Origin of the sequence: Bacillus luti (assembly GCF_001884105.1) — a bacterium.
In the GTDB taxonomy this organism is placed as follows: Bacteria; Bacillota; Bacilli; order Bacillales; family Bacillaceae_G; genus Bacillus_A; species Bacillus_A luti.
Genome location: NZ_MACI01000062.1, coordinates 1 through 115,343 on the forward strand (window position 1 = coordinate 1; position 115,343 = coordinate 115,343).

Annotated in this window: 125 protein-coding genes, 3 pseudogenes, 6 riboswitches and 1 other annotated feature (1 of these 135 running past the window's edge); of the genes and pseudogenes, 66 read left to right on the top strand and 62 right to left on the bottom strand. The window is 35.4% G+C overall.

Annotation, left to right across the window (positions count from 1 at the left end):
- Window positions 1-127 precede the first annotated feature (127 nt).
- Together BAQ48_RS13995 and BAQ48_RS14000 are read left to right on the top strand one after the other, a co-directional pair.
- Window positions 128-547, top strand: a complete 420-nt coding sequence (locus BAQ48_RS13995) for a CBS domain-containing protein (protein WP_071711522.1) — start codon at window positions 128-130, stop codon at window positions 545-547.
- A 469-nt stretch (window positions 548-1,016) separates the two neighbouring features.
- Entirely contained in the window at window positions 1,017-2,168 is a 1,152-nt protein-coding gene (locus BAQ48_RS14000) for a DUF3965 domain-containing protein (RefSeq protein WP_071711523.1), read from the top strand.
- Window positions 2,169-2,409: 241 nt separating this feature from the next.
- Here the strand turns inward: BAQ48_RS14000 and BAQ48_RS14005 are convergent, their stop codons facing one another.
- Together BAQ48_RS14005 and BAQ48_RS14010 are read right to left on the bottom strand one after the other, a co-directional pair.
- Window positions 2,410-2,742, bottom strand: a complete 333-nt coding sequence (locus BAQ48_RS14005) for a hypothetical protein (protein ID WP_001137829.1) — start codon at window positions 2,740-2,742, stop codon at window positions 2,410-2,412.
- A 5-nt stretch (window positions 2,743-2,747) separates the two neighbouring features.
- Window positions 2,748-3,908 (bottom strand): SH3 domain-containing protein, encoded by a 1,161-nt coding sequence (locus BAQ48_RS14010; protein ID WP_071711524.1) that lies wholly within the window; start codon window positions 3,906-3,908, stop codon window positions 2,748-2,750.
- A 269-nt stretch (window positions 3,909-4,177) separates the two neighbouring features.
- Window positions 4,178-4,289, top strand: a riboswitch (TPP riboswitch).
- Window positions 4,290-4,348: 59 nt separating this feature from the next.
- A riboswitch (TPP riboswitch) is annotated at window positions 4,349-4,451 on the top strand.
- Between the two features lie 85 nt (window positions 4,452-4,536).
- Between BAQ48_RS14010 and tenA the strand changes: the two genes are divergently transcribed.
- The 18 genes from tenA to kdpDN all read left to right on the top strand — a co-directional run bounded on the left by tenA (window position 4,537) and on the right by kdpDN (window position 19,513).
- Window positions 4,537-5,232: a thiaminase II gene (tenA, locus tag BAQ48_RS14015; RefSeq protein WP_071711525.1), complete on the top strand. Its 696-nt coding sequence runs from the start codon at window positions 4,537-4,539 to the stop codon at window positions 5,230-5,232.
- Window positions 5,201-5,950, top strand: a complete 750-nt coding sequence (locus BAQ48_RS14020) for an ABC transporter ATP-binding protein (RefSeq protein ID WP_001256823.1) — start codon at window positions 5,201-5,203, stop codon at window positions 5,948-5,950. The genes tenA and BAQ48_RS14020 overlap by 32 nt, the downstream gene beginning before the upstream one ends.
- Window positions 5,947-6,702, top strand: coding sequence for an ABC transporter permease (locus tag BAQ48_RS14025; protein WP_116758517.1), 756 nt, complete (start codon window positions 5,947-5,949; stop codon window positions 6,700-6,702). The genes BAQ48_RS14020 and BAQ48_RS14025 overlap by 4 nt, the downstream gene beginning before the upstream one ends.
- The gene (locus BAQ48_RS14030) at window positions 6,699-7,700 is read left to right on the top strand and encodes an ABC transporter substrate-binding protein (protein ID WP_071711526.1); all 1,002 of its coding nucleotides are present in this window, start codon (window positions 6,699-6,701) and stop codon (window positions 7,698-7,700) included. Before BAQ48_RS14025 ends, BAQ48_RS14030 begins: the two co-directional genes overlap by 4 nt.
- 10 nt (window positions 7,701-7,710) lie before the next feature.
- On the top strand, window positions 7,711-8,331 hold the full coding sequence (gene tenI / locus BAQ48_RS14035) for a thiazole tautomerase TenI (protein ID WP_071711527.1): 621 nt from the start codon (window positions 7,711-7,713) through the stop codon (window positions 8,329-8,331).
- The gene (thiO, locus tag BAQ48_RS14040) at window positions 8,324-9,433 is read left to right on the top strand and encodes a glycine oxidase ThiO (RefSeq protein WP_071711528.1); all 1,110 of its coding nucleotides are present in this window, start codon (window positions 8,324-8,326) and stop codon (window positions 9,431-9,433) included. Before tenI ends, thiO begins: the two co-directional genes overlap by 8 nt.
- A 15-nt stretch (window positions 9,434-9,448) precedes the next feature.
- Complete coding sequence (gene thiS, locus BAQ48_RS14045) at window positions 9,449-9,652, top strand: sulfur carrier protein ThiS (protein ID WP_001049511.1); 204 nt, start codon at window positions 9,449-9,451, stop codon at window positions 9,650-9,652.
- A gap of 2 nt (window positions 9,653-9,654) precedes the next feature.
- Window positions 9,655-10,425 (top strand): thiazole synthase, encoded by a 771-nt coding sequence (gene thiG, locus BAQ48_RS14050; protein ID WP_000932004.1) that lies wholly within the window; start codon window positions 9,655-9,657, stop codon window positions 10,423-10,425.
- Window positions 10,418-11,437 carry a thiazole biosynthesis adenylyltransferase ThiF gene (gene thiF, locus BAQ48_RS14055; RefSeq protein WP_071711529.1) on the top strand — a complete coding sequence of 340 codons (1,020 nt, stop codon included), beginning with the start codon at window positions 10,418-10,420 and terminating at the stop codon, window positions 11,435-11,437. The genes thiG and thiF overlap by 8 nt, the downstream gene beginning before the upstream one ends.
- A 6-nt stretch (window positions 11,438-11,443) precedes the next feature.
- The gene (gene thiD, locus BAQ48_RS14060; protein WP_116758518.1) at window positions 11,444-12,265 is read left to right on the top strand and encodes a bifunctional hydroxymethylpyrimidine kinase/phosphomethylpyrimidine kinase; all 822 of its coding nucleotides are present in this window, start codon (window positions 11,444-11,446) and stop codon (window positions 12,263-12,265) included.
- A gap of 85 nt (window positions 12,266-12,350) precedes the next feature.
- A riboswitch (cyclic di-AMP (ydaO/yuaA leader) is annotated at window positions 12,351-12,498 on the top strand.
- Window positions 12,499-12,591: 93 nt separating this feature from the next.
- Window positions 12,592-12,978: a hypothetical protein gene (locus tag BAQ48_RS14065; protein WP_071711531.1), complete on the top strand. Its 387-nt coding sequence runs from the start codon at window positions 12,592-12,594 to the stop codon at window positions 12,976-12,978.
- 16 nt (window positions 12,979-12,994) lie between these two features.
- Window positions 12,995-13,225: a hypothetical protein gene (locus BAQ48_RS14070; protein WP_071711532.1), complete on the top strand. Its 231-nt coding sequence runs from the start codon at window positions 12,995-12,997 to the stop codon at window positions 13,223-13,225.
- Between the two features lie 261 nt (window positions 13,226-13,486).
- A riboswitch (cyclic di-AMP (ydaO/yuaA leader) is annotated at window positions 13,487-13,632 on the top strand.
- A 99-nt stretch (window positions 13,633-13,731) separates the two neighbouring features.
- The gene (locus tag BAQ48_RS14075) at window positions 13,732-13,836 is read left to right on the top strand and encodes a SipW-dependent-type signal peptide-containing protein (protein ID WP_000887889.1); all 105 of its coding nucleotides are present in this window, start codon (window positions 13,732-13,734) and stop codon (window positions 13,834-13,836) included.
- The gene (gene kdpF, locus BAQ48_RS14080; RefSeq protein WP_000972378.1) at window positions 13,833-13,913 is read left to right on the top strand and encodes a K(+)-transporting ATPase subunit F; all 81 of its coding nucleotides are present in this window, start codon (window positions 13,833-13,835) and stop codon (window positions 13,911-13,913) included. The genes BAQ48_RS14075 and kdpF overlap by 4 nt, the downstream gene beginning before the upstream one ends.
- 19 nt (window positions 13,914-13,932) lie before the next feature.
- Entirely contained in the window at window positions 13,933-15,600 is a 1,668-nt protein-coding gene (gene kdpA / locus BAQ48_RS14085) for a potassium-transporting ATPase subunit KdpA (RefSeq protein WP_071711533.1), read from the top strand.
- A gap of 13 nt (window positions 15,601-15,613) precedes the next feature.
- Window positions 15,614-17,704, top strand: a complete 2,091-nt coding sequence (gene kdpB, locus BAQ48_RS14090) for a potassium-transporting ATPase subunit KdpB (protein WP_071711534.1) — start codon at window positions 15,614-15,616, stop codon at window positions 17,702-17,704.
- Window positions 17,705-17,720: 16 nt separating this feature from the next.
- Window positions 17,721-18,302, top strand: coding sequence for a K(+)-transporting ATPase subunit C (gene kdpC, locus BAQ48_RS14095; protein ID WP_071711535.1), 582 nt, complete (start codon window positions 17,721-17,723; stop codon window positions 18,300-18,302).
- A gap of 56 nt (window positions 18,303-18,358) precedes the next feature.
- Window positions 18,359-19,513, top strand: a complete 1,155-nt coding sequence (gene kdpDN / locus BAQ48_RS14100) for a KdpD-like non-kinase potassium sensor (protein WP_084064638.1) — start codon at window positions 18,359-18,361, stop codon at window positions 19,511-19,513.
- Window positions 19,514-19,538: 25 nt separating this feature from the next.
- On the opposite strand, the gene BAQ48_RS14105 is transcribed toward kdpDN, so the two are convergent.
- Window positions 19,539-20,720 (bottom strand): MFS transporter, encoded by a 1,182-nt coding sequence (locus tag BAQ48_RS14105; protein ID WP_071711537.1) that lies wholly within the window; start codon window positions 20,718-20,720, stop codon window positions 19,539-19,541.
- 140 nt (window positions 20,721-20,860) lie between these two features.
- On the opposite strand from BAQ48_RS14105, the gene BAQ48_RS14110 reads away from it, so the two are divergent.
- The 4 genes from BAQ48_RS14110 (at window position 20,861) to BAQ48_RS14125 (ending at window position 22,968) form a co-directional block, all read left to right on the top strand.
- Window positions 20,861-21,322 (top strand): MarR family transcriptional regulator, encoded by a 462-nt coding sequence (locus tag BAQ48_RS14110; RefSeq protein ID WP_071711538.1) that lies wholly within the window; start codon window positions 20,861-20,863, stop codon window positions 21,320-21,322.
- Window positions 21,323-21,450: 128 nt separating this feature from the next.
- Complete coding sequence (locus BAQ48_RS14115) at window positions 21,451-22,305, top strand: patatin-like phospholipase family protein (protein WP_071711539.1); 855 nt, start codon at window positions 21,451-21,453, stop codon at window positions 22,303-22,305.
- A gap of 138 nt (window positions 22,306-22,443) precedes the next feature.
- Window positions 22,444-22,647 (top strand): hypothetical protein, encoded by a 204-nt coding sequence (locus BAQ48_RS14120; RefSeq protein WP_071711640.1) that lies wholly within the window; start codon window positions 22,444-22,446, stop codon window positions 22,645-22,647.
- 48 nt (window positions 22,648-22,695) lie between these two features.
- The gene (locus BAQ48_RS14125; protein ID WP_071711540.1) at window positions 22,696-22,968 is read left to right on the top strand and encodes a sugar ABC transporter ATPase; all 273 of its coding nucleotides are present in this window, start codon (window positions 22,696-22,698) and stop codon (window positions 22,966-22,968) included.
- 26 nt (window positions 22,969-22,994) lie between these two features.
- On the opposite strand, the gene BAQ48_RS14130 is transcribed toward BAQ48_RS14125, so the two are convergent.
- The 4 genes from BAQ48_RS14130 to BAQ48_RS14145 all read right to left on the bottom strand — a co-directional run bounded on the left by BAQ48_RS14130 (window position 22,995) and on the right by BAQ48_RS14145 (window position 28,150).
- A complete protein-coding gene (locus BAQ48_RS14130; RefSeq protein ID WP_071711541.1) occupies window positions 22,995-23,984 on the bottom strand; it encodes an ABC transporter permease in 990 nt (329 codons plus the stop codon).
- On the bottom strand, window positions 23,968-25,455 hold the full coding sequence (locus BAQ48_RS14135) for a sugar ABC transporter ATP-binding protein (RefSeq protein WP_071711641.1): 1,488 nt from the start codon (window positions 25,453-25,455) through the stop codon (window positions 23,968-23,970). Before BAQ48_RS14135 ends, BAQ48_RS14130 begins: the two co-directional genes overlap by 17 nt.
- Window positions 25,452-26,564, bottom strand: coding sequence for a sugar ABC transporter substrate-binding protein (locus BAQ48_RS14140; protein ID WP_071711542.1), 1,113 nt, complete (start codon window positions 26,562-26,564; stop codon window positions 25,452-25,454). The genes BAQ48_RS14135 and BAQ48_RS14140 overlap by 4 nt, the downstream gene beginning before the upstream one ends.
- Before the next feature lie 88 nt (window positions 26,565-26,652).
- A riboswitch (SAM riboswitch) is annotated at window positions 26,653-26,758 on the bottom strand.
- A gap of 90 nt (window positions 26,759-26,848) precedes the next feature.
- Window positions 26,849-28,150, bottom strand: a complete 1,302-nt coding sequence (locus tag BAQ48_RS14145; RefSeq protein WP_071711543.1) for an NCS2 family permease — start codon at window positions 28,148-28,150, stop codon at window positions 26,849-26,851.
- A gap of 220 nt (window positions 28,151-28,370) precedes the next feature.
- On the opposite strand from BAQ48_RS14145, the gene BAQ48_RS14150 reads away from it, so the two are divergent.
- The 3 genes from BAQ48_RS14150 to BAQ48_RS14160 all read left to right on the top strand — a co-directional run bounded on the left by BAQ48_RS14150 (window position 28,371) and on the right by BAQ48_RS14160 (window position 30,488).
- Window positions 28,371-29,237, top strand: coding sequence for an SDR family oxidoreductase (locus tag BAQ48_RS14150; protein ID WP_071711544.1), 867 nt, complete (start codon window positions 28,371-28,373; stop codon window positions 29,235-29,237).
- A 68-nt stretch (window positions 29,238-29,305) separates the two neighbouring features.
- Entirely contained in the window at window positions 29,306-30,067 is a 762-nt protein-coding gene (locus BAQ48_RS14155) for a L,D-transpeptidase (RefSeq protein WP_071711545.1), read from the top strand.
- Window positions 30,068-30,236: 169 nt separating this feature from the next.
- Window positions 30,237-30,488 carry a hypothetical protein gene (locus BAQ48_RS14160; RefSeq protein WP_000834197.1) on the top strand — a complete coding sequence of 84 codons (252 nt, stop codon included), beginning with the start codon at window positions 30,237-30,239 and terminating at the stop codon, window positions 30,486-30,488.
- Between the two features lie 32 nt (window positions 30,489-30,520).
- Here BAQ48_RS14160 and BAQ48_RS14165 read toward each other — a convergent pair whose 3' ends face one another.
- The 9 genes from BAQ48_RS14165 to BAQ48_RS14205 all read right to left on the bottom strand — a co-directional run bounded on the left by BAQ48_RS14165 (window position 30,521) and on the right by BAQ48_RS14205 (window position 37,181).
- The gene (locus BAQ48_RS14165) at window positions 30,521-30,736 is read right to left on the bottom strand and encodes a DUF1540 domain-containing protein (protein ID WP_071711546.1); all 216 of its coding nucleotides are present in this window, start codon (window positions 30,734-30,736) and stop codon (window positions 30,521-30,523) included.
- Between the two features lie 72 nt (window positions 30,737-30,808).
- Complete coding sequence (locus BAQ48_RS14170; RefSeq protein WP_071711547.1) at window positions 30,809-31,228, bottom strand: thioredoxin family protein; 420 nt, start codon at window positions 31,226-31,228, stop codon at window positions 30,809-30,811.
- A 12-nt stretch (window positions 31,229-31,240) separates the two neighbouring features.
- On the bottom strand, window positions 31,241-31,660 hold the full coding sequence (locus tag BAQ48_RS14175) for a disulfide formation protein C (RefSeq protein WP_000532256.1): 420 nt from the start codon (window positions 31,658-31,660) through the stop codon (window positions 31,241-31,243).
- A gap of 165 nt (window positions 31,661-31,825) precedes the next feature.
- On the bottom strand, window positions 31,826-32,074 hold the full coding sequence (locus BAQ48_RS14180; protein WP_001195459.1) for a YhdB family protein: 249 nt from the start codon (window positions 32,072-32,074) through the stop codon (window positions 31,826-31,828).
- 124 nt (window positions 32,075-32,198) lie between these two features.
- Window positions 32,199-32,708, bottom strand: coding sequence for a PCYCGC domain-containing protein (locus tag BAQ48_RS14185; RefSeq protein WP_071711548.1), 510 nt, complete (start codon window positions 32,706-32,708; stop codon window positions 32,199-32,201).
- A gap of 45 nt (window positions 32,709-32,753) precedes the next feature.
- The gene (locus tag BAQ48_RS14190; protein WP_071711549.1) at window positions 32,754-33,863 is read right to left on the bottom strand and encodes a GerAB/ArcD/ProY family transporter; all 1,110 of its coding nucleotides are present in this window, start codon (window positions 33,861-33,863) and stop codon (window positions 32,754-32,756) included.
- Window positions 33,864-33,875: 12 nt separating this feature from the next.
- Entirely contained in the window at window positions 33,876-34,958 is a 1,083-nt protein-coding gene (gene gerYC, locus BAQ48_RS14195) for a spore germination protein GerYC (protein WP_071711550.1), read from the bottom strand.
- The gene (locus tag BAQ48_RS14200) at window positions 34,955-36,460 is read right to left on the bottom strand and encodes a spore germination protein (protein ID WP_071711551.1); all 1,506 of its coding nucleotides are present in this window, start codon (window positions 36,458-36,460) and stop codon (window positions 34,955-34,957) included. Before BAQ48_RS14200 ends, gerYC begins: the two co-directional genes overlap by 4 nt.
- Before the next feature lie 124 nt (window positions 36,461-36,584).
- Complete coding sequence (locus BAQ48_RS14205; RefSeq protein ID WP_071711552.1) at window positions 36,585-37,181, bottom strand: hypothetical protein; 597 nt, start codon at window positions 37,179-37,181, stop codon at window positions 36,585-36,587.
- Between the two features lie 233 nt (window positions 37,182-37,414).
- Between BAQ48_RS14205 and BAQ48_RS14210 the strand changes: the two genes are divergently transcribed.
- Window positions 37,415-37,975 carry a nitroreductase family protein gene (locus tag BAQ48_RS14210; RefSeq protein ID WP_071711553.1) on the top strand — a complete coding sequence of 187 codons (561 nt, stop codon included), beginning with the start codon at window positions 37,415-37,417 and terminating at the stop codon, window positions 37,973-37,975.
- A 114-nt stretch (window positions 37,976-38,089) separates the two neighbouring features.
- On the top strand, window positions 38,090-39,508 hold the full coding sequence (gene spoVR / locus BAQ48_RS14215; RefSeq protein WP_071711554.1) for a stage V sporulation protein SpoVR: 1,419 nt from the start codon (window positions 38,090-38,092) through the stop codon (window positions 39,506-39,508).
- Window positions 39,509-39,643: 135 nt separating this feature from the next.
- Here spoVR and BAQ48_RS14220 read toward each other — a convergent pair whose 3' ends face one another.
- Complete coding sequence (locus tag BAQ48_RS14220) at window positions 39,644-40,357, bottom strand: DUF4652 domain-containing protein (protein WP_071711555.1); 714 nt, start codon at window positions 40,355-40,357, stop codon at window positions 39,644-39,646.
- Window positions 40,358-40,723: 366 nt separating this feature from the next.
- On the opposite strand from BAQ48_RS14220, the gene BAQ48_RS14225 reads away from it, so the two are divergent.
- The 12 genes from BAQ48_RS14225 to BAQ48_RS14280 all read left to right on the top strand — a co-directional run bounded on the left by BAQ48_RS14225 (window position 40,724) and on the right by BAQ48_RS14280 (window position 49,036).
- Window positions 40,724-42,001 (top strand): neutral/alkaline non-lysosomal ceramidase N-terminal domain-containing protein, encoded by a 1,278-nt coding sequence (locus BAQ48_RS14225; protein ID WP_071711556.1) that lies wholly within the window; start codon window positions 40,724-40,726, stop codon window positions 41,999-42,001.
- Between the two features lie 142 nt (window positions 42,002-42,143).
- A complete protein-coding gene (gene cdr, locus BAQ48_RS14230; RefSeq protein WP_071711557.1) occupies window positions 42,144-43,808 on the top strand; it encodes a CoA-disulfide reductase in 1,665 nt (554 codons plus the stop codon).
- A gap of 185 nt (window positions 43,809-43,993) precedes the next feature.
- Window positions 43,994-44,257 carry a metal-sensitive transcriptional regulator gene (locus BAQ48_RS14235; RefSeq protein WP_000456206.1) on the top strand — a complete coding sequence of 88 codons (264 nt, stop codon included), beginning with the start codon at window positions 43,994-43,996 and terminating at the stop codon, window positions 44,255-44,257.
- A gap of 88 nt (window positions 44,258-44,345) precedes the next feature.
- Window positions 44,346-44,906 carry a sulfurtransferase TusA family protein gene (locus BAQ48_RS14240; RefSeq protein ID WP_071711558.1) on the top strand — a complete coding sequence of 187 codons (561 nt, stop codon included), beginning with the start codon at window positions 44,346-44,348 and terminating at the stop codon, window positions 44,904-44,906.
- Between the two features lie 38 nt (window positions 44,907-44,944).
- Window positions 44,945-46,075 (top strand): MBL fold metallo-hydrolase, encoded by a 1,131-nt coding sequence (locus BAQ48_RS14245; RefSeq protein ID WP_071711559.1) that lies wholly within the window; start codon window positions 44,945-44,947, stop codon window positions 46,073-46,075.
- A 38-nt stretch (window positions 46,076-46,113) separates the two neighbouring features.
- On the top strand, window positions 46,114-46,341 hold the full coding sequence (locus tag BAQ48_RS14250) for a sulfurtransferase TusA family protein (RefSeq protein WP_071711560.1): 228 nt from the start codon (window positions 46,114-46,116) through the stop codon (window positions 46,339-46,341).
- A 24-nt stretch (window positions 46,342-46,365) separates the two neighbouring features.
- Complete coding sequence (locus tag BAQ48_RS14255) at window positions 46,366-46,593, top strand: sulfurtransferase TusA family protein (protein WP_071711561.1); 228 nt, start codon at window positions 46,366-46,368, stop codon at window positions 46,591-46,593.
- A gap of 66 nt (window positions 46,594-46,659) precedes the next feature.
- A complete protein-coding gene (locus BAQ48_RS28485) occupies window positions 46,660-47,004 on the top strand; it encodes a sulfurtransferase (protein ID WP_071711562.1) in 345 nt (114 codons plus the stop codon).
- Between the two features lie 19 nt (window positions 47,005-47,023).
- Window positions 47,024-47,389: a rhodanese-like domain-containing protein gene (locus tag BAQ48_RS14265; RefSeq protein ID WP_071711563.1), complete on the top strand. Its 366-nt coding sequence runs from the start codon at window positions 47,024-47,026 to the stop codon at window positions 47,387-47,389.
- Between the two features lie 14 nt (window positions 47,390-47,403).
- A complete protein-coding gene (locus tag BAQ48_RS14270; protein WP_071711564.1) occupies window positions 47,404-47,700 on the top strand; it encodes a rhodanese-like domain-containing protein in 297 nt (98 codons plus the stop codon).
- A gap of 61 nt (window positions 47,701-47,761) precedes the next feature.
- Window positions 47,762-48,238, top strand: a complete 477-nt coding sequence (locus BAQ48_RS14275) for a DsrE/DsrF/DrsH-like family protein (protein WP_000435815.1) — start codon at window positions 47,762-47,764, stop codon at window positions 48,236-48,238.
- Between the two features lie 33 nt (window positions 48,239-48,271).
- On the top strand, window positions 48,272-49,036 hold the full coding sequence (locus tag BAQ48_RS14280) for a sulfite exporter TauE/SafE family protein (protein WP_071711565.1): 765 nt from the start codon (window positions 48,272-48,274) through the stop codon (window positions 49,034-49,036).
- 83 nt (window positions 49,037-49,119) lie between these two features.
- On the opposite strand, the gene BAQ48_RS14285 is transcribed toward BAQ48_RS14280, so the two are convergent.
- Window positions 49,120-49,560 carry a hypothetical protein gene (locus tag BAQ48_RS14285; RefSeq protein ID WP_071711566.1) on the bottom strand — a complete coding sequence of 147 codons (441 nt, stop codon included), beginning with the start codon at window positions 49,558-49,560 and terminating at the stop codon, window positions 49,120-49,122.
- A gap of 145 nt (window positions 49,561-49,705) precedes the next feature.
- Entirely contained in the window at window positions 49,706-50,914 is a 1,209-nt protein-coding gene (locus BAQ48_RS14290) for an LCP family protein (protein WP_071711567.1), read from the bottom strand.
- Window positions 50,915-51,230: 316 nt separating this feature from the next.
- Here BAQ48_RS14290 and BAQ48_RS14295 point away from each other — a divergent pair, with 316 nt between their 5' ends.
- Complete coding sequence (locus BAQ48_RS14295; protein WP_071711568.1) at window positions 51,231-52,229, top strand: YhdH/YhfP family quinone oxidoreductase; 999 nt, start codon at window positions 51,231-51,233, stop codon at window positions 52,227-52,229.
- A 36-nt stretch (window positions 52,230-52,265) separates the two neighbouring features.
- On the opposite strand, the gene BAQ48_RS14300 is transcribed toward BAQ48_RS14295, so the two are convergent.
- The 3 genes from BAQ48_RS14300 to BAQ48_RS14310 form a co-directional block, all read right to left on the bottom strand.
- On the bottom strand, window positions 52,266-53,921 hold the full coding sequence (locus BAQ48_RS14300; RefSeq protein ID WP_071711569.1) for a Na/Pi cotransporter family protein: 1,656 nt from the start codon (window positions 53,919-53,921) through the stop codon (window positions 52,266-52,268).
- 548 nt (window positions 53,922-54,469) lie between these two features.
- Window positions 54,470-55,459 (bottom strand): NAD(P)-dependent alcohol dehydrogenase, encoded by a 990-nt coding sequence (locus tag BAQ48_RS14305; protein ID WP_071711570.1) that lies wholly within the window; start codon window positions 55,457-55,459, stop codon window positions 54,470-54,472.
- 184 nt (window positions 55,460-55,643) lie between these two features.
- Window positions 55,644-56,846 carry an MFS transporter gene (locus BAQ48_RS14310; protein ID WP_071711571.1) on the bottom strand — a complete coding sequence of 401 codons (1,203 nt, stop codon included), beginning with the start codon at window positions 56,844-56,846 and terminating at the stop codon, window positions 55,644-55,646.
- Window positions 56,847-57,218: 372 nt separating this feature from the next.
- Here BAQ48_RS14310 and BAQ48_RS14315 point away from each other — a divergent pair, with 372 nt between their 5' ends.
- The 8 genes and pseudogenes from BAQ48_RS14315 to BAQ48_RS27585 form a co-directional block, all read left to right on the top strand.
- Window positions 57,219-58,307, top strand: coding sequence for a DUF871 domain-containing protein (locus BAQ48_RS14315; protein ID WP_071711572.1), 1,089 nt, complete (start codon window positions 57,219-57,221; stop codon window positions 58,305-58,307).
- A 76-nt stretch (window positions 58,308-58,383) separates the two neighbouring features.
- A complete protein-coding gene (locus tag BAQ48_RS14320) occupies window positions 58,384-60,324 on the top strand; it encodes a BglG family transcription antiterminator (protein WP_071711573.1) in 1,941 nt (646 codons plus the stop codon).
- Window positions 60,325-60,435: 111 nt separating this feature from the next.
- Window positions 60,436-60,756 (top strand): PTS lactose/cellobiose transporter subunit IIA, encoded by a 321-nt coding sequence (locus BAQ48_RS14325; protein ID WP_071711574.1) that lies wholly within the window; start codon window positions 60,436-60,438, stop codon window positions 60,754-60,756.
- Window position 60,757: 1 nt separating this feature from the next.
- Entirely contained in the window at window positions 60,758-61,063 is a 306-nt protein-coding gene (locus BAQ48_RS14330; protein ID WP_071711575.1) for a PTS sugar transporter subunit IIB, read from the top strand.
- Between the two features lie 82 nt (window positions 61,064-61,145).
- Entirely contained in the window at window positions 61,146-62,456 is a 1,311-nt protein-coding gene (locus tag BAQ48_RS14335) for a PTS sugar transporter subunit IIC (protein WP_071711576.1), read from the top strand.
- On the top strand, window positions 62,432-62,710 hold the full coding sequence (locus BAQ48_RS14340; protein WP_000900037.1) for a hypothetical protein: 279 nt from the start codon (window positions 62,432-62,434) through the stop codon (window positions 62,708-62,710). The genes BAQ48_RS14335 and BAQ48_RS14340 overlap by 25 nt, the downstream gene beginning before the upstream one ends.
- The gene (locus BAQ48_RS14345) at window positions 62,700-63,785 is read left to right on the top strand and encodes a DUF871 domain-containing protein (protein ID WP_071711577.1); all 1,086 of its coding nucleotides are present in this window, start codon (window positions 62,700-62,702) and stop codon (window positions 63,783-63,785) included. Before BAQ48_RS14340 ends, BAQ48_RS14345 begins: the two co-directional genes overlap by 11 nt.
- 163 nt (window positions 63,786-63,948) lie before the next feature.
- Window positions 63,949-64,101: pseudogene (locus tag BAQ48_RS27585) on the top strand (HEAT repeat domain-containing protein); the annotation flags it as partial.
- Window positions 64,102-64,150: 49 nt separating this feature from the next.
- Here BAQ48_RS27585 and entC read toward each other — a convergent pair.
- The 7 genes and pseudogenes from entC to BAQ48_RS14380 all read right to left on the bottom strand — a co-directional run bounded on the left by entC (window position 64,151) and on the right by BAQ48_RS14380 (window position 73,221).
- On the bottom strand, window positions 64,151-65,524 hold the full coding sequence (gene entC, locus BAQ48_RS14350; protein ID WP_071711578.1) for a cell wall-binding protein EntC: 1,374 nt from the start codon (window positions 65,522-65,524) through the stop codon (window positions 64,151-64,153).
- Window positions 65,525-66,122: 598 nt separating this feature from the next.
- A complete protein-coding gene (locus BAQ48_RS14355) occupies window positions 66,123-67,742 on the bottom strand; it encodes an S-layer homology domain-containing protein (protein WP_071711579.1) in 1,620 nt (539 codons plus the stop codon).
- A gap of 437 nt (window positions 67,743-68,179) precedes the next feature.
- Window positions 68,180-69,166: pseudogene (locus tag BAQ48_RS14360) on the bottom strand (alpha/beta hydrolase).
- 16 nt (window positions 69,167-69,182) lie between these two features.
- Window positions 69,183-70,307, bottom strand: coding sequence for a helix-turn-helix domain-containing protein (locus BAQ48_RS14365; protein ID WP_071711580.1), 1,125 nt, complete (start codon window positions 70,305-70,307; stop codon window positions 69,183-69,185).
- Between the two features lie 564 nt (window positions 70,308-70,871).
- Window positions 70,872-71,042, bottom strand: a complete 171-nt coding sequence (locus BAQ48_RS27955; protein ID WP_165613799.1) for an SH3 domain-containing protein — start codon at window positions 71,040-71,042, stop codon at window positions 70,872-70,874.
- A gap of 99 nt (window positions 71,043-71,141) precedes the next feature.
- Entirely contained in the window at window positions 71,142-72,044 is a 903-nt protein-coding gene (locus tag BAQ48_RS14375; protein WP_071711581.1) for a DMT family transporter, read from the bottom strand.
- Window positions 72,045-72,084: 40 nt separating this feature from the next.
- Window positions 72,085-73,221: an NADH-dependent flavin oxidoreductase gene (locus tag BAQ48_RS14380; protein WP_071711582.1), complete on the bottom strand. Its 1,137-nt coding sequence runs from the start codon at window positions 73,219-73,221 to the stop codon at window positions 72,085-72,087.
- A gap of 155 nt (window positions 73,222-73,376) precedes the next feature.
- Between BAQ48_RS14380 and BAQ48_RS14385 the strand changes: the two genes are divergently transcribed.
- Entirely contained in the window at window positions 73,377-74,231 is an 855-nt protein-coding gene (locus BAQ48_RS14385; RefSeq protein ID WP_242660461.1) for a LysR family transcriptional regulator, read from the top strand.
- 257 nt (window positions 74,232-74,488) lie between these two features.
- Here BAQ48_RS14385 and ybaK read toward each other — a convergent pair whose 3' ends face one another.
- On the bottom strand, window positions 74,489-74,965 hold the full coding sequence (gene ybaK / locus BAQ48_RS14390; RefSeq protein WP_071711584.1) for a Cys-tRNA(Pro) deacylase: 477 nt from the start codon (window positions 74,963-74,965) through the stop codon (window positions 74,489-74,491).
- Window positions 74,966-75,302: 337 nt separating this feature from the next.
- On the opposite strand from ybaK, the gene BAQ48_RS14395 reads away from it, so the two are divergent.
- Window positions 75,303-76,616, top strand: a complete 1,314-nt coding sequence (locus tag BAQ48_RS14395; protein WP_116758519.1) for a histidine--tRNA ligase — start codon at window positions 75,303-75,305, stop codon at window positions 76,614-76,616.
- A gap of 324 nt (window positions 76,617-76,940) precedes the next feature.
- Here the strand turns inward: BAQ48_RS14395 and BAQ48_RS14400 are convergent, their stop codons facing one another.
- Complete coding sequence (locus BAQ48_RS14400; RefSeq protein ID WP_071711586.1) at window positions 76,941-77,324, bottom strand: winged helix-turn-helix transcriptional regulator; 384 nt, start codon at window positions 77,322-77,324, stop codon at window positions 76,941-76,943.
- A gap of 128 nt (window positions 77,325-77,452) precedes the next feature.
- Between BAQ48_RS14400 and BAQ48_RS14405 the strand changes: the two genes are divergently transcribed.
- Entirely contained in the window at window positions 77,453-78,133 is a 681-nt protein-coding gene (locus BAQ48_RS14405) for an NAD(P)H-dependent oxidoreductase (RefSeq protein ID WP_071711587.1), read from the top strand.
- 157 nt (window positions 78,134-78,290) lie between these two features.
- Window positions 78,291-78,572, top strand: coding sequence for a DUF1292 domain-containing protein (locus BAQ48_RS14410; RefSeq protein ID WP_098267525.1), 282 nt, complete (start codon window positions 78,291-78,293; stop codon window positions 78,570-78,572).
- Between the two features lie 50 nt (window positions 78,573-78,622).
- Here BAQ48_RS14410 and BAQ48_RS14415 read toward each other — a convergent pair whose 3' ends face one another.
- From BAQ48_RS14415 to BAQ48_RS14440, 6 genes are all read right to left on the bottom strand, one after another.
- A complete protein-coding gene (locus tag BAQ48_RS14415) occupies window positions 78,623-79,693 on the bottom strand; it encodes a pyruvate kinase (RefSeq protein ID WP_084064642.1) in 1,071 nt (356 codons plus the stop codon).
- An 85-nt stretch (window positions 79,694-79,778) separates the two neighbouring features.
- Window positions 79,779-80,489 carry a hypothetical protein gene (locus BAQ48_RS14420; RefSeq protein ID WP_071711589.1) on the bottom strand — a complete coding sequence of 237 codons (711 nt, stop codon included), beginning with the start codon at window positions 80,487-80,489 and terminating at the stop codon, window positions 79,779-79,781.
- Between the two features lie 337 nt (window positions 80,490-80,826).
- Complete coding sequence (locus tag BAQ48_RS14425; RefSeq protein WP_071711642.1) at window positions 80,827-81,585, bottom strand: SDR family oxidoreductase; 759 nt, start codon at window positions 81,583-81,585, stop codon at window positions 80,827-80,829.
- Window positions 81,586-81,642: 57 nt separating this feature from the next.
- A complete protein-coding gene (locus BAQ48_RS14430; RefSeq protein WP_071711590.1) occupies window positions 81,643-83,301 on the bottom strand; it encodes a putative ABC transporter permease subunit in 1,659 nt (552 codons plus the stop codon).
- The gene (locus BAQ48_RS14435) at window positions 83,294-84,019 is read right to left on the bottom strand and encodes an ABC transporter ATP-binding protein (protein WP_071711591.1); all 726 of its coding nucleotides are present in this window, start codon (window positions 84,017-84,019) and stop codon (window positions 83,294-83,296) included. Before BAQ48_RS14435 ends, BAQ48_RS14430 begins: the two co-directional genes overlap by 8 nt.
- Window positions 84,020-84,107: 88 nt before the next feature.
- Window positions 84,108-84,302, bottom strand: coding sequence for a hypothetical protein (locus BAQ48_RS14440; RefSeq protein WP_071711592.1), 195 nt, complete (start codon window positions 84,300-84,302; stop codon window positions 84,108-84,110).
- Between the two features lie 180 nt (window positions 84,303-84,482).
- Between BAQ48_RS14440 and BAQ48_RS14445 the strand changes: the two genes are divergently transcribed.
- Both BAQ48_RS14445 and BAQ48_RS14450 read left to right on the top strand, forming a co-directional pair.
- Window positions 84,483-84,842 (top strand): DUF3796 domain-containing protein, encoded by a 360-nt coding sequence (locus BAQ48_RS14445; RefSeq protein ID WP_000859231.1) that lies wholly within the window; start codon window positions 84,483-84,485, stop codon window positions 84,840-84,842.
- Entirely contained in the window at window positions 84,830-85,033 is a 204-nt protein-coding gene (locus BAQ48_RS14450) for a helix-turn-helix transcriptional regulator (protein ID WP_071711593.1), read from the top strand. The genes BAQ48_RS14445 and BAQ48_RS14450 overlap by 13 nt, the downstream gene beginning before the upstream one ends.
- A 55-nt stretch (window positions 85,034-85,088) precedes the next feature.
- Here the strand turns inward: BAQ48_RS14450 and BAQ48_RS14455 are convergent, their stop codons facing one another.
- Both BAQ48_RS14455 and BAQ48_RS14460 read right to left on the bottom strand, forming a co-directional pair.
- The gene (locus tag BAQ48_RS14455) at window positions 85,089-86,051 is read right to left on the bottom strand and encodes a tubby C-terminal domain-like protein (RefSeq protein WP_071711594.1); all 963 of its coding nucleotides are present in this window, start codon (window positions 86,049-86,051) and stop codon (window positions 85,089-85,091) included.
- A gap of 72 nt (window positions 86,052-86,123) precedes the next feature.
- Window positions 86,124-86,834 (bottom strand): YjjG family noncanonical pyrimidine nucleotidase, encoded by a 711-nt coding sequence (locus BAQ48_RS14460; RefSeq protein ID WP_071711595.1) that lies wholly within the window; start codon window positions 86,832-86,834, stop codon window positions 86,124-86,126.
- Between the two features lie 322 nt (window positions 86,835-87,156).
- Between BAQ48_RS14460 and BAQ48_RS14465 the strand changes: the two genes are divergently transcribed.
- Window positions 87,157-87,582, top strand: coding sequence for a DUF1648 domain-containing protein (locus tag BAQ48_RS14465; protein WP_071711596.1), 426 nt, complete (start codon window positions 87,157-87,159; stop codon window positions 87,580-87,582).
- A 38-nt stretch (window positions 87,583-87,620) separates the two neighbouring features.
- Here BAQ48_RS14465 and BAQ48_RS14470 read toward each other — a convergent pair whose 3' ends face one another.
- Window positions 87,621-88,643: a tyrosine-protein phosphatase gene (locus BAQ48_RS14470; RefSeq protein WP_071711597.1), complete on the bottom strand. Its 1,023-nt coding sequence runs from the start codon at window positions 88,641-88,643 to the stop codon at window positions 87,621-87,623.
- Between the two features lie 701 nt (window positions 88,644-89,344).
- Between BAQ48_RS14470 and BAQ48_RS14480 the strand changes: the two genes are divergently transcribed.
- The gene (locus tag BAQ48_RS14480) at window positions 89,345-89,692 is read left to right on the top strand and encodes a hypothetical protein (protein WP_225321830.1); all 348 of its coding nucleotides are present in this window, start codon (window positions 89,345-89,347) and stop codon (window positions 89,690-89,692) included.
- A 678-nt stretch (window positions 89,693-90,370) separates the two neighbouring features.
- Here BAQ48_RS14480 and BAQ48_RS14490 read toward each other — a convergent pair.
- Window positions 90,371-91,093, bottom strand: a complete 723-nt coding sequence (locus BAQ48_RS14490; RefSeq protein WP_071711599.1) for an N-acetyltransferase — start codon at window positions 91,091-91,093, stop codon at window positions 90,371-90,373.
- Between the two features lie 123 nt (window positions 91,094-91,216).
- Here BAQ48_RS14490 and BAQ48_RS14495 point away from each other — a divergent pair, with 123 nt between their 5' ends.
- Together BAQ48_RS14495 and BAQ48_RS14500 are read left to right on the top strand one after the other, a co-directional pair.
- On the top strand, window positions 91,217-92,056 hold the full coding sequence (locus BAQ48_RS14495) for a DUF2785 domain-containing protein (protein WP_071711600.1): 840 nt from the start codon (window positions 91,217-91,219) through the stop codon (window positions 92,054-92,056).
- Between the two features lie 17 nt (window positions 92,057-92,073).
- Window positions 92,074-92,523, top strand: coding sequence for an NUDIX hydrolase (locus BAQ48_RS14500; RefSeq protein WP_071711601.1), 450 nt, complete (start codon window positions 92,074-92,076; stop codon window positions 92,521-92,523).
- 108 nt (window positions 92,524-92,631) lie between these two features.
- On the opposite strand, the gene BAQ48_RS14505 is transcribed toward BAQ48_RS14500, so the two are convergent.
- From BAQ48_RS14505 to BAQ48_RS14535, 7 genes are all read right to left on the bottom strand, one after another.
- Window positions 92,632-93,012: a VOC family protein gene (locus BAQ48_RS14505; protein ID WP_071711602.1), complete on the bottom strand. Its 381-nt coding sequence runs from the start codon at window positions 93,010-93,012 to the stop codon at window positions 92,632-92,634.
- Window positions 93,013-93,073: 61 nt separating this feature from the next.
- Window positions 93,074-94,114: an ROK family transcriptional regulator gene (locus BAQ48_RS14510; RefSeq protein WP_071711603.1), complete on the bottom strand. Its 1,041-nt coding sequence runs from the start codon at window positions 94,112-94,114 to the stop codon at window positions 93,074-93,076.
- Window positions 94,115-94,237: 123 nt separating this feature from the next.
- The gene (locus BAQ48_RS14515) at window positions 94,238-95,431 is read right to left on the bottom strand and encodes an MFS transporter (RefSeq protein WP_071711604.1); all 1,194 of its coding nucleotides are present in this window, start codon (window positions 95,429-95,431) and stop codon (window positions 94,238-94,240) included.
- Between the two features lie 56 nt (window positions 95,432-95,487).
- Window positions 95,488-96,051, bottom strand: coding sequence for a maltose acetyltransferase domain-containing protein (locus tag BAQ48_RS14520; protein WP_071711605.1), 564 nt, complete (start codon window positions 96,049-96,051; stop codon window positions 95,488-95,490).
- 211 nt (window positions 96,052-96,262) lie between these two features.
- Window positions 96,263-97,261: a tryptophan--tRNA ligase gene (locus BAQ48_RS14525; RefSeq protein ID WP_071711606.1), complete on the bottom strand. Its 999-nt coding sequence runs from the start codon at window positions 97,259-97,261 to the stop codon at window positions 96,263-96,265.
- Between the two features lie 43 nt (window positions 97,262-97,304).
- Window positions 97,305-97,510: a binding site (T-box leader), on the bottom strand.
- Between the two features lie 157 nt (window positions 97,511-97,667).
- Window positions 97,668-98,789, bottom strand: coding sequence for an AI-2E family transporter (locus tag BAQ48_RS14530; protein WP_071711607.1), 1,122 nt, complete (start codon window positions 98,787-98,789; stop codon window positions 97,668-97,670).
- Window positions 98,790-98,864: 75 nt separating this feature from the next.
- Window positions 98,865-99,113, bottom strand: a complete 249-nt coding sequence (locus BAQ48_RS14535; RefSeq protein ID WP_071711608.1) for a GlsB/YeaQ/YmgE family stress response membrane protein — start codon at window positions 99,111-99,113, stop codon at window positions 98,865-98,867.
- 208 nt (window positions 99,114-99,321) lie between these two features.
- Between BAQ48_RS14535 and BAQ48_RS14540 the strand changes: the two genes are divergently transcribed.
- On the top strand, window positions 99,322-99,777 hold the full coding sequence (locus tag BAQ48_RS14540; protein ID WP_071711609.1) for a GNAT family N-acetyltransferase: 456 nt from the start codon (window positions 99,322-99,324) through the stop codon (window positions 99,775-99,777).
- A gap of 43 nt (window positions 99,778-99,820) precedes the next feature.
- A riboswitch (cyclic di-AMP (ydaO/yuaA leader) is annotated at window positions 99,821-99,963 on the top strand.
- A gap of 96 nt (window positions 99,964-100,059) precedes the next feature.
- Window positions 100,060-100,203, top strand: a complete 144-nt coding sequence (locus tag BAQ48_RS27960) for a hypothetical protein (protein ID WP_000945246.1) — start codon at window positions 100,060-100,062, stop codon at window positions 100,201-100,203.
- Window positions 100,204-100,287: 84 nt separating this feature from the next.
- On the opposite strand, the gene BAQ48_RS14550 is transcribed toward BAQ48_RS27960, so the two are convergent.
- The 3 genes and pseudogenes from BAQ48_RS14550 to BAQ48_RS14560 all read right to left on the bottom strand — a co-directional run bounded on the left by BAQ48_RS14550 (window position 100,288) and on the right by BAQ48_RS14560 (window position 102,158).
- Window positions 100,288-101,043 (bottom strand): class I SAM-dependent methyltransferase, encoded by a 756-nt coding sequence (locus tag BAQ48_RS14550; RefSeq protein ID WP_071711610.1) that lies wholly within the window; start codon window positions 101,041-101,043, stop codon window positions 100,288-100,290.
- 49 nt (window positions 101,044-101,092) lie between these two features.
- Window positions 101,093-101,167, bottom strand: a pseudogene (locus BAQ48_RS27590) (CGNR zinc finger domain-containing protein); the annotation flags it as partial.
- A 76-nt stretch (window positions 101,168-101,243) separates the two neighbouring features.
- On the bottom strand, window positions 101,244-102,158 hold the full coding sequence (locus BAQ48_RS14560) for a tetratricopeptide repeat protein (protein ID WP_071711612.1): 915 nt from the start codon (window positions 102,156-102,158) through the stop codon (window positions 101,244-101,246).
- 297 nt (window positions 102,159-102,455) lie between these two features.
- Here BAQ48_RS14560 and BAQ48_RS14565 point away from each other — a divergent pair, with 297 nt between their 5' ends.
- Together BAQ48_RS14565 and BAQ48_RS14570 are read left to right on the top strand one after the other, a co-directional pair.
- On the top strand, window positions 102,456-102,836 hold the full coding sequence (locus BAQ48_RS14565) for a hypothetical protein (protein ID WP_071711613.1): 381 nt from the start codon (window positions 102,456-102,458) through the stop codon (window positions 102,834-102,836).
- 105 nt (window positions 102,837-102,941) lie between these two features.
- Window positions 102,942-103,115: a DUF3923 family protein gene (locus BAQ48_RS14570; protein WP_242660463.1), complete on the top strand. Its 174-nt coding sequence runs from the start codon at window positions 102,942-102,944 to the stop codon at window positions 103,113-103,115.
- An 89-nt stretch (window positions 103,116-103,204) separates the two neighbouring features.
- Here the strand turns inward: BAQ48_RS14570 and BAQ48_RS14575 are convergent, their stop codons facing one another.
- From BAQ48_RS14575 to BAQ48_RS14590, 4 genes are all read right to left on the bottom strand, one after another.
- Window positions 103,205-103,753: a DUF2179 domain-containing protein gene (locus BAQ48_RS14575; protein WP_000938438.1), complete on the bottom strand. Its 549-nt coding sequence runs from the start codon at window positions 103,751-103,753 to the stop codon at window positions 103,205-103,207.
- Window positions 103,754-103,951: 198 nt separating this feature from the next.
- Window positions 103,952-104,365: an ATP synthase subunit I gene (locus tag BAQ48_RS14580; protein ID WP_071711614.1), complete on the bottom strand. Its 414-nt coding sequence runs from the start codon at window positions 104,363-104,365 to the stop codon at window positions 103,952-103,954.
- A gap of 52 nt (window positions 104,366-104,417) precedes the next feature.
- The gene (locus tag BAQ48_RS14585) at window positions 104,418-105,746 is read right to left on the bottom strand and encodes a hemolysin family protein (protein WP_071711615.1); all 1,329 of its coding nucleotides are present in this window, start codon (window positions 105,744-105,746) and stop codon (window positions 104,418-104,420) included.
- Between the two features lie 121 nt (window positions 105,747-105,867).
- Window positions 105,868-106,275 (bottom strand): MerR family transcriptional regulator, encoded by a 408-nt coding sequence (locus BAQ48_RS14590; protein ID WP_025149265.1) that lies wholly within the window; start codon window positions 106,273-106,275, stop codon window positions 105,868-105,870.
- 462 nt (window positions 106,276-106,737) lie between these two features.
- Between BAQ48_RS14590 and BAQ48_RS14595 the strand changes: the two genes are divergently transcribed.
- A complete protein-coding gene (locus BAQ48_RS14595) occupies window positions 106,738-107,622 on the top strand; it encodes a DMT family transporter (protein ID WP_071711616.1) in 885 nt (294 codons plus the stop codon).
- 18 nt (window positions 107,623-107,640) lie between these two features.
- On the opposite strand, the gene BAQ48_RS14600 is transcribed toward BAQ48_RS14595, so the two are convergent.
- Both BAQ48_RS14600 and BAQ48_RS14605 read right to left on the bottom strand, forming a co-directional pair.
- Window positions 107,641-108,177: a hypothetical protein gene (locus BAQ48_RS14600; protein WP_071711617.1), complete on the bottom strand. Its 537-nt coding sequence runs from the start codon at window positions 108,175-108,177 to the stop codon at window positions 107,641-107,643.
- A gap of 20 nt (window positions 108,178-108,197) precedes the next feature.
- Complete coding sequence (locus BAQ48_RS14605; RefSeq protein ID WP_071711618.1) at window positions 108,198-109,019, bottom strand: pentapeptide repeat-containing protein; 822 nt, start codon at window positions 109,017-109,019, stop codon at window positions 108,198-108,200.
- Window positions 109,020-109,215: 196 nt separating this feature from the next.
- Between BAQ48_RS14605 and BAQ48_RS14610 the strand changes: the two genes are divergently transcribed.
- On the top strand, window positions 109,216-109,392 hold the full coding sequence (locus BAQ48_RS14610) for a DUF1272 domain-containing protein (RefSeq protein ID WP_071711619.1): 177 nt from the start codon (window positions 109,216-109,218) through the stop codon (window positions 109,390-109,392).
- A 73-nt stretch (window positions 109,393-109,465) separates the two neighbouring features.
- On the opposite strand, the gene BAQ48_RS14615 is transcribed toward BAQ48_RS14610, so the two are convergent.
- The 5 genes from BAQ48_RS14615 to gnd all read right to left on the bottom strand — a co-directional run.
- Window positions 109,466-110,524 (bottom strand): lactonase family protein, encoded by a 1,059-nt coding sequence (locus tag BAQ48_RS14615; RefSeq protein ID WP_071711643.1) that lies wholly within the window; start codon window positions 110,522-110,524, stop codon window positions 109,466-109,468.
- Window positions 110,525-110,651: 127 nt separating this feature from the next.
- Entirely contained in the window at window positions 110,652-112,193 is a 1,542-nt protein-coding gene (gntK, locus tag BAQ48_RS14620; protein ID WP_071711620.1) for a gluconokinase, read from the bottom strand.
- Window positions 112,194-112,324: 131 nt separating this feature from the next.
- Window positions 112,325-113,650, bottom strand: a complete 1,326-nt coding sequence (gntP, locus tag BAQ48_RS14625) for a gluconate permease GntP (protein WP_071711621.1) — start codon at window positions 113,648-113,650, stop codon at window positions 112,325-112,327.
- A gap of 346 nt (window positions 113,651-113,996) precedes the next feature.
- Window positions 113,997-114,665 carry a fructose-6-phosphate aldolase gene (gene fsa, locus BAQ48_RS14630; protein WP_000667676.1) on the bottom strand — a complete coding sequence of 223 codons (669 nt, stop codon included), beginning with the start codon at window positions 114,663-114,665 and terminating at the stop codon, window positions 113,997-113,999.
- Between the two features lie 51 nt (window positions 114,666-114,716).
- On the bottom strand, window positions 114,717-115,343 hold the 3' portion of the coding sequence (gene gnd, locus BAQ48_RS14635; protein ID WP_071711622.1) for a phosphogluconate dehydrogenase (NAD(+)-dependent, decarboxylating). 267 nt of this gene lie beyond the right edge of the window; 627 of the gene's 894 nt are visible here — the last part of the coding sequence; its start codon lies off the right edge, out of view; its stop codon occupies window positions 114,717-114,719.

Sequence of the window (115,343 nt, forward strand, 5' to 3'; positions counted from 1 at the left end):
AAAAAAGAGTCAGCAATATGCTGACTCTTTTTTATTATGTGCAATCCTCTTTTATCATCTTATTTTCCTGAAATAAATAAAGGGATTTAGGAAAAGCTATGGTATGTATTAAAAGGAGGAGATAAAAATGACACGAGTTCGAGAATTTATGAGTACTCATATAGTACATTGTACACCGTTAGATAATGTATATGAGGCTGCTGTAAAGATGAAAGAAGAATCGGTTGGATTGATTCCTGTTGTTGAAAATGAACAAGTTGTTGGGCTTGTTACTGATCGAGATTTGGTTGTTCGAGGGATTGCAGAGAAGCATCCTGGGTCTAATAAAATTACAAATGTAATGACAACAAATATTGTTTCAGTTTCTCCAGATGATGCTATTGAAAAAGCTACAGAATTAATGGCACAATATCAAATTAGACGATTACCAGTAGTTGAGAATGGTCAATTAGTTGGAATGTTAGCACTAGGTGACTTAGCTATAAGAGAATCGGCAGATAATCAAGCTGGATTTGCTTTAGGTGAAATCTCGGAGCATACGGAATAAAGTGAATCCTTAATGAATGGGGCCTTAATGCCCACAAATAGCAAGATAAATTATGTATGAAGAGCGGATACATCATTCTAGTATATATAGATTAAACTAATATGCTAGAGTGACGTATCTAGGGCATTATATAATAGGTATACAGTTAATATTTTCGACAGTTTTTTAAAATTTTTCATTCCTAATTTTTAATAAGAGAAAAAATGATATACTGATAGATATAAGGGTTATGATAGATTTTGAATATAACAATATTAATTGGTAATGATGTAATAATGAATTAATATTTCCTATGTAGATAAAGTGAAACTTTAATCATTGTGGGGGCTATTCCAAAATGATTATGAGTTGAACCAATCGGGCTTTTACGGGCATTTATCTCCCAACTAAATTCATAGCATTCGCTGAATTTTGAGGTGGGAGTCTTACTTGTTCGCAAATAGCGGGATAAAAAGGGAAGGGGAATTATATGAAGGCTGTACAAGGCGATCCAAATTGGAATTTGGTTACAGATACATATATAGAACCAAATAATTTCGCTGAATTATTTTCTTTGCTTGTACCTTGTCACCCAAAAGGTGAAGGGAACGAGCGGACTATATTAGCGTGGAAAGAAAAAGAATTTTATAAAGAAGAAAATTTAGCGGCATTTATCGTATATGGAATAAATAAAGTGAAAAATTTACCGCAGTTTCATAAAGATGAAATTCCAACTTTAGTACGTATTCTTCGTTTATGCCAAGAGATTGGTTGGTATGAAGAGGCAAATACTTTTATGATAACTCAAGGGCTAGCTGAATTTGTCCAAACTTCATTGGAATATGAAACATGGGATCTTTTGACGCAAGCGGTTGCTTTAAACTATTTAATTATTAAATACCGTATTGGTGAATTAACAGATAGGGATGTAGAAATTTGGGATAGAGTTAAATTTAATGAGGAATGTATAAAAGATTGTAAGCATTTATTATCTCATAAAGAAGTATTGGAATTTACATTCTTTTATATGTGTAAAAGAGCGAAGTTACTGTCAAAAGAGCAATTAAATAGTGATATGATGAGTCTAGCGATGTATTGTAATACTTTTGTTTATGATTTATATACACATGACTTATTACGAAAATATCGTAAGTGTACAGACTTCTTATCATATTATGGACCGAGTCAAGCGGTGTTAGCCTGTCAACGAGCTGTACTTGCTCAAATTTCCGATCGATTAGACCCATTAAAGACAACGCATGTAGATGATTATTTATATGTGATGAAAGAAATGATGGAGCATATGACGATAGGGGTAATGGACCGATATGGTCATTTTATCGGAAAGCTACTATCATATGTACCATTTTTTGAAATGATTCAAGTTCCGCAGCATGCATATTACTGTGAAGAATTACTGTATATTTGTAAGGGCATTGAATATAAGGAAGAGATATTACGCAATTATATATTTATACAATTACATGATTGTTTACCATCATTCTTTAAACTATTTCTTAAAAATAAGCGTTATGCAACTATTCATGATATTTTATTCTATTGGTGCGACGATGAACAAAGAATGAGCTTAGAGAAAAAATATAATCTGAGTTTTATTTATGAAAAATATGCTTGTGGATAAACAGTACTGTTTATATGAAAAATTAATATAAATTAAAAAGGATCTCAAGTTTATGTGAGATCCTTTTTTTGTTAGTAAAACAAGGAGAAAGTAATTAAGATGAGAAATAACATTCCATAAAGGAGAAGTTGTGCAGTATAACTTCCTTGTATACCGAAAAAAGTATTCATCTTTTCATATAAATTCAATATATATTTCATTGGAGTATCTTTGAAAGATTGGTACACAGTGTCTCCTCTTTCTAAGCTTCTTGTTCATGTTTTTTATTATTAGGGACATTCACGTATCTAGCTATGAATAATAAAATAGCCATAAAAAATACAGGAAATACGGTAGATAAATACAAACCGTTACTAATTACATTTGTTATAAGGGCACTTAATAGAAAAAGAGCGTTATAAATGTGTGCAATTTTTTGTTTTAGTTGCACTTGGAATGATTCCATCATAATTTCTAAAGTAACAAAAGCAATGATAATAGATAAAAATACAGTGTTTGTATTATAAATGATTAAACAACAGATTAAGCCTAAAAAGGCCAAGTATTCAATTAAGAGAGGTATATTGCGTGGCATACAATTTACCTAACTAAATATGGCAGTGGATTGACTGCATTTGTTTTTTCAAAATTCCATTCTCCATTGTGTAACTCAAAGTGGAGATGTTGTCCGTATGAATGCCCTGTATTTCCCATATGACCTAATAGTTGTCCAGTTTGTACTTGATCACCGGCTTGTACAGTGCGATCTTTCATATGAGCATAAACTGTTGTATATAATTTCCCATTAATTTGATGGGCGATGAACACGACATTACCATAACTAGCCGAATAATAAGACTTCACAACTTTACCTGCAGCGGCAGCTTGAATGGATACGTTCCCTTGAGCTGCAATATCTATACCATAATGCATTTGTTCCCAGCGCATATCAAAGGTTGAGCTAACTCTTCCTTGAGCAGGGAATTTGAAAGCTGCTGGAATGGATGAAGGTTGAGCGGTTTTAGCTTGTGATTGCGGTTGGTTTTGTACTACATAGTGTTTTGCCACATATCCGTACCCTGTACCAAAACGAATTTTATACCAAGTTCCTACAGTTTCTACTACTTGCACTTGTGTACCATTTTGTAATGAACCAAGTAGAGAACTACTTGTACTAGCATTACTACGTACATTGAGTTTTGGTGTTGCAACTGTGTACTTCGTATTATTTTGAACTGTAATTCCTTTTACTAAAGGTTGTGAGCCATTAGATATGAATGCTTTTTGTACATAACCTGTTTGACCATTATGTAAAATCTTATACCATTCACCTTGTTCTTCTTGAATGGTAACGAACTTCCCATTCGGTAATACATCTAAAATTGAAGATTCTAGATTAGGTTCAGAGCGAACGTTTAATGCATTAGCATTGACGATGTATTGATTATTAGATTGAAGTTTGTTTTTTAGTAGAATAGTATCTTTTTGCACGTAACCTACTTTATTATTAACAGATACTTTATACCAATCATTCGTTTTTTCAAGTATGTTCACTTTCGTATTAAAGCGGATTTTATCAATAGATACGCTATTTATATTGTTTTCTTTATGTAAAGTTGCTTGATCCACTTTGACATATCCAGTTTTAACATTAGATAATTGTTCAGCATTTGCTTTTTGTACATTTGTTTCTCCCATAGAAGGTAGTAAAGAAGCAATTGCGACAGTAGTTGCTGTTAGAGCAGTAGCTTTCATATTCATATAATAGAGACCTCCTCTAGTTGTATAGTTGTAATTTTATTATAGTATAAAGATATAATATAGTGGGTTTATTCACATAAATGTAATATGAAATCAATATAAAAATAAATTTTTTGAGAATAATTATTTCTTTTTATCCAATTAATTAGGATATTGATTTTGAAAATAAAATATAAGTGTTGTATAGCTTTGTTATTTTGTTGACAATTAAGAAAATTAAAACAGTTGATGATGTCTTATGACGATGTTATACTGACAGTGATAATTTTATAGTTTGCTAGGAGAGCTGGTGTTGCCAGCTGAGAGTGGGCCGTAAGCCTTTGATCCTTTTCATTACCTGATCTAGATTATGCTAGCGTAGGGAAGCAATTCGGACAATAACTATGAGTCCCCGTTTCTTTGCGTATAGAAACGGGGCTTTTTTATTTGAAAATTTCATATTGAACCACTAGGGGTGCTTGATGTGCTGAGAGAGGAATAATCCTTAACCCTTACAGACCTGATCTAGGTAATACTAGCGAAGGGAAGTGGAACATCGAATAAATGTATAATTTTATTTGCTGTAACCACTTCTTATATAGAGAAGTGGTTTTTTATTTAAATACACATATTGAAAGGGGAAATAGTAATGAAATTTTGCGATAGATTATTAGAAACTGTGCAACCTGTTTGGGAGAAAAGTCATAATCATCCGTTTGTAGTAGGTATGGGGAATGGTACGCTAGAAAAAGATAAATTCCAATATTATATTATACAAGATTATTTGTATCTGCTAGATTATGCAAAGCTATATGCGATTGGTGTTGTAAAAGCAACGAATCCACAAATAATGGGAAAGTTTGCTGAACAAATTGATGGAATATTAAATGGAGAAATGACGATTCATAAACAATATGCAAAAAGACTGGGTATTTCTGTAGAAGAAATGGAATCTGCAAAACCATCAGCTAAAAATTTAGCTTATACAAACTATATGATGTCAGTATCTCAAAATGGAACACTGGCAGAATTAATAGCAGCACTTCTTCCGTGTATGTGGAGTTACTGGGAGATTGGAAAGCGTTTAAATGATATTCCTGGAGCGAGAGATCATGAGTTCTTTGGTGAGTGGATTCAAGGATATAGTTCTGAAGAATACGGTAATCTTTGTATTTGGTTAATAGATTTATTAAATGAAATGGTAGCTGGGAAGTCAGAGAAAGAACTAGACCGATTAGAGGAGATTTTCTTATATTCCAGTCGATTTGAATATTTATTCTGGGATATGTCCTATCGTAAGGAGATGTGGGGATTTGAGGAGCAAGAACATACTACAGTTTCATAATGTTTCTTTTCATTATGATGAGAAACCGATCATCAATGAATTAAATGCTTCTATACAAGAGAAAGAATTTGTAAGTATTATCGGACCAAGTGGTTGCGGGAAAAGCACTTTATTTCGCCTTATTACAGGCTTAGAAGAAGCAAGTGCTGGACAAATAGAGCTGACAGAAACAAAGAGTCACCCTGTAGGATATATGCCTCAAAAAGATATGCTTTTGCCGTGGAGAACAATTATTGAAAATGCTGCCCTGCCACTAGAGTGCCAAGGTGTACCGAAGAAAGAAGCGCAAGTGAAGGCAAAGGAACTGTTACATAAATTCGGTTTACAAGGATATGAGGAAAAATACCCGAAAGATTTATCTGGCGGTATGAGGCAGCGCGTATCTTTTATCCGAACTTTATTAACAGGCGGGGAAATATTATTACTAGATGAACCGTTTAGTGCATTAGATGCCTTAACGAAGGCATCATTGCAAGAATGGTTGTTTGAACAATGGAAAGAGTGGGAAAAAACAATTTTATTCATCACTCATGATGTTGAAGAAGCGCTATTCCTTTCGAATCGAATTTTAGTAGTGGAGGAGCAGCCGATAATGACATTGACTGAGCGGATTGTGCCACTTGATCATAATCGAACACGAAAGGATTTATATAAACCGGACGTGTTAGCGCTGAAAGAGGAGCTTCTTAGTATGTTACAAAGGCAGGTACTTGTATGATAAGCCGATTGAAAGAATTAGTTCCTGCCATTACTCTTTCTAGTATTTTACTCGTTATGTGGGAAATAGGAGCAAGAATTGTAGATGAGATGTACATTTTACCGTCACCGTCTGCAATTGTAATAAAGATATGGAAACTAAAAGACATATTATTTACGGTTCATTTACCGGCAACGTTATACGTCGTTTTAATAGGTGTTGTTATTTCTATCGTACTAGGTGTGGGGCTCGCAATGTTAATGAATGCGAGTACATGGATGGAAAGAGCATTTTATCCATTATTAGTTGCCTCACAAACGATTCCGATTACTGCGCTTGCTCCGCTCTTCGTTTTATGGTTTGGATACACAATCTGGAGTAAGGTCGTTGTTACAGTTTTAATTACGTTTTTCCCGATTGCGGTCAATACGTACGATGGACTGCGTAGTACGAAAAAAGAATGGGAGGAGCTCTTAGTTACATATGGAGCAACGAAAAAAGATGTTTTTCTTAAGTTAAAGTTGCCGTCTGCTCTTCCTTATTTTTTCTCAGCTTTAAAAATTGCAGTTCCGCTTAGTGTCATTGGGGCAGCAATTGGAGAATGGCTTGGTGCACAAGCTGGGCTTGGATATTTCAGTAAGAGAATGATGACGCAGTTAGACGGGGCTGGTGTATTCGCACCCATTGTATTGTTATCATTATTAGCTATTTTCTTCGTCATACTTATTTCCATATTAGAAAAGAAATTCATTAGTTGGAGGAAGCATTCATGAAATTATTAAAACGCATCTTTGTGTTCACATTATTAGTTGCAATGATTGCAGGATGTTCGAGTAATTCAGCATCCGATAAAAGTAAAAAAGAAAAAGAAATAACGGTCATGCTTGATTGGTATCCAAATGCGGTGCATAGCTTTATTTATGCAGCAATTGAAAAAGGATACTTTAAAGAAGAAGGAGTAAAGGTAAATATTAAATTCCCTTCTAATCCGACTGATCCATTAACGTTAGCGGCAGCAGGGAAAGTGACAGTTGGCCTGTATTATCAGCCAGATGTTGTTATGGCAAGAGCAAATGAACAAATTCCAGTGAAGTCAATTGGGGCTGTCGTACGTTCCCCATTAAATCATGTCGTATCGCTGAAATCAGCAGGTATTCAATCACCGAAAGATTTAGAAGGTAAAACAGTAGGTTACTCTGGAACGCCTTTAAGTGAAGCGTATTTAAAAACGATGATAAAAGAAGATGGTGGTAATCCAGATACAGTGAAAGTAGTTGATGTTGGATTTGATTTAGTGCCAGCGTTAATTACGAAAAAAGTAGATGCTGTAACAGGAGCATACATTAACCATGAAGTACCTGTTATGCGTCATGAAGGTCATGAACCAGCGTACTTTAATCCAGCTGATTACGGCGTACCGAATTATCATGAGCTTGTGTTTGTAACAGGTGATAAAACGTTGAAAAAAGATAAAGAAGCGCTGCAAGCCTTTTTACGTGGGGCGAAAAAAGGGTATGACTTTATGAAGAAAAACCCTGATGAAGCATTAAATATTTTATTAGATCATCAAGAAAAAGAAAACTTCCCGCTTGTGCCAGAAGTTGAAAAAGAAAGTATGAAAATTTTATTAGAGAAGATGGAAACGAAAGATGAGCCATTCTTATCAGATTCAAAAGAGTCTTGGGAGAAACAAAATAAATGGCTGAAAGACAAAGGAATGACGAAGGAAATTGTTCCAGCCGATGAGCTATTCGAAAATATTTTAAAGTAGGCGAATGAATATGAAAAATGAGCTCCACGTAATCTCAAATGGCCATATGCCATTCGAAGAGTTAGTGAATGTAGCGATGCAAATTGAGAGTGAGATTGATTATTTGCATATTCGTGAGCGTGAGAAAAGTACGAAGGAATTATATGAAGGGGTGGAAAGCCTTTTAAAAAAAGGCTTTCCGGCATCTAAACTTGTTATAAATGACCGAATTGATATTGCTATTTTATTAAATATACCGCGTGTGCAGCTAGGATATCGAAGCACGGATGTAAGGTCAGTGAAAGAAAAGTTTTCGTATTTGCATGTTGGTTATTCCGTACATTCTTTAGAAGAAGCGATAGAGGCTTTTAAGAATGGTGCTGATTCGCTCGTTTATGGTCATGTATTCCCAACAGAGTGTAAAAAAGGTGTGCCAGCGAGAGGGTTAGAGGAAATTTCTGGCATTGCAAAGAGCTTATCGATCCCGATTATAGCTATTGGAGGAATTACTCCTGAAAATACAAGGGATGTTCTTGCAAGTGAAATAAGTGGAATTGCTGTTATGTCTGGAATTGTAAGTGATAGTAACCCGTATAGCAGAGCGAAATCTTATAAGGAATCAATAAGAAAGTGGGCGGGGAAACATGTGTGAGAAGTATGATGTAGCAATTATTGGCGGTGGTGTAATTGGTAGTTCAGTTGCACATTTTCTAGCAGAAAGAGGACATAAAGTAGCAATTATAGAGAAGCAGAGGATTGCATCGGAAGCTTCGAAAGCTGCTGCTGGCTTGCTCGGTGTTCAGGCAGAATGGGATGCGTATGATCCGCTATTTGAACTTGCTAGAGAAAGCCGTGCTATATTCCCACAACTTGCAACAGCTTTACGTGAAAAGACGGGTATTGATATTGGATATGAGGAAAAAGGAATATATCGCATTGCCCAAAATGAAGGTGAGAAGGAAAGAATTCTTCACATTATGGATTGGCAGCAGAAAACAGGTGAGGATTCCTATTTTCTAACAGGAGACCATTTACGAGAAAAAGAGCCATTTCTATCCGAATCAATTATCGGAGCGGTATATTATCCGAAAGATGGTCACGTTATTGCACCAGAGCTTACGAAAGCATTCGCACAGTCTGCAGCCATTTCCGGTGCTGATATATATGAACAGGCAGAGGTATTTGATATTCGTATTGAAAATAATAAAGTGACTGGAATTGTTACAAGCGAAGGTATTATCACGTGCGAGAAAGTCGTTATTGCAGGAGGTTCATGGAGCACGAAGCTACTAGGACATTTTCATCACGATTGGGGTACATATCCAGTTAAAGGAGAAGTGGTTGCAGTCAGAAGCAGGAAGCCACTATTGAAAGCTCCTATTTTCCAAGAAAGATTTTATATCGCACCGAAACGTGGTGGTCGTTATGTAATAGGGGCAACGATGCATCCTCATACGTTCAATAAAACTGTGCAGCCAGAAAGTATTACTTCTATATTAGAGCGTGCTTATACAATATTGCCGGCTTTAAGAGAGGCAGAGTGGGAAAGTACATGGGCTGGATTAAGGCCACAATCGAATCATGAAGCTCCTTATATGGGAGAGCATGAAGAAATAAAAGGTTTATATGCTTGTACTGGGCATTATCGAAACGGTATTTTATTAAGCCCTGTTTCTGGTCAGTATATGACTGATTTAATAGAAGGAAAGCAGGAGAATTACTTGCTAGATTCATTGCTTTCTAAAACGGTTTAGAAAGGGGATGGAAGTTTGAATTTAAAAATTAATGGTAACCAAATGGAAGTGCCAGCGAGTGTGAAAACAGTAGCTGAGCTACTTACACATTTAGAGTTAGATAACAGAATTGTTGTAGTAGAGCGTAATAAAGATATTTTACAAAAAGATGATCATACAGATACATCTGTTTTTGATGGAGACCAAATTGAGATTGTAACTTTCGTAGGAGGCGGTTGATTATGTTAAACATTGGACCATTTTCATTTCAGTCTAGACTTTTATTAGGAACAGGTAAATTCCCTGATTTTGATGTACAGCAAAAAGCAATTGATGTATCTGAGGCTGAGGTTTTAACGTTCGCAGTACGTCGTATGGATATATTTGATGCGAAGCAACCAAATTTATTAGAGAAACTTGATGTGAAAAAATATACGTTATTACCGAATACAGCAGGAGCAAAAAATGCTGAAGAAGCTGTTCGAATTGCAAAATTAGCAAAAGCTTCAGGACTTTGTGACATGATAAAAGTAGAAGTTATTGGTGATGATAGAACGTTACTACCTGATCCGGTAGAAACATTGAGAGCATCTGAAATGTTACTAGAAGAAGGGTTTATCGTACTTCCGTACACATCTGATGACGTTGTACTAGCACGTAAATTACAAGAATTAGGTGTGCATGCAATTATGCCAGGAGCATCACCAATTGGCTCAGGTCTTGGTATTGTAAATCCGTTAAATTTAAGTTTCATTATTGAACAAGCGACGGTACCAGTTATCGTTGATGCTGGTATCGGTAGCCCAGCTGATGCGGCATTTGCGATGGAATTAGGAGCAGATGGTGTGTTATTAAATACAGCGGTGTCTGGTGCGAAAGACCCTATTAAAATGGCACAGGCAATGAAATTAAGTATTGAAGCAGGACGTTTAGGATTTGAAGCAGGTCGTATTGCTCGCAAACGTTGTGCAACTGCAAGTAGTCCTTTAGAAGGAATGAGCGTAGTTGAATAATCGATATTCTCGCCAAGAACTATTTTCTCCAATTGGAGAAGAAGGACAACAAAAAATAAGAGAAAAGCATGTACTCATTATTGGTGCGGGTGCACTAGGTAGTGCAAATGCAGAAATGTTTGTAAGAGCAGGCGTTGGCACAGTAACGATTGTTGACCGGGATTATGTCGATTGGAGTAATTTACAAAGGCAGCAATTGTATGCGGAGAGTGATGTAGAAAATAACCTTCCAAAGGCTGTAGCGGCAAAGAAACGTCTAGAAGAGATTAATAGTGAAGTAAGAGTAGAAGCTCTCGTTCAAGATGTAACAGCTGAAGAGCTAGAAGAACTCGTTATAAACGTTGATGTAATAATTGATGCGACTGATAATTTTGAAACACGTTTTATTGTGAATGATATAGCGCAAAAATATTCTATTCCATGGATTTACGGGGCATGTGTAGGGAGTTACGGCCTTTCTTACACCATTCTTCCTAGTAAAACGCCATGTTTATCTTGTTTATTACAATCGATTCCGCTTGGCGGAGCGACATGTGATACAGCGGGCATTATATCGCCTGCTGTATCTCTTGTCGTTTCTCATCAAGTAACGGAAGCTCTGAAACTGTTAGTAGAAGACTATGAATCGCTTCGAGATGGACTTGTGTCGTTTGATGTATGGAAAAATGAATATTCATGTATGAATGTGCAAAAGCTCCGTAAGCATAATTGTCCTTCGTGCGGAGAAAATGCATTATATCCTTATTTAAATAAAGAAAACACATCGAAAACAGCAGTTTTATGCGGGAGAAATACAGTTCAAATTAGACCACCTTATAAAGAGGATATGGATTTTGAACGATACAAAGAGCTGCTGAATGATCGTGTGAAGGATTTAAATGTAAATCCATATTTATTATCATTTTCTGTGGAAGAGAAGAGATTAGTTGCTTTTAAAGATGGTCGTGTACTTGTACATGGAACGAAAGATATAAGCGAAGCAAAAACAATTTATCATCGCTATTTTGGATAGAAAAGGATGAGTGGGATGAAAGTAAATAAAGCTTTAACAATTGCAGGATCTGATAGTGGCGGCGGTGCCGGTATTCAAGCAGATTTAAAAACATTCCAAGAGCTTGGTGTGTACGGGATGACGGCTATTACGGCAATTACTGCTCAAAATACGCTTGGCGTGCAAGGGGTATATCCTGTTCCGTTAGAAGGTATTACGGAACAGCTGAATTCAATTGGTACGGATTTAACACCAGATGCTGTGAAACTAGGAATGTTGTTTAGTAGTGAAATTATTCAAATTGTGGCAGAACAGATTAAGAAATTTGGTTGGAATAATATTGTGCTGGATCCTGTTATGATTGCTAAGGGCGGTGCGTCATTATTACAGCAAGAAGCAGTACAAGCATTAAAAGAATATTTATTACCAGTAGCAACTGTTATAACGCCGAATGTTCCTGAAGCAGAAGTGTTAACTGGGATGGAGATTCATAATATTGAAGATAGTAAGGAAGCTGCGAAGGTATTGCACGAATTAGGTGCTAAATACGTGCTTATGAAGGGCGGACACGCAGAGTATCAAGGGAATGAAGTAATTGATTTACTCTTTGATGGAGAAGAGTTTATTGAATTTAGAAGTGAACGAATTCCTTCGAAACAAACGCACGGAAGTGGCTGTACATTCGCGTCTGCAGTTACAGCTGGACTTGCGAAAGGATACTCGATGGAAGAGGCAGTTCAAGAAGCAAAACGATTTATTAGTATAGCAATTGAAAATCCGTTGAATATCGGTAGTGGTCATGGACCGACGAATCATTTTGCGTATAAGTTGAATAAAACAGAAGCGTAGACAGAAAAAAAGTCAGTTTTATAACTGGCTTTTTTTCTGTTTACTTTTTCCAAATACAGGAGTAATATATCAGCCAGAATATATTTTTTGTAATACGCTGAGTCCAATTATATGGAGCGGAGGAACCAATTTGTGCAGTGTCACTTGGGGTGAATCTTTCAATTTTGAAAGTAGGGCTACTCTCAAAGTCCGAATCCGACAGCTAACTTCGTAAGCGTCTTGAGAGAGGACGGTGCCATGATGGATACATCACTTCATCGATCTGATTAGTATAGGGGAATATCAATCTATGCTTGAGTTCTTTTATGCTAAGGAGGATGAGGTACATGGAACTAACACTTATTTGTGTTGGAGAAGAAAGCAAGGTAAATAGTTTAATAGATTTAGTAGCCTTTCAACATGAGTTAATTATTTTTACAGCAAATGAAGAGATAGCGGCTGAAGTGAGGAATTGTGGGTTTGACTGGACGTATAGTTGTAGTAAAGAGCAGGATTTTACTAGTATTTGTGAGTGTATTAAGAAGGTGATTTTACTAGGGGATGAGCTTCCAATCATTAGTTTCTTTACAGAACACATTCGCTTTTCTTTTCAAGCACCTATTACTGTTGTTACAAGGAATAAACGATATCCAGCGAGGCTCTATGAAGCAATTGGAGCTACATTTGTCGTGTTTACGAATTGTGATAATATTGCTTTTTTATTTTTTGAATAGGGTGGGGGAAAAGAAGATGAAGGTGTTGTTACTAGGAGATATAGCGAATCGTTGGGCAGTATCGGTAGATCGAGTTCAAGAATTGGTGGTGCTCGATCCTATTTTTCCAAGGCCATATATCATATTGCCATCGAAAGATGCTTTATATTTAAAAACAGATGTTATCGAATATGAGCAGCTCCATTCAGAATTGTCACAAGTTTATATTCGCGGGAGAAATTTGCGTACATTTTTACGAGGAGACTAAAAGTTGAATGAAAAAAGAGCGAATGCTAAGTGCAACAAGCTATGCACTTCATGTTATTCGCTCTTTTTATTTCGTATTTAAAAGATCATTTCTGTGAAAAATAAAGAAAAGGCGAGAAAATAGATGAAAGAATATTAATAATACTCAATGTAAGCGTTTAAATAGATAAATATTTTCTTATTTTCAGTAATTTAGCTCTTTACAAGTAAAAAATAGAGGAGTATATTTACTCTCATAAATCATTCGTAAAATTTCCAAAAAAACCTAAAATCGCTGAGTTCCAGAAATGGAGCGGGGGAACCAATTTTGTGCATCGTCACTTGGGGTGAATCTTTCAGTTTTGAAAGTAGGGCTACTCTTTAGGCCCGAATCCGACAGCTAACCTCGTAAGCGTTTAGAGAGGAGGTTTACTTTTTGTTGTTCAATTTTTTGAACACTGAGTAGAGCTCAGTGTTCTTTTTTAATATTTTAATGGAAAATTTTAACAAAAGAAGTGAGGGATAGTTATGTTAGATGTTGTAATGATCGGGATTTTTGTTGTGTTAGTTGCATCGATGGCAAGTCTTGCGAGTTGGTCAGATAAAGTTGTGAAAGAAGGTAAGCAATCATGATGATTGCCTTATCGGTTATTGTTGCAGCAATTACGGTGTACTTAGTGTATGCATTATTAAATCCGGAAAAGTTTTAATTAGGGGGAGTCATTCATTATGATCTGGGTTGCAGTCGTTATTACAATGCTATTGTTTATTCTTGTGGCAAAGCCAACGGGAATTTATTTAGAGAAAGCCTTTCAAGGTAGTAAAAAGCTAGATAAAGTATTCGGGCCTTTTGAAAAACTTATTTTTAAAATTACGGGTGTAAAAGAATACAATCAAACGTGGAAACAGTACGCACTATCATTAGTTTTATTAAATGGATTTATGATTGTTGTCGTGTATTTCATTTTCAGACTACAAGGAGTATTGCCATTAAATCCAGCACACATTGAAGGAATGGAGCCTACGCTTGCTTTTAATACAGCAATTAGTTTTATGGCTGATACAAACTTACAGCATTATAGCGGTGAAAATGGTTTATCTTATTTATCACAATTAATTGGAATTACATTTTTAATGTTTGCAGCACCAGCAACGACGTTAGCACTCGTTATGGCATTTATAAGAGGACTTGCTGGAAAAGAACTCGGTAACTTTTTCGTTGATTTTACGAGAGCACTAACGAGAGTATTTCTTCCTATCGCATTTATTGCGGCACTAGTCTTTGTCGCACTTGGTGTACCACAAACGTTAGACGGGGCAGTTACAGCACAAACAATTGATGGGGCAAAGCAAAGTATATTACGCGGACCTGTTGCATCATTTGTTTCAATTAAGGAACTTGGGAATAACGGTGGTGGATTTTTCGGAGCAAACTCTACACATCCTTTTGAAAACCCAGGACAAATGAGTAATATTTTGCAAATGATGCTTATGATGTTATTGCCAACAGCACTTCCATTTACGTACGGACGAATGGTAGGAAATAAAAAGCAAGGGCGCATCCTTTTTGTTTCACTATTCATGGTGTTTCTACTAGGATTTATAACGATTACGACATCTGAACTAAACGGGAATCCGGCATTAAATGGAATGGGTATTGAACATGTACAAGGAAGTACAGAAGGAAAAGAAGTAAGGTTCGGAACTGTATTCTCTTCTCTTTATGCGACTGTAACGACAGCTGCTGAAACAGGGGCTGTTAATACGATGCACGATACGTTAACACCAATTGGCGGGTTAGTTCCACTTGTAAATATGATGTTAAATACAGTGTACGGCGGCGTTGGAGCAGGTTTTGTGAACATTATTATGTATGCGATTATCGCAGTGTTTATATCTGGGTTAATGGTTGGACGGACACCAGAGTTTTTAGGTAAGAAAATTGAGGGTAAGGAAATGAAATTAGTTGCGGTAACAATTTTATTTCATCCATTGCTCATTTTAGGATTTTCAGCATTAGCTCTTTCAACAAGTTTAGGGACGGATGCTATTTCTCATTCCGGTTTCCACGGTTTGACGCAAGTGGTATATGAATATACATCGTCAGCTGCGAATAACGGATCTGGATTTGAAGGATTAGCGGATAATACACCGTTTTGGAATATTACAACTGGTTTAGTTATGTTTTTAGGCCGCTATTTCAGTTTAATTACGATGCTAGCTGTTGCAGCTTCATTGAAAGAAAAGACGGTTGTACCAGAAACAGTCGGAACGTTCCGTACGGATAATAGTTTATTTGGCGGCATTTTCATCGGAACAATTGTAATTGTCGGTGCATTAACATTCTTCCCGATGTTAGTACTCGGTCCAATTGCAGAATTTCTTACATTGAAGTAATGGAGGGTAAATGATGAGACCGGTAGTAGTAAAAGAAAAAAGAGTAAATGAGTCACAAATACATGCTGTAGAAGATGAAGTTAGACAAGCGAAAACGATGGATCGTGATATCGTGACACATGCGATGAAACAATCCTTTGCGAAATTGAGTCCGAAAGTCATGATTAAGAATCCGATTATGTTCGTTGTGGAGATTGGATTTATCATTACGTTCATTTTATCGTTTCTTCCAAGTCGTTCTAGTAGTGTACCAGGATGGTTTAATATAACTGTTTCTCTTATTCTATTATTTACAGTTTTATTTGCTAACTTTGCAGAAGCATTAGCGGAAGGACGGGGGAAAGCGCAAGCCGATTCTTTAAAACAGTCGAAGAAAGATGTGTTTGCAAATGTTGTAAAAGAAAATGGAGACATTGTTCAAGTTTCAGCAACGGATCTGAGAAAAGGTGATGTTGTTATTGTAAAACAAGGAGAAATGATTCCAAGTGATGGGGAAGTAATAAAAGGATTAGCGTCTGTCGATGAATCTGCGATTACAGGGGAATCAGCTCCTGTAATAAAAGAAGCGGGTGGTGATTTTTGTTCCGTAACAGGCGGTACGATGGTCGTAAGTGATGAGATTACGATTGTCATTACGAGTAATCCTGGTGAATCATTTATTGATAAAATGATTTCGTTAGTTGAAGGAGCTGCTCGTCAAAAAACGCCGAATGAAATTGCTTTAAATACAGTATTAACGAGTTTAACGCTTATTTTCTTAATCGTTGTTGTGACGTTACCGATTTTTACGAACTATTTAGGGTTTCAAATTGATACAGCTGTACTTGTCGCATTGTTAGTTTGTTTAATTCCAACGACAATTGGTGGGTTATTATCAGCAATTGGTATTGCTGGGATGGACCGCGTGACAAAGTTTAACGTGTTAGCAATGTCAGGGAAAGCAGTAGAAGCTGCGGGCGATATTAATACAATTATTTTAGATAAAACGGGTACGATTACTTTCGGGAATCGAATGGCTCATACATTATTACCTGTAGGAAATGAAACGATTGAGCAAGTAGGGAAATGGGCTGCGATTAGTTCAGTTTTAGATGAAACACCAGAAGGTCGATCTGTTATTGAATATGTAAAAACGAAATCTCTATCATATGATAGGGCACTTGCAGAACAAGGTGAATTTGTTCCATTTAAAGCAGAAACGAGAATGAGTGGTGTTGATTTACAGGACGGAACGAAAGTGAGAAAAGGTGCTGTAGGTAGCGTGATTGAATGGGTTAGATCACAAGGTGGAACAATTCCGAAAGATGTAAATCAAAAAGCAGATTTCATTTCAAAAGAGGGCGGAACACCACTTGTAGTTGCAGTGGATAATCGTATTTACGGTTTAATCTATTTAAAAGATACTGTAAAACCTGGTATGCGTGAACGTTTTGAACAGTTGCGCCAAATGGGGATTAAAACGGTTATGTGTACAGGGGATAACCCATTAACAGCGGCAACGATCGCAAAAGAAGCTGGAGTAGATGAGTTTGTTGCTGAGTGTAAACCAGAAGATAAAATTGCTGTTATTAAAGCAGAGCAAGAGAAAGGGAAACTTGTAGCGATGACAGGTGATGGTACAAATGATGCTCCAGCATTAGCACAGGCGGACGTTGGATTAGCGATGAATAGTGGTACGACAGCTGCGAAAGAAGCAGCGAATATGATTGATTTAGATTCGAACCCAACAAAAATTATTGAGGTTGTAGGAATCGGTAAGCAATTATTAATGACACGTGGTGCTTTAACGACGTTTAGTATTGCGAATGATATCGCAAAATATTTTGCAATCATTCCAGCAATGTTTACACTTGCAATTCCGCAAATGGAAGCATTAAACATTATGAAACTAACATCCCCCCTGTCAGCGATTTTATCAGCATTAATATTTAATGCAGTTATTATTCCATTACTCATTCCATTGGCGATGAAAGGTATCGCATATAAACCGATGAGTTCGAATGCATTACTTGGCCGAAACCTACTTATTTATGGGCTGGGCGGAGTGATTGTACCGTTCATTGGAATTAAAGTAATTGATATAATTGTCGGCTTGTTCATATAAGGAAGAGGGGAAAAAGATGGCGAAGAAACAAAGTATACTATCACCAATCATCCGTATTACTTTTACATTTTTAGTGTTGTGCGGACTTGTATATCCGCTTATTGTTACTGGTATTGCACAAGCAGTAATGAAGGATAATGCGGATGGAAGTCTAATATATAATGATAAAAATGAAGTGATTGGCTCTAAATTAATCGGTCAAAATTTCACAGATCCACGTTATTTTCATGGGCGTGTCTCTAGTATTGAATATAAAGCAGAAGCGTCTGGTTCAAATAACTATGCACCGTCTAATCCAGATTTAGAGAAACGAGTAGAGAAAAGTATTGAAGAGTGGAAGAAACAAAATCCGAGCGTTCCAGTTACAGAAGTACCGATTGATTTAGTGACAAATTCAGGTTCAGGGCTTGATCCTGACATTAGTCCGAAGGCAGCTTCTGTGCAGGTAGATCGTATCTCGAAATTAACGAATATTCCGAAAGAAACGCTAGATCAATTGATTAAAGATCAAGCGGAAGGTGCGGCACTTGGCTTATTTGGAGAAAACCGCGTGAACGTTTTAAAGCTAAATTTAGAATTACAGAAACTAATGAAATAGTAACAGTGCTACCTCAATCTAACGGATTGAGGTAGTGTTGTTTCGAAAGAAAGGTTGTGAGTGTTTTGTATGCGGATGACTATAAACCAACTTTTCAGAGGCGAACACCAGAAGAGTATTTAGAATATATTCGTCAGCAAAATCGCGGGAAGTTAAAGCTATATGTAGGAGCAGCTCCAGGAGTAGGGAAAAGTTATAAAATGCTTTTTGATGCTAGGGAAATGCAAAAAGATGGAACTGATATTGTAATTGGTTTAATTGAAACACATGGCAGAAAAGAGACAGAAGAAGCAATTGCTGATTTAGAAAAAGTACCTTTAAAAGAAATAGAGTATAAAGGGAAAGTGTTTTATGAACTTGATGTGGAAGGAATTATAAAGCGTGCACCGCAAGTAGTTGTAGTGGATGAACTTGCACATAGTAATATTCCCAGCTCTAAAAATAAGAAGCGTTATATGGATGTACAAGAATTGTTAGAGGCTGGTATATCCGTATTGTCAGCGTTTAATATTCAACATTTAGAAAGCGTTCATGACATTGTAGCTCAAATTACAAATGTAAAAGTAAGAGAACGAATTCCAGACTTTATTTTACAAAAAGCAAATGAAATTCAGCTAGTTGATGCAACGCCGGAAGTACTTCGGAAGAGGTTAATAGACGGAAAGATATATAAAGAAGAAAAAATTCAGCAAAGCTTACAAAATTTCTTTACGCTTAATAATTTAGGAGCACTCAGGGAATTATCGCTTCGTGAAGTCGCTGACGATATGGACGAAAAGATTAGTCAAACAGTGATAGAACCAATCGGAGTGAAAGAAAAAATTCTCGTTTGTGTACAGTACAGTTCAACAGCAGAGAAATTAATAAGACGGGGATGGCGCATGGCTAATCGGTTAAACGCTGAATTGTATGTATTAAATGTTGAAAGGGAAAAGATAGATTCTCTTTCAGCAGGGAAAAAACAAACAATTGAAGAGTGGAAGTCGCTAACGAATCAATTTGATGCAAGTTTTGTATTAGAAGAAGCGAAAGGAAGAAAGCCAGCTGATGTTATTATTGAAGTTGCGAAAAGATTACAAGTAACGCAAATTTTACTTGGGCAATCGGCAAGAACTCGTTGGGAAGAAATACGAAAAGGTTCGATTGTAAATGAGATTATGAGGCAAACGAGGTATATTGATATTCATATCGTTGCGGATCAAAGAGCTTAAAATAGAGCCGACCTTTTTGGGGGCTCTATTTTACTTTTTGTACAGCATGAAAGCGTAGCATTTTCATTGCATATAAAATTACAAGTAAAAACATAATTGCGCCTAGGAAGAAAATCCAAAAGTAATTTTGGTTAAATAAAAGAAATCCACCTACAAGTGGCCCTGTGCCCATACCAAGATAGCGGATGAAGTTGTACATACCGATAGCTGTTGCGCGTTCTTGTACGAATTCTTCTGTTAATAAAGTAGTGTGAGTTGGCATAGAAAGTCCCATACTAAAACCGTACAAAGATGTAGCGATAATGATGAATGGGATATTGATGCTATATGTGAAAGAGAATAAAACGACACATATAATATTGAAGAAACTTGTAATAAATAAAGCTCGCTTTGTTGTGAGGCGTTTTTGTAAAAACTTGTAGCAATAACTTCCTAGCATAATAGAAAGAGACATTGGTACAAACATAAGACCAATTTCACTTGCAGCTAGGTGAAATGAATTTGCTAAAATGCTCGGTAAAAAAACGAGGAAGCAAAAGTAAATACAAAATTGAATGAAGCCAATAAGAGTAATAGAAAATCCAGTTTTATTTTTTAAGATAAACCAGTAATTCTTTTTTGCTTGCGGTTGCTTAATTACATTTGGCTTTGTTTCTGGAAGTAGTGAAATGTTTATAATTAATAAGAGAATGCCAAGTATAGATAAAAACAGAAATACGGATAAGTGGCCATTTATACTGCCGAGATAACCACCAATGAGAGGGCCAACCGCAGGTGCGAGAGCAAGTAACATTTGATAAAGGCTCATTGCTTCACCTCGTTCTTTTCCCTCAAATAAATCACCAATAATTGTTGCGGCAACTATAGGTATAGCGGCAATTCCTACAGCTTGAATGGCTCTAAAGAATAGAAATAAATAAATGTTTGATGAAAAAGCACATCCGATTGAACCAATCGTACTAATAATTAAACTAGGAATAAGGACAGATTTTCTCCCTTTTGTATCAATTAAAGGTCCATATATGAGCTGCATAATCGCAAGAACGAATGTGAAAAGTGAAACTGTTACATTTACAAGATAAAGAGAAGTATGAAAAGAATTTTGAATCATCGGTAAGATAGGTGTGTAAATATTTTGAGCGAAGGAGCCGAGTAAGGCACTAATACAGATAACATATAAAATGAAAATTAATTTAGATTTTTTCATAATGTTAACCTCCTTGTAATTTGGTTTCCTTGGAAACTAAATTTATTTTAACACGTTTTTCTCACTTGTAAATATGAAAAAATAATTTTAAAATGATATATAGCTAAATTGTTTCTTTGGAAACTTAGGGGGCGAACGGATTGGATCATGCAATGAAACAAGTGGAAATACTTTCGGACATTCGTACACTTTTGCATAAAAAAGAAGAACATTTAAAACGACAAAACGAGAAGTTTCTTCGTGAGACAGGTGTAAGTAGTATGTCATTATCTGAGTTACATGTAATCGAATGTATCGGAAAAAATGGTTTGATGAATGTAACGGCAATTACGACAGAAATGGGCATGACGAAGGGAGCAATCTCTAAAATTTGTACAAAGTTGTTTCAAAAGCAATTCGTTGAGAAGATGCAAATGTTAGATAATCAAAAAGAAATCTTCTTCCGCTTAACGGAAAGTGGAAATGAAATATATAAAGCTCATGAAAAATTGCATAAGCAAGCTGAAGAAAAGTGGCTGTTACTTTTAGATGGATATACGAAAGAAGAGCAAGACTTTATTCAAAGGTTTATAAAGGATGTCTCAGATCATTTGGAAATATAATTGGAAGAAAAAACTCCTTTTTCTCAAGTCTTTTGAATATAATTTCTGAAAGAACTCATATATAATAGAAAAAGATACTTAACATGGTGAATAATTAAAGAGTCAATATATATAGAGGAGAGAGTAATATGCTTGAAAATACGGGGTTAGTATTAGAAGGCGGCGGTATGCGTGGTGTATATACGGGTGGGATATTAGAATACTTTATGGAACAAGATTTATATTTTCCATATGTAATCGGTGTATCAGCGGGTGCTTGTCATGCAGCGTCGTATCTTTCCAGACAAAGAAATAGAAATAAAACGGTCAATATTGATTATGCATCACATCCGAAATATTTATCGTATAAAAACTTATGGAGAAAACGTCAGCTATTTGATATGGATTTCATTTTTCATGAAATTCCAGAAAAGCATGTGCCGTTTGATTTTGAAACATACTTTAATAGCCCAGAACGTTTCCTTGTAGGAACGACGGATTGTGAAACAGGACAATCTGTTTATTTTGAGAAAGAAGGAACGAATGATGATGCACTAAATTTATTACAAGCGTCTAGTTCATTGCCTTTCATTGCACCAGTAGTAAATTATCGTGGTAAGCAGTTATTAGATGGCGGGATTTCTGATCCAATTCCAGTTCGTAAAGCACAAGAAGATGGATTTAAAAAATCAGTCGTTATTTTAACGAGAAATCATGGTTACGCGAAGAAAAAATCAAAATTCGGATGGATTGCAGCGAAAGCTTATAAAAAATATCCGAATCTTGTTAACACTATGTTGAATCGTTATGAAGTGTATAATGAAACACTTCACTATATTGAAAAAGAAGAGCAAGCTGGTAATTTATTTGTCATCAGACCAGAATTGCCGCTTCAAGTAGATCGTATGGAAAAAGATAAGACAAAATTACAAGGTTTATATGAACAAGGCTATGAAGATGCAAAGAAACAATTTGCAGATTTACAGTCGTTTTTGCAAGAATAATCATTAGGCTGTGGAGAAGGTGTTCTCTGCAGTCTTTTTTATTATTGTTCTTGAATGCCGAATGACATTTTAGAAACGGTTATACACGTTCTTGATTATGGTATAATATGGATAAAAGTGTATAGAGAGGTGATACATATGAAAAATGTATATAAAGGACTTAGGCATACCGGATTTACCATGATGCTTATTTTTGGAGGTGTATTTTTACTTCGCTGGCTCATACATGATGAGATGCTACTGGATCAGCTTATTGGATTTAGTGTAGGAATGGTAATGGTTGTTTCATCGATTTTTATTCAAAAGTATAGTAAAGAATTACATGTAAATGAGAAATATTAAAGGATTCTAATCTCTTTTGAGTAGTTTGATTGTAGAGGAGGCTTTCGTATGATTTTCTTATTTGCTATATATTTTGTTTTTATTATGACATTGTTAATTACGTTTGTTCTTTCTAAGAAATCATATAAAAAGCCTTTCATTAAATATATACCAACGTTCATATTGTTTATCTTGGCTTTCATTTCTTCTATTATATTTGTGTTTCATAACGGAATGGGAGAGCTTATGATAGCAGTCTTCTTAGGAAGTGCGGCAGTAGCGAACTTTTTCTTACTTCTTGCATTGAAAGTAGTTCGTTTGGTTGTTGCAAAGGGAAAATAGAGCATCGAATTCGATGCTCTACTTTTTTATTTACGCTTCTTTTTAATAAATGAAAAGGCTAAAGCTGTAATTAAAATACTGCCTTTAATGATATCTTGTGCATAATAAGGAACGTTCATCATTGTAAGTCCATTTAATATGATTCCAATTAATATAGAACCGAGGAATGTTCCGATGACATTTGGTTTCTTGGCACCGAACATTGCATAACCGATATAGGCAGCTGCAACTGCATCCATTAACAATGGGGCACCAGCCGAAACTTGCCCTGTTCCAACGCGGCTGCATAGAATAATGCCGCCAATGGAGGCAAGGAAACCGCTAATCATATAAGCATATACACGATAACGATCGGTAGGGATACCGGCTAATCTAGCAGCTTCTCGATTTCCACCTGTCATATAAAAGAAACGACCGTACGTTGTTTTTTCTAAAAATAGATGTGCAATTAAAACGACGATAAGCATGATAATGACAGGGACTGGAATTCCTAAAATAGAACCCTGACCAATAAATAAAAAGGATGGAATAAAATGTCCTTTGGCACCAGACATTCCTTCATAAATTGAAGATCCTTTTGAAAATGTTAAGTGTAGTCCATTAACGATATACATGATACTTAACGTAGCTAGTAAGTCTGGTAGTTTAATTCGGATAACGAGTAGTGCATTTAATAATCCAACTAATAGCCCGCAAAGAATAGGAACAAGGAGTGTAACTAATAGTTCTTGTCGATATAAAACGAGACAGGAAGCAGCGGCAATTGTTGCTAAACTAGCGGTGGAGCTGACTGATAAATCAAATCCATCTACAATCAATGTAAAGGTAACACCGATTGCAAGTAACGTTACGATAGAAATAGAACGTAAAATATCACTAATATTGTTGTAGGTTAAAAAAGAATCATTGACGATAGAGAAAAAAATTGTAACACCTATAATGATAGCAATTGTACTAAATTGATAAAAAAGATGAGTAGGTAAATATAGTTTCTTAGTTTTATGAACGAGGTTCAATGGAATAGCTCCCTTCAGATAAATGTAAAAGCTGTTCAGGAGACAGATCGTTTGGCAAGTATTCACCTACAAACTCTCCATTTGCCAGTATAAGAATACGATCGGCGATATGCAGTGCTTCATCTTGTTCTCCTGTAAAATAAATGACGGAACTGCCGTCTTCTGTAATGTTGCGAATGAATTGGAAAATGTCTTGTTTTGCAGCGATGTCTACCCCTTTAGTTGGCTCGTCCAAAAGAAATAGATTAGGTTTGAATCCATCCCACTTTGCAATTGAGACTTTTTGTTGGTTTCCACCACTAAGTGAATGGATAAAGGCTTTTGGGTCATTTGGCGAAATGCTGAAAGAAGAAATTGCCGTGGTGGCATTATTTAATTCGGTTTGTTTTCTTCGCCAACCTGATTGGTGTAAATTTGTGTGACTTATAATATTTTCTGAAAGGAATACACCTTGTTTTCTTCTTTCTTCTGGTACAAGTGCAATTTTCGCTTTAATCGCATCTCGTGGTGTTTTAATTGTGATGTTGTGACCATCTATTTCTGCGTGATAAGTATGACGAGCGCCAAATAAGGTCTCAGCAAGTGTTGTTTTGCCGCTTCCAATTAATCCGTATATCACAACAGTTTCTCCTTTTCGTATTGTAAGAGAAAGGGGAGAATGATCTTCGCGTAATTGAAGCTCTTGTACTTTAAATAATTCTTCGCTCCCGCGTTTTGGTGCTGTATTAATAGGCAGTGTAAGTTGTTTGCCAGTCATTGCTTCCACAATTTGTTGATCTGTAATCTTTGTAATAGCTTCAGAAAGGGAAACCTTCCCATTATGTAATACAGTTACATCATCTGCGAAATTTCGAATCTCGGATAAACGATGAGAAATTAAGATAATGCCAATACCTTTTGCTGTTAAATCTTTTAATAGTTTCCCAAAGGTTTCAACCTCTTTTGGTCCAAGAGAAGAAGTAGGTTCATCTAATAAAAGATAATTTGTATTGTTAGATAAAGCTCTTGCGATAAGAAGTAATTGCTTTTCATATAATGAGCAGTTTGAAACATCTTCCGAAACATTTAAATGTACCTGTACGGTTTGTAAATGTTGTTTAGCAAGTGCGACTAATTTGGACTTTGAAAATAGTACTTTGTTTTGCATTGCTAAATGATCGATTAGTACATTTTCTAATACGGACAATCCGGGAATAAGTCCGTGATCTACTTCTTGTGTTACAAAAGAAATACCGTGCTTTTTTGCATCGCGTGGTGAAGTAAAGGAAACAGGCTGATTATCAATTTTTAAATCGCCAGCAACCGGTTGAATTTCACCAGTTGCTATTTTTAGTAAAGTACTTTTTCCTGCACCGTTCATTCCTAGTAAAGCATGCACTTTTCCTTTTTTGATATGAATCGAAACATCTTCTAGAACTGGTGTAGTGACATGATAAGAATGTGTAATGTTTTGAAGAGAGAATGTCATCATTTTTTCTCCTTCTCTAATTTTTTCATCCAAGGAGAATATGCATCTTTTGAGTCTCCCCAACCGTTTATATATTTTGATAACTGATCCATCGTGATATTTTCTTTTGGTAAACTATTTTTCTTTACTAAATAAGGTTCTAGTGAATAAATATCTGGCGTTTGTTCACCAGCAATTTTTTTGTATAAAAATCGTACTTGAACTTTACCTACTTCAGCTGGATCAGTTGCAGCAGTAGCTGTCCAAGGAGAGTTTTCTTTTTGCATAAGTTGTAAATCTTCATTACTTAAGTCAATGCTGTATACTTTTATATCTGTACGATTCGCTTGTTCGAGTGCTTTGACAGCCCCTTTAGCAAACTCATCCCACGAAGCAAAAATAGCTTGTAAATCTCCTTTTTTCGGATATTTTTTTAGTAAAGCTTCTACTTGTGTTTGTGTATCAAGTGGTGTGTTATTACTAGCGGTACCAAAGCGTGCCACTTCTTTTATATTTGGATAACGTTTATAAAAAGCATCAATGATAACATTGCGACGTTCCATTGGGGCAAATCCGCCAACCCATACGACTGCGATATTTCCTTGTCCATTCAAATCTTCCGCTAACGTTTTTAAAGATTTCCACGCAAGACTATAGTCATCTTGATCAATAATCGTTACACCTGGTAAGCGTAGATCGTTATCAAACGCTACTACGGGAATATTAGCTTGTAATGCTTTTTCTACTCCAGGTTTTAGCGCTTCAGATCGGCCATGATCAATTAAAATGCCATCCACTTTTGAATTGATAGCAGTATCTAAATTTGCAGCCATTTTTGCTAAATCGTTATCAGAATTGTAGACTTGCACGCTGCCGCCAAATAGCTCTACTTGTTTTTTGACGCCCTCAATATATTGAGAGGAAAAAGTTCCGATGGACATTTGCATAATTAATGCGATTTTTAATGGCTTCTTCACTTGGCTTGGAACTTCTGTTGGTAAGTTGTTTTCTACTGTTGTAGTCGTTTTTTTCACAGTTTGTTGCTTTTGTGAGGAGATAGCATCTTGTTCATTTGTACAAGCTGTCAATGTAAATAAGAGAAAAATAAGTACGATGGAACATAATTTTTTCATGAAAAAATCCCTCCTAAACTAAGAAGAGAGGGGAGGGAGTGAAAATAAAAAACGCCTTTTCATATAGAAAAGACGTCTTATCATATTACTCTTATCTTTCAACACGACGTGTTGTAAGAATTAGCACCGTGCCCATAAATGGGTCGGTTGCCGGGCTTCGTAGGGCTCATCCCTCCACCTGCTCTTGATAAGACATCGAATATTTAACTATTTCGAATTATTCCATAAGTTTATGGCGTTGTCAAATAATTTTTTGTAAAAAAAATCCCTCGTAAAGAGGGATTTTAATGTGGTAAGAAAATCAATTGATAAGCGAACAAGATTCCGAATAAATACACAAGTGGGTGAACAGCACGGAATTGTCCTTTTGCCACTTTCATAAGTGGGTATGAAATAAATCCAAGTGCGATACCTGTTGCGATACTTGATGTAAGTGGCATGCTTAAAATGACTAAGAATGCTGGGAATGCTTCATCAAATGCGTCCCAATCAATGTGACGAACTGAACCCATCATAAGACTACCAACGATAATTAATGATGGTGCAGTAATAGCTGATACACCAGAAACGGCACTTACTAATGGTCCGAAGAATGCTGCTAGTGCGAATAGAACAGCTACTGTAACAGTTGTTAAACCAGTACGACCACCAGCTGCAACACCAGCAGATGATTCAATGTAAGCTGTTGATGGCGTTGTTCCGAACATAGAACCGATTGTTGCTGAGAATGAGTCAGATAGAAGAGCTCGTCCTGCTTTTGGAAGCTTTCCGTCTTTCATAAAGCCACCTTGTTGCGCTACGCCAAGTAATGTACCTGTTGTATCGAATAATGTAACAAGGAAGAATGAGAATACAACGCCGTATAATCCGTAGTTAATTACGTCAGATACAGCAGTAATTGGATTTGAAACGATAATTCCTTCTGGTAATCCAGGCATTGATGTAACACCGTTTGAGAATGTTAATTGTCCCGTGAAGTAAGCGATAATACCAGTTAATAGCATTCCGATAAATAGTGCGCCATTTACATTTAAAGACATAAGGACAATTGTAATCCCAAGACCAGCTAATGCTAGTAGTACTGGAGCAGAATGCAAATCACCAAGACCAACTAAGTTTGCATCATTTTTTGTAACGATCCCTGTTAAACGTAAACCGATAAAGGCGATGAAAAGACCGATACCAGCAGTAATTGCATGTTTTAAGTTTTCAGGAATTGCTTCCATTAATTTTGTACGGAATGATGTAAATGATAACAAAATTAAAATCATACCTGCTACGAATACAGCAGAGAATGCAATCGCGAAAGTCATGCCTTCATGAGCTTTTACAACAGAGTAAGAGAAGTAAGCATTTAATCCCATCCCTGGTGCAATTGCGATTGGTAAGTTTGTAAAGATCGCCATAAATAATGTTCCGACAACAGCAGCGATAATTGTTGCTGTAAATGCTTGTTCGAATGGAACACCTGCATCACCAAGGATGACAGGGTTTACGACAATAATATATGCCATTGTTAAGAAGGTAATAGTACCCGCCATAATTTCAGTTTTAATAGAAGTTTTATGTTTTGAAAGGTTAAACATATAAACATCCTTTCTGTTTACGAATAATTTTCACAACAGTTATATATAATATTCGTTTTTTGTGCATTTTGCAATAGTTTTGCATAAAAAGTTTACAACAATTCATATTTTGTGTCTTAAATTCGAATATTAACCGTAGAACTACGTGTAAAATACGCTTTTTATGTATAAGTAGTTTTTATTATTGTGCACATGATAAGGAAAAGGAGCTGATTGAAGTATGCCTCAGCAAAAAAACTTTTTAACAATGCCTGCGCAACATCAGGATAAACAGCCTGGTATTGAATCATTAATGAATCCACTTCCGCGGTTTGAAGATCCAAATTATAAAGGTAGCGAAAAGTTAAAAGGAAAGAATGTATTAATTACAGGGGGAGATAGTGGGATTGGAAGAGCCGTGTCTATCGCTTTTGCAAAAGAGGGAGCGAACATTGCGATTGCTTATTTAGATGAGGAAGAAGACGCAAACGAGACGAAACAGCGTGTGGAAAAAGAAGGCGTGAAGTGTGTATTGTTACCGGGTGATTTAAGTAATGAACAACAGTGTAAAAATGTTGTGGAAGAGACCGCTCGGCAGTTAGGCGGTTTAAATATTGTTGTGAATAACGTTGCACAGCAATATCCCCAGCAAGGATTAGAGTATATTACAGCGGAACAGCTAGAGAAAACGTTTCGGATTAATATTTTTTCTTATTTTCATGTTACGAAAGCAGCACTTGCTCACTTGAAACAAGGGGATGTCATTATAAATACGGCATCTATCGTTGCGTACGAAGGAAATGAAACGTTAATTGATTATTCCGCAACGAAAGGGGCTATTGTAGCTTTTACAAGATCGCTTTCTCAGTCGTTAGTACAAAAAGGGATTCGTGTAAATGGTGTCGCACCAGGACCAATTTGGACACCGCTTATCCCATCAAGTTTTGATGAAAAGAAAGTATCACAGTTTGGAAGCAATGTTCCGATGCAAAGACCTGGTCAACCATATGAATTAGCGCCTGCATATGTATATTTAGCTTCTGGAGATTCTTCCTATGTTACAGGACAAATGATACATGTAAACGGGGGGGTTATTGTAAATGGATAGTTTTCATTTATAAGAGCAAAGTAAAGCTAATTGCATTTATTATGATATTAGTGCTAGGGAGGATTTAGATGAAAAAAATATGGTGTATCGTAATCCTATTTTTCTGCCTACCAGCTAGCGCTTTTGCTAATACAGATCATTTAATACTAGTGAATCTTACGACAAATCAGCTATCTTTTTTTGAAGATGGAAACTATACGAGGACGTTTCCAATAACGACTGGAAGGGATCGCACCCCAACACCAGAAGGGAATTTTTGTATTATAACTAAATATAAAAATAAAGAATACCATCGTAAAAAGATACCTGGTGGTGCACCGAATAATCCTCTTGGTACAAGGTGGCTCGGACTAGATAAAAAGGAGTATGCAATTCACGGGACGAATAGAGAATGGACGATTGGAAGTAGGGAATCGAATGGTTGTATTCGCATGCATGACAGAGATATACAATGGCTATATGACCGAGTACAATTGCAGACAAAAGTAATCATTTCTCGTTTTCATACGAGTCCCGAATTTGAAGCGAATAAGCTGGGGTATCGCGTTGTGAGCTGGAATGGTCGTAAAGTGGAAGAAGAACAAATTGGAATGCTTACGTTAGTAGACCGCGCGGATATATATTGGCAAGAGCCAAATGGGCAATTAACAAAAGTGAAAACAGTATTACCAAACGAAAGGTATGCAGTGTATGCCAAAAGGAAAGATGGAACCTATTATATAGGAAACAATTTGTATATTATGGATGAAACGGGAGAAAAAGTTCGTTATGAGCAAATTCCTGCTTCGATTTTAAGTAATATATATAAACGGAAATATAATGTACTGTAAGAGCTACCGTGTATAGACGGTAGCTTATTTGTAATTTAGGGAAGCAAATTTTGCATAAATTATTAAATTAGACGAATCGCGATGCACGTAAATAGAAGGATAAAAAAAGAAACAGCAACTATTGTATTTTGCTGAATATAATACAGTACAGATTGGGGGCGGTTATATTATGAAAAGTGAATTTGCGTTCAAAGTTTTCTTAGTAACGACCTGTTTATTTATCGTGTATTTGTATGCATTTCTCGTCTTTTCTTTTTATGTTCCATATGTTGATTTAATATTGTTCTTCGGATTTATTTGGGCGTTTGTGAAAGCAAGAGAAGGGGAGAAGAGTATATACCGGCGCATTACCCTATGCGGGACAGTCGTTCTCGTTATTTTGTACTTTTTTATGATGCATGATTTTTGGAGAGGAATGTAAAAAAGCATACGATTAATCGTATGCTTTTATGTTTAATATTTTGGCTTAAATGTATGACAACAAGTCTCTACACTCGTTGTTACAGAACTTTCTAGCGTCTCGTTTGTTAAAACCGCACCTGTATATGAATCATTTGTATTCGAACCCGCTTCTTCTGCATCTGGTTGAACAACGATTGCACTTGCTTGACAAAAGTTACCTTGTCCCCAAAATGAGCAATTGGAAACAGAGCATTTCACTTCTGGCATAAAACCCCCTCCTTATACATTAGTGTGGGATTTTACGCCCATTTCATGTGTAGAAGGAGTTTCCTTTTCTCGTTATTTCTTCGTTTGTTCAAACCACTCTTTGAATTTTTCTTTTGATTGTTCTCCGCCAATACGGCTTACTTCTTTACCATCTTTAAAATGAATAATTGTCGGTGTTCCTTTAATGTCGTACTTATCCCAAGGCTCGTTTAAATTTTCAATATCAATTACTTTCATATCAACATTTAAATCTTTCGCTAAAGGTACAACAGTAGGAGAGACCTTTTGACAATGAACGCAAGAGGTTTGATAAAAGTAAATCGTTTGTTCTTTTTTATCTTCTATATTTTTATTGAGATCTTCAAGAGAAATTTTATTTGAATAGTAATCTTTTTCACCTGTCGATGCGTTTTTCTTTTCCATTTGTGTTACAGCAAAGATTGCCGCAAACAGGACGATAATAATACCGCCAAATATAAGCATTTTTTTCATTTTTTCATCTCCTTATTTGTTTTTAATTACAATAAAGCTACAAACAGCGATTGTGATAAAGCCGATAAGTGCTAAAAACGGGATTGTCACAAAGCCGAACCAGTTTATGTATTCTCCCGTACATGGTACACGACCGCAAGCTGCCCCAGCAGCTGAAAATGCTGCGATTTTTTGAATTGCATAGTGATATAAAGAAATACAAGCACCAATACTTGCGATTGGTAAAGAATAACTTGCGATGCGGTAATCTTTTTTTACTACAGCGATACCGAGCCATAAAACGAATGGATACATAAAAATACGTTGATACCAACAAAGGACACAAGGCTCAAATTTCATGATTTCGGAAAAGTATAGACTTCCTAGTGTAGCGATAAAAGAAGCTCCCCACGCGGTAAATAAAGCATATTCTTGCTTTTTTTCTCGTCCCATATTTTATACCTCTCTTATAATAGTTACATACTAAATTATAGTATGAAGTAGTACAGAAAAGAAAGAAAAAATATGTTTATCAATAAAAGTTTTATAAGGAAAAACTTTTATTGATATAAACATTTTAAAAAAGCGCTATTCTCCAGAAGAGAATAGCGCTATATTTTACATTTGAATTTGCTCTACTTCTTCTACATGTGACTTTTGGGATGCGTGGTCAATATATTGAAATAGGAGCTGCAATTGTTTATCAACTTCTGGTAGTTCTTTACTGTATTGATAAGCGTGTAAAAAATGCTCAATACGTTTAGAAAATAATTGATCGTTCGTTTGAACCATGAGAACGAGTAATTTATCCCAATTACAGCAATACGTGTAATAGAGAGCTTTATCATAGTCGTTATATGTTTGCACTGTGTACCCTCCTTACTTGAGGAGTTATATATAGTGTGTGACAAGTAAGGAGAAATACACTTGAAAGAATTTGTTAAGAAAAAATGTGAATGAAAAGAAAAAACGAGGCATGTCCTCGTTTTTATTAAGCTTTTGGCATTGGTGTAGGCGTCGGTTTGCCGTACCCCTCTTTATATTTATTATCGATATAGTTACGAATTTCTAGCGTTGATTTTCCTTTTTGTTTCATCGAAGCAGATTCAACTGCGATTTCTAAGCAATTGACACAAGTCGTTGCATGGGAATCCCAAACAACTTCACCATTCTTTTTAATTTCACGAATAAAGCAGTTTTTATTATTTTTATGTCCTACACTTTCACCGCAACCGCAGTAACATGGAATCCAATCCAATAGTTCTGCATTTTGTCCAGCGACCGTGTAGATTTCTTTCATTTGTGGATCAAGTTTGTCTAGGAAGGCTGGAAGTGTGTCGATTCCTTTTGTTTTTTCTTGAATGTCAGCTTGCTGAGTGTGCGTGGCATGATCATGCTCTTCTTTTGATTCAGAAGATTTTTTGTCATTTGTACTAGTACTTCCGCAGCCAGCAAGAATTAGGCTCAGTACCGCAAGTAAAGAAAATACATACTTTTTCATTCGCTTGTCCCCTTTACAAATGTATTAATCAAATTGTATCAGAGATTACGGTGTATCGGTTGAAGATTTTTTCGACGGATTTTTGAAGCGCCATCGTAGCGAATGAAATAGAAATAAAATAGGGATATAAGCGTATACAATATATAAACCAGCTTGAGATAGTACCGTATTTAATGTATTGATACTTTCACGATTTGTGAAAAATAAAGATGAAATAAATATAGCTGCGATAAAGAGTGGCAGTGTAATTTTAAAAGGTATGTGAAAAGATCTTTTACTAATGCAACAAGAAGACCAAATTGTTAAACAAAGGTTAGGTAAAATAATAAGATACCATAGGAAAATAATGATGTACTCAAACCTTTGGATAAAAGGAACTTTAATGATTTTTAGCATCGTTAATGTTGGCCAAATGGTATGGTGTAGTTGTCCTTGGCTGTAGTACATAAGGGAAACGATGGCAAGTATTACGTATAGAATCGTTGTAAAAACAATGCCGCCATGTGCCCATTTATTTATTGATTTTCCTTTTTTAATAAACGGATAAAAAATAAGAATTGCTTCGAATCCAAGAAATTCTAATGCAGATGATTTCGCTGCAGTTAGAATATCTAAAGGTGAATGAGTAAGAATTGGGAAAATGTTACGAACATGTGCATATTTCATTGGGAAAACTAAGAAAAACAGGACGAAAATCGGTATGATAACGCCCCAAAAACATATGCCTGTTACAGAACGAAAGCCACCTCTAATTATGTAATAAGCTACAAGTAAAAATAGTAAAGTTAATTTCCATGGTTTAATTGTAGGAAAGACCCAAACTTGAATAACTTCAATATATGTACGCAGAACAGTAAGGCAAAATAATAGAAGGTATGCGGCAAAGCATACGGAAAAAAATGTTCCAATCCACTTTCCGAAACATGTCGTATGGATATTCATTAAATCATTATCTTTTTCTAACATTTTCAGCATACAAAATAATACGATATGAGTTGCAATACCAGCGATAATAAGAGAAATCCAAGAATCATAACCGGCAAATTGCGCAATAATCCTTTGGTATCCTAACACCCCTACTCCAATTTGAAGGGAGTGTAATAGAAGGAATGTGAAATACGGGGAAACTGTATGTGTTTTATCTTGTCCAGTCATGATAGCACCTCACTATTCTCCGATACCAGATTGTACGACATTAATTTTCACATTAACAGCAACATTAACGCTAGGATATATATCTTGAATTTGTTTCATGCTCCATTTTCTTGAATGACTACGAATTTCTTCACGTATACCGATTGGATCGATTTTTTTTTCTTGGAATGTTTGTATTAATTGGTTTAAATCCTTTTCAAGCGTTTTTTCTACATGTCTTTTTACGTAAGTTACATTTTCACTTTTTGATAAATCCAGCCAGCTAGGAGCATTTTTTATAAGTCCATTTAATTCCAGTCGAATGTGAACTTTTGGAATGTCACCAGTGTCGGAAAGGGAACAAACACTATTTCCAGATAAGTTTTGGGTTGCAATTAAGCCTTTATGTTTACCTTGACGTATTGGGACTTCATAACGTCCGTTTTTAGTTGGATTAATGAGTAATTTAAATAAAAAAGACCTTTTCTTATCTGTATACATAACAACTTTATCTCTTTTTAAAAATGCGAGTCCTTTAATGGAAGCAGATTTGTCTTCTGATTCTTGAATGTAAGGAAGAAATGGATCGTATCCGGATGAATAGAAGTTATATAAAAAAATATTTAAAGCTGTCCGAGGGATTGTCTCGTTTTTTATGTTTTGTTCCAGTAATTCAGATAGATATAGTGATCCATTTGTTTTGACATGTTTAAGTAATTTTTCTGCTGAACCATCTACAAGCGCGAGTTGTACATCTCGGCCAATGTTAGGATCACGTTGTAAGTTGTTAATAACATCTCCAATTCCACGTTCACCAAATGCCTTCCCAAATAGGACTACACGCATTTGACCTACAGCGATCGTATGTGGCGATTTGGCGTTTAGAAGGGAAGAGATTGTTTCAATTGTACCTGCATGAGTGGATTGAGTTTCAGGTTGAGATTGTACTCCTTTTGTGTAATCGGGATATAAAATTGTCCCGCGAAAATTTTTATCTTTCCTTATATCGAATCCACCTACGTGGATCATTCGCTGTGTATCGACTATATTTGCTTCTGTACAACCAGATTGAAAAATTAAACTGATAATGAAAAAGCATAATAAAATATTTTTCATTTTTCCTCACCGTCGCGTTTTTCTTTCGCTTTGTTTGGATCATAGCGCCATTTCTTTTTAGGTCTTAGAAAAGAAGCTCGTCCTGCAGTTTGACTAAACGGCAAGCGAAAGAGACCTTCGGCAGTTCCTAAACCTCGAAATGGGTATAAAGGTAATAAATAAGGTGATCCAAGTGATTTTAAGCGAATTAAATGAGCCAATATGAATACAAATCCGACGATAAGCCCTACACCTCCAAATGCTCCAGCTAAAATGATAAGAGGGAAGCGTAATATCCGGATAGTAGAAGACATTTTTACCGTTGGTGTTGTAAAAGAAGCTAGTGCAGAAAGCGCAACAGCAATTAGTAAGATGGTGCTCGTTAAAGCAGCCTCAACTGATGCTTGTCCAATTACAATTCCGCCAACAATACCAATCGTTTGGCCGACTTTAGTCGGTAAACGCGCCCCAGCTTCGCGCAGTAATTCGATTGTAATTTCTAAAAAAAGTGCCTCCAAAACAGGTGGAAATGGTACGTTGGCTCTAGAATAAATAATAGGGCCGAGTAAATCAGCCGGAATCATTTGATAGTGATACGTTAATACAGCTGTATAAATAGCTGATGAAAACAGAGAGAATGCTGCTCCAAAAAAGCGAACTAATCTAAGAAATGATCCTGCCATCCATGGTAAATAATAGTCTTCTGGAGAGACGAAAAAATCGAGTAATGTTGCTGGTCCGGCTAATGCATATGGTGAACCGTCTGTTAAAATGACGACTCCTCCATTCAATAATGCATAAACGGAGCGATCTAAACGCTCTGTAGGTAGTAAAACAGGGAAGGGGGAGTTGCTATTATCACTAATAAACTGTTCAATCATAGTTGCATCAAAAGGAAAATCAAAGTCAATATCTCGTAGGCGTTGCATCGCAGTATTCACATGCTGTTCATTTGTAATATCCGCCATATAAGCGACTATGATTTTTGTTTTCGATATAGAACCAACGGAAAGCTCCTTGAAAATTAATTGCTCTGTTACGATATTTCGCCGAAGCAAGTGCATATTTGTATCGATATTCTCAACGAATCCGATTTTTGGACCGATGACACTATATTCATTCTCCGTATCGTTATATAATCTCGTTCCTAAAACTGAACTTTCAGCGCGGAGGAGTGCATATGCTTCTTGCTCTGAACCTTTTTTTAGCTGTACTAACACGTATCCGCCTAATAATTTTTCGCGAATATCATTAACGGAAGGAGAGATGATAATATCTTCAATTGCTACGATATTTGCAATATCCTCAATACTTTGAATTTCTTCTAATTTAATTTTTATAGGAGCTAGAATGAATCGTTTAATAATGAGTGATTCTACTGTAGATTGATAATAAAACAAACATAACGTCCCATCTTCTATAATGTTATAAGAAGAAAAGTCACTTGATTCTTTCATAGTGTGGATAAATTCTGGAATAGAACAAACAGTTTGTTTCTTCTTTTTAGATGATAAACGAAACATTTTCTCACCCCTGACATACATCATTTACTTGTGTTAGTTTTTGGGAAAGACGGGAATTTATACTTCAAAGTTGAAAGTTCATAAAGAAAAGGAAGAGTAGTGAATATCTCTTCCTTTTTACATGTTAATTTGTTTTCTTTTCTTTAATAGACTGCACTAATTTCATCATTTCCGCTCTTATATCTTCTTTTTTTACATTTAATTTTTCTGCAATTTGTTTAATGTCCATTCCATCTTTTTTCATTTTTAGCACATCATCAAGAGGGGTATTACTTTTTTGAGAAATGATTGTTAATACCGTGAGCTGACGCAAGCCGATATTATATTCCTTCATTTTTTGCTTTAGCTGATCCGGTGTGGATTTTTGCATAGTTGCTAACTGTTGTAGCAGTGCTTGCTTTGTTTCTTTATTCATATGATGCTTTTTCAGCTTACTTGGATCTACACCGAAATGTTCTGCTGTTTTCTCCCAAGATTTATTTTGCTTATAGTAAGCTAAAACGTCTTTTATTTCTTTTTTACTGATTCTTGCAATATGAGCAGCTTTCCAAATTTCATGTTTGTTATAGCCAAGTTTTTCGAGCGATTGCATTTCTTCTTCTGGAATAAGCTTATGATGGTGCATTGTTACTTCTTTTGGTGTAGCAGCGGAAGCAGGGAAGAAAGTTAACCCGCATAATAATGTTGCCATAGTCATACTTACTGCGATTTTTTTGTACATATAAACTCCTCCTAGATGGATAATGTGGAAACTGTACACATATCATTTCCATAAAATGTGAAATACTTGTGAACAAGTTAAGTTTTTTTATTCACAGCATGAAATGATTTTTTTTGGAAGTTTTCCAGCATAAAACATTGATTAATAGTAAAAAACTAGGTTATAATCGAAATTGAAAATCAATATCAATAACAAATGTTATACATATAGATAAAAATAAGGGAGAGAAAAATATGACTACATATACTTCCATCGCAAATGTGATTAAAGAAAGACGTTCTGTTCGTACATTCACTGATAAAGCAGTAGACAAAGAGTTATTAATTGAATTATTAAATGACGCAACGTGGGCACCAAATCATAAGCACCGTGAACCATGGAATTGTAAACTATACATTGGAGAAGGCCGCAAGCAATTAGTAGATGCAGTATTAAACTCCTTTACAGAAGAAGAAAGAGCAAAACGCGGTAAAATCTTATCTGATCGTTTCTTAAGCACGCCTGCACAAATCGTTGTTTACATTAATGAAGATCCACGTCAAATTCAACGTGACGAAGATTACGCTGCAACATGTGCATTTATGCAAAACTTCCAATTACTTGCTTGGGAACGCGGCTTAGGCTGTGTTTGGAAATCAGGCGGATTAAACTACAATCCATTATTTATAGAAGGAATCGGTTTAACAAGAGGCCAACGTATCATTGGAATTCTTCACCTAGGCTATTTCGATAAAGCGCCAGAAGGAAAAGCTCGTACACCGATTACGGAAAAGATGGAGATTATTGAAGGGTAATAGATGAGACATTCTCGTTTTTATGAGGATGTCTTTTTATTATGCAATCAATCCTCATGAAAGCTTGTTTCCCATCATACACTTTCTTAAGGGAAAGTGTAAGGAGGGAAAATAATGAGAGCAAGTGACGATAAAGCACTGCAATATGCGATTGCAGAAATTACGGAAATTGCGACTGGATTTGGGCTTGATTTTTATCCGATGCGTTACGAAATATGTCCAGCGGAAATCATTTATACATTTGGTGCATATGGGATGCCGACGAGGTTTTCACATTGGAGTTTTGGAAAGCAATTTTTCAGAATGAAATTACAATACGATTTAGGACTTAGTAAAATATACGAACTCGTTATTAACTCTGATCCATGTTATGCCTTTTTATTAGATACGAACTCTTTAATTCAAAACAAATTAATTGTAGCGCACGTTTTAGCACACTGTGACTTCTTTAAAAATAATATTCGTTTTTCAAATACGAAGCGAGACATGGTAGAGAGTATGGCGGCAACAGCGGACCGTGTGAAAGCATATGAGCATAAGTACGGAAAGGCAGAGGTAGAAACGTTTTTAGATGCCGTACTTGCTATTCAAGAGCATATTGATCCATCACTTATGCGCCCGAAACTTGCGTGGAGTATTGATGATTTAGAAGAGGAAGAAGTAGAAAAGAAAAAGGCGTCGCAATACGATGATTTATGGAACTTAGATGATCGAAATAAAAAAAGGGAACGATCCAATATACGAAAAAAGAAGAAGATTCCACCACAGCCAGAGAAAGATTTACTACTATTCATTGAAGAATATAGCCGTGAGCTGGAAGATTGGCAGCGCGACATATTAACGATGATGCGTGAGGAAATGTTATATTTCTGGCCACAGCTTGAAACGAAAATTATGAACGAAGGTTGGGCTTCCTACTGGCATCAGCGCATACTTCGTGAAATGGACTTAACATCTTCTGAAGCGATCGAATTTGCAAAGCTTAATGCGGGTGTCGTTCAGCCATCAAAAACAAGCATTAACCCATACTACCTCGGTATTAAAATGTTTGAAGATATTGAAGAACGCTACAATAACCCGACAGAAGAAATGAAACGCCGTGGTGTAAAACCAGGGTCTGGTCGTGACAAAATCTTTGAAGTACGCGAAATTGAATGGGATGTATCGTTCTTAAGAAACTACTTAAATAAAGACCTCGTTATGCGAGAAGATATGTACTTATTCCAGCGCCAAGGAAAAGAGTATAAAGTAATAGATAAAGAGTGGGAACATGTGCGTGATCAACTCGTAAATATGCGGACAAATGGTGGATTCCCGTACTTAGTAGTAGAAGATGGAGACTACTTAAAGAACGGAGAATTATACATTAAACATAGTTACGAAGGAATCGAGCTAGATTTAAAATACTTAGAAAAAGTATTGCCGTACCTTCATCAGTTATGGGGAAGAACAGTGCATATGGAGTCGATCGTGGAGAGTAAGGGCGTTGTGTTTTCGTATGATGGGAAGATGGTGCATCGGAAGTATGTGTGATAAGGAAAGCCACTATGTATGTAGTGGCTTTTTTGGTTTGTTATACAATATTCATATATACCAACAACTAGAATGTTAGTAAATCTATAAACATAAAAATCCTTACTCACATTCAAGCGTTGTTGCACACATTTACTATAAAGAATTTGAGACTTCTTTTGTAGAAATGGTTTCTACATAACCAGTGTGTTCATTATAATTGTCATCTGTGTATTGAATACCGATAAAGTAAAAAGAATCCATATTCTGAACTACTTTTGTATAACTAATGTTTTTAGGACGTTTTTTAAGGAGTTTGAATTCCTCTTTTTGTACGTTGTAAGTGTATAAATCCCCACCATGGTTAGAATTGCCTGCAGCTCCACCTATTACAAGTAATAAGTGATTATCATCAATCCATGTAACGCTCTTACAAGTCTGTGAGTTATGTAATTTGGAATCTAATTTAACTACTGTCTGTTTGTCTGTCTTAAAATCATACAAGGATAACTCACCTGGCTCATCGGCTAATACGCGGCTATTCAAAATTATTTTATCTCCGCTAGGCGAAATTTCGTAGTCAAGTGCTGTGCCTGAATCAGATTTCCAAAGTGGTGTAGCTTCTCCTTTTGGATTCTTAGCTAGTAAAGAAATTTCTGTTTCATCTATACTCAACTCATTGTTCTTTTTGGATTCTTGCTTTTCCCGGTTGGAATTTTGTTGATTCGTTTCTTTTGTTGTATCAATTTGTTTTGTAATAACAGATTTCTTTTGGGGTAAAGAAATAATATTAAAATAGCCTAAAACAAATATTGCGATGAGTACAGCAATAATCCCCAATAATAAAGTATTTAAATAGCGACTTTTCATAGTATCCTCCTGTTAATTTCAATATTATGGATTCATAATATCACAATAAAAATGCTTTCTCTATCAAAAATTGTAATATTTTGATGTTAAGTAAAACGAAAGGCTACATTTTAAAGCAGTACATTTAGTGCAATCGTAAGACATACTATAAGTTTTTACAGTGTATATTTAACCTGAGTTATAGGTTTGTTATATATTTGGCAGAATTGAATATACAGCTAATTAACGATGCATCCCTATTAACATTATAGACCTTGGAGAAGACCGGACATTGAATACAGTTTCCGGTCTGTTTCATCTGGAACAAGGTTTTAAATATGCTATTCTTGAAGAAAGGAAGTTATATAGAGAAATGGAGCGATTCAAATGAGTAAAGTAGGGGTATGCAAGGTGGATATTACGCCGCCTGTAGGTATTGATTTTGTCGGATATCATAGAGAGACTGGAATTAATAATATTGAAGAGCATATTTACGGAACAATCTTTGTATTTGAAAAAGATGAAATGAAGACTGTGTTTATAAGCATTGATAATATCGGGATGTTAGTAGAAGATACGACGATGATTCGTGAGCGGATAGCGAGTAGGATTCAGGTGCCATTTGAGCGGATAACGGTTGTGTATACACATACGCATTCCGGTCCAGAAACGGTCGGTGATGATCCGTTAGTACGGTCGTATAAAACGCTTTTAGTAAATAATGTAGTGCAGGGTGCTATTACTGCCAATAATAACTTAAGATCATGTGAAGTTGGATGGGGTGTTACAACAGGCGAAATTGGAGTAAACCGAAGAGAGAGAACATCTGATGGAAAAGTGAAGATGGGAACGAATGTAGAGGGTGTTGTAGATAAACGAATTGGTGTTTTAGCCATTAGAGATGCTGAAACGAAGGAGCTATGTGGGATTATAGTATTTTGCACTGCTCATCCGAATGTTTTAAAAGGTGATAGTGATGTATTATCAGCGGACTATCCCGGGATGACGAGAGAGATTCTTGAGAAGATAATAAACTGCCCAGTTATTATCGTGCAAGGTGCTGCTGGAAATGTGAATGCGAAGTATCGGGGTTCTAGGGAAGCATTAACACAAATGGCTTACACGCTTAGTGGACATGTATTAACGATGTTACCGACAGTTACATATAGCCCAATTGTAAATGTAAGAACGATTTCGAGTATGGTGCAAATGAAATTGAAGGATATCCCTGAAATTGATGAGATACGAAGCATGGCTCAATTAGCTGAGAAGCAGTGGGGCGTGAATACGGATGAATGGCTTACTATCGTTTTAGAGAAATATAAGCAAGGTATTCGGAAGTTACGTATCGATTTAGAAGTTCAACTGTTTCAAGTTAATGATGGTATGTTCTCTGGTATACCGATGGAACCTTTTTCAGAGACTGCGTTAGAAATGAAAGAGCGTCTTCAAAATGATCTAGTTTTCTTTGGTGGCTATACGAATGGATATATCGGTTACTTACCGACAAAGGAAGAATTTGTATATGGTGGATATGAAGTAGAGTTGAATCCTATTGTGTATGGAACGGTTACGAATTTATTGATGCCACCGGAGGAAAATACAGCAGATGTAATCGTACAGAAAGTTATAGAATTATACACAAAAGAACTTGGAGATGCCTAAGTTCTTTTTTATTTGTTTCAAATTTGTGAAAGAAAGACATATATATTGAAAATGCTTTTTATATATTTTATTATATACCCATACGGGTATGAGTTTTCGTTTTTGATACATTGAGAAAATAAATAACACGGAGGTTTGAAATATGTCTAGAAAAATAGTTGTAGTAGGCGGAGTTGCCGGCGGCGCATCAGTAGCTGCAAGGCTTCGTCGTTTAAGTGAAGAAGATGAAATTATTATGGTTGAGCGCGGTGAATATATTTCATTTGCAAATTGTGGATTACCATACTATATTGGCGGTGTCATTACAGAAAGGCAAAAATTATTAGTACAAACTGTTGAAAGAATGTCGAAGCGTTTTAATTTAGATATACGTGTATTGAGTGAGGTAGTAAAGATTAATAAAGAAGAGAAAACAATTACTATAAAGAATGTAACGACAAATGAAACATATAACGAGGAATATGATATTTTAATTCTTTCACCAGGGGCGAAACCAATTGTTCCACCTATTCCAGGTATTGAAGAAGCAAAGGCGTTGTTTACGTTACGAAATGTACCTGATACAGATCGTATTAAAGCGTATATTGATGAGAAGAAACCACGTCATGCGACGGTTATTGGTGGCGGATTTATTGGAGTGGAAATGGTTGAAAATTTAAGAGAACGTGGAATTGGTGTTACTCTCGTAGAGATGGCAAATCAAGTGATGCCACCAATCGATTATGAAATGGCAGCATATGTGCATGAGCATATGAAAAATCACAATGTTGAGCTTGTTTTTGAAGATGGTGTAGATGCATTAGAAGAGAGTGGGACTGTTGTACGTTTAAAAAGTGGTTCAATTATAGAGACAGATATGATTATTTTAGCAATTGGTGTACAACCAGAGAGTAGTTTAGCGAAAGATGCAGGGTTAGCTTTAGGAGTTAGAGGAACGATAAAAGTAAATGAAAAATTTCAAACATCGGATCCACATATATATGCAATTGGTGATGCGATTGAAGTGAAAGATTTTGTTACAGAAACAGAAACGATGATTCCTTTAGCGTGGCCAGCTAATCGTCAAGGGCGTATGTTAGCAGATATTATTCATGGTCATACTGATTCTTTATATAAAGGTACGATGGGAACTTCTGTAGCTAAAGTTTTTGATTTAACAGTTGCTTCGACGGGAGTAAATGAGAAAATATTAAAACGATTAAATATACCCTATGAGGTAGTACATGTACAGGCAAATTCGCATGCGGGATACTATCCGAATGCTACGCCAGTGCTAATAAAATTAATTTTTAATAAAGAAAGCGGAAAAATTTACGGGGCACAGGCGTTAGGACGTGACGGTGTTGATAAGCGTATCGATGTTATTGCAACGGCAATAAAAGCAAATTTAACTGTAATTGATTTGCCAGATTTAGAATTATCATACGCACCGCCATATTCTTCTGCGAAAGATCCAGTAAACATGGTGGGGTATGCCGCAAGTAATATAGTAGATGGTTTTGTGGAAACGGTACAATGGCATGAAATAGATCATATTGTTGCAAATGGTGGATATCTTATTGATGTTCGAGAGCCTAATGAACTAAAACAGGGAATGATTAAAGGTTCTATTAATATTCCGTTAGATGAATTACGTAATCGTTTGGATGAAGTGCCAGTGGGTAAAGAAATATATATTACTTGTCAACTCGGCATGAGAGGATACGTTGCAGCACGCATGTTAATGGAAAAAGGATATAAGGTAAAGAATGTAGATGGTGGTTTTAAATTGTACGGTACAGTATTACCAGACCGTATTGTATATTGATATTTTTTCATCTTCCACTTCAAAATTTGGTGGAAGATGAAAGCCTATAGATTAAGGTTTCACTTTATGTTTTGCGAATATATAAGGTGAAAATTAAAAATAGGGGTTTACAAAATACCCTATAGGGTATAATATATTGTCATAAGTTATAAATGGTGACATAATGGTAATGAGGTGATTATACAATGGAATATAATCAAGACATGAAAAATAGATTAAAACGTATTGAAGGGCAAGTTCGTGGTGTGCTTCGTATGATGGAAGAAGGAAAAGATTGCCGAGAGGTTATTACACAGTTAACGGCATCTCGTTCTGCACTTGATCGTACAATTGGACTTGTTGTTGGAACGAATTTAGAGCAATGTTTGCGTGAACAGTTTGAAAGTGGTAATGGTTCAAATGAAGAGTTAATTAAAGAAGCTGTTCAACTACTTGTCAAAAGCCGATAATCTGTCAAACATAAGTGTTGACAGATTTTCAAAAACATTTTAATATACCCCTACAGGTATACGTATATGAATTATGGAGGAATCGACTATGAGTATAAAAGTGGATATGAGTTTAGATTGTAAAGGGTTGGCTTGTCCGATGCCGATTGTGAAAACGAAGAAGGCGATAGAAGGATTGTCGTCAGGACAAGTGATTGAAATTGAGGCAACAGATAAAGGGTCTACAGTAGATATACAAAGCTGGGCAAATAAAGTAGGGCATCAATATATCGGGACGAAACAAGAGGGCGATATTTTGATGCATTACGTTAGGAAAGCACATGAGCATGAAGTGAATGAAGTAGCAAAGTATCCTCATACAATTACGAATACGGAGTTGGAAGAGATATTATTAAGTGATGAAGAGTGTATTGTATTAGATGTTCGAGAAGCAGCGGAATTCGCTTTTGGTCATATTCCATCGGCCATTTCGGTGCCGTTAGGAGAGTTAGACAGTGCAGCTTTAGATCAGACGAAGCAAATTTATGTTGTTTGCCGAACTGGTAACCGCAGTGATGTAGCTTGCCACATGTTGAAAGAGAAAGGTTATGCAAATGTGAAAAATGTCATTCCAGGTATGTTAGAGTGGCAAGGGAATGTGAAAAAATAAAATTTTTTAAATTAAAATATACCTATGGGGGTAATTAAATGAGTGTTAAACCGTTACAAGCGAAAGATGTTGCAGAGAAAGTTTTATTCGGAGAGTTGTTTATTTTAGATGTTCGTAATGAGACGGATTATGAAAATTGGAAAATTGAAGGGAAAGAAATTGCTTCAATGAATGTGCCGTACTTTGATTTATTAGAGGGTGTAGATCATATTGTAAGTGAATTACCTAAAGATAAAGATGTTTTAGTAGTATGTGCAAAAGAAGGGTCTTCTATATTTGTAGCAGAGGAGTTAACAGAAGCTGGATTAGAAAATATTTATTATTTAGCTGGTGGTATGAGGGCTTGGAGTGAATATGTAAAGCCTATAAAAGTTGGAGATTTAAAAAATGGCGGAAGTATGTATCAGTTTAACCGCCTTGGAAAAGGTTGTTTATCTTATATGGTCGTTTCAAACGGTGAAGCTGCAGTTATTGATGCGGTAAGAACGATTGAAGCATATGAGGAGTTTGCGAAAGAGCATGGCGTTACCATTACGAATGTAATGGATACACATTTACATGCAGACCATATTTCTGGAGGACGTAAGTTAGCGGAAAAAGTAGGTGGTACGTATTGGCTACCGCCAAAAGATGCGGAGGAAGTTGTTTTCTCATACGAACCGCTTGTTGAAGGATCTGTTATTACGGTGGGAGGTACTAAAATTGAGATTGACGCATTATACTCACCGGGGCATACGATTGGAAGTACATCATTTATTGTAGATGATTCCTATTTATTATCAGGCGATATTTTATTTGTAGATTCAATCGGGCGTCCGGACCTTGCTGGGAAAGCTGAAGATTGGGTAAGTGATTTACGTAATACTTTGTATAGCCGATATAAAGAACTATCTCAAAGTTTAATTGTATTACCGGCTCATTATTCAAAAATAAGTGAAATGGACGAAAGTGGTATTGTTAGTGCAAAATTAAAAGATTTATTTGAGCATAATGCAGGATTAAATATTGAGGATGAGGTAGAGTTCCGTAAAGTTGTAACAGAGAATTTACCACCTCAACCGAATGCATATCAAGAAATTCGTCAAACAAATATGGGGCAATTAAACCCAAATCAAGACGAAGAGCGTGAAATGGAGATTGGTCCAAACCGTTGTGCTGTTCATAATTAATTCGGTTTCAAATGAAATAAAAACAGGAGGTATATGAAATGAATGCCAAGCAAGTATTAGATGTAAAAGGATTAGCGTGTCCAATGCCAATTGTAAAAACAAAGAAGGCGATGGAAGCATTACAATCAGGAGAAGTGTTAGAAGTACACGCAACAGATAAAGGTGCGATTAAAGATATTCCCGCATGGTCACAAACAGGTGGTCATGAAGTGTTAAAGCATACAGAAGAAAAAGGCGAATTAAAGTTCTGGATTAAGAAGGCTTAATTATAAAAACAGGAGGTATATGAGATGAATGTAAAGCAAGTATTAGATGTAAAAGGATTAGCGTGTCCAATGCCAATTGTAAAAACAAAGAAGGCAATGGAAGTATTACAATCAGGAGAAGTGTTAGAAGTACACATAACAGATAAAGGTGCGGTTAAAGATATTCCAGCATGGTCACAAACAGGCGGTCATGAAGTGTTAAAACACACGGAAGAAGATGGTGAATTAAAGTTCTGGATCAAGAAAGCATAGCATTTCAATAATAAGCGGAGGATTACATCATCTGCTTATTATTAAAAGTAAAGAGGATAATCATATATGTTTTATATAATTATACCCCTAATAGTATTGGTACTGGGAAGTTTAGTAAAACGTTACATTCCAGTTTTAAATGTTGCATATATTTCGTTAGAACAAGTAAGGAAAATTGAAAGTGTTATTGTAGATGTACGAAATTATACAGAGAGTCACAGTGATAACACTTCTAGAATTATGTGTATACCATATGCGTATTTAAAACGGTATTATCATGAAATCCCAAATAAGCCTTTGCATCTTATTGTTCATAATAAAGTGGATCGGAATTTAAGTATCCGCTTTTTAAGAAAGAAAGGGTTCCATATTCAAAGTTATAGTATATATTTGGATAGGAAAAAAGTATAGAAGGAGTTTGAATAGCCTTATGGATGTGAAGACAATATTGAATGTAATCTTAATTGTACTTGTATCGTGGTTTATTATTTCTCGATTCTTACCAGCTAGAGGAGTAAAAAATATTTCAGGAAAAGAATTAAAACGTATGATGGGACAAAATAATAAACAATTTATTGATGTGCGGACAGCTGGTGAATATAGAGGGAACAATATTAAAGGATTTCGGAATATCCCATTAAATGAACTAGCTAATAAGGCGCAACAATTAGATAAACATAAAGAAGTTATTGTTCTTTGTCAAAGTGGAATGAGAAGTAAACAGGCAGCGAAAATGCTAAAAAAATTAGGGTTCCAACATATTACAAATGTGTCGGGCGGGATGAATGGTTTGTGAGGAGGAAATTTAAAATGAAAGAAATGACAGCAAAAGAATTAGAAGGAAAATTGTTACGTAAAGAAGCAGTAAATATTGTAGACGTACGTGAAGTAGAAGAAGTAGCTGAAGGGAAAATTCCAGAAGCGTGTAACATTCCACTAGGACTGTTAGAATTTCGTATGCATGAGTTGGATAAAAAGAAAGAATATATTATCGTTTGTCGCTCCGGCGGAAGAAGTGCAAGAGCCGTTCAGTTTTTAGAAAGTTACGGTTTTCAAGTGATTAATATGGTAGGTGGTATGTTAGCTTGGGAAGGGAAAGTAAAATAGGACGAAACGATTTTTTGTAGATTTTCAAATACCCCTATAGGTAATTCGGAGGAGAAAAAACATGGAACAGAAGAAAACAACAATCGTTTTATTTAGCGGAGATTATGATAAAGCGATGGCTGCTTATATTATTGCAAATGGTGCAGCTGCGTATGATCAAGAGGTAACTATTTTTCATACTTTTTGGGGATTAAATGCTTTAAGGAAAGATGAACATGTGAAGGTAAAGAAAACTTTCATCGAAAAAGTATTTGGAAAAATGATGCCACGCGGTGCTGATAAGATGGGATTATCGAAAATGAATTTTGCAGGTATGGGACCAAAGATGATTAAAGGTATTATGAAAAAACATAATGCGATGCCTTTACCAGATTTAATAGATTTGGCGAAAGAACAGGGGATTAAACTTGTAGCTTGTCAAATGACAGTAGATTTATTAGGGTTAAAAGAGGAAGAGATTATGGAAGGGGTAGAGTTTGCAGGAGTAGGAGCTTATTTAGCAGATGCTTCGGACGGGAATGTAAACTTATTCATTTAAATGACCTTCTTTTTAGAAGGCGGGGGATATAAGGTGAGTTTAGTCGTATTACTTTTTATAATTGGGTTTATAGGATCGTTTATATCAGGAATGGTTGGAATTGGCGGTGCGATTATTAATTATCCGATGATCTTATACATTCCGGTACTGCTAGGATTTACTGGATATACGTCACATGAAGTGAGCGGTATTACAGCAGTACAAGTATTCTTTGCAACTTTTGCAGGCGCATGGGCATATCGAAAGAATAAAGATATGGATAAAACGTTAGTTGTGTACATGGGGGCTAGCATACTAATAGGAAGTTTCATAGGGAGTTTCGGTGCTAATGTATTAGAGGAACATACAGTCAATGTTGTGTATACACTGTTAGCTACGATTGCAGCTGTTATGATGTTTATACCGAAAAAAAATAACAGCGGAGTAGTGAAATATAATAAATGGTTAGCAAGCTTGTTAGCGTTTATTGTAGGCGGAGCATCAGGCATTATAGGAGCTGGAGGTTCTTTCTTATTAGTTCCAATTATGCTAGTCATTTTAAAGTTACCGATACGGATGACGATTGCAACATCAATTGCGATCACATTTATTTCTTCAATAGGAATTACGACAGGGAAAGTGGTGACGGGACAAGTAGTGGTGATTCCAGCTCTTATTATTGCGATTGCTAGCATCTTTGCTGCGCCGCTTGGGGCAAGAGTCGGGAAGAGGATGAATCAAAAAGTACTGCAATATATGTTATCGATATTAATTGTAGGAACTGCTGTTAAGATGTGGATGGATATGATATCGAAATAAAAGGATGGTGCTGCTTGCAGCCCATCCTTTTATTTATCCCACTATTTACGAACAGTAAAACTCTCACTGATTAAAGTCTCACTTTATGCCCAAATAACTTTCATTAGTTTTTTATATTCGTCGTTTGCTAACTTATATAGCATTCTCGTGTGTTCAAAGACAAGTGCTGGATTAAAGTTTGGTTCTGAGAATGCAAGAGATGTTGAAATATCAATTGCATTTTGCTTATTTAATGTGAATTTTGCGAATCGATAAGATGTGTTTAATTCATTGATGACATGTAAAATGTCATTTGTTGATGTTGCATCAGGTACTTGAGCGACATTAAAGCAGTATATGTCCACAGTAGGGTTTTCGCTGTCAAAAGCAGCGATAAGTTGAATTTTTGCGCCAGCTTCTGTTTCTAATCCTACTGCAAAATGTACAGAACCATCATTTTCATCTATATTTTCTTCCATGAATATATCATTTGATTTTAAGTAGTCTTTAAAATCTGAAATGTTATGTTTTACTGCAGCTTTCATATGTATGTGCCCCCTGGTAATTGGAATAGATTGCTATTATTTATTATAATTTAAAAATATTAAAAAAGATAGTTAGAAAGTTCTGATTTTTAATTTTGAATGAATAAAAAAGCAAGGCTCTACCTCCATAGAGCCTTGCTTCTTTTTATTCATTATCATTAGACGATGTTTCTGTATCTGCACTATTACTACTATTATTATTTTCTACTTCATTGCTACTTGATTTGCGTTCACTCGAATTTTCGGACTTAGATTCTTTTGTTTTCTCTGAGTTTGTTTTTTTCGAATCAGAGTCAGTTTTTGTATATGCAGGTAGTCCAAGGTGAGTACGAAGTTCATTTGTCACATTTGCTAATTCTTTTTTATCTGGACTGTAGTAATATGTTCGGCCACCACCGGCAGATTGGCTACATGTATCATCACCTTTTGCCATGTAACAGTCTTCACCTTGAATTTGTAATTTCTCAATTTCTGAATCCGATCCGTACTTATAGAATGAAAGCATATCATCGAATGTTAAGTTCGTAACGAATTGTCCGTCAATATCATCAATGATGTTACCAACTTTTGTGACAGATCCAACACTTGTTAGTTTCTTTAAAATTGCTTCAATAACGAGTTGTTGACGTTGTCCACGCATTGCATCACTATCGATATGTCTTGTCCTAGCCAGAGCTAGAGCCTCTTCACTATTTAATTTTTGAACACCTTTTTTCAGGTGAATTGCATCAGCATTATCATTACTATCTTGTTCAGTAAATTCAACTGGCACATCTACTTCAATACCGCCTAAATCATCGACAATTTTCATAAATGATTTGAAGTTAAACTTTACAAAATAATCAACAGGAACATTTAGTAACTTTTCAACTGCATCAATACTTGCTTGTGGTCCACCATCTTTTCCGTTTTTAGTAGAACCGTATGCATGAGCGTGTGTTATTTTATCTTTCTTCTTTTCAACTGGAATATAAGTATATGTGTCTCGTGGAATACTTAATAGCTTTACAGTTTTGCTATCTTTATTAAACGTTGCAAGTAATAACGCATCTGTTCTTATAGCCTCACCATATTCTTTTCCTCGGACATCGCTTTCATCAACACCCATTATTAAGACAGAGACATTGTTCGTAATAGGTTTTACAGCTTTGTCACGTAAATTAGATTTATCACCGCGCGCTAAATCGTGTGCGGCATTTCGAACAGCAGAAGATGCTTTATTTACTAAAAACCAAGTATAACCGCCACCTACTATTAAAAAGAATAGAATAACGCTTATAATAATTTTTGTTTTTTTCTTACTTTTTTTCGGTTTACTGCGTGTATTTTCTTGCAAAGATGGGTTTTGCTCCATTTCCTGTACTCCTTCATTTGGATTGAAATACGACACTCATATCCACTTATTATAATGAAATTTGACGAAAAAAAACATTACAAATCATTTACATTTCGTAAAAATTCAATATATTTATAAAAAGTCAGATTTTTTATATTTTCTTTTCGAGATGTAGGATAAGTATAAGTTGTTTTAGTAGAAATGAAAATATGTAATATGAGAAAGTGATAGAGAAGTAAGATTTGTTGAAATATATCCAAGAAGAAGTGAGTAGCCGTACGTATATTTTCTATATAATAAAGAAGAATTTTACGGATAAAGGAGAAAGAGCATAATGAATCATACATCATTCCAAGCAATCGTTGTGAACGAAACGGAAAATCATCAGTTTGAAAGAAAAGTTGTTGAGAGAGAAGTAAGTAGTTTACCAGAAGGAGATGTGCTAATACGGGTTCATTATTCTTCCTTAAATTATAAAGATGCCCTTTCAGCTACTGGAAATAAAGGTGTTACGAGAACATATCCTCATACGCCAGGAATCGATGCCGCAGGAGAAGTTGTGAGTAGTGAAGATGGCTCCTTTAAGGTAGGAGATCAAGTTATTGTAACGGGGTTTGATTTAGGTATGAATACTTCTGGTGGTTTTGGTGAATATATTCGCGTACCGTCATCTTGGATCATACCTTTACGAGAAGGAATGTCGTTAAAGGAAAGTATGATGTATGGGACCGCAGGCTTTACCGCTGCTTTATCGGTATATAAGCTTATTGGAGCAGGAATAAAGCCTAGTACGGGAGATGTTTTAGTAACGGGTGCTACAGGCGGCGTAGGTAGCGTAGCTGTTAGTATTTTGAGTAAGTTAGGGTTTAACGTAGTAGGAGCAACAGGGAAAATGGAAGAAGAAGAGATGCTACTGCGTCTAGGAGCGAAAAAGGTGATTCATCGTGCGGAATTGAATGATGAATCAGGAAGACCGATGCTTAAAGGGATATACGCTGGAGTTATTGATACTGTAGGCGGAAAGATGCTCGAAACAGCGTTGAAACTGGTGCGATATGACGGTTGTGTAACGACATGTGGAAATGTAGCAGGGCAGGAGTTACATACAACGGTATATCCATTCATATTACGAGGAGTCAGCCTTTTAGGAATAGATTCTGTTCAATGTCCAGTGGGTGTGAGAAGAGAAGTATGGGCGCTATTAGCGACGGAGTGGAAAAATTTAAAGTTAGCGTCTTATACAGAAGAATGTACATTAGAAGAGTTAGATGAGAAGTTTACACTTATATTGCAAGGAAAGTTAAAAGGACGAACAGTCGTAAAAATGAAATAAAAAAAGAGACGCGTAATATAGCGTCTCTTTTCTTCATTATAATGATTGTTTTAAATTGATTTTTCCTTGTTCGCCTAAAACACCGTCAGCGATATTTACAGCGTGATCACCGATACGCTCTAAGTTACTTACCATATCAACGAAGATGATACTTGCATCACCTGAACAGCTACGTTCGTTCAGACGTAATACGTGACGTTTGCGAAGAACACGCTCCATTTGGTCGATTTTACGTTCTTTCGCAATAACAGTTTGAGCTAGTTCAGTATCGAAGTTTGTTAAAGCTTCAACTGCGTCTTGTAATGTTGAAATTGTTAATTCAAGCATTTCATTTAGTTCAGCTAGTGCTTCGTCTGATAGAGAAACACGGTTTGAAATTTGGAAATCTACAAGTTCTACAAGGTTTTCTACATGATCACCGACACGTTCAATATCTCCAACGACACCTGCTAAAACAGAATGCTTCTCAGAGTCTGTTGGTGAAAGTGGTTTTTCTGATAGTAAAACTAAATACTCGGTAATTTTTTTATCTAAATTGTTAATAGCGCCCTCTAATTGAGTAGCCATATCAGCGTGTTTTTTGTCTTGTGTATTTAAAAATTGGTTTGCTTCTTTTAATCCGTGTAATGAAAACTCAGCCATACGGATGATTTCTTTTTGAGCTTCTGTTAAAGCGATAGCTGGAGATTGCTCAATAAAGATTGGATTTAAATGTTGCGGTTTGAAATCAATAGCAGAATCTTCACCACGAATAAGTTTTGTTACAATCCATGCTAATACCGCGATGAACGGGAATTGAATAACTGCATTTGTTATGTTAAATGTTCCATGTGCAAATGCAATTGTCATTTCTGGATTTAAGTTTAATGATGTTTGGAAATATTGAATTAAACTTGTAAACGGTACTAATAAAATTGTAAAGATAATTGTACCGACGATATTAAAGATAACGTGAACTAATGCTGCACGTCTTGCGGCGATAGAAGTACCGATTGCTGCTAATACAGCTGTAATTGTTGTACCGATATTATCACCGAATAATACAGGAAGGGCAGCTTGTAAATCAATTGCACCTTGACCGAATAGTTCTTGCAAAATACCGATTGTTGCACTTGAACTTTGTACAATTAAAGTGAAGACTGTACCAACAACAACGCCTAAAATTGGGTTATCACTCATACTAACCGTTAGTTCTTGGAATGATTCTAAAGAGCGAAGAGGTTTCATACCTGCACTCATTAATTCTAAACCGAAGAATAACATACCAAAACCGAATATAACTTGACCTAAAGAATGTACTTTTTTATTTTTAAAGAAGAATAGTAAGATAGCTCCAACTGCCATAATTGGGAGAGCGTATTCTCCGATTTTAATTCCGATAATAAATGCAGTAACTGTCGTTCCGATGTTCGCACCCATAATAACACCAATTGCTTGTCTTAATGTCATAAATCCGGCACTTACAAGTCCGACTGTTAAAGCGGTTGTTCCTGAACTTGATTGGATTAATACAGTAACTAACATACCTGCTAGTACACCCATCAGTGGGTTTGTTGTAAAGCGATCTAAAATATCGCGAAGACGATCTCCAGCTGCTTGTTGCAGTCCATCGCCCATGTATTTAATCCCGAATAAGAAAATACCTAATCCACCAATGAACTGGAAGATCATATCTTGAACATTATATTCCACGCATTCCACTCCTTAAATTTCATGTACGATGTAATTATTAACTGAACCTTGAGTCACTGTAAACGGTTTGTTAGTAAAATTTACACTAAATTTACAAAGAGGTGAAAAGTTTACAATTCTTTAAAGAAACAGCTGTATTTTATTGGTTTTCTTGTTGGGAAACCGATATTTTTATTAAGAAGTCACATTTATCACACTATTTAAGGATAGTAAAAATAGGAGAACTAGACTATCCCAATTGGGTATGCTAGGTAAAGTTTCACTGTATTTATAATGGCTCATTACATATTTTTTGATTAAAATTAGAAAAATATGTAGGAGAAATGGGGAGGTTTGAAATGAAAGTAAAAACGATTGAATGATTTTAGAACGTCTTTTTTGAAGTGCTTACAACAATAAAAAAGAGCAATTCGTATATGAATTTGCCCTGTTTTTTATGTTAAAAAAGTTTGAGTACTTCGTATAATAAAAATTGTGCGCAGCGTGCTTCTTGAATCCTGTTATGTGCGTACAATCCTGATAAGGGTTGCTAACAAGAGAGTTTCACTTTAGTAGGAGTTATCGTTATGCTTTACATTTATGACGACATTTCCCTTTTTGTGCCCTTTTTCAACATATATATGAGCTTCAACAATTTCCTCAAAATTATATTGTCTATCAATGATCACTTTTATCTTACCGTTCTCAATAAGTTCTTTAAGGAAGTTTAGTGCTTCCGAAGTTTCTGGTGCGTTTTGACCTAATATTAGTTTCTTACGGCTCGTCAATTTCGTCCATAGCATTTGAGCACTTGGTAGTGGCTCGACGATATTTATATAAGTACCGTCTTCTTTTAACAATTTCATACAATCTGAAAATGTACTTTTATTTACAGCTTCAAAGATAACATCATAAGCTCCGTTTATAGTAGAAAAATCGCTTGCGGTGTAATCAATTACTTCGTCAGCTCCTAGGGACTTTACCCATTCTAAATTTGAGCTACTGCACAATCCTGTCACTGTCGCACCGAAATATTTGGAAATCTGCACTGCATAACTGCCGACACTTCCAGAAGCTCCGTAAATAAGAACGTTTTGACCGTTTTGAATGTTGGCTTTTCTAAGGAAAAACAAGGCTGTACGTGCTCCGATTGGAAGGGCTGCGGCTTCTTCATAGGTTATATTGGAGGGCTTCACGCACACTGGTCCATCTTCGGGTAGACAAATATATTCAGCATAAGAACCAAAATTTGTTTGGGTAGCAGCGAAAACAGGATCTCCTACTTTAAAACGCGTAACGTCTTTTCCTACTGATTCAACTTCACCAGAGAATTCCATTCCTAGTATTTGTTTTTTCGGATGTTTGAAGCCAAGCGTAATTCGAGCGGGTATCCAAACTGAAGAGGGAACCGTAAAACTTCTTGAGCGAATATCTCCAGCTGTTACGGTTGTCGCTTTTATTTTTACAAGTATTTCGTTTTCTTTAGGACTAGGTTTTTCTACCTCTTTCAATTGAAGAACGTCGGGGGGACCGTATTTTGTGTACACTATTGCTTTCATCAACATTTCCTCCAATTCGTTCTATATATTAATATCATACGAACAACAGGAATAAATAGAACACGGGTTCATCTTTCAATACAATGCAAAAAGCAGTGTGATTTTTGGGGGAATCCACTGCTTTTTGCATTTGTGTATATATAATTTTTTTAGTCTAAGTACTTTGAAATAGAGCGAGTTAACATTATCCAACGGCTTTTTCGTTTATTTTACCTTTCTGTTTTTGTTTCCGTAAGCTTGTGATGTAAATGAACAGGAAAGCAATAAGTAACAGAGAGGAATAACGATATACAGTTGCATAGTTTGTAAAATGTGCAATGAATCCAAAAATAATTGCTCCAGCGCCAATTCCAAGGTCAAATGCTGAGAAGAATGTAGCGGTTGCGACTCCTCGTCGGTGTGGTGCTACGCGGTCAATCATCCATGCTTGTAGCGCCGGTTGAATCGCCCCAAAACCACTTCCATAACATGCTGCTGCAATAATTAAGCTTGGAATTGTAGTCGTATAGGACAATAAAATAATACCTGTAAACGTTATAATAACTCCTGGAATAATAACGAATGCATGACCTTTCGCATCATATAATTTTCCAGAAAACGGACGAGTGACAGCGATTGCTAGTGCATTAAATAAGAAGAAGAGACTTATATCAGCAATGCCGACTTCCGTAGCAAATAATGTAATAAAGCTCCCGATACCTCCGTACATTAATGTAATACATAATATTAATAATGAAGGAAGTAAAGCTTTGCGCTCAATAAATCCATCGAGAAAAGTACCAGATGATTGCTGTGGTGGTTGTTTCGTTTTTTTTATTTGAAGTAGTTTCGTTAATATTAATGAAGCTATTGTGCATAAAAGTGCACATAAAAAAAGAACGGTAAAGTTATATGTTTGCATAAGCCATAGTCCGATTAATGGACCGAGTGCCATTGCAATTGTTCCAGAAAGGCCAAAATATCCCATGCCTTCTCCTCGGCGAGCTGCTGGAATTAAATCAGAAACGACAGTTCCATATGTAGTCGTTGTAATCCCGAATCCAGCGCCGTGTAAAATACGAACGGCTAATAAGAGAAAAACAGTCGAGGCGAAAAGGTAACTGCCCATAGCAAGTAAACAAATAGCAGTACCAATCATTAAAATGATTTTTTTATTGAATTTCTGCAAGGCGTTTCCAGTTAACGGTCTAACAAAAAGTGCCGCCACGGTAAACATACCGACAACAAATCCGATATTGGAACTTGTGCCACCAATTTCTTTCACATAAACAGGTAAAGTCGGAATTAACATTTGAAATCCTAAAAACATACATAAGTTTGCAAAAATTAAAGCAACAAACTCTTTTGTCCATAACGGTTCTCGTTTTACGAGTATTGCTTCTCCCATATATTCATCCCCTATATAACAATTTTCCCGCTATTCGCGGGCAGTAAAACCCACACTGATTAAAGTTTCACTTTATCTCTTTTCTTTCGAGTATATGTATTGGTCAATGTAACAGTCAAGGAAGGTGTCTTGAAAACGGATAACAATTTTTAAAACGAAAAAACTGACAAATTTGTGTAAAAGCTACACAACTATGAAAAAAAGATGTAAAGTATAGATGTATAGACTAGTAGTTGTTATGAATGATAGAAATTATTTTTTTCTTTAAAGAAAGCGGATTCAAAAAAGTAGTGAATGAGAAGGGGATGTATACTTTTTCACTACATATATTTGAAAAGGTTTACAAAACGATGAAGAAAGAGGCGTGTACATATGAGACGATTAGGTATTTCTATTTATCCAGAACATTCAACGGTGGAGAAAGATAAGGAGTATTTAACATTAGCAAGTAAATATGGATTTACTCGTGTATTCACATGTTTATTATCTGTAGATGGTGAAAAAGAGAAAATTATAGAAGAGTTTAAAGAAACGATTTCTCATGCGAATGCATTAGGGTTCCAAGTGTTAGTTGATATTAGTCCATCTGTTTTTGAACAACTTGGTATTTCATATAACGATTTATCGTTCTTCCATGAACTAGGTGCGTACGGTATTCGTTTAGATGTTGGTTTCTCAGGATTAGAAGAATCAATTATGACGTACAACCCGTATGGATTAAAAATCGAAATTAATATGAGCAACGGTACGAAATATGTAGATAATATTATGAGCCATAGACCAAATCGTGAAAATTTAATTGGTTGTCATAACTTTTATCCGCATCGTTATTCAGGATTATCATACGATCATTTCATTAAATGCTCGAAACAATTTAAAGATTACGGCATGAGAACAGCTGCATTTATTTCATCATTTGATGCAACATATGGACCTTGGCCAGTAACAGAAGGATTATGTACGTTAGAGCAGCATCGTGAATTACCGATGACAACACAGGCGAAGCATCTATTTGCTACAGAATTAATTGATGATGTTATTATTGCGAATGCATATGCTTCAGAAGAAGAGCTACAAGTGCTAGGCGCATTAAATAAAGAAAAACAAACATTTGATATAGGATTATATGATACAACAACAGAATTAGAAAGAATCATTGTGTTAGACGAACCACATTTTTATCGTGGGGATGTATCTGAATATATGATTCGTTCTACACAAAGCCGTGTGAAATATAAAAAAGAAGAGTTTAAACCTCATAATACGCGTGAAATTAAACGCGGTGATCTTTTAATTGATAATGAACAGTATGGTCAATATAAAGGTGAGTTGCAAATTGCTTTAAAAGATATGGTGAATACAGGAAAAACAAATGTAGTTGGTCGAATTGTGGAAGAAGAAATTTTCTTATTAGATTATTTACAAGCATGGGATAAATTCGGATTTACATTAAAGAAATAGATAAAATATAAAGGGAAAAAACTACTGACTTCAGCAGCTTTTTCCTTTTTATATATAAAGAGTGAGAGGAAGAGCTATGACAAAGGTGCATCAGCGATTAATTTCTATTTTAGAGGAGTTTTTAGAAGAGAAATCGATGTTAAATCGAGCTTTTTTAGCGAGCCGTTTACACGTATCAACGAAGACGATTCAAAAGGATATAAAATTATTAAATGATATATTGAGAGAGCACGGAGCGGAAATTGAATCACAAAGAGGAACTGGATACGAACTAGAAATTATACAAGCGAAGAAATTTGAAGAGTTTTGCAGGATTGTATTTCAAAAACAAACAGAACAAATACCAACGTCTTATGAAGAGAGAGTAACTTATATTTTGCAGCGTGTGTTAACGACAGGTGGGTATGTGAAGCTTTCACAGCTAGCGGAAGAAATTTATGTGAGTAAATCAACTGTAAACTTAATTATGAAAGATGTTACCGATATTTGTAGTCGCTATCAATTACAAATTGAAAAGAGACCGTATTATGGTATACGTATTGTTGGCGAAGAGTTTAATATTCGTTCTTGTTTATCACAATATGGTTTGCTGCGCTATGAGCATACTCCGTTTCATGAGCAATTTGAGGAGGAGGAAACATATTTATCGTTACCCCACAGATCACTCATCCGTTCAGTTATATTAAAGTATATTGAGGGAGGAACGATATATTTATCAGATATAGAAATTGATAATTTAGTCGTTCACATTGCAATTGTATTAAAGCGCTGTGAGGATCAGCATTATATGAATGCACTAAATGCGGAACAATCGGAGCTTATCATAAAGAAAGAATATACAATTGCGAAACAAATTTTAGGTGATTTAGAGCAAGAGTTGAAACTTTCCTTTCCAGAAGAAGAAGCTTTATATGTGACGATGCATTTATTAAGTACGGCTGTTGCAACGAGAGATCACTATGAAACTGTAGAAGAACTAGTAGGGAAAGATATATATGCGCTTATGCAGCATATTCTTTTTAAAGTAGCGGAAGAACGGAATCTTATTTTTTATTACGATGAAGAGTTATTATTTGGATTTGGTGTTCATTTAAAAACGTTATTAAACCGTTTGAAATATAAATTAAATACGAGAAACCCACTTTTAGAAGAAGTGAAAAAAAATTATCCGTACGCTTTTGAGATTGCGGTTCTCGTGGGAGATATAATTAGCGAATATACGGGTGAGTCGATCCAGGAAAGTGAAATTGGTTATATTGCCATTCATTTTGGGGGAGCCATGAGCCGTTTGCAGGAAAAGAATAAAAAGAAAAGATGTTTATTAGTTTGTGCGACCGGTCAAGGTAGTGCGCAGCTATTGAAATATAAAGTTTTATCACAATTTCGCGATAAACTGGAGATTGTAGGGATTACAGGGTATTATCAATTGAAAGTAGAAGACCTGTATAGAGATAAAATTGATTGTATTATTAGTACGATTCATATTCCAAGTGGCTTGCCTGTTCCAGTTATTAAGGTAAACTCAATATTTGATGAAAAAGAGATAAAATCGATTGGTAAGTATTTATTTACACATGTGAATGACAGTGTGCAACAATATATTAAGGAAGATTTGCTATTTTTGAATCATAGTGCTTCTACGAAAGAAGAAGTTATCCAGTTTTTATGTGAGAAAGCTGCTGAGAAAAACTATGTGCCAGCAAACTTTTATGATTCTGTTATGGAGAGAGAACATACATCTCCGACAGCAGTTGGGAATTTAGTTGCGATTCCTCATCCGATGCAGTTATTAAGTGAGGAAACATTTTTGATGTTTTGTACACTTGATAAGGCCGTTGATTGGGGAGATAAAAAAGTACAAGTGATTATTTTATTTAGTGTGAAACGCAATAATAATGAAGATTTACAACGACTTTATGATTTTTTATATGATATTATGTCTAGTCAGAGTACGATAGAGAAATTAACTCAGGCTGACGGAATTGAAGAGTTTCAAGAAATATTATTATCTATATAAGAAAAGTATATAAAAACTTCCGTTACATAACGGAAGTTTTTTATGTTTAAATGAATGCGTTTTCATAATAAGATAAAAATATAGAAAAAACATAGCTTGGGGGAATTTAAAATGACTGATATGCAAACTCCATTTGCGTTAATTTTACATGGTGGCAACGCGAGAAGCGCAGCACTTGAGGCAATTGCTTTTGCAAGACAAGGAGATTTTGGGAATGCAAGTGAAAAGATGGAACTTGCTAGTGAAGAAATTTCGGCAGCTCATCGTATTCAAACGGATTTAATACAAGAAGAGGCAAGAGGAAATCATGCAGAAATCAGTTTACTGTTAGTGCATGCACAAGATCATTTAATGAATGCAATTACAGTGAAAGAACTTGCTGAAGAATTTATTACTCTTCATAAACGAGTAGAAGAGAAAGTGACAGTATAAGATGTACATTTTATTATGTTGTGCAGCAGGCATGTCAACGAGTATGGTTGTAAGAAAAATGCAAGAAGAGGCAACGAAACAAGGGAAGGATTATAAAATTAAAGCAGTTGATTCAGAACTTGTGAAACTGGAAATAAAAAATGCTGATGTTGTTTTAATCGGTCCACAGGTGAAGTATTTGTTTCCAGCGGTACAGTTTCTTGCGAAGTCATACGATATACCGGTTGCAATTATAGAGCAACGAGATTATGGCATGTGTGACGGTTTGAAAGTACTGAAACAAGCAGAACAATTAGTTTTAGCATAATTATATTTTTTTAAATATAAACATTATAATGTTATAACTTTATTTCATTCCTTCATTAAAAAAAGAAAGAGGAGGGGTATTGATGAATGGTTTTATGAGCTTTATGGAACAAAAGATTATGCCAACAACACAAAAGATTGCAGGACAACGACATTTATTAGCAATTCGAAACGGGGTTATTTCTACATTGCCGTTAACGATTGTCGGATCATTTTTCGTTATCTTTTTAAACTTACCAATTGATGCATATATGGAGTGGATTGCACCATTTCGCCATATTTTAGATATTCCATTCCGATTTACAGTAGGGCTAATGGCGTTATACGCAGCATTTGGAGTGGGAGCTTCACTCGCGAACTTTTATCAGCTCAATCAATTAAGTGCAGGATTATTATCTGTACTCGCCTTTTTACTAGCATCAGTTGAACCAATTCAAATTACGAAAGCTGTACCAGGTGTTATTGATGCAGGTAGATATATTTCAGTAGGAACATTAAGTGCAACATCTCTATTCGGCGCAATTGTTACAGCATTAATTGCAGTAGAAATTTATCATTTTATGATTAAGCATAATATTTCAATTAAATTACCAGATAGTGTACCACCAGCAGTTTCAAATTCGTTTGCAGCACTAATTCCAACGTTAGTAGTTATTCTTTTATTCTGGGGTATTCGTTACGGTTTAAAATTTGATGTAAATACAACAATCACATATTTAATCGCACCACTAAAATCAGTATTAGTAGGAAATAATTTATTCGGCGGTTTATTAACAGTATTCTTAATCGTGTTCTTCTGGTCATTCGGTATACATGGTCCTGCGATTTTAGGACCAATCATTCGTCCGATGTGGGATTCAGCAATTCTTGAAAATATGGAAGTATTCACAGCTACAGGAAATGCACATCAATTACCAAACTTATTTACAGAGCAATTTATTCAATGGTTCGTATGGATCGGTGGATCAGGCTCAACGTTAGCTTTAGTAATTATGTTTATGTTCTCTAAATCTAAGTTCCTAAAAGAATTGGGTAGATTATCGTTCGTACCAGGTTTATTCAATATTAACGAACCGATTATTTTCGGGGCACCAATTGTAATGAACCCAATCTTAATTATTCCATTCGTTATAACACCGTTAGTTACAACGACAGTATCATATTTCGCAGTTGTGTCAGGCATGATTCCGCTGATGATGGCGAAATTGCCATTTACGATGTTGGCACCGATTGCAGCGATTATTAGTACAGACTGGACAATTATGGCTGGTGTACTTGTATTGATTAACTTTGTAATTTCATTCGTTATTTACTATCCATTCTTCAAAATGTATGAGAAACAACAAATAGCAGGAGAGGAGAAAACAGAATGCTCGGAGCAATTATCATCTTAATTACATTTGTAGCGGGACAGTGTATTGCACATTATTCAAAATGGGTACAAAGTAAATCTTTATTAGTTTTACTACTCGTATCAATTGTATTTATCGGTAGTTCAATGGGTGCATATGTAATGCTAAGCTTACAATCACCGTACGTTATCATTGTACCAACGATTTTATGTGCAACATGTTTATCTGCAAAATATAGATTTACGAGCATGGCATTAATACAACGTGTGAAGGAGATGCAAAAGCATGGAGCGTAAATTAGGAATTTCACTTTATCCAGAGCATTCAACGAAAGAAAAAGACATGGAATACATTTCGGCAGCGGCACGCCACGGTTTTTCAAGAATATTCACTTGTCTATTATCCGTGAATCGTCCGAAAGAAGAGATTGTAGCTGAATTTAAAGAAATTATTAATTATGCAAAAGATAACAATATGGAAGTTATTTTAGATGTAGCTCCGGCAGTATTCGATCAACTTGGTATTAGCTATAGCGATCTATCATTCTTCGCAGAGTTAGGTGCAGACGGTATTCGTTTAGATTTAGGTTTTGACGGATTAACAGAAGCGAAAATGACGAATAATCCGTACGGCTTAAAAATTGAGCTAAACGTAAGTAACGATATTGCGTACTTAGAAAATATTCTTTCGCATCAAGCGAATAAACCAGCTTTAATTGGGTGTCATAACTTTTATCCGCAAAAATTCACTGGTCTTCCGTACGACTATTTCATTCGCTGTAGTGAACGCTTTAAAAAACACGGTATTCGCACGGCAGCCTTTATTACGTCACATACAGCTAACATCGGTCCATGGGATATTAATGACGGATTATGTACGCTAGAACAACATCGTAACCTACCGATAGAAGTACAAGCGAAACATTTATGGGCAACAGGGCTTATTGATGATGTGATTATCGGAAATGCTTATGCGAGTGAAGAAGAGTTAGAGAAACTAGGAAACTTAAATCGTTACATGTTACAGCTGAAAGTACAATTTGTAGACGAAGCGACTGAAGTAGAGAAGAGAGCGACACTGCAAGAATTACACGTAAGACGCGGTGATATAACAGAATATATGGTACGTTCTACAGAAGTACGTAAAAAGTACAAAGACTATGACTTCCCAGCGCGCGAAAGTGTATTACAGGAAAGAGGGCAAGTTGTAATTGGTAACAACTCATTTGGCAAGTATAAAGGCGAACTACAAATCATTCTAAAAGAAATGCCGGTAGATGAACGGAAAAATATTGTCGGTACAATTGCGGAAGAGGAGTTATTCTTATTAGATTACGTAGGAGCTTGGACACAGTTTACTTGTGTGGAATAGGGAAGGAGAGGATGCTATGGCATCCTCTTTTTTTGTTGAAATAGTAATCTATCGTATATAGAATGCAAAGAGATAGATTTCATTTGGACGGGAGAGAAGGAGATGGAAGAGTATATAGATGATTTATTAAGGCGGATGGCTGATGAAGAGACAGATATATGGCATCGTGCTTCGTTTTTTACATAAGTTTGTTGATTGTGAAGAAGTTTTAAAGACGTTTGATAAAGTATATACAAAACGAGGGAACTTATTTATGTCAGAGCGAAAGTGGCTTCGGGATAATATTAGTTACTTTCAAGAGAAAGAAAGAATGTAAGAATTATAAAAAAAGAGTCAGTCTCAATGAGGCTGACTCTTTTTTGTAATTAGTTTAATACTTTAACTGTAACTGTTTTACGTCCCCAGTTACTTGATGTACCTTTATCAGGCATTAAAACATCAATTTTATTACCTTTAATAGCTCCACCAGTATCACCAGCAATTGCTACTCCGTAACCTTCAACCCATACTTTTGAACCTAATGGAATTACACTTGGATCAACTGCAATAAGTTTCATGTTTGGATTAGCTGTTAAGTTATGACCCATAGCTGATTTTACTTGGTCGCCTGCTTTATAACCATTTTCAAGTGGATCTGCTGTGTAAGCTGTTGCTACAACACGTAACTCACGAGAAGATGATGGTGCACTTGTTTCAGTTTCTTTTGCAACAGGTTGTTGTGTAGCTGGTTTTTGAGTTTTAGCCGCTTCACGAGCTTTAGCTGCCTCCTCGGCTTTAGCCGCTGCTTGAGCTTCAGCTGCTGCCTGAGCTTTAGCTGCTTCACGAGCCTTAGCTGCCTCCTGAGCTTTAACTGCTGCTTGAGCTTCAGCTTCTGCCTGAGCTTTAGCTGCTTCACGAGCTTTAGCTGCCTCCTGAGCTTTAACTGCCGCTTGAGCTTCAGCTGCTGCTTGAGCTTTAGCTTCTGCCTGAGCTTTAGCTGCCTCTTGAGCCTTAGCTGCTTCTTGAGCTTTAGCCGCTGCTTGAGCTTCAGCCGCTTCACGAGCTTTAGTTGCTTCCTGAGCCTTAGCTTTTGCTTGAGTTTCAGCTACTTCGCCTGCTTTAACTGCTTCACGAACTTTAGCTGTATCTTGAACTGTAGTTGTTTTTTCAGCTTTAACTACTGGTTGAACTTTAACTGGAGCTTTACCTGTTAAGTAAGGAACATGAACATAAGCCGTTTTTCCGTTATATTCAAATTGGATCCAACCATTTTCAACTTGGTGTGTTGTTTCAATTACGTCATCTTGTTTCAATTTACCAAGAATCTCTGAGTCTGTGTTTGCACCAGCACGTACGTTTAATACGTTAGCTGTTACGTAGTAAGTGTCTTTTGTGTAGTCAGCGCTAATGAAAGCCTCTTTACCACTATTTAATTTCACTTTTGACCATCCGTTTTCTGTATGTAAAACGTTAACTTTATATCCATCTAATAATTTTCCTACAACTTTTGATTCAGTAGTTGGGTTTTCTCGTACATTTAGTACATCAGTCGTTACGATTGTTTCTGCTTTAGCAGATGTTGTGAAAATCCCAAGACCAAAAACCGCTGCTGTTGCTATACCCATAAATTTTTTCATAATAGCCTCCATTGCATTTGTTTTCGTTGACCTCATTATAGCAACCATTATTTTCTTATTTGCGAAAAACATAGAATTACAAAGCTTTCGTAATGGGGCATTAATATTCTGTAATAATTCCAGTAATATCCTAAAAGCGCTTTCTTATAGTTTGTTTGGGGGCTAAGAGCATATGATGCATAAAATAGAGAGTATTTCAATTTCTAATAGGTTAATAATGTTTCTGTAGTGTTACGTAATTGTTTCTTAGGTGTTACAAAAATGGCGTATTTTGCTGTTGAAACAGGTGATTAGTTATGTAAAAATAACTATTCTGGCTGTGGAGGAATATAAATGAGGTGAAATTTAATAAAAAATCGCCATAATTGTTACAAAATAAGTCGAGGTATGGAAAAAATTACGCCTTGATTTCAGGCTTTCACATATTATTTTTGCAATAATAGGATTCTATAATTGCTTTAGTAGGTTAAAATAATTAAAAGTGTTCATAACGTGAAACATATATAATAGAAGAAACACGATTTAATAGATAAAGTGAAACTTTAATCAGTGGGGGTTTTCTTCATCCCCCACTGATTATTAGTTGAACCAATCGGACTTTTATGGGCAGTTGATCCCCCACCTAACTTCTTTGCTTTCACTGAATTTTGAGGTGGGGGTCTTACTGCCCATTAAAGCGGGATAAATAAAATATGTGATGTATGACTTACTTCTTAACTATTTAATTTTTATCTTTCGTATAGACGATGTAGCTAGGCTCATTATAAACCCATTCATCTGTACCAATTCTTAGCCAACCATTCTTTTCTTCGTATACTGTAGCTTTTTCACCTTTGCTTGCTTTTCTAACAACAGAGTAGCTAGATCCTGCTCCGCTGCGAACATTTACCCCAATACCATTTATTTCAACCGTACCAATTCCTTTTTGAACGTTCCCAGTTTCAATGACTTGAAGCATGTTTAAAATGAATGCTGCAGTTTCACCACGAGTTGTTGTTCCTTTAGGGACATACAAGTTATCTCCCATACCTGTTACAATACCTAAGCCGTATAATCTTTGTACAGCTTCTTTATAGATAATTTGATTTTTATCTGCAAATGGTAAGTTTACCAATGGTCCATTTATTCCTTTATACTGTAAAGCTTTATTTACAATGACCGCTGCTTCTTCTCTTGTAATAGGTGTGTTAGGATCAAAATTACCGTCTCCTCTACCAGAAATGATGCCTGCACTTGCAGTACGTTTAATACCATCTCGTAAAGTTGAATTTACATCATTTAAATCTTTAAACGTCGCATCTCCAGCTGGAAGACTTAAAGAATTCGAGATTAATTGCGCAAACTCAGCTCTTGTTACAGATCTATTAGGCGCAAAAATGCCGTTTCCTTCTCCTACCATAATACCTCTTCTGTTCAAATCACGAATAGCCGATTCATACCAACCTCCCGTTATATCGTCTGTCGGTTGATAAAATTTATTATAATATCCTTCAACGCCATTTACGAACGGTACCCATTGTCCACTATTAATCAACATATCGGGACAGTTTTTACCACTCCATTTTTGATGTTTTACGATGTTGTTTAATGGTACACCCGTTTCTTTCATTAAATAAGCTGCAAGTTTCTTAGCGTTATCGACTGCCTTATTGTAGTCACCATCACTATTAACTGCAATTTCAATTGCAATAGATTCTCTATTACCTGGCCCATCACCATCTCCTGCGTGCCATCCGTTCTCGTTTAATGGTAAGTGTTGATAAATTTCTTTATCATCTACTGTAAAGTGCCATGATGCAGCTCGGTCTGTTTCCCCTACTGCTTGGTTATATAAGTATTGAGCGTGGCTTTTAGCTCCTGCTCCTACGCTTTTATTATCAGTCTCATGAATTGTAATATACTTTGGAATCATATGATTTTGAGGGCGAATATTATCGTTACCTGCTGGAACAATCCATTCCGTGAATGGAACCCCGTTTATCGTACTAGAAACTGTAGGTGCTGAGAAAGCAAGACTACGCTTTGTTCTACTTGAATTATGAGGAACCGTTAATGTACCCGTTTCTTCATAAATACCTTCTGAACTTTGAAGACTGTCCACTTTCTTATTATTGACAGTACCTCCACCGCGTCCATCTACCCCTTCAAAACTTTCTTCAATACTTTTTAAAACTTGTTCTTCTGATACTTGAAGTTGATCCGTCCCGCTTTGTTCCTGAATACTTATAGATTGATGGTTATTTACAGATGGCTGTTCTTCTGCAAACGATACCATCGATGAGGATAATACCGTTAGTCCTGCTGTTAATACTACTACTTTTTTATTCAATCTAATACTCATATTTAATTTAGTATATCTCGCTATTTTAATAGATATACCTTCCTCCTCACACTTCTTCTAATGTACATCCTAATAGTTACATAACACCTTCATTTTTCATTACATATAATCAATCGAAATCTATACATTTTCCCAGATAAATCAATATGTAAGAACATTTCAAACAATTATTAAAGAGAATGATAGAAACTATACATGACATTTTACTTCATATGTCGTTCTTTTTCTATGAAATTCACATTTTTTTTAATCTTTATTATAAATTAAAAAGAAAAATTTCTTATGATAGGTTCTTTTAAGAATCATTGTGATGAGGGTGTATCGGCTTCTGTAATAGAGTTAGTTAAAGAATGCTGTTTCCTTCGTGGGATTGAAACGACAATTACAAAAAAGCCCGATTGGTGTAGGATTCATAGGTACCCACACCAATCGGACTTTTACAGGTAGTTACTCTCTCTCCCAACTTCCTCATACTGCGAGATAAAATGCGTATCCATCCAATTCACAATAATTTCTTCCAACTCTGAATGAATTGGCTTTCCCGCCCCTGCTTCTTAATTCTTTTTAAACTCTAACGCTTTAAATTCACCTTCAAAAACTTTCAAACTATGATCCATATTTTTTATTACATGTACTTCAGAATCACCCTTCACATATTCACCAATTCGCTTCGCTTTTTCAGGGTTAGCCTGAATATCTTTGTCCCCGGCAAGTGCTAGCACTGGACATGTTACTTGTTGTAAGTCTTTATAAATATCATGCTGAAAATGCTCTCTAAACCATTTTGCATTCATCGGTTTAAAACCAACTTTAATCGTATCTTTTTCTGTGTTCATCATTTTCTCTTTTAATTTTTCCATCTGCTTTTCTCCACGTTTCTCTACATTAAGAAGACACATTAACTTTCCTTTTATTCCTTTTTGTTCTTTTAATTCTTTATAAGCAATTTCCCTTTGTCTTTTCGAAGCTTCTTCTAATGATTCCGCAGCTCCAGTAAGAAGGATGAGCCCATTAACTGATGTTCTTGCGTTCACTACAGTTGCTAACATACATCCTTCACTATGACCTACTAAAATAATATTTTCTGGGTCAACAAATGGTTGTTCTTTTACATACGTAATCATAGCCTCTATATCTCTAACCAAATCCCACATTCCAGTCTTTAGAAATGCCCCATCACTCTTGCCTACTCCGCGCTTATCAAAACGGAGCGTCACCACTCCAAGCTTCGCAAATACATGTGTTAAATCTTTATATATGTTCGACTCAAGCTTTAGTGGTACTATCGTTCCATCACGATCAACTTCTCCAGATCCAGCGATCATTACAACAGCAGCATACTTCCCGTCAACTTTCGGCTTTGTAATCGTTCCATGCAAAGTAAATTCACTATTTATCGCTACTTCATATTCGTCAAAGGTCATTATATTTGTCCTCCCACTATTCTTTTATATCCAATTTAAATTTCAAACTCGCTACAATATTTTTATACTCTATTAAGTCTTTCATTGATTCGAAAATTGGATTCTCTGCAATACTTTGTAACATGCTCCGCTTTATAATTTCTTCATTTCTGACCGTTTTAGCGCCGAGCGGAAATTCTGCAAACCATTCATCAATCGCATCAAAATAGGAATCACCGTGTAAATGTAGACTATTTACTGTAAAGCTCGCCGCACAAACCGCTGCATATTTCCGTAACATTTCTAATGCTCTTTCATAGTTTTCATGCATACAGCATACTTGCGCAGCAGTATAATAAACTTTTAAGGTCATATTAGGATGCAATTTTTCTATTTCATAAATATCTATTAATTTAAAAGCTCTATTTAAAGCCATCTCTACCTTTTCTTTGTTTGAGGCATTTACTAATACAAAACTCGATATTGTCGAAACGAATTGCATTAAATGTTGATACATACTAATTTGCATAATTTCATTCGCCTTTTCAGTATTTCCAAGCATTTGATACGCTTGTGCAATTAGATCTTCCTCTGGAACGTTAGGACGTATCGTTCCGCCAAGCAATTGCAGCACTTCGTTCGGTTTATTGAGTAGAAGATAGCAAGTTGCTTGAAACGATACCGCCTCTTTCGCAAGCGAAACATCTTCACTTTCTTCCTGTACCCTGTTAAAGAGATGAATTGCCTCTTCTAGCATTTCAATTCTTTTATCCGTATCCTCTGTTAACATATGGTGATTAATAAAAAGCACTCCCATTTGAATTAATAATGGAAAACAAGAATAATATTTTTTTATGATTTCCTTGCATTCCATCATTACTTCATCAAACGGCTCTTCACTAAAAGCTTCCGCTAGTCTATGATATAAATCCCTAATATCTTCCTGTTTCATTTGTGGTGTATAACAAATTAATTCATCTATACTTACGTTAAAGTACGCTGCTAACAATGGTAAAAATGTAATATCCGGATAACTCTGCCCCGTCTCCCATTTGGAAACAGATGCTTTTGTAATACCGATATACGCCGCTAACTCTTCCTGCGTAATTCCCTTTTCTTTTCTCTTATGCGCAATGATTTTATGAATATGAATTTCTCTCACTATATCACCTCATACTTTTATTATATGTTCTTTATTCCATACAAAATATGGATTTAAATTCGACTTTCGTTAATCAAATCAACTGTTAGGAAACATCTGTCAAAAAAAGAAGCTCCAAAAATTTTAGATTTAGGTTATAGATGTTAAACCCAATAAAATCAACTTAATAATTTTTTTATAACTCTAAAACAAAAAAATGTACATTTTCACCAGGAGATGTACATTTTCTCGTTTTAGAGTATTTGCTTTTCTTAGCTTGATAGCGATGGAATAGAGTCAAAAATAGTCTGTAATTATATGTATAGCTTTATATTCAATTAACTCTAGTTTTCATTTTCGGATAGCCAATTATCAACAATAGCTATTCTAGTATAAATGAATGTTTATCATCTAATATAGCTAATACTTTATTAGGTACCCATCCCTTCTCACCCTGTGTGGTATGAACAAAACTCCATTCATTAAGTTCCAATTCCTTTTCAACTATCATATCAGGAATAACAGTCAATTCGTGTGCGGAATAGTCTGTTAACGTAGTCGCAATTTTCCCCTCATTCGGTGTACTTAATATTTGTTTCGGTACCCATCCACGCTTTTTAGAATGGATTTCTTCACAAAAATCCAGTTTGGAAATTCAGTATCCTCTCTTCCGTATATAACAAAATCTCCTTTAACTAAAACAATCGGATCCGGATAATTTGAACGATGTGGGTGAACAACTTTATATCGCTTCATAAGATGCCTCCAAATATGTTATTAACTGAATTAATATCGAAATATTCTTTCTTTTATTATTGTAACAACTTCCTCTCTTTGCATGTCATATATCAATACCTAGACCGCTAAATCTTTTCCACTAATTTCATTTTCAGAATTAGCAAAGGATTTAGACTGCCTAATCGTAAAAAGCAAACCGCTGAAAATTAATAAAATCCCCAAACATTGCAGCCAATCTGGACGAAATTCGGTCAATACAATATCTAATAGAATGGCCACAGCAGGATCTACAAAGATCATAAAAGAAATGATCTTTGCAGGAAGATTACGTAAGCTATTAAAGAAAATAAGATAGACAACCCCCGTATGGATAACACCGGTAAGAATCGAATAAAACCACTCAGTTGAGTTTATGGAAGTGTATGCTGAAAAATCAACAAATGGAACTAGTAACAAAATACCTATGGTCATTTGCAAAAAAGTTGTCGCATATGCACTCATCTTTGTAATACTTTTTCCAAAAAGCATGGTTGCCGCATAGAAAAATGCAGCAACAACACTATATGTAATTCCATTCCATTCAAAGGAAGATGAACGAACCTCACCTAATCCCATAATAAATAAAGTGCCTGTAAAACATAGAGAGATTGCTAAAATCGAATTCCATGTCAACTTCTCTCGAAAGATAAATCTTCCTATGATAAGAACAAATATAGGCGCTAAATGATAGAAAGAAATAGCAATAGTTACAGAAGTCTGTTCAAATGATTTAAAAAGAAATATCCAATTCAGTAAGTTAGCTGTTGCACAAAGAATGATGAACAGCAACTCTTTGTGGTTCCATCTCTCGTTCTTAAAATCCCCTTTTATAAGCCAAACTGTAAATAAAAATATAGCAGCACATACTAAACGAACAAAAACGAGTTCAATTGCGAAAAGTCCTGTGAGACGAGAAAAGAAACCAACAGAACCAAATATGGACATAGCTAGAGCTAGTTGTGTTAATGCTTTTTTGTTCATGATGAATCTCCTTATATCTGCACATATTTGTAAGACAAGATTATCTCTTTTCTGGCATACCATCTCGTGTGATTATGTTAGCCCACATTTGATTAGGAATTTCTAATTTACTTCTGCTATCTCGAGGCAGGATGTTCACAATATCTTCTTCCCTGCCCTCTTCTACTTTTTTCACCCAATCTGGTTCCATTAATATTTCTCTACCTAATGCAAAGAGTGGTACATCTTTTTCCAATACATCTAGCGCTTCATCAGGTGTATGAATCGATCCTAATGAAATAAAACTAGTTCTGCCAGCAATGACATCTCGAAAAATTTCTGTTCGTGTTAATGTTCGATTTGAACCGCTCCGCGGAAGAGACCACACATTCTTTACAGAAAGATGTAGATAGGAAAGCTCTTGGTCAGCCAATCTATTTACAAATGCTACTGTTTCATCCATCTTTATACCCGATTCCTCCTGCTCTTCAGGTGAAAATCGATAGCCTATAATAAATTGTTTGTTAGCATAGTGATCACGTACACGTTTCACTTCTTCTATAACAGCAAGCGGGAAATTCATTCTTTTCTCCAATGTACCTCCCCAATAGTCACTACGATGATTAGAATAAGGAGAGAAAAATTGTTGAATTAAATATCCATTCGCACCATGAATTTCTACACCATCAAATCCCGATTTGATGGCGAAATAAGTTGCTCTTCCAAAGTCTTGAATCGTAGATACAATTTCATCTTGATTTAGTTCACGAGGGATATACTCTTCTCCAGCTTCTTTATAAATACTTGCTACAACACCACTTGGACTAACCATTTGTTCTCCGCCTGTATACCCTGGAAGAGATTCACTACCACCATGATGAAGCTGTAAAATTGCTTTTGCCCCTTTTTCTTTAATTGAATTTGCTAAATTTGTAAGGCCGCTGATACTTTGCTTGTCATACACTTTCATTTGTCTAGGAAAGCTTGTAGCTACAGGTGAAATCGTAGCTGCCGCTGTGATAAACATACCTGGACCTGCTGCTCTTCTTCTATAGTAGGCAAGCTCTTCGTCAGAAACACGCCCATCTTCTTGACCTGAGTAAGTTGTCATAGGTGCAACTACAACCCTATTTTTAAGAGTCGTTCCGTTGGAAAGATTATACGAGGATAGTATCTTGTTATATTTTTGTTTCAACATTGTATGATTCCCCCATCATTCTATTTTTCTGAAGCTGCATTTATTGTATTCTTGATTTTTGCATAAGTAAAATGAATGTTTTTCATTTATTACATTCGATTTTCTCATGTATAATAAAAAGAAGAAGGAGATGAAAAATATTGAATTTTTTTCAGTTGGAAGTCTTTTTAAAAGTTGTAGAGAATGGAAGTTTTACAAAAGCAGGAGACCAAATAGGACTTACACAATCAGGGGTCAGTCATAATATAACAGCGCTAGAGACAGAACTTGGTGTGAACTTATTAAAACGCGGACGAAATGGAGTATCTTTAACTACTGCAGGTGAGTATATTATCCCTCATATACGTGCAATTATTGAAAATATGGCGTATATTGAGCAAAAGGTTGCAGCTGTGAATGGGATGGAAATGGGAAAACTTTCAATTGGGAGTTTTCCCAGCTTTACTGCTAGATTTATACCATCTTTATTTTCTATCTATAAAGAAAAATTCCCTAACATAGAGATAAGGCTTTATGAAGGTGGTTACGATGAAATCATAAAATGGGTGGAAGAAGGAACCGTGGATTTTGGTTTTGCAGCACTACCAGTCAAAAACGTGGAATTTATTCCTCTATTAAATGACCCTTTATCCGCTGTAATATATGAAGGCCATCATTTCGAAAAGAATTCTATTATCAACTTAGAAGATTTTATTGGAGAAAGCTTTATTATGTTACGATCTGGCTGTGAAGCTCTGATAGAAGAAAAGTTTCATGAAGCAAAAATAAAACCAAGCATTTCATACGATATTAAAGACAACCAAACAGTACTTTCAATGGTTGCCGGAAAACTAGGAATTTCAATTATGCCTGACCTTGCTGTACCAAAAAAACTAAAAGATATACGTAGTCTGCCGCTAAATCCGGAAATCTTCAGAGAGATTGGGTTAGTTAAGAAATCAACAAAAGAACTAACTCCAGCCGCAACAGAATTTTCCAAGATTGTTCAAGACTATTTTATAAACCGCTAATGTAAATTAGATTTTATATAAAACAATAATTCAATTAAAAACGTATTTTGATCAATCTTTTTCAAAAATAAAAGAGCTTATTTTGTTACATAATCAAAGTTTTAAACTAATATTTTTTATGTTGAATTAATATAATAATTCATACAAAATTTATCTTGCAGAATATTTCTTTATCCCGCTATTTTTGGACAGTCAAACTCCTACAAATAGCGGGATAAATCATTATCTAAATTAAAACTTCTTTTCCCTATATGTATCTACTTCGTTACTTCACCAAACTGCGCTCGCGTCACTTTCGCCAAGTCTTCAACTTTCAGCTCAACTTGTATACCGATTTTCCCACCGCTTACAATGATCGTTTCAAGTGATTGAGCACTTTCATCAATACATGTAGAAAATAGCTTCTTCATTCCGACCGGTGAACAACCGCCGCGAATATATCCTGACACTTTCGTAATATCTTTTACAGCAATCATTTCGATTTTCTTTTCACTTACTGCTTTTGCGGCAGCTTTTAAATTCAATTCCTCATCTACCGGAATAATAAACACATGATAATTTTTACTATTCCCTTGAGCAATTAACGTTTTATATACTTCTCTCACTTCTCGTCCAATTTTCTCGGCTACTGATACGCCATCAATTTTCCCATCGTTTGGATCATATGACATCATCGAATATTCAATTTTTTCTTTATCTAATATTCGCATCGCATTAGTCTTATCTTTTTTCATAGCGGTCTCCTTAACAGGTTATTTCATATTATTAAGTTTTATTATACACCCTTTTCCATTTCTCCTACATAACTTCACGTATATTTCAAAACTAAAAATATTGATAATTCAAAAATCATCTGATATAATTTGGAAAAACTTATTGTTAAGGAGAGATTTGCAATGCGTACTATTAATACTTCTTTCCAACTTCATCATCATACGTAACGCCGTGTATCCGAAGAAAATTTTTTCTTCGTGGGTACAGGGCTTTTCCTGTTGACCCACGAAGCGTTCATAAAGCTATGTGGGTATTTTTATACCTGCATAGCTTTTTTTAATTTAAAAAGGAGTGATTATGATGGAAATGAAAAATGTAAAAGGAACGAAAGACTATTTACCAGAGGAACAAGTGCTGCGAAATAAAATTAAAAGAGCATGTGAAGATACGTTTGAACGTTATGGCTGTAAACCGTTAGAGACACCAACGTTAAATATGTATGAGCTTATGTCTTACAAGTATGGCGGTGGCGATGAAATTTTAAAAGAAATATATACACTTCAGGATCAAGGAAAACGCGAACTTGCCTTACGTTACGACTTAACAATTCCATTCGCAAAAGTTGTGGCAATGAATCCGAATATTCGCCTCCCTTTTAAACGTTATGAAATTGGGAAAGTATTTCGAGATGGGCCAATAAAACAAGGAAGATTTCGTGAATTCATACAATGTGACGTTGATATAGTCGGTGTTGAGTCTGTCATGGCAGAAGCTGAACTTATGAGCATGGCGTTTGAACTATTCCGAACGTTAAACTTAGAAGTAACGATCCAATATAATAACCGAAAGTTGTTAAACGGTATTCTCCAGGCTATTAATATCCCTACTGAACTAACGAGTGACGTCATTTTATCATTAGACAAAATCGAAAAGATTGGGATAGATGGTGTACGAAAAGATGTATTAGAGCGCGGAATTTCTGAAGAAATGGCTGATACGATATGTAATACCGTTTTATCTTGTCTAAAGCTTTCAATTGCTGAATTTAAAGAAGCTTTCAATAATCCACTCGTTACTGATGGAATAAACGAATTGCAACAATTACAGCAATATTTAATCGCTCTTGGAATAAATGAGAATGCTATATTCAATCCATTTTTAGCACGAGGACTCACAATGTATACAGGTACCGTGTATGAAATCTTCCTAAAAGATGGATCAATTACATCCAGCATCGGTAGTGGCGGTCGTTACGATAACATTATCGGAGCATTCCGTGGTGATAATATGAACTATCCAACAGTCGGTATTTCATTTGGTTTAGACGTTATTTATACAGCACTATCACAGAAAGAAACGATATCATCTACAGCCGATTTATTTATCATCCCGCTCGGAACAGAATTACAATGCTTACAAATCGCCCAGCAATTACGTTCTACTACTGCCTTAAAAGTCGAACTCGAACTAGCGGGACGCAAACTAAAACGTGCCCTTAATTACGCTAACAAAGAAAATATCCCGTATGTGCTTATAATTGGTGAAGAAGAACTTAGTACAGACACTGTTGTGCTGCGGAATATGAAGGCAGGTAGTGAGATGAAGGTTCCCCTTTCTTCTTTGAAAGATAATACATTTAATAATTATTGTAATATGCCTAGCACGTTATGATTGTGAAATGTGCTCAAAATGTAACTCAGGTAAATTAAAAAAGGGCTGTCCGCGCATGACAGCCCTTTTTCCTAAACGAACAACACCTTCGTAAGTGAAATTATATTAACGATTTTTCGAATATATCTATCATTACTTACACTATATCAACGATAAGTAGATATTTTCATTTTATAGATAACCAAGCAATTAGTTTACATAAAATAATTATAATCAATTTAATCCTGCAAATCTTCCCATTACCTATTTTGATAATATACGGTTTTCCAGCCCCACTACCAATTCAAGAAAAATCCCTGTCCGTCTCCACTATACCAAATTCAACTATTTACTATTATTTTGTACATTCCTACTCTCCAAAACTTTCTCCATATTATGAGTTGCCCATTCCATCATTAATAGAATCATTGGACGTAGTGATTCACCAAGCTCCGTTAACGAATATTCTACTTTTGGAGGCACTTCACGGTATACTTCACGATGTATGATGCCATCTGCTTCAAGTTCTCTCAGCTGCAATGTTAACATTCTTTGTGTGATATTCGGTTTTAATCTTTTTAATTCATTAAACCTCTTTGTCCCATCTAATAAATGATACAAAATAACCCCTTTCCATTTCCCTCCAATCACCTCAACCATCGCTTCCACTGGACAAGAATATTTATTTAAAAATGGGTAATTTATATTATTTTCGTTTGAACAATCCATAATAAATCCCTTCCCTTACCAATAGTATCTTTTTTGATACTATACCACATAAATGTGCGTACTTGTTTCCATGTTACTTTAAAAATATAATTTACTTACAAAATAAACAAATGAAAAGAGGAACTTTTATGACAAATACAAACCAAATTACAAAAGAAAAAATTATGGAGGCTTTTCATTTCAGACATGCATGTAAAGAGTTCGATCCTATGCACAAAATTTCAGAAGAGGATTTTAAATTTATTTTAGAAACAGGCAGATTGTCTCCTTCTTCTTTTGGATATGAACCTTGGAAATTTCTTGTCGTACAAAATAAAGAATTAAGAGAAAAACTACAACCGTATTCATGGGGCGCTGGTGGGCAGCTTGCAACAGCTAGTCACTTTGTCATTGTTCTTTCAAGAAACATTAAAGATATGCATTATGATGCAGAGTATATTAAATATATGATGAACGATATTATTGGATTACCTGAAGACACTCAAAAAATTAGATATGAATTCTTCAAAAAGTTCCAGGAATCAGATTTTAACTTACTACAATCCGATCGTGCTGTATTTGATTGGGCATCTAAGCAAACTTATATTGCTTTAGGTAATATGATGACTAGTGCAGCTCAAATTGGCATTGACTCTTGTCCAATAGAAGGATTTGATAAAGAGAAAGTAGATTCTTTACTTCGTCAAGAAGGCATTATACAGGGCGATAATCTTGAAGTATCTGTTATGGTTGCCTTTGGTTACCGTAAAGAAGAGCCAAAGCGTGATAAAACAAGACAGACTACAGATACAATTGTTGAATGGATTTAGTAATATAGCACGCAAAAAATAATGCTCCTTATAGCTGTATACTCATACTAAAGAAGAATCAGTTGTTTTCTTACGTATGAATTTGTTTTTTCATGGAAAGATATGTTAGTATGTATACAGTTTGAGTGCTCTATTTTTAGAGTCGAACAGGAGGAGAATGAATATGTCTGATATTGAAGTTGGCGAAGTGTTTACACTTAGTGATGAGAATAATGAGGATCAGGAAGTAGAAGTACTTGGAGCTATGGATGTCGAAGGCGCAGAATATATTGCAGTTGCCTTCGTAGAAGACATTCAAACAGAAACTGAGGAAGACATTGATATCTTCTTTTTAAAAGTAGAAGAAGATAATGAGTTTTCATACATTGAAAATGACGAAGAGTTTGACAAAGTATCTGCTGCTTTTGATAAGATTTTGGATGAGCAAGAGCAAGATTAATATGAGTTAAAAACATGAGGGGGATGCATATCCGCCCTCTTTTTTATTCATCAATCACCGAAAGATCTATGTAGTAATTCCAGTACATCTTTCATCGCAAAAGGCCCATCTTTTTTTACATGGTCGGCAAATTCAGAAACGAGACGTAATGTCCTTACACTTTCGATTGGATGTTCACCTGATGCACTTTCAGCAGAAAGCATAACAGCATTCGTTCCGTCGAGCACAGCTTGAAATACATCAGTCACCTCAGCTCTTGTAGGTATAGAATGCTCTACCATAGATTGAAGCATTTGTGTCGCTGTAATGACATATGTATTCGTTCGATTACATTCCTGAATCATCATTTTCTGCAAGAGCGGAATAAATTGGAACGGCAACTCTACTCCTAAATCACCCCTTGCAATCATAATTCCATCCGCTTCTTTACATATATCTTGAAAATTTTCGATTGCTTCCATCGTTTCTATTTTTGCAATTAAATTAGGAGCAGTTCCTTTATGCTCTTTTATAAAATCCCGTATTTCTTTTATATGACTAGGTTTTCGTACGAAAGAACATGCGATAAAATCAACATCCTCTTCTAAAAGAAACTGAATGTCTTTTTTATCTTTCTCAGTAATAGCTGGTAAACTAACGATTGCCCCCGGTAAGTTCACTCCTTTATGAGATGAGATATTACCACCTGTTTTGACCTTTGTATCTATTTTTTCCGTACTTATCTTCTCAACGATTAACTCAACTTCTCCATCATTAATTAAAATTCTACTTCCAACTTTCACATCATTCGCGATTCCTTCATAATCAACACTTGCTTCAGTGCTACTCCCTGTAACTGGTTGCGCATGCAAAATAAAAGAATCTCCCGCCTGAAGTGTAATTTGTTCTCCTTTTATTTCACCTAACCTTATTTTAGGACCTTGTACATCCCCTAAAATTTTAATAGAGTCATCTAACGTTTTTACTAAGCGAATGATATCTTTATGACTTTCATGCGTGCCATGTGATAAATTCAACCTCACTATTTTCATACCATTACTTATTAACTGTGCTAACGTTTCTTTATTATTGCTTGCTGGACCAATTGTACAAATTCGATCGATTGTCATTTTTATCACCATCCTTTTTAAATAGGTTTCCCATTACCTTTGAAATAAACTCTCAACAAAAAAAGAAGCCTACTCACACGAGTAGGCGCTTTTCACACTACGATAACTTCGTCAATAACTGATTTAAATCTTTTTTCGTTTTCGTCGTTAATGACTTCATTTTAGCAATATCAATCTTTTCTTTCTCTGCTCCTACAATTAACGGATACATACTTTGTCCGATTGTTTTATAGTCAGTTGGGTGCGATGCTTCTAAGTCTTTCTCTATTACATCCCACTTTTCATTAATTTGTTTTCCAAGCTTATTCACTGTTTCTAGTTTAGGATTCGCAGCTAATTGCTTGTCTAAGCTTTCAACTAATGCAGCAACTTCTTTAACACTCGTCTTCACAGCTACGCTTTTCTTCGGATCTTTCGTTGTTTTTCCGTTTGAATTTGTACTTGTACTTTGATCTGTTGTTTTTCCGCTAGTCGTTTGCTCATTCGTTTTAGTTGTCGTTTCTTTTTCTTTTGTTTTCACATTCTCGTTTTGAGTTGATGTTTTACCGTTACTTTCTGTTCCCGATGATTCTTTCGTATTTTTTGCATCTTTATCTGTTTTTTCGCTTGAAGAAGTATTTGTTTCTTTTTCAGTATCTTTCGTTGTTTTTGACGCTTCATCTGTACTTGTCGTTTTTGATTCTCCTTCATTTTGTGCTGTTACTTGCTCCTTCTTTTCTGTCTCTTTATCTGCTGAAGGACTACAAGCTGCCATAGTAAGCATTGTACCAATTGTTATCGATGCGATAGCGACCTTTTTCATTTTCATATAAATCCCCCTATGTTTACGTTTTTATCCTCCCCTTTACGATTCGATTTCCCCTTAAAAAATCCCTTTTCACAAGAATTACCATCTTTCCGACAGTAACCTTCATAATAATACGTACAAAAACTGATAAACTCATTTTAATATTCGAGTTTCTTCTACTTCATTTTTCTTTTCTGTTGTAAAAGAAAAAGAGTATATTGTCACATGAAGAATTACAATCTTCATATGACGATATACTCTCCTATCAAATTTTTATCTTTCTTGACATTTTATTTATACAAAAAAATAAAATTTTCTTTCATTTTTTTGTTTCTCAATATTTGTCAACATAATATATTTATGAGTAACCACCGTTTGAATGGATCACTTGCCCAGTAATCCATTTTGCTTCTTCACTTACTAAAAAAGAGATTAAGCGCGCTGCATCCACCGGTTCTCCTACTTTACCTTGCGGGAACTTCCACACTAAATGATGCTTTAACTCCTCTGTAATCCATCCTGTATTCGTCGGTCCTGGATCAACGGCATTTACTGTAATCCCTTTCTCCATCGCAACTGGTGCAACAGACTTTGTAAATGCTTCAATTGCCCCTTTCGTTGCTGCGTATGCTAATTCATCTGGCATTGCTCCTAATGACTGCCCTGAAGTAAGGTTAATAATACTTCCACTCGTTTTAAGTGCATAATGTTTTATAAACAATGAACTTAATAGCATAGTAGCCCTGACATTCACGGTATAATGTTTATCTAACTGCTTTACATCTAACTCCTCAACTTTTGTATGAGTTGCATACGCTGCATTATTAATTAATATAGATGGATCGCCTAAACGCTCTGACACCATATAAAACAAACGGTTTGGCGAATATGACTGCGATAAATTAATTTCTGCCATTTCACATCGGACATCGAAACTTTCAATTTCCTTTTTCAACAAAAATGGTTCTTGATCATTCATTCCCCATGGCATCGCTTTATCATACTGAGACCAGTACGTGAAAAAAATGTCTATCCCCTTTTGAGCAAGCACCTTGCATACAGCTGCACCAATTCCATTCAGACGAGTTGCCCCTGTTACAATTGCTATTTTCTTCACCTTTTTCTCCTCCATCTATGGATAAATCCCCTGCACGAATACAGAGGATCTATCTTCTTATTGAATATTTGACAATATGCGTTCAGCACCTAATTTTAAAATTTTAATAAAGATATAATTTACTATCGTAAACATTACAAATAAAACAATAAACATAACCCACAGTCCTACTTGAAGGAAGAAGTATAATAGACTTACTCCCGCTACAATAACTAAAGCTATTAAAATATTAGCTAAAAAATTCCACAAAGTTGTATAGCGGCTTTTAAATAATTTCTGCTCTGTATCCCAATGTATATCGGCAGTTTGCGCATCCCAGCGTGTACCGATTAAATTAATTAACAATAAACCATTCGCACTTAGCAAGAACCAAAGTATCATGAAGACCGGAGAAATTCCCGCTACAACTGCCATCGTAATACCAAATATCGCTAAAATGATTACATTAATTAACCAAGCCGTTATCGCTTTCGCAAAAAAGATATCCGAAGCTTTTACTGGTAAATAACGATTCACAAACCATGAGCTTCCATCTCGTGAAAATGACGTTGTTGCAATAACGTTACTTCCCATTAAAAATAGTGACGCACAAAGACCAACACCAATTGCAAGACCTGCTGATTTTGGATTATTAATATAACCCGTAATCCATTTTAAATTTCCATCTTGTACAAATAGAACGAAGAACAACATAATCGGCATAACGAAAGTTTGTACGATACAATTTAAGAAAAATTGTGGTGTACGGAATAACGTTTTAAACTCTTTTTTCACATACGCTTTCAAATGTGAACTTTGTACCGTTGATTTTTGTAAACCTTCTGCTGAAATGACCTCTTTTTTTGCAGTACTCGTTGAAAGTCCAATAACCCCTTTTAAATATGTACGCTCTGCAATGTAATAAAACAACACAAAAAATACAAATGAAATAACTGCAAAGATTATTACATATAAAGGACCCTTCCAATTTGCATTTTCTACTAATGCCACTGCTCCAAAATATGTAGTTGGAAAATAATTTGTCATTTGTACTAGAAGAGAAGATTGGTTGTTTGCAAGATAATTCGTGATTGCATCTTCTGAAAACGAACTTTTATTTTTCCACTGCAAAAATACATTAATTCCTACAATAAATAGTATACTTACGATTCCAATAAATATATTGCCTCGATCTTTATTTTTCGCTATATTTGTATACCTCATAATAACTGTCATCAGTAACGAAGCTAATACTAACGGCACGATTGGGAAGAGTATGTAAATAAAAATCATGTATATGTAATATGTAATAAATGCGCCACTTTTTAACCCGTACGTAATAAAGATTGGTAGTAAAATGAATGAACTCATTACGTATTGTGTAATTAATACTGTTAAAAATTTTGCCGAAATAATTTGCGCTGGTTTTAATGGTAATGGCAATAACACTTCAATGTCATTGCTGTAATAAAATACAGTTAAAATGTTCGTAATACTCATTAAAAATACCCATATACTCGCAATCGCAAGTCCCATTGCGATAATCATTCCTGGGTCTTGCCCTAATTGTTTCATACCTTCATACATTCCGTGCGTGATAGAACCAAATATTAAAAAACCAACAAATAAAATGGCTGCAAATGAAAATACATACGCCCAGCGCTTCTTCTTATCTGTTATAAAATCTGCATAATTTAATTTCAATAATACCTTCGTTAACGTCCATATTTTACTCATTTCCCGTCATCTCCAAGAACATTTTTTCAAGTGATTCATTGGATTTAAAATGATCTCTCATTTCATCTAAATTTCCTTTAAACTGCAAATTCCCCTTATTAATAATCGCAACGCGGTCACATATTTTTTCTGCCACTTCTAATACGTGTGTAGAGAAAAATACAATCTTTCCTTTATCCGCATGCTCTCTCATCATTTCCTTTAAAATATATGCAGATTTCGGATCAAGCCCCGTTAACGGTTCATCTAAAATCCATACGTCTGGTTCATGCACGAGCACACCAATAATAACGATTTTTTGTCTCATACCGTGCGAGTAACTTTGAATTTGATCCGATAACGCATTATAAAGATCAAATTTCTTCGCTAAAGACTCGATTCGTTCTTGTCGTACTTCTTTCGGTACTTCATACATATCTGCCATAAAATTCAAATATTCAATGCCTTTTAATCGTAAAAACATATCTGGACTATCCGGCACATAACCGAACGTCTTTTTCGCTTCCATCGGCTCTTTCATAATATCTTTACCGTTAATCGTAATCGTCCCTTTGTCTACGCCGTGAATACCAGTAATCATCTTAATTGTCGTTGATTTACCCGCACCATTCGGTCCTAAAAACCCAAAGATTTCTCCGCTAGGCACAGACAAACTTAAATCTTTTACTGCATAGGTAGATCCATTATAACTTTTTGACACATTCGTAATTTCAATCATTACATCCAATCCTTTCCTTAATTACCAAATAACTATATTTATATTATAGCATACTTTTATTTTCAGATTTTTGTATTTTTCAGTTTATTCAACCTTTAAAATAAATGTAAACTGCTAATCCAACGATTAAAACGACAGCTAGTATAATATAAATCATCGTTAGCCGCTTAATATTCCCTTTTGTCGCTTTACTATAATTTGCATCACCATTTCGTCCAATTAACACCGTCGCCACTACAGTAATCACTACAAGTAATACAACGATCATGATCCAAGTTAACATTCCTTCCTCCCCCTCCTTACAACCATTTTACAATATTATCCTCTTTATTTCGCAGTATATTTCCTCTTTTTACTATTATTATGAAGCAAACTGGAAAACTATTATTACCATTCTTATCCATATGTGATATATTTATAACATAATGCGACTTATTTCTAACATTGAATGGGAGGACCTATCATGAAAACCACTTGGATAAAATATTTAGGATTTCTCGGTTTCTTTGGCTTCCTTGGATTTTTTTATGAAAAAGGGTTGTTTACTATGTTCTGTTTCTTCTCCTTTTTCACAACGTATAGAACGGTTCAACACGATGAACTGTTTGAACAAATCGTCAATAAATCATGCCGCAATGCCTTTATCGTTACATTACTAACTACCGCTATCATTTTGTTTATTGAAATGTTATTTCCAAACCCGGTGCTACAAGAAATTGATATCGCTCTTATTTTCGGCACACTTATTCTTACGTTCGGATTCTCTATGTTCTTTTACGATAAACCAGTTGATGAAATGGAAGATGCACCATGGCGTTCGTAACGAAAATAAAAGAATACCGCGCCAAATTGAATATGACACAAGTAGATTTAGCAAAAAGTGTTGGTGTACGCCGTGAAACAATTAGCCATCTCGAAAAAGGTAAATATAACCCTTCCTTGCAGCTTGCTCACGATATTGCGAGGGCACTTCATAGTACGATTGATGAAATTTTTATTTTTGAAGATAAATAAAAAATACCGGCATTCTTTTCACAAAGAATACCGGTATTTTTCATTTATACAACTATCACCCATACAAGACCGCATGAAATACGCCTAACAGTAAGTATTGATCCTCTATATAATCCTCATCATACACATTCATCTCAATATAATACATATCTTCCTCAAGACGAATATTCCAATCTGCGATTACATAGCCCCTTCGTAATAACTTGCCAAGCCCAATTGAAGTTTTATGAACAACATGTTCTTCTCTCTTATATGTAAAAGTAAATAAGAAATTTGCATCTAATAACTTTCCATCACATACAAGTATTTCATGCTCTGCATTATGATTATCTTTATACGTTACTAAGATCTTTCTTTGGCGCTGCCTACTTACATCCTTTGCAATGACGCGAATATTATCCTTACTATCCTTTACTTCATAAATGATATTACTACCAATTTTTGGAATGAAATCTAGTACTCTCATCAACATATTTTTATAGTAACCCCGTACTACGCCTACTCGTTTGCTTTCCTTATAAACCTCTATCGATGTCATATCCGCTTTACTATCACACGGTCGTTTGTAAGAAAGCTGCATCATTCGCTCTCCTCTTAAGTACTGATCAAACGTCACAGGATATTGTATCGCGCGCAGTTCTTTATTTAGCTCATATAAATAGCGTTGAACACTCTCTACTAATGTCGTAGTAGAGATACTCTCCTCAATTTCAAATTGTTGCCAACTGGAATAAATCTTCCACTGTTCGTCCTCTTCGTAGAAAAATCTGAGAATGACTTCATCACGTTCAGGCGTTTCATAATTCATCTGTTCGTTCTGCCCGTGTTGCACTTGTTCCATCCACTGTCCTAAATAAATGCCAAGCTCTGCAACCTTCATGCGTGACTTCTGAAAAAGTACTTTGTCACTCGCACAAATCGTTACATCTCCTTCAATAAAGCCCTTTGCATAAGCAGTATATTGTGGGTCATCCTTATCTGGAATACTTTTGTCTAACTCAAATAAAAACGTTAACATCCTTTACTCACCTCTAGTTGTTACACAGTTCATACCTATAAATTTACCGTAACTCAAAATATATCAATACAATTAAAATGAGGCTACCTTTTCTTCCACCACTTCCGCAATTTCTAAAATTTGCAGTAAACTCTCCACTTCATAAGTCGGCTTAACACCAGTCGTGTTCTCTTTCAAACTCGGATTATACCAACACGTATCAATGCCGTAGTCTTCTCCGCCTCTCATATCAGAAGTTAGCGAATCTCCAACCATCAGTACACTTGATTTATCAGTAATCCCTAACTTCTCAAATGCATAATCAAAAATCTCACGTGCCGGCTTTTGGTGGCCGACTTCTTCAGAAATAATAATATGATCAAAGAAATCACATAAAGGCGAGTTTCCAATTCTAGATTGTTGCACCTTCGTATATCCATTCGTAATAATACCTAACTTGCAATCTTGTAGATTCTCACATAGTTGCACTGCACCTTCTATAAGATGTACTTCCTTCCCTAAGTTTTCAAGGTATACATCACTAAATTGCTGCGCATCTACTTCTATATTATGAAGTGCAAATAATTTTCTAAATCGATCTACCGCTAATTCACTTAGCGTAATCATTTTATTTTCTAAATCTCTCCACAAGCCATTACTAATCTCTTTATAACTTGCAAGATAATCATTATAGCCTGTAGGCATACCGAACTGTACAAACGCATTATGTAATGCGTTTCTCTCCGTTTCAGGAAAATCTAATAATGTGTCATCTACGTCGAATAATATAACTTTATATTTCATTATGCTCTCCTCAACTAGTACGTTATTTACAACTTGTATTTTCTCATTAATTGTCTCTTAAGTCGAACTTTTTCCCTTTACGAATAGTAGCTGTATAGAAATCTTAAAGTTGTTTAAGACACATGAGTCATGTTATTCAAAAATAATTAATTGTGAAAATACTATACATTTGAGATAATTTGGATAATGAATCCAGTTTTTTAAAAGGTAATTCAGGAATAGAAAGGGGCGGAACAACATAGTAGTAAATTCATGGGGAAGACCTAAAATAAAAATCCCAAAAACAAAAAGTGAATGGGTTGGAGATATCATTGGATATTCATTGTTCTTTGGATCAATCATTTTTTTGATCATCATTTGGGGAAGATTACCCGCGGAAGTGCCCGCACATTATAACGCATATGGAGCTGTAGATCGCTGGGGATCAAAGTGGGAACTTCTGCTTTTGCCAGGAATAGGGCTATTCATACTCCTTTTAATGCAGGCTTTAGAAAAGTTTCCAGAAGTTCATAACTACCCACAAAGACTGAATGAATCAAATGCTAAAGAGTTTTATTTAAATAGTAGAAAAATGCTAAATCAATTAAAAAATGTCTGTTTACTTATTTTTGCTTTCATCCAATTTGAAACAATTTCAATCGCTCTAGATTGGAGCGGCGGTTTCGGAAAATTATTTTTACCGATATTGTTAATTGGGACAGTTATTCCAATTGTCATAGGAATAATAAGGCAACGAAAAATTTCATAATAAAAACAGGAGGCTAATCTAATTAGCCTCCCTCCTTCTTATTTATCCTCTAGCAATAACACTTTCATTTCCTCTAACGACTCTTTCGTAAAGCCTAGAGCTTTTTCAGCATACGCTTCAACTGATCCGTATTGCTTTTTAACTTCATCAATCGCAGCTTGTAAATATTCAGCGCGCGCTTCAAACATTGCACCTAATATTGCTCTACTTTCATCGTTTTGTAATTTTGCACCTAAGAAGGCCATCATTTTTTCGTTTAACTTTTCACGGAAACCGTTACTTAGTAAGTAGTCTTCCATTACTGTTTTTTCTGGTACACCTAGTAAAAGTAATAATAATGCTGAGCCAAATCCAGTACGGTCTTTTCCAGCTGTACAGTGGTTTACTAACGGTAAGTTTTCCGGATTTTGCGCTAAGTTTAAGAAGCTCACGAACGCCTCGTTACCACTTACGAAATCTTGATTCATTTTCACAAGATACTCACCTGGTTTTCCTAACATAGAAAGGTCACCAACTTGGAAAAATTCATTTATATTTAGATCTTTCGCTAAGTCTTGCATAACTGGTAAGTACACTTGACGAGCACCCGTAATTTCTGGATTCGGCTTATGCTTCACTTCAAAGTCTGTACGGTAATCACAAATTAACTTTAAACCAGACTTTTGTAAATACGCAATATCCCATTCTGTTAGTCCTGCTAATTCTTCAGAACGGTATAATTTGCCCCATTTCACTTTACGGCCTTCTGTCGTTTCATATCCTCCCATATCACGGAAGTTAAACGCGCCTTGTAATGGCAGTCTACGCTCAGCTACTGTTACTGCTTGTCCATTACTTCCTACTAATCTAAAATATGGACGTTCATTTTCACTCGGGTTTTCAATTGTATATGATAATTCTCCATTTACCGTTGCAAGTAATTCTCCAGTTTCTTCAATATGTTCTGGTGAAGTACTCCAATAAATACGAACTTCTTCTATATTATTTTCCCATTTTATTTGTAACGTATTACCTTCATTTCTTTCTACAGTTGCTTGTAACCAATTTCTTTGCTGCCCCATTCTTTCACCAACGCTTTCTCATATAATCGAATCTTACTCTATTGTATTATAGGAATAACTACTTTGTCGTTCTCATTTTTCTTTTTATCTTACAAACAGGCAAAAAGTTCTTTTACTTGTTCAAAATTTGTACATGGATTACCGCGAAATACGTATGCGATTTGTTCTTTTCCGTTAAGTATTCAAGGAAATAGCGCCAGTTCTCTTGATATTGCTGTATGGTACGGGGCCCGCGTCCTTCCGCATATTTGATATGAATAAACATATTAAAATACTCTTGTAGAGTAGGGCGAGTGTTTTCGGTAATTTCATTTGAAATATATTTGATTCCTTCGTGTTTCTCCATACCCTTTCACACCTTTACATATTTTATATCTAATTATATAAGGGGAACTGTAGAATTCTCCACGGTACTTATTGGCGGGAAAAATAACAGGGGAAGAGCTGTAAGGTAAAAGGTGGTAACATTAAAAAATAAGATATCCAATAAAGTTGAGATATAATATATTATTCGTAATGAAAATATTATATAGTAAAATTAAAAAAGCTATAAATTTACTTACTCAGATTTATAGCTTTTTTGGAATAAAACGATTCATGTCTGTGTTGTAAGAAAAAAATCATAAAAGGGGTGAAACATCATTCGAGATTATTTTATACTAGATATTTTTTTGTGTTCTGCACTACTGATTGCATTCATTGTGGGATTGGTTGTTTTTTATAAAAAGAATAGAAAGCGAAAAAAGAGGGGATTCTGGCAAGGGATAGTAGTTCTGTCTATTTTCGTTATCTCTTCAGTTTATTTGTTAGCTTCTACTCTTCTGGAATTAAATTATTATCTAAAAGGAAATGTTAGTAAGGTAGAAGGTGAATGCTATATCACTGTAAATGAAAACCACTATAAATCTTCAAGAGTAGACATTGAAATTGATGATTTGTTCTTAGTAGCAGATCAATTAGAACTCCCAGACATAGAAGAGGATTATTACATGTGTAAAATAGAATATTTACCATTTTCAAAGGAAGTTACCCGTCTGGAGTATGAATGATGTTTAGAAATACATAGGATGATAACGTTAGACGCTACGTTTCTTTTTACGAAGTGTACACTCTTCTATCATGGTCAGCACTAGATATTGCAAAGCAACATGGATACTAATCAGAATCAAATGATACGAATAGTGATGAACAAATGAAAGGTAAGCGGCACTTATCGGGATTCCAAGAAAGAGAGAACCCCACTTGTTTTTGGTGAAAAAGTAAAGGGATGTAGCAACTAAAACACCGATAAGGATCGCTTCCCAGTAAACATACCAACTTACGTCACGAACAAATATGTCTAAAAAGTAATACATGGATACTCACTCCTTTTAATAAACTTTCGATAGTTTTTTTCGAATCCTGCCAATTGGATAGATAAGCGTATTGTGTTGGAGGTATTTAGGTTATCTGAAAGAAAACTTATGACAGTGGATTCACATAATGAATGCATGACTTCTAATTTATCCCTACAAATACTTCGTATTATGTACCTTTCTCCATGGTTCAATATCTAAACTTTGTTCTTCATTACGTTATCAGTCATAGTAATGACTGATAACGTAACTTTACTCATAAAAATGTCTATTAAAAACTTTAAATAAATTTCATACATATAATTAAATATACACTATTTTTGAGCCCTAACCTCCCGCTAAATGAGTTCGAGAGAGTACATTATTCATCCTTTAAAACTCCCTCACATACCGCTCAGTACAACTCAGCAGCTGACATCCGTTCTCTTCAAAAACATCCTTCATCCACTCATTTTGCACATTTGTCTCACCGATATAATAAGATGCACCTATTTCCTTTAAGACAAACATTGCCCCTGTAAAGAATGCTACTTCATACCCTTTATTTTTCATATTTGGAGTGACTCCAAAATACATAAGCTTTCCTTCTTCTAACGTACCTCTTTCAATATGCGGGATTACAATTCCGATCGGCTCTTCACCTACAACCGCTGTTAAACAATGTTCTTTCCATTGCTCACCAATTTCTTGTAGCATCATATGTACAAATTGATCCTGAGCGACTGGTTCTCCCGTCGCTTCATTCCACAGTGAATAAAAAGCCTCTTCTCCCACTTCTTCAATAAGCTTAAAATCCATTTCACTTTCTACATCTTCTACTTCATATATATCTTTAAATACAATCATGCTTTCCGTAACATATTCAAATGAATACGTTTCAAAACATTTTTTATACACATCATAATTTGGACTTTTTGAAGAGATTTCAAAATGTAGTTTTTCTAATCCATCTTTTTCAGCTTCAGCAACGCAATATTGCATCATTTCCTCTAATTGCTCTTCTGTAAAAATCTCTGCATTATTTTCTTTTATCATAATAGAAGAAGCACTTCTTCTTATTTTAAAATGTTTTGCTAACTGTTCTATCGTCGTCATATTCTTCCCTCATCTATATCATACTCGAATTTGTAATCGTTCTCCTTGCATGAGCAGGATTGTCCTTGAATATATAGAATACTAGAAAAGATCGCATCTTTAAAGTGCGGAGGAGGTTCTCCATTGGATATTACAGCGCTGCAACAACAGTTAGAGCTTATACAACAAAATGATTATACGCAACTGCAACATATAGATATAAATGAGTTAACTTTAAACATGCTTCAATATATCGGAACGACTGACAGTTATGTTCGTTACCAACTTATATATAAATGTTTTGCTCATTTTATTCATCATGAATTCCTTATGGACGATCAACTGAAATTACTGTTACATACATGCTTAAGTGATGAGTATTTATATTGTGACATTCACTCCCCACAAACAGATGGGGTTTTCACACGTTCTTACACTGTTTCGTTAATTGCATTAATACTCCAATTCGCTAACTCGCACTACTTTTTTACAGAGGAGGATATCGAGGAAATAAAAAACAAACTCATTACATATACAAACTTAGAAACTGATTTTCGAGGCTATATCGAAAATAAAGGATGGGCTCATTGTATCGCCCACGTATCTGATGCCTTTACTGAAATTGTTCACAATTCCTATACGACCTTCCAGTGGTATGAAGAATTAATTCATTGTTTATTAAATAAAATTTTCATTCCGTCTGATCTTTTTCATAATAACGAAGATGAACGTACCGTTACTCCGTTACTAGCAATGCTGTATCATGACCTCTCACAAGATACGTTAATTTCAATTATTTATAAAAAAATAAAAAGGCTTCCTCAAATTAGAAAACGCCTTTCACTTAATGAGTATTGTATTTTATGTGCGAACATTAAAACCTTTTTACGCACATTATTTTTTAGAACAAAAGATGATCATAACTTAGCCTTTACAGCACGTAAAACAGAAAGAATGTTAAAAGAACTTCCTAATTATTATTAAATGTAAGGAGAAACATTATGGGTTATATTGAAGACATGAGAAATCTAATAGGAAATCATCCACTTATTTTAATTGGTTCACACGCCATTATATTAAATGAAAAAGATGAAGTATTACTGCAGCTTCGGACAGATTTTAACCGCTGGGGTATTATTGGCGGGGCCTTAGAATATAACGAAACACTCGAAGACGCTTTAAAGCGAGAAGTATTTGAAGAAACTGGGCTTATCATTAAAAATCCAGAACTATTCCGTACATACTCAGGACCAGATTACTTTCAAATTTATCCAAACGGCGATCAAGTACACGGTGTACTCGTTGTTTATATTTGCCGTGAATTTCACGGTGAGCTTATTTGTGATCAAACTGAGTCAAAAGAATTACGTTTCTTTCCGCTGGATGAATTGCCTAGTACTCTTCATCCCGTTATTGAGCGTATTATTAGGGAATTTCAGCACTCCAATTAAAAAACATTACATATTGTATGTAGTAATAAAACACCCTCATTTCCCATCATGATAACGTGAAATGAGGGTGTTATCGTTCACCGTAAATCCGAATGGTTCCCTTAGCAGTTAGATCGTTATTTCAATCTGATTTCCTTCCGGGTCACTTACTACACTTTCATAGTAACCATCTCCTGTAGTACGCGGGCCATTTAACACAGGATAGCCTGCTTCTCTTAACCTATCCGTTAATTGATTCACTTTTTCTTTACTACCTACAGAAAAAGAAATATGAGCATATCCTATTGTTTGTGTTTGTAATGCATCATCTATCCCTACCTGCTTCATAAGCTCTAGACGTGCTCCACCTTCAAAAGTTATAAAATAAGATTTAAACTGCTTTTTCGGATTGTGATATAAGCTATTTTCTTCACCATCGAAGTATTGTTTATAAAAATCACGCATTCTTTCTAAATCATTCACCCAAATTGCTACATGTTCAATTTTCATAATCGACACCTTTTCTTTTATGTTATTCAACTGGCAATTGGATGCTTATTTGCCAGTGCATTTAATTTTCTTTCTTTGTTTTCGTAATCATAAGATCAAGTCCAAGGCTTTTTAATCCATATAAATAATCTTCTTTCCAGTTGCTCACTGTTATTTTCGGAATATGTTCTGCCGGAATGTACTGCGGACAAGTTTTTACAATTTGATCTATTACAAATTGGTTCACTTCATCATCACAGAAAATAAAGGCATGAGGGTTAATAATAGCTATAAATGTAGAAATTAAACGGGTCATAGCATCTATATTATATTCCTCTGGATTATCGGAATTTTCAGCTTCATCTCCACTTCTCAAAGCTTGCAAGAAATTTTTATTATCATACTGCGGAACGAAAGATATCTCTCCTGAGAAAAATGTACTTCCGCGTATGACATCTCCATTTACCATAATCCCGGCACCTGGGCCGTTTTGACCCGCATACAAATATACAAGAGATGAATTGTCATAATTCCCCGTATTTTTATGATAGCCGAGCACTGCAGCATTCATATCGTTTTCTATTACTACCGGTATAGAGAATAGATCCTCCAAATGACTTTTCAAATTAAAATTTTGGAACTTCTCATATCCAGGAATGTAGAAAATACGCCCATTGTCTACCGCACCAGGCACTCCAATTGATATGGAACTTATTTTCGGAAACGTAGCTATTAGACTTTCTATTTGTTCTGTTAATACGTCTAGGCCCGTATCAATTAATACACTTGAAGTACTGCCTTGTTCTTTTACTTCGCCTAAACAGTTAAAAATTGTATAGTTCGTCTCATTTCTCTCTAAAAATATCGCTAAGCCTAACATATATTCCGGATTATATTCATATCGTTTCGCTCTTCTTCCACCACTTGAATCATCTAAACCAGCTAAAGTGACTTCACCGTCTTGTTTCATTTTTTCTATAAATTTACTTATTGTTGGAAAACTAATTTCTAATGTATTACTAAGTTCAACTTTCGTTGCACTACCTCGCTCTAGAAGAGCTGTACGAATGCCGCGAAGGATCGTTTCTTTAATCGATTTTTGAGTAACAAATTGTTCACTCAAATCGCTCACCACCTTAATCAACATACTTATTAAACATTTTTAATAAGTTGCGTTGACAATATATCATACATCATTTTCTAAAGCAATAGAGATGATATATTTCCGCTAGCACGCACTCCGTATTTAACTCGATGTATTCTCTCTCGTAACAGACGATATAATTCCAGACAAGAGAACAAATAATAAAACAGCTAGCAAGGCATTGCGTATTCCGAATGCTTCTCCCAGTATACCTAAAAATGGTGGTCCGGCTAAAAAGGCTGTAAAACCGATGATAGAAACTGTCGCAACATTAGAAGTCGCGTTTTCACTATCATCTCCAGCGGCTGAAAGACCAATTGGGAAACCTAACGCAGCACCAATTCCCCATAGCACGACACCAACTGAAAGAAAATACGAGTTACTCCCAAATATTACGGTTGAAATTCCTATAATCGCCATCATAATCGTAGCACGTACGACAGCGACACGACCGAACCGATCAAGGAAATAACTACTACACATACGAACTAACGTCATTGCCGATACAAAAATAGTGTACATAATAGAACCTGTCACTACACTTTGTTCATGCCCGTCTACCATTATAATAGGTAACCAATCATTTGCACTTCCTTCTGCAAATGCCATTCCTAGCACGAAAAGACCAATTAAAAGCACCTTTTTTTCCATACGTAAGGACGTACGCTTCGTGCCCTTTTTATTCCGCGATTTCTCCTTTTTCCCTGTTCCATGCGGAAGAAAACGATACAACATACATACAAGTAATAAAGACACGATAGAAACTGCAAAAAACTGATACATAATAGGGATGTGAAGCAAGGCAGCAACAGAACCGCTAAGCGCTCCTACTAAAGTTCCTACGCTAAAAAAGCCGTGAAATTTCGGTAGAAGTGTCGTTCCTAATTTCTGCTCAATTGACGAACCTTCTACATTCAATGCAACTTCTGCCAATCCATATCCTACTCCAAATACTAGTAAACTACTAAAAGCCCCCACGCTAGAAGCAAAATAAATAGTAATACCTAAACAAAGCAATCCAATAATCATAAAAAACATACTGCCTATCATTACGTCCCTAGCTCCCCTGCAATCAATGAAACGACTTGCACTTAGTAGACCAATTATTGAACCGACAGATAGTCCGAATAAAATCCAACCCATTTCTGCATTTGATACAGCCAAAATATCGCGCACCGCTGCGGTTCTAGAGATCCATGTAGCAAACGCGACACCTGGCAAAGCAAATAAGAGGAATAGAGCATTTCTAGAGGCTAGTAATGTCTTTGTATGATTATCGGTACAATATTTCTTCATATGAAACACCTTTCAAATTGTCTATACGATAATTTACACTCTAATGAAAACACCTTTTATTCTTCTATCGTTTTAATAATTTTAGCCGGGTTACCACCAACAACTACATTATTAGGTACATCTTTTGTCACAACTGCTCCAGATGCAATTACAGCATTATCTCCAATTGAAATACCAGGGTTAATAATAGCTCCCCCGCCAACCCAAACGTTGTTACCTATCTTTACAGGTTTTCCATATTCTTTGCCAGAGTTCCGTTCCGCTGCCTGTAACGGATGAGTAGCAGTATAAATATGAACATCAGGTGCAAACATACAATTATCACCGATTCGCACTTCACAAACGTCTAAAATAACACAATTGAAATTGGAGAAAAAGTTCTTTCCAATGTGGATATTGTAACCATAATCACAACGAAAAGTAGGTTTAATGTGTGATGTCCCGTCAGCTGAAGAACCTAAAAGCTGATTTAATAAAGTAAAACGCCCCTCATCTCCTGTCTCCATAGCCTCGTTATAAAGACGTGTTAACCGTTTTGCTTCAGTCCTATCGGCTACTAATACTTCATCATCTGGCATATACATTTCTCCTGCCACCATCTTTTCTTTCTCGGTTTTCATACAATCATCTCCTTTATTATTGAATGAGCCCCACTTATTAAACCTCTTTAATAAGTGGCTTTAATTATACTTATTAAACACATTTAATAAGTCCCCCTATATTAGCATACTTTTTCATATATGCAACTCATAAGTTTCGAAAGGACATGTAAACTCCTTATTTTACGTATCGATATGACGAATAATTTATATAGAAAAAACGAGAGAACGCTCAGCGTCCCCTCTCAAATCCAATCCGTTTTTTAATTTCTGCTAAATTTACCTTCGCAATAGCCCGTGCTCTCTCAGCACCTCTTTCTAACGCTTCATATAATAAATTTGGCTCATTCATATACATAGCGTATTTCTCCCGAGGACCTGCTAATTCACGATTTACAACGCGGAATAACTCTTTTTTCACATCGCCCCATCCAATTCCAGTCTCATACTTTTCACGCATCGACTGCATTTCATCCTCTGTCGCAAATTCTTTATATATTGTAAATAACGTTTCAAGCTCTTTCGGTTCATTTGGAAGTGAAGAATCTGTTTTGATTTTAAATATCAATTTTCGTAGTTTTTCTTGCTCTGCAAATAATGGGATCACATTCCCATAACTTTTACTCATCTTCCTTCCATCAAGGCCAGGTAAAATAGCCCCTTCTTCTTGAATCACGTACTCTGGAAGTGTAAATGTCACGCCGAATGTATGATTAAAATACGTCGCAATATCACGAGCAATTTCAATATGCTGAATTTGATCTTTCCCGACAGGTACATGAGTAGCTTGAAATAATAAAATGTCAGCTGCCATTAAAATCGGGTACGTATATAACCCCATATTCACTCCGGCATCAATCTCTAACCCCGCTTCTTTATTTTGCTCTACCTTCGCTTTGTATGCATGAGCACGGTTCATAAGGCCTTTCGGAGTTAGACAAGCTAATATCCAAGCTAATTCTAGAATCTCCGGCACTTCTGTTTGGCGGTAAAAAACAACATCTTCTCCAAGTCCAAGCGATAACCAAGTAGCTGCTACCTCTTTCGTATAACTACTGAACTGACTCGGATCATGTACAGCATTTAACGCATGATAATCAGCTATAAAATACAATGCTTGCCCTTCATTATTCTTTGACATGTATAGCGCAGGTTTAATCGCTCCAATGTAATTTCCTAAATGCGGATAACCTGTCGGCTTAATTCCTGTTAACATAATTTTTTCACTCATACTAACTCCTCCTTTCTCAAAATAAAAAGAGCCCTCATCCTTAAAAAAGGACGAGAGACTCCCGCGGTACCACCTTAATTAGCTATCATTAGCTCACTTTAACTTCTTAACGTGAAGTAACCGTCTTTACCTACTCATTTCAGTTAGAAGCTCCAGAGCCCATTCCATATTCATCCCTTACTGATTTCCACCTCACATCAGCTCTCTGAAAAGTTTCGAATATGTACTCTTCTCTTTCATTGCTTTTCTTTATTTTTTACAGTTTATCACATTTCCCCTTTATACAAAACTGAATTTTCCGTTTTATTTAACGGCATTTGATTTACAATTCAAAAACCGGTGTGATTACCAACCCGTTCTTAATAAAAAAGAGCTAAAGCAGATTGATCTGTTTTAGCTCTTTTCCCTACGTATTCAACTTAACAAACCTATAACCATGCGTAACTAACACTTTCAATATCGCATACCCTGGAATTGCTAAAATAATTCCCATAATCCCAAATAAGTTTCCAGCAGTTAAAATGATAAATATGATTGTAATCGGATGAATGTCTAATTTTTTCCCCATGACTTGCGGAGAAATAAACTTACCCTCTGCTAATTGTACAACCATCATAACGATAATTACTTTTAAAACCATTGCTGGCGAGTCAATAAATGCGATAATTAAGGCTGGTGTAATCGCAATAACTGGTCCTACATACGGAACGATATTTACAATCATCGCTAAAATAGCAAGTAATACAGCATATTTTATTCCTATAATTAGATAACCAATTAATAACATTATACCGATAAACAAGCTAACGATAATTTGCCCTCTAATATATGAGCTAATCGCATAATGCATATCATCTAATATGTTCTTCGCAGCCGGTTGCCTTTGCTCTGAAATAAACTTTAAAAAATGATTTGGTAATTGTTCACCATCTTTTAAAAGATAGAACAATATAAACGGAACCATTACAAACGTTAAAACGACCTCTGTAACAGTACTTAAAAATCCGGTTACATTCCCAGTTACTGATGATATCGATTTCGTAAAATTAACTGTATAGTCTTTTACTATACTCGCTACATCAATATTTAAATTCTCCTGAATTTTACCGAGTACATTACTTTCCCCGAATCTACGTGCTGCTCGTTCGATTTCATGACCGAAATACGGTACGTTTTTTATTAACGCATCAATTTGATCTCGAATAATTGGGATTACCGTTACAACTAAAAATACAAATAATCCTAGTACGATTAAATATATTGATGCTATCGATACAATTCTCGATACACCTTTCTTTTCTAAAAGCGAAACAAATGGATGTAAAATATAAAATAGTACGCCCGCTAATAATACCGGGAAGAAAATTGTTTTTAAAAAGACAATAAACGGAGTAAATACAAAGGAGATTTTTGTTAGTAATAATATATTAATAAATAATAATGCAAATCCAAGTAAAACCGCTAAATAATTTTGTTCTCTAAAAAACTTTTTCAACTTATCTCTTTTTCTTACATTTTCTTTATCCAACGAAACCACCTCTTTGAATCATGAAAAGCCCTTATCTAGGGCTTTTCAGCATAATCTATATCTATATCTATATCTCTATTTCCTTGCAGCTTTCACTACAAATGATACAATAAGAATTAATACGATTGCTCCTAATAATGCTGGCACAACATGAATTCCACCAAATGATGGCCCAAAAGATCCAAATAATCTACCACCTAGCGAAGCACCTAATAAACCAGCAATAATATTTCCTAACATACCACCTGGAAAATTTTTACCCGTTATAGAACTAGCAATTGCACCTATAATAGCACCAACTATTAATGTGATAATCCATCCCATTTTTAGTCCTCCATTTCTATTATAGTTGTATGATTCAATACGAAAATATGTATTTATCAATACTAACTATATTTCACTATAGAAATATACCTACTACTATTTTACGTATGGAGATACATATATTATATGCAAAACAGAAAAACATTGTCAAACTTACCCAACAATCAATTATATTGATATAATTATTTTAAAGGAGGAGTCATATTTTATGATTCATAAATTACTTTCCCATTCTTATGAAGTAGCAACATCCATTTTACAAGTTCAAATTCCAGCTTATAAAGTTGAAGCAATTTATTTAAACAGTACTGCAATCCCTCGTTTATATGATACTGTAAACGATATTCAACATTGCGATGAAACATTCTATGGATATTTTTCTGAACATAAACTTGTCGGCTTTATTTCTTTTATACACGAAGAGAATCTAATTGATATTCACCGACTCGTTGTATCGCCTGATTTTTTTCAAAAAGGAGTCGCAACGAAACTGCTACTTTATATTTTTAACATGTTCCCTTCTTCCATGACATACATTGTACAAACAGGTAAAGCGAATACCCCTGCTATTACATTATATAAAAAACACGGATTCATTACAGTATCAGATACAATACTTCCTGACGGCATGATTCTTACACAGTTAAAAAGACAGAAAAAATAAAATAATTTGACTTGTTCGTCTCTTTATGTTATTTTTTACTTTATAAAACCTTTTGCTGAATCCAAATTTTGGAGCGGGGGAACCATTTTTGTAGCTATGCTACTTGGGGCGAATCTTTTTTAAGTAGGGAAACTCTCACTTCCCGAGTCCGACAGCTAACCTCGTAAGCGTAATGGGAGAGGAAGGTGCTTTTTGCCTATGTTACACAGTGTACCTCCTTAATTATAAATATGGAATCGATACCAATAGACACCTATATTTATAGAAAAGGAGACATGTATAATGTTACGTTTATCTGATCACGCAATAAAAATGATGGAGCAAAGACTTCGACTCGAACAACACCGCACATATCAAGCGAATAAAGTTGTTGATAACTTACATCACAAATACTTTTTTCAGCATATTTTTCAACCGAAAAGATAAAGAAATTGTTCATTTAACATCAAAAACACAAGGTGTGTCTATAAAGACATTCCTTGTGTTTTTTATTCCTTATAATATTCTCACTTACTTTCTCGCCTTAATAATAAAAGTAGTTGGCACCATTCTAGCTTTATATAAAGAATAATACTTCCTAGACGGTTCAGCTAGTTCTCTATCAAACGAACGTGATGGTTCAGGCTCTTCTATTCTCTCAATTGTAAATCCAACTCTATTTAACTCATTTATGTATGTACTTATTTTTCTCTTATATAATGTCGCTTGTACATTTTCTCCTTTAAATGTTTCAAACGTAATAGGTATTTCCTCATGATAAGAAGACTTTATAGTAACTTCTTCTGTACCATACTGTAAGTTTGAATATACTGGGTGCTCCCAACTAAAAATAAAACTTCCTCCTGGCTTTACATATGAATAAATCAATTCCAACGTTTTTCTTAAATTCGAAGTCCAACCTAATGCATAAATGGAGTATACAATATCAAAATACTCTTTAGGAATATCTCCTTCCTCTTCCATTGCTCCGCATATTAATTTTGGATTCCAACCCTTTAATGTTTCATTCGCTGTTTTAATTTGTTCACTCGAAAGGTCAAGACCCCATACTTCCTCTGCCCCGTGTTCTGCTATATATTGCAACGAATGCCCACTTCCGCATCCAATATCAAGAACCTTTTTATTTTCGATTGAATCAAACAAATGAATCTCATCTTCGGACGCTGTATACGGCCCATATTTAGGTAAACAATCTACTTGAAAGAAATAAGGTGCAACCGTATCCCAACACTTTTTATTTAAAGCTAACATTTGTGTGCCTTTCATATTCTACATTCCCCCATCCAATTTTTTCTCCTACTATAAATTACACATTTTAACCCGCTCTTCCTTTTCTCTTCTCCCAGTAATTTTTCACTTTTGCAATTGTTCCGCACGCTCTTCCTCCTTCCCTACAATCATTATTTAGAATCAAAAGCGATCTACAATAAAAAAATTCGACCATCATATTTGACAGTCGAATTTTTTTATTTTTCATATTCAAGATGATTATGTCTTTTACAACCAAATAAATAACAAGCCCCTATATAATCAGTTTCAAATTCTAACCCTGGAACATATCCAGATTTGATACGTTCTATCATTTTTTTATAACAATTTTTCTCTTCTGTATATTCCTCAATTAACTCTTTCTTATCGTTTTCTGTCCAGTTTTCTTCTACTTCTTCATTCTTAACATCTTCTATTTCTGCTGTCTTCGCTTCAATAGATTCGCGTATAACTTCATTTATACGCGAGAAATTATTCGATTTATATAGAGCATAAACAAATCTACTAATCCAATTGGGGCTTTTCCAATCTTCTTTGTATCCTTTTTCAAAACACTCAATTGCTTCTTTATAGCAATTCAATTCAACATATAAATCCGCTACATTAATTTCCCCTACAAAATCATCAGCTTTCCTGCTAAAAGTATCTAGCTTTTCTTTCGCTTCTGTCATTCTCCCTAAATCAATTAAACATTTTACATAGTTATACATTATATAGTCCGAATCCCCTGCAACTCGCAAGAAAAATCCCGAAGCTTTTTCCAGCTCTCCAAGATTATAATGAGCTACAGCTACATTGTAATATGCTTCATTGGATGGTTGAATCGAAAAAGATTTTTGTAATGCTTCTTTCGCTTCCGCCCACTTTTTTTGTTTCATGTAAATTTCCCCTAAGATGCTATACGGAAAGTATGAGGCAGGATTCAACTTAACAACTTCTTTTATTAATTCAAGAGCTTTATCATCATTCTCTTCCTCATAAAAGTACATCCAAGCAAGATTATTGAGAGATTGTACACCTCTAGATTCATGTACTGCTTGTTGAAACAGTTCCATTGCTTCCTCATATTTATTTTGTTCAAACATTTCAAGTGCCTTCTCGTTAATGTTCAAGTAGCTACCTCCGAAGTGAATGAATTCATTTATTTCATATTATTATTGTAAAATGTAAAAATTGTGATTTCTATAAAAAATTTCTTCCTCCTGTCTACATTTCGGTTGAAATAGAAGCTAAAACACATGAACTTACAACGATAAGTAAACTTTTTAGTCTCCCTTAAATTAGATATATAGTCTACTTGTTTTTACATATTATGGTACAATCAAAATAAGTACTGACAAAATATTTATGCTCCACACTAGCAGTCTAACAATGCCAAAATCAAAAATCACTTGAAATCAGGGGATGTTATGAAAAAGAAATTAATTTTTCTACTATTCATCGGAATCATATTATCCGGATGTTCAACTATAGAAAAAAAGTATTTAGACACCGGCAACGGCAGTATGGAATTATTAACACCAACGATTACAACAAAAGATAATGAATTAGAAATTAAGACTGAGGGTATTGATGAAAATAAAGTAACTTTTATTTATGTTGCCAATAAAAAAGTATTGGAACAAAACATAAAAAATGGTGAACCTTACAAACTTAACATTAAAGATATCAAGCATGCTCATAGGACCGACTACAAGCCAAGAGTTCAACTTGTGCAGACTACAGATGATCATACAGATGGAGAAATGGTAACCTTTAAACAAGTTAGATATACAGTTAAAAAAAATTAATTTAAATGCAATAAAAGAAAATATATCTATAAAGGAAGAAACAGAAAGGGTAATACTGTGAAAAAACGATGGATTTCTTGGTGGATCGGTAACATATTTTGAGTTATCCTTTTTGGAATACGGGTAGCTATTATTTGGCTGCGAGATGTTGATGGTGCTGGTGTTACTCAAACATCCAAAATTAAACCAATATCATTAATAGTTTTATTAATCTCGTTTATCCTACTGATATTCATTCAAGTTATATGGCTAATCATTAATTTGAGAGGAAACCGTTAAAAAAAGAGAGGAATCTTTTTCAAAATAGATTCCTCTCTTTTTATATAGGGATTATGCCGTGCTTTTAAAGCTGCACTCGCCCCTTTTCTTTACGATGCATGCTCATCTTTCTTCTTCATTAACGCTCTCTTCTTCATCGCTTTCGTTAAATACCCGCCCTTAAACGAACGAATTTCATAAGAAGACATAAACGCTTTCGGTGCGATTTCATTAATAATTTCTAACAGTTCTTTCTCTCTCGAACGCTTTGCAACGATATCTAAACGATAACGTATAGAATTAATACCTTCACCTTCAAATACGGTAACACCAAATCCAGAGTGACGTAATTCATCTACTAATTCATTACAACGGTCTAGTAAACTAACTTGATACGTAATATAACCAATTGCTAATTTATTCTCTATATAACCGCCTAATAATAGTCCCGCACTAAAGCCAATGACATAGGCAACGATGTTCATCCAATTTGATAAATCTTGAAACACAATACCTAAACTGACAATGTAAATAGCTCCTTCTAACAATCCAACACCAGCAGCGGATCTTGTTTGATTCTTTACAAGCAAAATCGTACGAATTGTTAAAATTGGAACGTAAATAATTTGAAGCACAAAAATAAGTAAAGCTTGTAACATTGGTATCCACCTCTTTCAAAAAGTCTTTTGTCATAATAACATACATAACCTTTAGAAATCGATGGGTTTTTAAAATTTTTTTTATTATTTTTCATACTATTGAAAAACATAAAAAAGAAGCGTATTATATTTGTCGTTAATTTGATTACTTGTATCATATCGCTAAACTAAAAAAGGAACCCCATTAGGCCCCTTTCATCATAACTCTATGTTTTTCGAAGCCTGTTCTCTTTGCTTCTCTTCTTCTTTCACTAACTGTATATTTGCATAAGCTAAATTTGCAATCATCAAAAAGTGGCCACCTAAAATCCCTGTACCAAATGCCCACATTTCCATTTCATGCTCAATTTCATACATGATGATAGCTCCTAAAATGGCTGCTGCAAATCGGTTTAGAACTCCTAATCCAGGAGCCTTTTCTTTCATTACGATACTTTTCCCTAGTTTCTCCACTCTGCGAGCTAATAACCAAAGGCAGTACGCACTTACAGCTAATCCAATACCAAACCCTGTCACTTGTTTTCCAAACGGAGTAATCGTCCACATAAGTAGTAAACCACTAAAGATCACATACAATTGTAATCGATATACACGTAAGGCTGCTTGAATCAAAATATCCGCTCCTAATTTCGCATTTTTTATACTTTAGAAGAAAAGCAGCAACTTACACAGTTGCTGCTTTCTCTTCTTCTTGCTCTTGTTCCATTTTACGAATTTCAACACGTTTAATTTGGTAAGCGTCTTTTTCTAACACTTTAAATTCATAACCTTCTGCCTCAACGTGTTGTCCTTCTTCGATTTCATGATTTTGCATCATAATCCATCCACCGATTGTATCCACATCATCTTCTTCGATGTGTAATCCAAATAAATCTTTCACTTCTGAGATAAGCACTTTTCCATCAACAATGATATGTTGCTCGTTCACATGCTGAATTGGTGGTGCTTCATCTTCATCATATTCATCACGAATTTCGCCGACGATTTCCTCCAAGATATCTTCAAGCGTTACAATTCCAGCTGTTCCTCCGTACTCATCATATAAAACAGCCATCGGAATTCGCTTCTTCTGCATTTGAAGTAATAAATCGTGAATTGGAGTCGTTTCCATCACTTCAATAATCGGACGCATATACGAGCGAATAGATGATAAATCTTTTTGATCCTCGGTCATATATCGAATAAAGAAATCTTTTACGTTGACCATACCGATGATATCATCTTTATCTTCTCCAAAAATCGGATAACGTGTGTATCGCTCATTTTGGATTACTTTCATGTGTTCTTCTACTGAATCTTCCAGGTAGAAACCAATGATTTCTGTGCGCGGCACCATAATCTCTTTTGCAATACGATTATCAAATTCAAAAATGTTATTTACATACTTGTATTCAGCCTGATTAATTTCGCCACTTTCGTAGCTCTCAGAAAGAATAAGACGTAACTCTTCTTCTGAATGAGCTACTTCATGTTCAGAAGCTGGCTTCAAACCGAATAAACCAGTTATCACACGAGCTGAACCATTCAATACCCAAATAAATGGATACATCACTTTATAGAACATCATTAATGGAGCTGCAAATAATAATGTTACTTTTTCAGCTTTTTGAATTGCCATCGTTTTCGGAGCTAATTCCCCTACTACAACGTGTAAATACGTCATTAACATAAAAGCAAGACCAAATGTTAATACTGATGAAACAGAAGGATTTAAGTTCCATTTCTCAAATAACGGGTGTAATAACTTTTCGATTGTCGGTTCACCTAACCAACCTAATCCCATAGCTGTAACTGTAATACCTAATTGACAAGCAGATAAATATTCATCTAAATTTGTTGTTACCTTTTTCGCTGCTAAAGCACCGCGTTTTCCTTCCGCAACAAGCTGATCGATACGACTTGAACGTACCTTTACAATCGCAAACTCTGCTGCTACGAAAAATCCAGTAAATGCGATTAAAATCGCAACCATGACTAAATTAAATATTTCCAATGAATCCCCTTAGTTAAAAAAACTAAGGTGTCCACCTCCTGTATACTATAATGTTTTCTTATTTGTTTCTTAGAAAACATAGCCCGATACAAAAATTAAAGAGGTCGGATTACACTTTTTTCTATAATAATAGAGCAAGTGTCTGTATTAAAGCTGTCGTTTGACCAGATAAAGATTTCGATATTTTTTCACGTTGTGAATCAGTCAACTCATCTAAAAGCGGCTTTAACTCCGTTAACTCTGCTTCTAATCGATGAATATGGTCTGTCACTTCATTCACTTGTTTCGAAACGTGTTCATTGATACCGAGCAGCTTCTTCTTCTCCTCGATTTTCTCTTTAATCTCACAAAGCGGCATATGCATTTCTTTGCACTTCTCAATAAATTGTAATGTCTCAAATGCTGTTTCGTCGTAATAGCGATAATTAGATTGAGATCGCTCCGCTTTTAAGATACCTAGATTCGTATAATAATCAATCGTTCGTTTCGACACGTGAGCCATGAGAGCCAACTGTCCGATTCGATACACCTTCCCAACGATCTTCCCCCCTTGTTTATATTACTAACATCATACAATACATAAACTGTACAGTCAAACGTGACGGTTTATTATTCACATTTTATACAAATTTCCACATATTCTCTTAAACTTATAGAATATGTTTTCAACTAAATAATCGGATCATCAAATTTATAAAATGCCAAATTCATGAAATCATCTGTCCGTCTCAATCCTTCTTACTTTTAGAACATACTACTCCATTTTCCAAAAACAGATTCATACAATACATACCACAATAAACTGAAAATTAAGTTATAATATCTTTATAAACATTGAAAGGGGGATATATACATGTACTACAATACTTCATTCGAAAACGATCAACCTGTAGGCCGTCTATAATCTAAGACGGGCATTCATATAACAAGTGCGCTATGCCTCGTCTTAGGGAATGTATTATGACCCTAAAAATAGACGGAGGTAATTCAAATGAAACAAACAATTTTAGGAGCTATCTGTTTATCACTAGCAGCAAGTATATGGGGCGGTATGTATGTCGTTAGCAAATATGTACTCGACTTTATCCCACCGCTTACACTCGTTTGGCTACGTTTTATTATCGCTTTTGTTGTTTTATATGCAATTTTGAAAATAACTGAGAAAAAACAACAGAAAAAAGCAACCATTGGCCAAAAAGATTGGCTCCTATTCGCATGGATTGGATTTATCGGATATTTCATTTCAATCACATGTCAATTTATCGGTACAAAATTATCCGACGCTCATACAGGATCGCTAGTAACATCAGCTACACCTGCCTTTATGGTTATATTTGCAGCGCTTATTTTAAAAGAAAAACTAACTGCCCGTAGACTGCTATCTACTATCATAGCGACAATCGGTGTCATTATCGTAATTGGATGGGATATTGAAATTGGCTCCTATTTTATCGGTACGATTATTTTAGTTGGAGCCGCTATCACATGGGCTTTACTATCCATTTATGTAAAAATTGCTTCGGCCCGATTTTCATCTTTAATTATTACAACGTACGCAATATTCTTTTCACTCTTTTTCATCACACCTTTTATGATATGGGAATTTCAATCAAACCTTATTGAACATATGAACATGTACGTATTATTAGGCGTACTTTATTTAGGAATTGTCTCAACGGCAGGTGCATTTTTCCTTTGGAATAAAGGATTAGAATTAATGGACGCAAGCATCGGTTCATTATTTTTCTTCTTCCAACCTATCGTCGGATCGTTACTCGGTTGGTTACTCTTAAATGAGACATTAAACAGTAACTTTTTCATTGGCGGTATTCTTATTATATGTAGTGTTTTAATTACCACTCTTGAAAAGAAATAAAAAAACAGGCAGAGATTTTTAATCTCTGCCTGTTCGCATAATTGGATCTTGATCGTGAAAACCAATGCAAATCGGTATATTACTTTTCACTTCACTACATGCACTTATAAAACTACATACCGTTCTTGCGATTAAATATAAAGTAATACCAACTGCTTTTTCACTTGTATCAAAACCGTTCTCAGCATACACACCCGCTAATCCTACAGACTTCGGTCCCTCAATATCATATGTCCATTCAGAAGCCCAATCATCGGCCTCTTCCTCAAGCGGAACATACTCCTCACAAATATAAAACCGACTATTCCATTCATTATCGAGATCATACTCAAAATAAATTGCCTTTACTTCTTCACTTTCAGCAAGTTTTAATGTTTCTCGCAAACCTATTCGCATACTCTCTTCGTATGAATCTAATTGAATCATTTTAATACGCTCGGCGTGCGTACCTGATGCTAACGTGCTGCAAATATCATAATACTTCCCTTCTATTTGCTCTACTGATAACGAAAAGATATCCTCTTGCATCTCTTCCAAATACTGAAACATATCCAAACTAACTCACTCCATATTCTTTATGCACTCCAATGCGATGGACGGGACAATAATTTCGGCAATTTCGTATGTTTGTCCCCTCTCGCCGCATTAACTTGAACTTGCGTCAGAAAAATACTATTGGTAAAATCGGCCCCTCGAATATCTGCATCTCGCAAATCTGCTCCGATGAGATCTGCTCCTCTTAAATCTGCACCGTTTAAGTTAGCCGCAATTAAGTAAGCTCCTCTTAAATTCGCCCCTTGCAAATTTTTCTTTTTCAAATTTACCCCCATAAGGTCTGCTCCGCGATGAATGATTCGTTTCTTACGTGCAGCATTCATTTCCTTCCAAACTAACTCACTCGTTTCTAAAAGTAAAACATTCACTTCTGCACGGTGTAATGGAATATTTACTTTCATTAACTCGTCCGCATTTAAATTCGAAAGGCGCTCCGTCTCTTCAATCGCTTTACTTAGTTCTTTATGAATCGATTGTGTTGCCTTCAATAGAATAGCCTCATTCAAATACCAAAGCATTTCATGTAGCTGATGCATAACCGGAAAAGCATCATACATTTTTCTCGCATGCTCAGCATCTTTCCGCCAATCAATCCCGTTAAATGTAACTTGAGAAATCTTCTGCCCAGCGCCGAAACATTCGAATACTGTACAACCTTTATACCCTTTTCCTCTTAGCTCTTTATGTATACTACATTTAAAATCTGATTGTAAGTTGGAACATGGTTTACCACCATCTTTATTCACTGCAAAATCTACCGATGCTGCGAACGGTAACGCCACGCAACATAGACCGAAACATGTTTCACAGTTTGCTTTTAAATGATCGTTATGAATAGTCAAAATCTATACCCCCTGTTTCCCTTTGACTATTTCATAATATTCTAACTGCATTAAATAATCAATTTTAAAACAAACCGCCATCTTTCATTTCAATTCATAACTTTATCATTCGATTTCCTTTCAATTGAAAAGGACTGTTTCTATTTAATGAATTATAATTAAATTATAAATTTTCAAACTAAAAAGGAGACTTACTATGGCACTAGAAATGAAAACAAACTGTCAAATTTGCGATCAATCCCTAAAGCAAGATTCTGAAGCTTACATCTGCGTGTATGAATGTACATTTTGCGAACCATGTACAGAAGAAAGACATAACGTTTGTCCAAACTGCGGTGGCGAGTTAGTACGTAGACCGAAAAAGAAACAATAAAAAGCAAAGCGATATCGCTTTGCTTTTTCTATCCTCTATTTTTTTGAGTGGATGAAATTATATCGAACAGAAGCTAAATATTGAAGAACTTAACACAAACAGGCTCTGGCACAACAACATCAGATTGGATAGGTGTTAACTTCCCAGTAGATTCATTTCTTGAAAATAGTACTAGATTATGCGACTTTTCATTTGTAGCAACAAGAAACTTTTCAGTAGGATCTAATACAAAGTCCCTCGGCCAATTTCCTTCTGTATGTGTATGTTCAACAAATGTAAGCTGACCTGAGTTTTGATCCACGCTGAAAACAGCAATACTATTATGACCACGATTCGCTACATACACAAACCGGCCGTCAGAAGAGATGTGTATGGCACTCCCTTGACTGTTCTCATCATCTTCTGGAACAGTAGAAATATACTGCAATTCTGTAAAGGATCCCCCTTCAGGATGATACGTTAATACAATGACTTCTGAACTAAGTTCCGTCATCACATAAGCGTACTTTCCATTCGGATGAAAAGTAATATGTCTCGGACCACTTCCTGGATTTACAGATAAACTATTCACTTCTGTTAATGTACTATCTTTTATTTCATACGTGATTATTTTATCTATCCCTAAATCAACACCTATCACATATTTCTCATCAGGTGTATATCCCGCGTAATGCGCATGTGGTTTCTCTTGATTTTCTTTATTCAGACCTGAACCTTTATGCGTTATAATAGAGGTCGCAGGATTTACAGATCCATCTTCTTCATTTACTGCGAAAGACTCAATCGTTCCTTTATGGTAATTTGCTGTAACTACCGTGTGAGTTCCACTATCAACACTCACATGACAAGGAGAAGCCCCTTCTACCACTTGTCTATTTTTCTCCTTTAGCTCTCCAGTTTTACTATCAATTGAATGAGCAGCTACACCACCAGATTCTCCTTCCTTAACAACGGAATAGAGATATTCATTCTTTCGGTTAATCGTTACATATGTAGGGTTATCCAGCTTAGCCGCAAGTGTTACATTACTAATTTCCTTTGCTTCCGTGTCTAAAATAAACTTATATATTCCTTCACTTTTTTCTTTCGTGTAAGTTCCAACATACCCAATAAACTCTTTGTTATCCTTCATTTCCATAACCCTCTCTCCCTATATTTTTCGTTCATCATACTTCTTACAATATTTTATATTGAAAGAGTATCCTAAAAAAATTGGAGTACCTCTTTATACGTTACCATATTTCTCTGCTAAATAGCCTTTAAACCCACTTTTTTTGGTACGCTGCTATACTTTCATATTCTTCTTCCAATTGACGGGACAGACGAATATAGATTGGTGTTAAATCTTTATATTTTTCCACACTTTCCATGTTTGGTTCATGGTGGAAATTCGCCCCTACCATTTCAGATACTACGCATAATGTATCTATTTCACCTAAACTATATAAACCGAGGATCGCAGCTCCTAGGCAAGAGCTTTCAAAACTTTCCGGAACATATACGTCTTGATGGAAAATATCCGCCATCATCTGTCTCCAAAGTTCCGATCTTGCAAAACCGCCTGTCGCTTGAATTTTTTTCGGTTCGCCAATTAGCTCTTTTAAAGCGAGAAGAACGGTATATAAATTATAAATTACTCCTTCTAAAACAGCACGGATAAGATGTTCTTTCTTATGATGCAACCCAAGTCCGAAGAAAGATCCTCGTGCATTTGCATTCCATAAAGGAGCTCTTTCCCCTGCTAAATACGGATGAAATAATAAGCCGTCAGATCCCGGATTCACTTTTGCTGCTATTTCAGTAAGCACTTCATATGGATCTTTTCCTAAACGCTTCGCAAGCTCAATCTCTGAAGTACCTAATTGATCACGAGCCCACCTGAAAATCATACCACCGTTATTAACTGGTCCACCAATTACCCAATGGTCTTCAGTTAAGGCATAACAAAAAATTCTACCTTTTGGATCTGTTACAGGACGATTTATTACAGCACGTATCGCACCGCTTGTCCCAATTGTAACAGCCACAACGCCAGGATCAATTGCATTTACACCTAAATTGGATAGTACTCCATCACTCGCTCCTACTATAAAAGGAGTGGAAACAAGTACATTCATCTCATTTGCAAGCTCTTCATCTAATCCTGTTAAACTGTGCGTCGTTGGAACGAGTTTAGAAAGCTTGTCATCTGTAATTCCCGCAACATGTAAAGCCTCTTCATCCCATTTTAAAGATTTTAAATTGAACATTCCTGTTGCTGATGCTATAGAATAATCAATGACATACTCCTTATATAACTTGTAGAAAACATACTCTTTAATAGAAATAAATTTATAAGTTTTTGCGAATAATTCTGCCTGCTCATTCTGTAACCAAACTAATTTCGAAAGTGGTGACATCGGATGAATTGGTGTTCCCGTACGCAAATAAATTTCATGACCATTCATATCACTCTTTATTTTCTCTGCCCAGCTTGCACTTCTATTATCTGCCCAAGTGATACATCTCGTTAACGGTTTTCCCTTCTCATCTACGGCAATGATACTATGCATTGCCGAACTAAAAGAAACACAAAGAATATCATTCGGCTTTACACCACTTGATCGTACAGTTTCTTTAATCGTATTTATTACTGCATGAAAAATTTCTTCTGGGTCTTGTTCTGCTGTTTCAGGCGTAGGAGAATATAAAGGATATTCAATTCCATGACTTGCAATAACAGATCCATCAGTAGAAAATAGAACTGATTTTGTACTAGTTGTCCCAATATCTACACCAATCATATATTTTGAGCTCACCATTTCTTCCTCCTAACAAAAAATTGCTACAGTATCCTAATAATATAAGAACCATAAAAATATATTTATTTTATCTATTCATAACGTTATGTGCTAAAGTTATCTATTTCGATTCATATAAAAATATCCTAATTTTAAACAAACATATCGAGTAGTAAAACTCCTCCAAAAGCGATAAATGAAAGTAATGTTTCTAATACCGTCCATGTTTTAAATGTTTCTTTCACTGTTAATCCTAGGTATTCTTTTACCATCCAGAACCCAGCATCGTTTACGTGCGAAAACATTAATGCTCCTGCACCTGTTGCGATGACGAGCAACTCTAAATTCACACCTGTCGTATTTTCAACGATTGGTGAAACGATGCCTGCTGCTGTTGTTAAAGCTACTGTCGCAGATCCTGTCGCAATTCGAATTAATCCAGCTACCATAAATGCTAATACAATTGGAGATAGAGCTAAATGTTCAGACATTTGAGCAATAGCATTACCTACGCCACTATCGATAAGAATTTGCTTAAATCCGCCACCAGCACCAATAATCGCAACAATAGAGCCGATTGGTAATAAGCTATCTTCCGTTATCTTCTTAATAGCCTTTTTATCGATACCTTGACGAAATCCAAGAAAATAGAACGCTGCAAAACATGCAATCAATAGCGCAATTATAGGACTACCGATTAATGTGACAAACTTCATCAAAGTAGTAGAAAGCGGAACATAAGGAGCTGCTGCTGCTAAAACCATTAACATAACAGGTAACAAAATAACTAAAAATGAAACTCCTATTCCTGGTAATTTCGTTGATTTTGTATTTACACGAATCAATTCTGGCTCATTTTCAGGAATTACTCGTTTGTGAATCCATTTAGCGAATATAGGACCTGCAATAATCGCTGCAAAAAATGTAATAATGAGTGAATACAATAGTACCTTCCCAAGATTCGCTTTATAAATCCCAATTGCAACGATTGCCCCTGGATGCGGAGGAACAAGGCCATGTACGACAGATAGCCCAGCAATCGCTGGTAACGCAATCAATAAAATATTTTGTTTCGTTGTTTTATGAATAGAAATTACTAACGGCAACAATATTAAAATCCCTACTTCAAAAAACACTGGAATTCCAATAATAAAACCTGCAATTAACATCGCCCATGGTAAGTTTTTTATTCCAAAGGATTTAATAAAGAACTCTGCCACTTGCATTCCAGCACCTGACTCTGCCATCATTTTCCCTAAAATTGTACCTAAAACTAAAATACCTACTAAATGCCCGAGAACACTGCCAACTCCCGTTTCATAAGCACTCACTATTTTATCCATTGGCATTCCAGACATAACTGCTAAAAACAAACTTGCAACCGTTAAACTAATAAACGCATGCCATCTCCACCACGACACCCCTAAAATAACAATTACAATTGATAATAATGTAATAATTAAAAGATACATATTCATAATCAATTCCACCTAACCCTTTATGTAAACCCTTTCAAATCACTTTATAATTAAGAGAACCTATATCGTTCTTTCTTGAATGATTTATATAAAAAGAATCTCCCTTATCAGAGATATACTTTAACTCATCTCTCTGATAAGGGGAGTTCCCTTTCATAATTATAATATTATTATGGTAAACGCTTCGCGTAAGCAAATTATCCTTCTTTAAAAGTGAATGACGCTTTCTTCTCTTGCTGTTTTCACGTAGTAAGACAAACTCGGGATCCCGTTTAAACGATGAAGTTACGTAGGATCTGCCCTCTTATGAAAAGCAGTTTTCGGAAAGCCCCTTCACTTTTATGCATTATAATTTAGGAGCTTTCGCCCAATCCGCAGCAAACTTCTCAATACCTTGATCTGTTAATGGGTGCATAGCAAGTTGTTCAATTACTTTATAAGGGATTGTTGCAATGTGAGCACCTGCCATCGCTACACGAGTTACATGATCCGGATGTCTAACAGAAGCCGCAATAATTTGTGTATCTAATTGATGAACATCGAATAATTCAGCAATTTTAGCAACTAATAATACGCCATCTTCAGAAATATCATCTAAACGTCCTAAAAATGGAGAAACATACGTCGCACCTGCTCGAGCAGCTAAAAGAGCTTGGTTCACAGTGAAAATAAGGGTAACGTTCGTTTTCACACCTTTTTCAGTAAGATAGCGACAAGCTTCTAATCCCGCTAGCGTCATCGGAAGTTTTATTGTAACTTTTTCATCGCCACCGTTAATTTTAATCAACTCTTCTGCTTGAGCAATCATTTCTTCAGCTGTCACAGCATCTGGCGTTACTTCTGCCGAAACAGATTCAACTTTCGGCACTGCCTGACAAATTTCTGCAATACGGTCTTCAAACTTAATGCCCTCTTTTGCTACTAAAGACGGATTCGTTGTAACACCAGCTAAAACTCCAAGTTTATATGCTTTTTTTATGTCCTCAAGATTTGCAGTATCAATAAAAAACTTCATGATCTATTCCCTCCATTTTTTAAACGTCAATGAGTTAAATTTTTAAGATGTTTATTTCTTTTCTACTGCATGTCCGCCAAATTCATTGCGCAGAGCTGCTACTACTTTTCCTGTAAATGTATCATTGTCTAATGAGCGGTAGCGCATTAATAGCGACATTGCGATAACAGGAGTTGCTGTTTGAAGGTCTAATGCCGTTTCTACTGTCCATTTTCCTTCACCAGAAGAATGCATAACGCCCTTAATTTCATCCAGTTTTGCATCTTTAGAAAATGCATTTTCAGTTAATTCCATTAACCATGAGCGGATTACTGAACCGTTATTCCATACTCTTGATACTTTTTCATAATCGTAGTCAAATTCACTTTTCTCTAGGATCTCAAATCCTTCACCAATAGCAGCCATCATGCCGTATTCAATTCCATTGTGAACCATTTTTAAGAAGTGACCACTACCAGCTTTTCCAGCATATAAGTATCCATTTTCTACAGCAGTATCGCGGAAGATAGGTTCAACGATATCCCAAGCTTCTTGGTCTCCTCCGATCATGTAGCAAGCACCATTACGAGCGCCTTCCATTCCGCCAGAAGTTCCTGCATCCATAAAGTGAATGCCATCTTTCTTTAGTTGCTCGTATCGGCGAATTGACTCTTTATAATGTGAATTACCCGCTTCAAT

What these genes read in the sequence shown, in the direction of transcription:
- BAQ48_RS13995 (WP_071711522.1), top strand. Translation starts at nt 128, where the DNA reads ATGACACGAGTTCGAGAATTTATGAGTACTCATATAGTACATTGTACA.
- BAQ48_RS14000 (WP_071711523.1), top strand. Translation starts at nt 1,017, where the DNA reads ATGAAGGCTGTACAAGGCGATCCAAATTGGAATTTGGTTACAGATACA.
- BAQ48_RS14005 (WP_001137829.1), bottom strand. Translation starts at nt 2,742, where the DNA reads ATGCCACGCAATATACCTCTCTTAATTGAATACTTGGCCTTTTTAGGC.
- BAQ48_RS14010 (WP_071711524.1), bottom strand. Translation starts at nt 3,908, where the DNA reads ATGAATATGAAAGCTACTGCTCTAACAGCAACTACTGTCGCAATTGCT.
- tenA (WP_071711525.1), top strand. Translation starts at nt 4,537, where the DNA reads ATGAAATTTTGCGATAGATTATTAGAAACTGTGCAACCTGTTTGGGAG.
- BAQ48_RS14025 (WP_116758517.1), top strand. Translation starts at nt 5,947, where the DNA reads ATGATAAGCCGATTGAAAGAATTAGTTCCTGCCATTACTCTTTCTAGT.
- BAQ48_RS14030 (WP_071711526.1), top strand. Translation starts at nt 6,699, where the DNA reads ATGAAATTATTAAAACGCATCTTTGTGTTCACATTATTAGTTGCAATG.
- tenI (WP_071711527.1), top strand. Translation starts at nt 7,711, where the DNA reads ATGAAAAATGAGCTCCACGTAATCTCAAATGGCCATATGCCATTCGAA.
- thiO (WP_071711528.1), top strand. Translation starts at nt 8,324, where the DNA reads ATGTGTGAGAAGTATGATGTAGCAATTATTGGCGGTGGTGTAATTGGT.
- thiG (WP_000932004.1), top strand. Translation starts at nt 9,655, where the DNA reads ATGTTAAACATTGGACCATTTTCATTTCAGTCTAGACTTTTATTAGGA.
- thiD (WP_116758518.1), top strand. Translation starts at nt 11,444, where the DNA reads ATGAGTGGGATGAAAGTAAATAAAGCTTTAACAATTGCAGGATCTGAT.
- BAQ48_RS14065 (WP_071711531.1), top strand. Translation starts at nt 12,592, where the DNA reads ATGGAACTAACACTTATTTGTGTTGGAGAAGAAAGCAAGGTAAATAGT.
- BAQ48_RS14070 (WP_071711532.1), top strand. Translation starts at nt 12,995, where the DNA reads ATGAAGGTGTTGTTACTAGGAGATATAGCGAATCGTTGGGCAGTATCG.
- BAQ48_RS14075 (WP_000887889.1), top strand. Translation starts at nt 13,732, where the DNA reads ATGTTAGATGTTGTAATGATCGGGATTTTTGTTGTGTTAGTTGCATCG.
- kdpF (WP_000972378.1), top strand. Translation starts at nt 13,833, where the DNA reads ATGATGATTGCCTTATCGGTTATTGTTGCAGCAATTACGGTGTACTTA.
- kdpA (WP_071711533.1), top strand. Translation starts at nt 13,933, where the DNA reads ATGATCTGGGTTGCAGTCGTTATTACAATGCTATTGTTTATTCTTGTG.
- kdpB (WP_071711534.1), top strand. Translation starts at nt 15,614, where the DNA reads ATGAGACCGGTAGTAGTAAAAGAAAAAAGAGTAAATGAGTCACAAATA.
- kdpC (WP_071711535.1), top strand. Translation starts at nt 17,721, where the DNA reads ATGGCGAAGAAACAAAGTATACTATCACCAATCATCCGTATTACTTTT.
- BAQ48_RS14105 (WP_071711537.1), bottom strand. Translation starts at nt 20,720, where the DNA reads ATGAAAAAATCTAAATTAATTTTCATTTTATATGTTATCTGTATTAGT.
- BAQ48_RS14115 (WP_071711539.1), top strand. Translation starts at nt 21,451, where the DNA reads ATGCTTGAAAATACGGGGTTAGTATTAGAAGGCGGCGGTATGCGTGGT.
- BAQ48_RS14120 (WP_071711640.1), top strand. Translation starts at nt 22,444, where the DNA reads ATGAAAAATGTATATAAAGGACTTAGGCATACCGGATTTACCATGATG.
- BAQ48_RS14125 (WP_071711540.1), top strand. Translation starts at nt 22,696, where the DNA reads ATGATTTTCTTATTTGCTATATATTTTGTTTTTATTATGACATTGTTA.
- BAQ48_RS14135 (WP_071711641.1), bottom strand. Translation starts at nt 25,455, where the DNA reads ATGATGACATTCTCTCTTCAAAACATTACACATTCTTATCATGTCACT.
- BAQ48_RS14140 (WP_071711542.1), bottom strand. Translation starts at nt 26,564, where the DNA reads ATGAAAAAATTATGTTCCATCGTACTTATTTTTCTCTTATTTACATTG.
- BAQ48_RS14145 (WP_071711543.1), bottom strand. Translation starts at nt 28,150, where the DNA reads ATGTTTAACCTTTCAAAACATAAAACTTCTATTAAAACTGAAATTATG.
- BAQ48_RS14150 (WP_071711544.1), top strand. Translation starts at nt 28,371, where the DNA reads ATGCCTCAGCAAAAAAACTTTTTAACAATGCCTGCGCAACATCAGGAT.
- BAQ48_RS14155 (WP_071711545.1), top strand. Translation starts at nt 29,306, where the DNA reads ATGAAAAAAATATGGTGTATCGTAATCCTATTTTTCTGCCTACCAGCT.
- BAQ48_RS14160 (WP_000834197.1), top strand. Translation starts at nt 30,237, where the DNA reads ATGAAAAGTGAATTTGCGTTCAAAGTTTTCTTAGTAACGACCTGTTTA.
- BAQ48_RS14165 (WP_071711546.1), bottom strand. Translation starts at nt 30,736, where the DNA reads ATGCCAGAAGTGAAATGCTCTGTTTCCAATTGCTCATTTTGGGGACAA.
- BAQ48_RS14170 (WP_071711547.1), bottom strand. Translation starts at nt 31,228, where the DNA reads ATGAAAAAAATGCTTATATTTGGCGGTATTATTATCGTCCTGTTTGCG.
- BAQ48_RS14175 (WP_000532256.1), bottom strand. Translation starts at nt 31,660, where the DNA reads ATGGGACGAGAAAAAAAGCAAGAATATGCTTTATTTACCGCGTGGGGA.
- BAQ48_RS14185 (WP_071711548.1), bottom strand. Translation starts at nt 32,708, where the DNA reads ATGAAAAAGTATGTATTTTCTTTACTTGCGGTACTGAGCCTAATTCTT.
- BAQ48_RS14190 (WP_071711549.1), bottom strand. Translation starts at nt 33,863, where the DNA reads ATGACTGGACAAGATAAAACACATACAGTTTCCCCGTATTTCACATTC.
- gerYC (WP_071711550.1), bottom strand. Translation starts at nt 34,958, where the DNA reads ATGAAAAATATTTTATTATGCTTTTTCATTATCAGTTTAATTTTTCAA.
- BAQ48_RS14200 (WP_071711551.1), bottom strand. Translation starts at nt 36,460, where the DNA reads ATGTTTCGTTTATCATCTAAAAAGAAGAAACAAACTGTTTGTTCTATT.
- BAQ48_RS14205 (WP_071711552.1), bottom strand. Translation starts at nt 37,181, where the DNA reads ATGTACAAAAAAATCGCAGTAAGTATGACTATGGCAACATTATTATGC.
- BAQ48_RS14210 (WP_071711553.1), top strand. Translation starts at nt 37,415, where the DNA reads ATGACTACATATACTTCCATCGCAAATGTGATTAAAGAAAGACGTTCT.
- spoVR (WP_071711554.1), top strand. Translation starts at nt 38,090, where the DNA reads ATGAGAGCAAGTGACGATAAAGCACTGCAATATGCGATTGCAGAAATT.
- BAQ48_RS14220 (WP_071711555.1), bottom strand. Translation starts at nt 40,357, where the DNA reads ATGAAAAGTCGCTATTTAAATACTTTATTATTGGGGATTATTGCTGTA.
- BAQ48_RS14225 (WP_071711556.1), top strand. Translation starts at nt 40,724, where the DNA reads ATGAGTAAAGTAGGGGTATGCAAGGTGGATATTACGCCGCCTGTAGGT.
- cdr (WP_071711557.1), top strand. Translation starts at nt 42,144, where the DNA reads ATGTCTAGAAAAATAGTTGTAGTAGGCGGAGTTGCCGGCGGCGCATCA.
- BAQ48_RS14235 (WP_000456206.1), top strand. Translation starts at nt 43,994, where the DNA reads ATGGAATATAATCAAGACATGAAAAATAGATTAAAACGTATTGAAGGG.
- BAQ48_RS14240 (WP_071711558.1), top strand. Translation starts at nt 44,346, where the DNA reads ATGAGTATAAAAGTGGATATGAGTTTAGATTGTAAAGGGTTGGCTTGT.
- BAQ48_RS14245 (WP_071711559.1), top strand. Translation starts at nt 44,945, where the DNA reads ATGAGTGTTAAACCGTTACAAGCGAAAGATGTTGCAGAGAAAGTTTTA.
- BAQ48_RS14250 (WP_071711560.1), top strand. Translation starts at nt 46,114, where the DNA reads ATGAATGCCAAGCAAGTATTAGATGTAAAAGGATTAGCGTGTCCAATG.
- BAQ48_RS14255 (WP_071711561.1), top strand. Translation starts at nt 46,366, where the DNA reads ATGAATGTAAAGCAAGTATTAGATGTAAAAGGATTAGCGTGTCCAATG.
- BAQ48_RS28485 (WP_071711562.1), top strand. Translation starts at nt 46,660, where the DNA reads ATGTTTTATATAATTATACCCCTAATAGTATTGGTACTGGGAAGTTTA.
- BAQ48_RS14265 (WP_071711563.1), top strand. Translation starts at nt 47,024, where the DNA reads ATGGATGTGAAGACAATATTGAATGTAATCTTAATTGTACTTGTATCG.
- BAQ48_RS14270 (WP_071711564.1), top strand. Translation starts at nt 47,404, where the DNA reads ATGAAAGAAATGACAGCAAAAGAATTAGAAGGAAAATTGTTACGTAAA.
- BAQ48_RS14275 (WP_000435815.1), top strand. Translation starts at nt 47,762, where the DNA reads ATGGAACAGAAGAAAACAACAATCGTTTTATTTAGCGGAGATTATGAT.
- BAQ48_RS14285 (WP_071711566.1), bottom strand. Translation starts at nt 49,560, where the DNA reads ATGAAAGCTGCAGTAAAACATAACATTTCAGATTTTAAAGACTACTTA.
- BAQ48_RS14290 (WP_071711567.1), bottom strand. Translation starts at nt 50,914, where the DNA reads ATGGAGCAAAACCCATCTTTGCAAGAAAATACACGCAGTAAACCGAAA.
- BAQ48_RS14295 (WP_071711568.1), top strand. Translation starts at nt 51,231, where the DNA reads ATGAATCATACATCATTCCAAGCAATCGTTGTGAACGAAACGGAAAAT.
- BAQ48_RS14305 (WP_071711570.1), bottom strand. Translation starts at nt 55,459, where the DNA reads ATGAAAGCAATAGTGTACACAAAATACGGTCCCCCCGACGTTCTTCAA.
- BAQ48_RS14310 (WP_071711571.1), bottom strand. Translation starts at nt 56,846, where the DNA reads ATGGGAGAAGCAATACTCGTAAAACGAGAACCGTTATGGACAAAAGAG.
- BAQ48_RS14315 (WP_071711572.1), top strand. Translation starts at nt 57,219, where the DNA reads ATGAGACGATTAGGTATTTCTATTTATCCAGAACATTCAACGGTGGAG.
- BAQ48_RS14320 (WP_071711573.1), top strand. Translation starts at nt 58,384, where the DNA reads ATGACAAAGGTGCATCAGCGATTAATTTCTATTTTAGAGGAGTTTTTA.
- BAQ48_RS14325 (WP_071711574.1), top strand. Translation starts at nt 60,436, where the DNA reads ATGACTGATATGCAAACTCCATTTGCGTTAATTTTACATGGTGGCAAC.
- BAQ48_RS14330 (WP_071711575.1), top strand. Translation starts at nt 60,758, where the DNA reads ATGTACATTTTATTATGTTGTGCAGCAGGCATGTCAACGAGTATGGTT.
- BAQ48_RS14335 (WP_071711576.1), top strand. Translation starts at nt 61,146, where the DNA reads ATGAATGGTTTTATGAGCTTTATGGAACAAAAGATTATGCCAACAACA.
- BAQ48_RS14340 (WP_000900037.1), top strand. Translation starts at nt 62,432, where the DNA reads ATGCTCGGAGCAATTATCATCTTAATTACATTTGTAGCGGGACAGTGT.
- BAQ48_RS14345 (WP_071711577.1), top strand. Translation starts at nt 62,700, where the DNA reads ATGGAGCGTAAATTAGGAATTTCACTTTATCCAGAGCATTCAACGAAA.
- BAQ48_RS14355 (WP_071711579.1), bottom strand. Translation starts at nt 67,742, where the DNA reads ATGAGTATTAGATTGAATAAAAAAGTAGTAGTATTAACAGCAGGACTA.
- BAQ48_RS27955 (WP_165613799.1), bottom strand. Translation starts at nt 71,042, where the DNA reads ATGAAGCGATATAAAGTTGTTCACCCACATCGTTCAAATTATCCGGAT.
- BAQ48_RS14375 (WP_071711581.1), bottom strand. Translation starts at nt 72,044, where the DNA reads ATGAACAAAAAAGCATTAACACAACTAGCTCTAGCTATGTCCATATTT.
- BAQ48_RS14380 (WP_071711582.1), bottom strand. Translation starts at nt 73,221, where the DNA reads ATGTTGAAACAAAAATATAACAAGATACTATCCTCGTATAATCTTTCC.
- ybaK (WP_071711584.1), bottom strand. Translation starts at nt 74,965, where the DNA reads ATGAAAAAAGATAAGACTAATGCGATGCGAATATTAGATAAAGAAAAA.
- BAQ48_RS14395 (WP_116758519.1), top strand. Translation starts at nt 75,303, where the DNA reads ATGATGGAAATGAAAAATGTAAAAGGAACGAAAGACTATTTACCAGAG.
- BAQ48_RS14400 (WP_071711586.1), bottom strand. Translation starts at nt 77,324, where the DNA reads ATGGATTGTTCAAACGAAAATAATATAAATTACCCATTTTTAAATAAA.
- BAQ48_RS14405 (WP_071711587.1), top strand. Translation starts at nt 77,453, where the DNA reads ATGACAAATACAAACCAAATTACAAAAGAAAAAATTATGGAGGCTTTT.
- BAQ48_RS14410 (WP_098267525.1), top strand. Translation starts at nt 78,291, where the DNA reads ATGAATATGTCTGATATTGAAGTTGGCGAAGTGTTTACACTTAGTGAT.
- BAQ48_RS14415 (WP_084064642.1), bottom strand. Translation starts at nt 79,693, where the DNA reads ATGGTGATAAAAATGACAATCGATCGAATTTGTACAATTGGTCCAGCA.
- BAQ48_RS14420 (WP_071711589.1), bottom strand. Translation starts at nt 80,489, where the DNA reads ATGAAAATGAAAAAGGTCGCTATCGCATCGATAACAATTGGTACAATG.
- BAQ48_RS14430 (WP_071711590.1), bottom strand. Translation starts at nt 83,301, where the DNA reads ATGAGTAAAATATGGACGTTAACGAAGGTATTATTGAAATTAAATTAT.
- BAQ48_RS14435 (WP_071711591.1), bottom strand. Translation starts at nt 84,019, where the DNA reads ATGATTGAAATTACGAATGTGTCAAAAAGTTATAATGGATCTACCTAT.
- BAQ48_RS14440 (WP_071711592.1), bottom strand. Translation starts at nt 84,302, where the DNA reads ATGTTAACTTGGATCATGATCGTTGTATTACTTGTAGTGATTACTGTA.
- BAQ48_RS14445 (WP_000859231.1), top strand. Translation starts at nt 84,483, where the DNA reads ATGAAAACCACTTGGATAAAATATTTAGGATTTCTCGGTTTCTTTGGC.
- BAQ48_RS14450 (WP_071711593.1), top strand. Translation starts at nt 84,830, where the DNA reads ATGGCGTTCGTAACGAAAATAAAAGAATACCGCGCCAAATTGAATATG.
- BAQ48_RS14455 (WP_071711594.1), bottom strand. Translation starts at nt 86,051, where the DNA reads ATGTTAACGTTTTTATTTGAGTTAGACAAAAGTATTCCAGATAAGGAT.
- BAQ48_RS14460 (WP_071711595.1), bottom strand. Translation starts at nt 86,834, where the DNA reads ATGAAATATAAAGTTATATTATTCGACGTAGATGACACATTATTAGAT.
- BAQ48_RS14470 (WP_071711597.1), bottom strand. Translation starts at nt 88,643, where the DNA reads ATGGGGCAGCAAAGAAATTGGTTACAAGCAACTGTAGAAAGAAATGAA.
- BAQ48_RS14490 (WP_071711599.1), bottom strand. Translation starts at nt 91,093, where the DNA reads ATGACGACGATAGAACAGTTAGCAAAACATTTTAAAATAAGAAGAAGT.
- BAQ48_RS14500 (WP_071711601.1), top strand. Translation starts at nt 92,074, where the DNA reads ATGGGTTATATTGAAGACATGAGAAATCTAATAGGAAATCATCCACTT.
- BAQ48_RS14505 (WP_071711602.1), bottom strand. Translation starts at nt 93,012, where the DNA reads ATGAAAATTGAACATGTAGCAATTTGGGTGAATGATTTAGAAAGAATG.
- BAQ48_RS14515 (WP_071711604.1), bottom strand. Translation starts at nt 95,431, where the DNA reads ATGAAGAAATATTGTACCGATAATCATACAAAGACATTACTAGCCTCT.
- BAQ48_RS14520 (WP_071711605.1), bottom strand. Translation starts at nt 96,051, where the DNA reads ATGAAAACCGAGAAAGAAAAGATGGTGGCAGGAGAAATGTATATGCCA.
- BAQ48_RS14525 (WP_071711606.1), bottom strand. Translation starts at nt 97,261, where the DNA reads ATGAGTGAAAAAATTATGTTAACAGGAATTAAGCCGACAGGTTATCCG.
- BAQ48_RS14535 (WP_071711608.1), bottom strand. Translation starts at nt 99,113, where the DNA reads ATGGGATGGATTATCACATTAATAGTTGGTGCTATTATAGGTGCAATT.
- BAQ48_RS14540 (WP_071711609.1), top strand. Translation starts at nt 99,322, where the DNA reads ATGATTCATAAATTACTTTCCCATTCTTATGAAGTAGCAACATCCATT.
- BAQ48_RS27960 (WP_000945246.1), top strand. Translation starts at nt 100,060, where the DNA reads ATGTTACGTTTATCTGATCACGCAATAAAAATGATGGAGCAAAGACTT.
- BAQ48_RS14550 (WP_071711610.1), bottom strand. Translation starts at nt 101,043, where the DNA reads ATGAAAGGCACACAAATGTTAGCTTTAAATAAAAAGTGTTGGGATACG.
- BAQ48_RS14565 (WP_071711613.1), top strand. Translation starts at nt 102,456, where the DNA reads ATGAAAAAGAAATTAATTTTTCTACTATTCATCGGAATCATATTATCC.
- BAQ48_RS14575 (WP_000938438.1), bottom strand. Translation starts at nt 103,753, where the DNA reads ATGTTACAAGCTTTACTTATTTTTGTGCTTCAAATTATTTACGTTCCA.
- BAQ48_RS14595 (WP_071711616.1), top strand. Translation starts at nt 106,738, where the DNA reads ATGAAACAAACAATTTTAGGAGCTATCTGTTTATCACTAGCAGCAAGT.
- BAQ48_RS14610 (WP_071711619.1), top strand. Translation starts at nt 109,216, where the DNA reads ATGGCACTAGAAATGAAAACAAACTGTCAAATTTGCGATCAATCCCTA.
- BAQ48_RS14615 (WP_071711643.1), bottom strand. Translation starts at nt 110,524, where the DNA reads ATGAAGGATAACAAAGAGTTTATTGGGTATGTTGGAACTTACACGAAA.
- gntK (WP_071711620.1), bottom strand. Translation starts at nt 112,193, where the DNA reads ATGGTGAGCTCAAAATATATGATTGGTGTAGATATTGGGACAACTAGT.
- gntP (WP_071711621.1), bottom strand. Translation starts at nt 113,650, where the DNA reads ATGAATATGTATCTTTTAATTATTACATTATTATCAATTGTAATTGTT.
- fsa (WP_000667676.1), bottom strand. Translation starts at nt 114,665, where the DNA reads ATGAAGTTTTTTATTGATACTGCAAATCTTGAGGACATAAAAAAAGCA.